The sequence below is a fragment of the Methylocaldum gracile genome (assembly GCF_053646815.1).
On record NZ_CM132196.1, the window covers coordinates 97,501 to 210,056 of the forward strand.

The following is a 112,556-nucleotide window of genomic DNA, read 5'->3' on the forward strand; positions in this document are numbered from 1 at the left end:
GGCTAAGCCATGTACCGAAGCTGCGGATTCAGCGAAAGCTGAGTGGTAGAGGAGCGTTCCGTAGGCCTGTGAAGGTCAATCGTAAGGTTGGCTGGAGGTATCGGAAGTGCGAATGCTGACATGAGTAACGATAATGCGGGTGAAAAACCCGCACGCCGAAAGCCCAAGGTTTCCTGCGCAACGTTAATCGGCGCAGGGTTAGTCGGCACCTAAGGCGAGGCCGAAAGGCGTAGTCGATGGAAAACCGGTTAATATTCCGGTACCGGGTGTAACTGCGATGGGGTGACGGAGAAGGCTAGGTCAGCCGGGTGTTGGACGTCCCGGTTTAAGCGAGTAGGCAGATCCTTTAGGCAAATCCGGAGGGTCAATGTCGAGACGTGATGACGGTGTCTTGGTTCGCCAAGACCGAAGTGATTGATGCCACGCTTCCAAGAAAAACCTCTAAGCTTCAGGTTACATCTGGCCGTACCAAAACCGACACAGGTGGGCAGGATGAAAATTCTAAGGCGCTTGAGAGAACTCGGGTGAAGGAACTAGGCAAAATGGTACCGTAACTTCGGGAGAAGGTACGCCCCTGGTACGTGAAGTGACTTGCTCATGGAGCGGAAGGGGGTTGCAGTGAAACGGTGGCTGCGACTGTTTAATAAAAACACAGCACTCTGCAAACTCGAAAGAGGACGTATAGGGTGTGACGCCTGCCCGGTGCCGGAAGGTTAATTGATGGGGTCAGCGCAAGCGAAGCTCTTGATCGAAGCCCCGGTAAACGGCGGCCGTAACTATAACGGTCCTAAGGTAGCGAAATTCCTTGTCGGGTAAGTTCCGACCTGCACGAATGGCGTAACGATGGCCACACTGTCTCCACCCGAGACTCAGTGAAATTGAACTTGCTGTGAAGATGCAGTGTACCCGCGGCTAGACGGAAAGACCCCGTGAACCTTTACTACAGCTTTACACTGGACTTTGAATTCGCTTGTGTAGGATAGGTGGGAGGCTATGAAGCCGGGACGCCAGTTCCGGTGGAGCCAACCTTGAAATACCACCCTGGTGAATTTGGAGTTCTAACCCAGGTCCGTGATCCGGATCGGGGACCGTGTATGGTGGGTAGTTTGACTGGGGCGGTCTCCTCCCAAAGCGTAACGGAGGAGCACGAAGGTGCGCTCAGCACGGTCGGAAATCGTGCACAGAGTGTAAGGGCAAAAGCGCGCTTGACTGCGAGACAAACACGTCGAGCAGGTACGAAAGTAGGTCCTAGTGATCCGGTGGTTCTGTATGGAAGGGCCATCGCTCAACGGATAAAAGGTACTCCGGGGATAACAGGCTGATACCGCCCAAGAGTTCATATCGACGGCGGTGTTTGGCACCTCGATGTCGGCTCATCACATCCTGGGGCTGTAGCCGGTCCCAAGGGTATGGCTGTTCGCCATTTAAAGTGGTACGCGAGCTGGGTTTAGAACGTCGTGAGACAGTTCGGTCCCTATCTGCCGTGGGCGTTGGAGATTTGAGGGAAGTTGCTCCTAGTACGAGAGGACCGGAGTGAACGAACCTCTGGTGTTCCGGTTGTCACGCCAGTGGCACAGCCGGGTAGCTATGTTCGGACAGGATAACCGCTGAAAGCATCTAAGCGGGAAGCCCCTCCCAAGATGAGATCTCCCTGGGACTGCGAGTCCCCTGAAGGGCCCTGGAAGACCACCAGGTTGATAGGTGGGGTGTGGACGGTCAGTAATGGCTGAAGCTAACCCATACTAATGGCCCGTGAGGCTTGACCATATAACACCCAAACCGTTTGGGTGATGACACAAACGCCGTGTACGTTGTCCGAGTGAAGAGCTAAAAAATAAAAGCTCGACTCAAAACCAGTTTTGCCTGGTGGCCAGAGCGAGCGGGAACCACCCGACCCCATCCCGACCTCGGAAGTGAAACCGCTCAGCGCCGATGATAGTGCAGATCCCTGTGCGAAAGTAGGTCACCGCCAGGCACCTCTTACCCAAAGCCCCGTCGCCTAAATGGCAACGGGGCCTTATTCTTTTGTCGCTGCTCAGTGTCATTGACACGAGACCGTCTACCGGTGACGCCAATGTATTGTTAGCTAAACTATCGACGCGATGCATTCGTGTGGCTGCTGACAGGCGATGCAGTCACACTTACCTCCATCGCAGCGAGTTGAGCATTCGGGTGTGAACGTATAGGGATAAAAGGTATCGCTATTAGCGCAGTTGATCGAATAAAATGCTGTTCAGGGAAGATCGATGTTTTTCATTAATTGACCGGTCCATACTCCTTCCCCAAATTTCTTACACTATAGTCGTTTCAAGCTTCGCCCAAATCGGCAAGCATTGTTACCGGCGCGGAATTTTGTCGCATTTCCGGATGCTGCCGCGCGAGACGTATTGCAGACAAAAAACCCGGTCGAAGCCGGGTTTTCTGCGTACGCCGGTCGTCTCGAATACCTTGATCAGCACTGCTCCACAGTTATTTTGTTTGTTGCTCAACCTCTTTTTTGGTCTCCTCATAAGCATCATAAGGCACGCTAGACATTTCTCGACCTTTCAACAAAAGAACTCCAACAATCACCACGATAATCAATCCGCCAATGTAGAACCAGAAATAATCTTTCTTAGGTTGTTCCGGCTGCCCTTGTCCTGGTTGTTGTGCCATCTTGCTAACCTCCGCTGGTACAAAAAAGAAAAATTGATCACACCCAATTGCTCGGTATGCTGCACTCGGCTTGCTCACGTTGACAGAGACTATTACCCTACGGAATTCGCTGCGACGCAACTAAGTAGAATTGCTTACAGGACGCCGAAGAAGTAGGGAAAAGCTCAACTACTTCGCTTTTCGCTTAGTCCTTCGAAATGCGCGATCCGGAGCCAATGGCTGGAAGAATTTCGCTCGAGCCCGCAACGTGAGTCGTTCCGGGGCAGCTAATCGGCCGAAAACATCGAATAAAGGCCGTAAGCCAGTCCCACCCACGCCAGAGTTCTTACGATTGGCAGCCCCAAAAGAACCAAGCTACAGATGACAACCAAGCTCAAACCGCTCCAGGTGCTCTTTTCCGTTAGCCGATTCACAAGCCAATGGGAGGGGGCGGATTCAGATCTTCTTTCTGCCATGGTTTTTCTCCTTGTCGATTGTGTCGCCATTTTTTGCAAAACCTTTTGGGACTTCCGAGTCACCAAAAGGAGCAAAAACTTGGCGACAAGTTATTGCCTGCGGCGCCCCGGACGCCCTGCGTTCGACCGGTCCCGACCCGACAAGGGGTCGGAACCTGGCTCCACAATGGCTCGACGCCCGGTCGCGATGCCTTGTGGATGGCCTACGACCGTTGCTAACGCAACGACCTTCGGCCATCCACCCGGCGCTCGGGCTTCCGGGGACTACTCGACTCGCTCGCATTCGCATCGCTCCATGTCTCGCAGCGGCTGTATTTAAGCTCAGATCGAAACTTGAGCGTGGCACCGCGTTAAGAGCCAATTTTGAAAATCTTAGGCATCCATTTAGGGCAAAATGCGAAAGGCGTAAAGAGACGAGACGGAATATGCGAAGCAGCAAACCAAACCGGATTTTCGGAAAGCCACGTACAAATAATCACCTCGTACGACTCTTTCGCAATTGTAAATATGACCTCGGCTAGTCAAGGTAGTTGCCCGAGCGTTTCACCCTATGAATCCGAAAATGCTCTGATCGGAGCTGCTTTCGACACCGGATACAAGAACTTAGTGAAGCTACCGATGTCACTTTAGATGAGGCAATGCATCGCTTTTTAGGGATGGAGCTTCACGATCCTCAATCTGAAAGGAGATAAGCTTATGAAAAAGCTGATTGCCGTTGGCCTAGTTTGGCTTTCGCTCGCCTTCGGTGGCTGTCAGAACGAGACAACTCCAACCAGTCCCGGCGGTCCCGGTGGCGGCAGCCCAGCCGAGCCGCAGCCAGGACAAGCTCCAAGCGAGCGTTAGTCCGAATCGTTGAGTTTCAATTGAAAAAAAACAGAATTCACCGCTTTGAGACCTGCTGTTTACAGCGGGTCTTTTTTTGTCTATCGATATCAAGAATAGAGAGTTCTTATACCCGAGAACTTATTAAAATTACTTCGCCAGTTATCTGGCGAGCTTATGCCGGAAGCAATGGTGGCAGTCAGGGCATCTGAAGATCAGTAGCCGGCGCCGGACCATCATCGGCAGGCTGGGGCGGTAGCCGGTGTGCGGTGTCGCGCACTTTTTCCCCGGCGGGCGGATTTCTGCCGAAGGTGTTGTAGAAAGCCGAGCGTGACCATGGTCAGCAACGTGTGATGATGAGTGATGAGGTTTGATAATGAGATTGAGTCCATCAAGGTGGTGTAAATTCCGAGGGTGAACCCAGGGTCGGTTATGTGTTGGTTTAAGCGGGCAGTGCCGCGAGGTCGGCGTTCCCCGGGGCCAATTAGACCGTGCAGATAAACCGGTGCCAGTGCTGCCGGGATTCATGTCCTAACGTATCCCAAAAGGGAAGCAGTCAATCCGCTAGTTCCTGTTCCCAATGCGTATCCATAACCAGATCAACCGGATGGTTGAATCAAAAATCTGGCGAAGTAGTGCTAGGAGATATCGGATTGGCGTATAAGAATCTGCATGAACTGCCTTTGCACTCGCTAGGTCCAACTTTACGTCCACGGGTTCGGCAGGATCGCCGTGTGTCTTTAACGTAGTAGGGTTGTTACATCGAATTCAGCCGACTCAATCCGAGGAGACCGGACATGGCTAGTCTGCACAAGTCCATCGAGATCGATGCGCTGGCACAGGTCGCTTACCACCAATGGTTGCAGTACGAAGAATTTTCCGAGTTTATGGACAACGTCCAGGAAGTCCGCCGTATCGATGACACGCATCTACGTTGGCGCGGCGTGATCGCCGGCAAGCCGATAGAGTGGGTTACTGAGGTTGTCGAGCACGTGCCGGGAAGGCGCATCGTCTGGCGAAATTCGGAAGCTGCCGATACTCATGGCGTAATTATGTTCGAACCTCTGAATATGGGGCGTACCCGGATGACTTTGGACATCGAATACCAACCCGAAAGTCTGGAAGAAAAGATCGGCGACGTCCTCGGCATAGTGGAGGCTAACTTGGAGGATGATCTTCAGAACTTCAAGGAATTCGTCGAATCTCGTGGCAGATACACTGGGGGTCCAGACCCGAACTCCGTCAGTCCGGCCTGATTCTGAGGCTAATCGTATTATTGACCGTGCTGGTGATGCTCTACCGGGTCGGAGCGCGAAGTCGACGCCTTTGCGAGACCGCGGTGACATGTTTGTCCGTGCGCGGTCACGCAAAGGCCCCAAGATCAGTAGGCTGTCGATAAATTGATCCGCCGGCCTATATTACCGTCGAGAGAAATCCGAACGTGAGCAGCGTCTTATTTCCTTCCCGGCCAACGCTTAGGGCCGAGAATAAGTAATAATCGTGATAGTCGTAGAGCTCCAAATCGTGCTCAACTGTAAATGAACTGGGTATGCGGTCGAGTTCGATTGCTTTCGTAAAGTGCTCTTCTTTAGCAGGATTATTCAAGAGCATTAGTTCACCGACAATCAGCGCGACGCCCAGAGCCAAACGCCGTAATTTTTGTTTTTCGGTGCCGAAACGGGTGAGCGTACCGCATTTTCGACATTGAAAAAGTTTTTCATAGTTTCGGTGGCCACATTCTTTGCATTCTACGAGGGACATGCACTCAATACCTCAAGCCAAACAAACAGCAAAATTTTTCCTCGTTCGTGAGGAATACCGGCCAGAATCCGCAGAAGGCTAATGAGTTAGCGGAAGCCGGAGACACGCCAGTTTAGCAGGAATGTAGACGCTATGTGGCACTAGGAGGGTTATTACGACCGCGACGAAGTGCAGCGCCCATTCGGACGCACGTGATGCATGGTCGCTGGCGGCTGATATTCAGCTGTGATGAGTTGTGGGTAAATTCCGCAACGACTGTACGCTGGGCAACAGCCGCTGGACGGGCAGCGGCTGCCAAATAAAGGTTCGAAGTCCCCGCGTCTAGACAGGGGGACGGCGGCCCATCAAGAAAAAGACCAGAGCTAAGATCAGTCCGACAACGAACAATATCCAAGCGATATTGACTGCCGTGCCGGCTATGCCGCTGAATCCCAGAAGGGCGGCGATAATGGCGATGACGAGGAAAGTAACTGCCCAACCTATCATGGCATATCCTCCGTGGTTGGTTATTGCACTTCACCGGGCGATGAAATGTGGATGCAATAAATAAGACAAGCGTAAGGCCCGCTTTGCTCAATCGATATCTTTCCGGCACGTGGCCCCGTTCTGACAGAAATCATGCGATAAGCCGACGAGGCCGACCGAGTCGATACAGCCAGCCTCTAAATTCGGGATACCGCTGTTTGCACCTCATCGAGCCGATTCGCCGCCTTGGCGGAAATCCGGCGGTTTTCGGTGATACCCAAGAAAATGTCTCGGAACATCACGTAATTCACGGCGATCCAGAAGCCTTGAACGATGGGAATGAGCGGATACAGCCCGAATGCTGTGAAAACCAGTACGCTCGCAAAAGAAAAGGCGGCTATCATGAGAATCGAGCTCCGATTCAGCGCGGCGCCATGTTGTCCGTACGCGAGCGCCCTGATGAAGCCTGCACCTAGACTCCGCAATGGATAAAGAAAGCCGAGGCCGACGGGTAAGATCATTGCCCATTCGATAAGATTATTTCCGCTTTCTTCATAAACGTGCGCGAGTTGCGTCGACAAATCGCTTCCACCGTGAGTGTTTGCCGTTTTGGCAGAAACGACTCGACTGCTCTCATTGGCCACGGCTGCCGCTTTGCCGGCGGTGATAGCCATGTTCACGGGAATGGTGGTCAGAAATACGAACATGCCTACTTGAAAGGCGAATTTGACCGCATCGCGGAACAGCGAACCGAAACGCGAGCTCATTCCTATCCAATCGGACTCATGATCCACCACCACCGCGAGATTGAACCCGAGCGCGAGTGTCAGATATTCCGCAATCGGTTCCGCAGCGCCCGCGGCGCCGGTAACCAGGCAGCACACGGTCATTACGGCAATCCATACCGGCCATTTCCGCGAAACCAGCTCAAACCCCTGCTTGATCCAGTTTCGCCACGCATCGGGAGACGCCTGTCTGGGTTGGATAAACCCGTTCGCCATGAATAAACCTCGCGCAAGAGCATCGTAGAAAATTGGCGGCACAGTTTACAACACGCCTGGCCCGGTCAACGACGTGGTAACACAGTATTGTTAATTGGTGATCGATCGGCATTCCGTGGTGGCGCACCAGAGCGGCGTCTTGCAATTCACCAAGGCTGGATCAACGAATTTCGCGTGCCATGCTTGGAGAAAGCGGCCTGTCCTCGCGACGAAACCGCAGATTTGTGTTCGCGCGATTGGCGGCTTCGGAGCCGAAGTATATTTCGACGCTCGATAGTTCATGCCTATCGGAACCGATTCTTTCAATCTCGCGCATTTGTCCTTTCACCTCTCGCGTGATGATGGGGACAATCGTGGCCGAAAAGCCGACAGCAATTACCAACCTTATCCGTTCGCAACCGGTGCAATTGTGATCGTGCGTTATTACCCCGCGGAATTGCCCTCCCGGTGCGGCCGATGTTCATCATTGCATCGCAGCGGAAAACAGTGCCGGCAATATTGCCCGATATCTTGGAACGCAGCGGTTTGGTCCAATGATATATCTACCTCTGTCTCAGATAATTTACTAATAAGAAAAACACTGTTTCTCAAATGAGGAAATCTGTGTCGGAACGGAAGCACCTGTAGCAACATCGAATCACAGAAGAACAAGAGGGCAGGTCCGTAAGTCTGGATTTACTTACAGAGTTGTAATCGTTCTCGAAGTGGTGTGTCACCGGGAACAGAGGATTTACACGGAGGATAGGGATATGATCATGCGCAAAAAAGCGATATCGATTTTGTTGGCCGGATTATTTTCTGGCACTGTCTATAGTCAAGAAGGACAGGGACCGTTTGTCGCGAATTTGACGGGCCAGGAAGAGGTTCCGCCAGTCGAGTCCACAGTCCGGGGGGTGGGAATCTTTACCCTCAATCAGGATTCGACACAATTAACTTACCACGTCAGCGTGCAGCAATTGCAACAAGTCGACACCGAAGATGGGACAAGACTGACCCAGGCGCATTTGCATTGCGCTCCACCGGGGCAAGCCGGTCCGATAGTCGTAGACTTGTTGGGAATGGTCCGAGGTGGCTTAATTGCACCACTTGAACTTAGAGCAACCGTGTCGGATGCCAATATCGTTCAGGAGGCGGACCAAATGACTGCTGAACAGATGGGCTGCTCGACTACAATTGGCACCCCGATCACCAACATGTCTGAGTTGATTCAGGCCATTCAGGCCGGAAACATCTATGTGAATGTACACTCGGAGCAGAACCCCCAAGGGGAAATTCGCGGCCAGCTCACATCCATCACCGTGGGTGAACAGCCACCGGGTGAACAGCCACCGGGTGAACAGCCACCGGGTGAACAGCCACCGGGTGAACAACCGGCTCAGTAGTTGGGCCGAGAGGAGCGAAGTGAAGAACGATCGCTTGTCGGCAAAGACCGCAATCCATCGGATTTGGTCGGCGGGTGAATTCGAGCATAAGGCTCAATGAGCCTGACGATTTAATCGACCATCAGCCAACGCGGAAACTGTCCCTCAATTTTAACCACTATCTTAAAAAGGCCTGCTTCCCAGCAGGCCTTTCTTTTTGGAAGTCTTCACTTGGAAGACCTGCTCATTCCTACTCACGGCTTCAGCACGACCTTGATGCATTCGTCCTGCTTGTGCTTGAACATCTCGTAGCCCTCGGGCGCATCGTCGAGCGGCATCTGATGCGTAACGATGAAGCTCGGGTCGATCTCCCCGTTCCGGATTTTCTCTAGTAGCGGCTGCAGATAGCGTTGCACATGGGTTTGCCCGGTCTTGATGGTCAGCGACCGGTTCATGACGGAACCCATGGGAAACTTGTCGATAAATCCGCCATAGACTCCGGGGACGGAGACCGTACCCCCGTTGCGGCAGGCCATGATGGCCTCGCGCAGCACGATGGGCCGGTCGGTCTCCAGCATCGTCGCCTGCTTGGCGCGGTCGTAGGCGTATTGAATGCCGTGTCCGTGCGCTTCCATGCCGACGGCATCGATACAGGCGTCCGGTCCACGGCCTCCGGTCATGCCCATGAGCGAATCGTAGACATCGACCTCCTCGTAATTGAGCGTCTCCGCCCTCCCTTGTTCACGCGCCATACGCAGCCGATCGGGGAAACGGTCGATCGCGATGACCCGCTCGGCGCCAAGCAGATAGGCGCTCTTGACGGTGAGCTGGCCCACCGGTCCGCAGCCCCAAACCGCCACGGTGTCGCCGGGCTGAATGTCGCAGGCTTCCGCCGCCATGTAGGCGGTTGGGAAGATGTCGGAAAGAAACAGAACCTGCTCGTCGGTAAAGCCGTTCTCGATCTTGATCGGGCCGACATCGGCGAAGGGGACACGCGCATATTCGGCTTGCCCGCCGGCATATCCGCCGACCAGGTGCGAATAACCGAAGATTCCCGCCGGCGAATGCCCCCAGAGCTTTTCGGCCATCACCGCGTTCGGGTTGGAGTTTTCGCATAGCGAATACTGCTTTTTTTGACAGAAGAAACAGCTGCCGCAAGAGATGGGAAAAGGGACCACCACGCGATCGCCGACCTTCAGGTTCTTTACGCCCTGTCCGACATCGACGACTTCGCCCATGAATTCGTGGCCAAGGATGTCGCCCTTTTCCATCGCCGGGATGAAACCGTCGTAAAGGTGTAAATCGGAGCCGCAGATTGCGGTCGATGTGATTTTTACGATGGCATCGCGTGGGTTGAGAATTTCCGGATCGGGTACCTGTTCCACCCGAAGATCGTTCTTGCCGTACCAACAATTCGCTTTCATGACAGTGTTCCTTGTCCGAATCGATGAGCCGCTGAGCGCTATGAAAACGGGCGGCGGAATTTAGTGTCAGGTTTGGACGATTTCGTCGTACTTTCTCGACAGGCTGCGAGCCCGCCCCGCGGGTTGCCCCTCGGTGGTTGCGATCTCGCCGGTTTCCATGAGCTGCTTCAAGCGGTGCAAGTCCACGGCGATTTGCTTCTCGGGCGCTTCGCCGAACAGCCTCGCGATCTTGGCGCCGATGATGCCGCCCGGCGGCCGATAATCCATCTCTATCTTGACTACCGTGCCGCGTCCGCCCGGTGCACGCTCGAAGCGTACCGACCCGACATTGTCCACATCCGCGCCTTCGAGCGAACGCCAGGCAATCAATTCGTTCGGCCGGTCTTCGATCACTTCCGAATCCCATTCGACATGCATTCCGGCAGGTGCCTTTGCAACCCAATGGGAACGGCCCGGTCCGATCTCCCGCACGGATTCGATGTGATTCATGATGCGCGGCAGGCTCTCGAGATCGCGCCAGAACCGGTAAATATCCTCGGCCGGGCGGTCAATCGTGATGCTTTCCCGCACATGGATGGTGCCACTTTTGGTTCCGGCGCTCTGGCTCAGTTGTTCACTGCCGATGATGTCCAGGGCCGTCACGCCGGCTACCGCTGCCATGGCCGCCGCCGCTCTGCCGCGTTTCGGGTTGTCTTCGCCCAGAGCCGATCCGAGCAAAGCCAGGTCCAGCGCGTCGCCGGCAACCCGCGCCTGGAGCCAATTGGGATTTCCGGGCTGCATTAGTATGCCGATCCCGGTCGCGATTTCGCGAAGTCCGAACAGTTGCACAATGCCGTGCCGACCGTCGAGGCCGACCATATCGGCGACTTTCCTCGGTGCCGCGACTTCGGCAAGGCCCAAACCGATACTGAACCAGCCTAAGCTCTTCGCCATTTGTTTCTCGTCCATAACGTTCCGCTCCTCTGATTTTCAGGTTCGCCAGGGATGTTCCGGTAGATCGGACACACCGATCACCTCGCACCCAGCCATTGCAACCCTGTGATCATTCTCGACCGTACTGCCGCTCGCTCCGATCGCGCCGATCAGAACGCCATCGGCATTCACAATAGGGAGCCCGCCGGGAAAGGTGATCAAGCCCTCATTGGAAACCTCGATTCCATACAACGATCCTCCGGGCTGAGACATCTTGCCGATCTCGCCGGTCGGCATGCCGAAGAAACAGGCAGTCCGTGCCTTTCGAATCGCGATGTCGATGCTGCCGACCCAAGCGTCGTCCATCCGGGCAAACGCCTTCAGGGTTGCGCCGGAGTCCACCAAGGCGATGCAACTGCGTGCGCCGATTTCCTCGGATTTTTTAAGTGCTGCGGCGATGGCGCGTTGTGCTTCTTCATAGCTGACGTGCATGGCTTTTCCCTCCGTTGATTCGTTAAATCTGTTCGACAATCCGAACAGTGGGGCGTTGCGCCTACAATGCGGGAAAACGGGCAAGTTTGCGGCTGATCATAATGCGGGAAGCGACGGATCGGAGCGGACCTTCGGCAGTTTAAATGCAGGCAGGCGTGGAACGATTGGCACCCTCCGCGATGCGCTCGGTCTAAGGTCCTATGTACGGCTGATCTCCAACTTGGGTTAGCCGAACATGAATTTCCACGCTAAAGAAGGAGGGCTTATGTCTGATGAGTTGGCACAAATAGCCGCGCGCATGGTTGCGCCGGGCAAGGGACTGCTCGCCGCAGATGAGAGTACCGGCACCATCGAAAAACGATTCAAGAAGCTCGGGATCGAATGTACCGAGGAGTCTCGTCGGGACTATCGCGAGATGCTGTTTACCGCGCCGGAACTGGAAAAATACATCAGCGGCGTGATTCTGTACGACGAAACGATTCGCCAGCGCGCATCCGACGGCAAGCTTATCCCGGAACTCCTCGCCGAAAGAGGGATCATTCCCGGCATCAAGGTGGACAAAGGCTTGGTGGACTTGCCGTTCTTTCCCGGCGAACGGTTTACCCAGGGGCTCGACGGACTCGCGGGTCGGCTGGACGAATACCGCCGGATGGGGGCGCGCTTCGCCAAATGGCGCGGGGTAATCGCCATCGGCGAGGGCATACCCACGTCCCAGTGTTTGCGCGCGAACGCCGAGTCGCTGGCTCGTTATGCCGGACTCTGTCAGGTCCATGGGCTGGTGCCCATCGTGGAGCCCGAAGTGCTGATGGACGGAGCGCACGATATCAAAACCTGCCGATGGGCGACCGAGGCGGCACTGCATGAGGTTTTCGATGCGCTCACGCGTTACCGCGTCGGGTTCAAGGACATGATCTTGAAGCCCAACATGGTGCTATCCGGCGCGGACTGCCCTCGTCAGGCGCCGCCTGAAGAAGTTGCCGAGATGACGCTGGCCTGCCTCAGGCGAACCGTACCGGTGGCAGTCACCGGCATTGCCTTCCTGTCCGGCGGCCAGAGCGATACGGTCGCCAGCGCCAATCTCAACGCGATCAATGTGAAGGCCCAGGCCCTGAAAACGCCTTGGACGTTGACCTTCTCGTTCAGCCGGGCCTTGCAGGCATCGCCGATGGCGATCTGGCGCGGCCAGGCGGAAAACAAGACCGCAGCCCAGCAAGCCCTCATCCGGCGTGCACGCTTTAACGGAGCCGCGGCGCTGGGGCAATACGATCCTGAAATGGAGCAGGCGGCGTAGCGACAGTCGTTGGTTCATCAGTTCGGTGGGCCAAGACGCAGCGTTGCGGCCGCTTGGGCTTATTGCATGCTTACCGAGGAGAGACTGAAAGCATTATCGCCTCAAACCTGGCGGTCCGAGTCGTTCCGGCGGTAAACGTTAGCCGACCAAAAACGAGTTGACTGCAAGATCGGCTCGTGGTCTATTATTTCCGTTAGTTCTGAAAATTCAGATAAAAAGATATGAAACTCACGCCGGTCATGGAAAAATACGTTCTGCACTGGGGGGAAATGGGGTCGCGATGGGGCGTCAATCGCACCGTGGCGCAGATCCACGCTCTGCTGTACCTCGCCGGGAAACCCTTGACCGCCGACGAGATCGCCGAAACTCTGGGGGTGGCGCGCTCGAATGTGAGCACCAGTCTTAAGGAGTTGCAGAGCTGGGGCCTGGTCAAGCTGCTGCATGTCAAAGGCGACCGCCGTGATCATTTCGAGGCCCTCTCGGATTTGTGGGACACCTTTTTTGCCATTGCCGAGAACCGCAAGCGCCGCGAGTTGGACCCCACGCTGACCGTACTCCGGGAATGCGTCCTCGACGCCAATGAGGACGAAAGCGGGCCCGAAGTGCAGCGCCGTATCGAGGCGGTGGCCAAGTTCCTGGAGCGGTTGCTTTCTTGGTACGACCAGATACGGCGCTTGCCGAGGCCGGCATTGATCAAGTTGCTGGATCTGGGCGCCAAGATCGAGAAATTGTTGGGCTCGAAGAGCTGATTTTTTTGCGCTTATCTTTCTGTTAAGACTGAAATATCAGAAATAAAAGGAGATCGCGATGCGAGTTCTTGTGACCGGAGCTTCGGGATTTATCGGACGCCATATCGTGCATGCGCTGGCGAGGGATGGGCATGAGGTGATCGCGGGGGTGCACCGAGCATCGCCTTCCCGTGATGCGCCGGGAGTCCAATCGATTTCCATCGACTTTGCTCATCTTTTGAAGCCTGTCGACTGGCTGCCCCATTTATACGGGGTCGATGCGGTGATCAACGCGGTCGGGATCATTGCCGAGCGTCGGAACAGCCGGTTCGACGACGTGCATCGCGATGCCCCGATAGCCTTGTTCGAGGCGTGCCGCCGGGCCGGCGTACGGAAGGTCATTCAAATTTCCGCTCTGGGTGCAGACGATTCGGCGTTCAGCCGTTATCACCTCAGCAAAAAGGCCGCCGACGATTTCCTGGCGACGACGGATCTCGATTGGTCCATCCTTCAGCCTTCGCTGGTGTTCGGACCCGGCGGGCAGAGTTCGGCTCTTTTCTGCGCGCTCGCGGCCCTGCCGGTCATCCCGTTGGTCGGCGACGGCGGACAGAAGATTCAGCCGGTACACGTGGACGACTTGACGCGGACCGTGCTGCGGCTGCTGAAATCCGGTGCGCCGGCTCGCCTGCGGCTTCCCGTGGTCGGGCCGGAGCCCATGACATTGCGCGAGTGTCTGGGCGTGCTCAGAAATTGGCTAGGCTTGGGGGAAGCGCATTTCATTCCGATTCCCTATCGCTGGCTGTTGGCCATTGCCGACCGGCTCGGCGCGATGACGGCGACTCCTTTCAACGGAGAAGCATTGCGCATGCTTCAGCGGGGCAATACCGGGGACCCGGACATTTTGTCCGCCCGCCTGGGGCTTCGTACCGAAGGCTTGGCATCCGCTCTCCGAAATCGACCCGGCACGTCGGCCGAACGGATCTACGCCCGGCTGTTCTTTATCATCCCGGTCCTGCGGTACGCTTTGGCGCTGCTGTGGATCTGGTCGGGGCTGACCTCAGCGTTGTTTTTTCCGGAGAGCGAAAGTCTCGAGCTTTTGGCGGCCACGGGCATTACCGGTTCGGCGGCTCCTTGGGTGCTGTACGGTGCCGCCTCCCTGGATGTCGTGCTCGGAGTCGCTCTGCTGACGCGTTTTCACGTGGTCCTGGTGGGCCTACTTCAGCTCTTGGCGATGCTCGCTTATACCGCGGTCATCACCGTAAGCTTGCCCGAATTTTGGCTCCATCCCTTCGCGCCGATCGCGAAGAACATTCCGATTCTCATCGCTACCTTGGCGATTATGGCCGCGGAGAAACGCTGATGGACGTCCTGATCATCAAATGGGTTCATATTCTGAGTTCGATGTTCCTGTTCGGCACCGGTATGGGAACCGCCTTTTTCAAGTTCACCACCGACCTCAGCCGCAATGTGCAGGCGATGGCGATCACCAACCGGCGTGTGGTGCTGGCCGATTGGCTGTTCACGACGCCGACCGTCGTCGTCCAGCCGGTCTCGGGGTTCGCGCTTGCGGCGCTTTACGGTTATCCGCTGGATTCGCCGTGGCTGGTCGCGTCCGTGCTGATGTATATCATCGCCGGGGGCTGCTGGCTGCCGGTCGTGTACCTTCAAATCCGCATGCGAAACGACTGCGACCGGGCGCTTGCCACCGGCGAGCCGTTGCCCGAGCGTTATTGGCGAGATCTGAATAAGTGGTTTTGGCTGGGGGTGCCGGCCTTCATCGCCATGCTCGCTACGCTGTATCTGATGGTTTGCAAGCCGACATTCGTTTGAAAAGGGGGATTTATGACCGTACGCCACATGCCCGTCGTTCGGCGGGTTCTCGGAGAAGAGCACTGGGCGCGGCTGGCTCCTGCCGTGCGCCGGCACTACGACCTCTCGCCATCATTTGCAGAAGACATGACTCTCGATGGTGTGATGGACGAGATTCGCCATGCGCCCCTGGTCAAGCCTTGGCTGATGCTTGCCCGTTGGTTCAAGGCCTTGGTGCCTTATCCGGGCGATAATGTTCCCGTCAAGGTTCGGAATAGAACCGACCCGACGACCCCCGACTCCCTCTACTGGCATCGCACCTTCTCTTTCCCGGACGGCCGAGTTACCGAATTTCTGTCCCGAATGGAACCGGCCGGCAGAGGCCAGATCGTCGAGATTCTGCGCTTCGGGGTCGGCATCCGCATGAGGCTCAGCGTCGAGGACGGGGCGCTGGTGTTCACCGGATTGCAGCACTGCTGGAAACTGGGGCCGATGATGATCGGAATTCCCAATTGGGCACTGCTCGGGGATGCCGTTATCGTCGAGAGTCCGGTATCCGATGACGAAGTGCGCCTGGATTTCGAGATCGTTCACCCCTGGTTCGGGCGAACCTTTTCCTATTGCGGCCGGTTTCGGATGTAACGTATGCGGGCATGGACGCTCATTGTTCGCCGGTGGCCCGGCGGGACCGAAGGCGTTACGGCCGCGGAATGCGGAATTTACGCCCTTCCGTCCGCAGCACTAGGCTGTCGGAGCGAATCTCCAGGAGTTCCGCGCCGCCTTGGATGCTGTCGCCCACCCGGTATTTTTTCATGTCGATGATCGCAAACCGCTCTTCCGGCTGTTCGGAGTAGGCGAATACGTTGATCGTGATAGGGCCCACCCGCTGCTGAAAATCGATGGGCAAGGCATGGATGAACGGAATCGCGGGTTCGTCCGCGAGAGGCTGGGGCGGCAGGTCGCGAGTTTCCGGCGCGCTTGCGGGAGCCCGAAAAGCGACCGGAGGGTTGGCGTTTTCGCTCGCAGCAGATTCCGTTAGAGGTTCCTGATCGATTGGTTGCCGGGTTTTTTCCGCCGGTTTGCCGAGCCGCTTTTCGGTTATCGGCGTCGGGGAGCGTTCCGTAGATTCTGAGGGTGCGGATTTGGGTTTGGAAGGCTTTGGGGGTGTAACCGGCGGATTGACGGGATTGTCGGCCTTCGCTTCTGGGCGTTGGGCTGCCGGTGGCATATCTCTCGCGGGCTGAGGGATTTCCTCTGGACTCGATATCACCGGGGCTGAATCCGATGGAACTGCCGTGACGCCGGGTGCGGCAGCGTTCTTAACCGCGGCGGGTTCAACGGTTGGTCCGGCCGATTCGGCCGCGGTGGGCTGCGTTACCGGTCCATTGTTTCCCCATCGAGTGAGCCAAAGATAGCCCAGGACGGCGCCGTTAAGCACGATGAGAAACGCTGCCGACCACGCCAGACCGCGGCGCCGCGGCGGTGCTTGATCGAGCGGGATGGGAACGGGCGGCGCGGCTTGGCCCGCTTGCCGTTCGCGTTCCGATTTTCGGAGTGCTTCGAGAATGTAGGACATCGGCGCTGTTCCGGTTTTATCGAGGACCTGAGGTTAACCTGGGAATGCCTGGATCATCGGCTCTTTTGACAAGATAAATCATGGTATAGGGACCCGCTACGCCGTCCGGATTCAGCCCGTGTTCCACCTGAAAGGCGACCACGCGGGCCTTGAGTTTTGTGTCGAAATAGTCGTCGGCTCCGTCTTCAGCCGGTGCACGCAGCATCCGTCTCAACCACCTCACGGCTTCACCTTTGCTGCCCGCGACTAACGTTCTGGCGTCGCCCTTGGGCGGCTTCCAGAGCAAAGCGGCACCGCCCCGCCAAAATGGAAGAATGTCCGCGAGTTCGAAAGCATGGCGTTGAGTACCGAAGCTCAGCTCGATCTTGTCGTCGCGGATGCCGACCAGGACCGCATAGCGCTTCGTGCCGTCCGGCACTGCGAATTCCAGTACGGCCGGATGATCGAGGCTTCGCAGTTGGAACCAGTTGCCGTTGGTCGACAGACAGTGCAATCCCTTTTGTTCGGCAAATTGGCAAAAGTCGGTCGCGTCGACCGGCGGCTCGATTTGCCACAAAGCCAGGAGTCGGGCAAAAGCCTTGTCGCGGGTCAGGCCGGAGTCTGACATCAACTCGGCAAACACCGGCTCGGGAGCGCGCGCTGCGGTGGGGGGCGCGTCTGCGGTTTTCTCGGGCTCCGGGGCGCTTTTCGGCGCGGTTGAGGGCGCTGAAGGAACCGGGGCATCCGGCTTCGGCTGAACAATGGGCGGATCGTCGGCCAAAAGCGGACCCAGCAGAGCCGATAAGTGACGCGGTATGACAGCCGGGTCGGAACGGAGCGCAAGGCCTGCATAGATCGACCCGCAAACGGCGAGTACGGTCAGAAGGCCAAAGGGCGTAACGGCTGAAAAGCGTACGGAGCGTGTAATGTCGGCTTTCGGCATCAGCTCGTTGGCGGCTTTCCGGGCAATTGCATAGCCCGCTTTGCTTTTTCCAAGGGTGTAAACGCCCAACAATGCCCGGTCGCAAATAAGATTAATGAGACGCGGAATTCCGCCCGACCGGCGACAGATTTCACCGACCGCCAGCCGGCTGAACAGCGTATCTCTGGCGCCGCTGACGGCCAGGCGATGCCGGATGTAGGCCATCGTTTCCCGGAAATTCAGCGGACGCAGGTGAAACCGCGCGGAAATCCGTTGCGAAAGCTGCCGCAAGTTCGGCTGAGCCAAAAGAATGCCGAGTTCGGGTTGTCCGACCAGGATGATTTGCAGCAGCTTGGCCTGGTTGGTTTCGAGATTGGTAAGCAGCCGGATCTGTTCCAGCACTTCGAAGCTGAGGTTCTGCGCTTCGTCGATCAGGACGATGGTCCGTCGCCCCCGTGCGTGGATTTCGAGCAGATGCCGGTTCAGCAGGTCGATCAATTGCTTCAGGCTGGCCCGCTCTTCGGGATAAGCAATGTGCAGTTCGTCGCAAATGCTGGCGAGCAGTTCGCGGGGGTTCAGCCGGGGGTTGAAAATCAGGGCGAGATCGACGTCTTCGGGCAGTTGGTCGAGCAGACAGCGGCACAAGGTGGTTTTTCCCGTGCCGACTTCGCCCGTCAGCACGACGAATCCTCCGCCGACACTGATCCCGTACAAAAGATGAGCCAGCGCCTCTTGGTGCTGGGGACTCAGATAGAGATAGCGCGGATTCGGGGCAATGGAAAAGGGGGGCTCGCTGAGCTGAAAATACGGCGCGTACATGATAGTGAGCGAGTTCCCCTAGTGCCATTTGGATTGCGATTCTGATCCGACGATATCATTGCGTCGAAGGGGACTGTCAAGTTTATGTACCCCAAACGGTGCTTCGCCGGAAATCCTGGTCTTAGAGCCTATCTCAGTAGGCCGTTCGCTCTGAGCCCTTCGACGGGCCTGTCCTGAGCCCTTCGACTTAGCTCAGGACAGGCCCGTCGAAGGGTTTGGGACTTACTGGCATAGGCTCTTAGCTCTGAGCCCTTCCACCCGCTCCGCGATTCGAAGCTTCTACGGCTCGGAACCCGAAGATCGAGCCATCATCCAGATCAGCATCTCCTCGCTAACATCGTCGGCTGCCGCTGATTCGGGTGATTGCTGAGTAACTAATGATTCCGCCTTCCGCAATTGCAGGAGGTGCTCGACGGCCTCGTTGATCGTCATTCGCTGTTCCTTGGCCAGCTTGGCCAAGGCGGCGTAGGTGCTTTTCTTGAGGCTCAACCGCTGCAAGTTCTCCGAGCACCGGCGCTGGTTCAGGGCGTTCTGCAGGCGTTTCCAGCCGGTGTCGTTCAGATGGCGTCCAATCCACGCGTTCAATTGGTGGTGATCCGAACAGAGATCGAGCTGTTCGGCTGCGACGCGATCGTGAGTTACTAATATTTCCGGCGCCTTATCGGGTTCTTTGAGCATACGCCGCAAGTAACTCAGCGCCGCCGCGTATTTTTCCGGTTTGAGTCCGCGCATGGATAGCCCTCATTAGTTACTCATTTTTGTGGAAACATTCCAACTGAAGCCGTGAGTTCAAATTTGTGAGTAACTCATGAGTATTAAGGCCAAGTTCGGATGAGAGGTCAATCCTCCGCTTAAACAGGGCCGGGAAAAAACGGCCTTCGTGGCTGTCGTATAAAGAATGGCGCAGCGGGCGCCAAAATCGGGCTAATCCGCCGTATCGTGCTGTGGAGAGCGACCGAATACGAGCACAGGGAGAACGATATCATGGACGGTTTCAGCGTGTTGCGAAATATTGGCGGAATGCTATTGACTGCCGGGCTGGCCATCTTGAGCGTGGGCGCGGATGCCGAAGCGGAGCGTCTACCCGCCTACGGCGTCGATCTTGAACAGACCTCGGTCTCGGGGATTTCCTCGGGCGCTTATCTGGCGGTGCAGTTCCATGTCGCCCATTCCGGTATCGTCCGCGGCGCCGGGGTCATCGCCGGCGGACCGTATTACTGCGCCGAGAACAACTCCGGCAGGGCAACACGGAACTGTATGAAACCCGATGAAACCCATCCTGTCCCCGATGCCGCGCATCTCAAGAATCTTACCGACCAGCTTGCGCAGTCCGGTGCCATCGACGATCCCGTTCAACTTCGGGCCGACCGGGTGTGGTTATTTTCCGGTACCGAAGATCGGGTCGTCGAACAGCCGGTGATGGACGCCTTGTTTCGTTATTACCGGTCTTATGTGGGCGATGACGGGATCGTCTACAAGAAAGACCTGGACGCAGGGCATGCCATGATTACGGAAACCGACGGAGCCGCCTGCTCCTATACGGGGCCTCCGTTCCTCAACGACTGCGACTACGATGCGGCAGGAGCTCTGCTGGCTCACATCCATGGGCCGCTCGAACCGCCCGCCGCCGAGCCCGGCGGGCGTTTCGTCGCGTTCGATCAGAACGAATTTCTGCCCGACCGGAAGGCCCACGATCACAGCATGAGCGATTCGGGGATGGCGTATATTCCGGATTCGTGTAATACCAGGCGTTGCCGGGTGCATGTCGCCTTCCACGGCTGTTTGCAAAACGAGGATAAAGTCGGCGACGCCTTTTACCGGCAGGCGGGCTACAACCGCTGGGCCGACACCAACGATCTGATCGTCCTATATCCGCAGACGGAAGCGCGCTATGGCTGGGGATGGCCGTTCTGGACTTTGAATTTCGTATGGAATCCCAATGCCTGTTGGGACTGGTGGGGGTATGACAGCGCCGATTATCACACCAAGAACGGACCGCAGATCGAAGCGATTCGGGGCATGCTCGATAGACTGGCGGAAACGCGGCCGTGACGATGGGCGAGTGTATTATTAATCAGGCCCGTAAATACCCACCTGGTATTTCGGGCCGCCGCCCAGGCCGGTACACGCCCGGCCTGGGCTCACGCGGCTTGTCGCCGCGCCGGGGCATCCCTGCCCCGGATTAACCCGGCCTATATTTATAGGCCGGGTTAATAAATCTTCCAATCATCGGCTTTCTGAAGGGAGAACCCGACGATCAGTCCCAACCGACGACGTCGTAACCGCGTTCCTGCAAGCATCGGTTCACGAACGACTGATAAGCGGGATCCGGCCCCGAGCGGCCGAACATGGATCGAATCAGCCCTGCCGCCGCGCCGCTCGCGGCGCCAATAGCAGAGCCGGCGCCGGCCGACCCGACCACAGCCCCGCCGACCGCCCCGGTCGCCGCGCCCATGGCGGCGCCGCCTACCGTGTTTCTGGCGGCCCGGCCGGCGCCGGTTGCGCGAGAGTCTGCGCCGGCCGCTTCGGCCAAGGACTTGCACTCGGCGATATCCTGATCGGCGGCAACTTGTCCTACATTCTGAAGATGCTCGTTGGGGTAGAGTACCGGTCTCGCGGTGGCGCAGCCGCCCAAAGCCGTCACCAGCGCGAGAACGATCAATCCAGCGGCGGGTTTCATACGTTATCCTCCATAGTCGGGCATTCCTTGCGGACCCAATGCGCTTTCTCGCCGTCCGTCATCTTTAGAGGGAGACAGTATTGTCGGTGCTTAATTCCCTTTCATTAAGGTCCCGCAATCGCGTCTCGAGACCGAATGGGAGTGTTCATGATTGTCGGATGATTCTTCCCATCACTTGGCGGGCAACTACGAGCCCCTGAAAAGGTCTGAACACAATGTAAGCCCTTGAAACGAATGTTGAAAGGAGATGCCGGAACGGTTGACCGATGTCGGCGATGTCCGACGATCCATCGAATACCGAGGTGACAGGAGGTTGTTATGAATAGGCGATGGCTTGCAATAGGCTTGTGCTCATTGATGGTGGTGGGCTGTGCGACCGATCCGCACACTGGTGAGAAGCGTCCGTTGGGCAAAGTCGTGGGCGTGGACCGCTCGGGACGAGCGATACGGCTGGCGCTCGAGGATGCCGGTGTAGAGGTGCAACGTACCACGGAAAACACTCTCGACTTGGATGTCCCGTTCGCATTCGGGTCCGCCAGCCTGACGCCGCAGGTGCAAAGCACGCTGAAATCGGTGGCCTCGGTTCTGAACCAATACCCTGAATCAACCGTCACCGTCACCGGACATGCCGACGACATCGGCTCGGACAAGGGCAACCAACGGCTCTCCGAGCAACGTGCCGGCGCGGTAGCGGGTTACCTGACATCCAACGGAGTGAACGCCGCCCGCATTTCGCAAGAAGGCATGGGGGAGAGAATGCCGAAAACCGCGAGCACAGACGAGGCCGTCCGGGCGCAAAACCGGCGCGTGGAACTGACGATCGTAACCCATCGAGACGTTGGGAAGGAGACTTCAGCGCGTCCGCCTTCGGAAAGTCCGGCCGCGCCAAGGACTTATCCGCCGTCGGGAAGCGAATGAGTTATTCCTGCTGAACGGCTTGGCTTGTGGCTGAAGGGCGGTGAAGCCGGAGCGCGCGATCCGCCTCACCGCTCGTGTGAAGGCTCTCTGCGTACGACGGACGCTTTCACGCTTACGGTCAATTTCTGTCTGATAATCGGCCGTCCGGGTTCTTTTTTCTGGACAGCTTACTGTTCTTGTTTATAACGCCCGGAATGGATTTGGTCGGTCTCGGGAACTTCTTTTTCAAAACGTCTACGCCGCTTTGAGGTTTGGCCAAGGGAACAAGATCTTTTCGGTTGAGGCGTTCCTGAACGATGTCGGTCCCCATACGCCGGTCCCGCTCTTCGACCAAGCCGGGTAACGCCTCGCCGTCGCGATTGAACGACCATTCCAGGACAGGGCCGCCCAGAGGCATCCTGTCGCCGCGTTTTCCGAACGGCGCCGAGTTCCAGACATGCCAGGTCTTGCCGTAGCTGTTCATTTTTCCTCTCATGAGTTCTTTCTCGGCTGCGTCGGGTATGCCCGGCGCCGTGAGCTGGCCGGAAAGGATCTCGTAATTGTGGGGATGCCAGTATCTCTTTTCCTGCGCGGGCAGAGACTCGAACAGCGTTTCCGAGATGATGTACTCGATGCCGATCAGATTGGCGTCGGCGGTGTTGCCGTCGAACAGCACGCACTGGGCAAAGTCCTCGTTGACTTGCCGGCAATAATGATGCGCCTCCATCTGATGGGATGGGTCCCTCTTGGCGACGTGGAAACCCGATAGATAGATATCCATCGGACGCAGGGGCGATTGGGTTTGCAGCATGGCAGCCCCGGATTCGAGCGCTCGGGTTTTTGTGGTTTTTTCCCGTCCTTCGGGTTGCACGCCGGGGGGCTTTTTCTTCGTGCTTTCACAGCCGGATATCACGGCTGCGAGTCCGAACGCTGCGAGTATACCAATAGCATTGCCCAATGCCGGTTTGGCCATATTGTCCCTCCCAAAGAATTCGCCGATAACCCCCATGGGATTGTTCCTTTTCCCTCCGGATGGCAACAATAAGTGAATATACCTAAGATTGATATTTAGCCAGCGGCTTTTCACTGTCTGATCAGCTATTCGTCTCCGTCGCATGCCTGACATCCGAATGCCAGCGTCAGATAGGAAAGAAGTACGTCCGCAAAAGCTCGTAACAGAAAATCTTGCCTGCGCCGCAATGGCTTAGCCGGCCAGGAGGGACCCGCCTTGGACGGGCGCTTGCGGCCCCATCCAAGTTCCTCGCCCTTTGTGCTAGGTGGCGACCCCCATAGAGACGGCATGGCACGCTCTCCTTTCGGCGAGTTTGAGGCGACTCTTTATTGCTTGTAATAACCGACTCCACATACCTGGTCGTCCACCTTGGTCACGTAGCTCACTTTCGGAATGGGCTGGGTGCCAGGAGCGCGCGGCCACACATAGGTCACTTCCTTGATCTTGCCTTCCTCAGCGATCTTGAACATTTCCGTGCCGAAGGGTTTGCCGTTCTGATCCTTCATCTCCTTGAGGTTCGTGCCGACTTCCGTTGGGTGGGCGGTAATGCGGCCATCCGGGCCGGCGCAGAACGGATAGAGGTCGCGATCCCGAAAACCGGCCTCGGCTTGGTTGAACTTGGCCAGAGCATCGGCCTTGTCCTTCTTGAGCTCGGCGACAGCCCTCTCCAGCATGGCACGGGCTTCCGCGGCGGTGCCATATTCCGCGGCGAAGGCGGCGCTCGATGCGATCGAGCCACTGAACAATGCTACGTATCCTAGGTGCTTGAGTTTCATAAATCCTCTCCTTGAGTGGATAACGAAAAAGGCCTCTTGAGACTGATTGAAACGGCCGGTCACGTTTAGAGACCGATTGGTATGAGGGTTATCTCTGAGCGCATGCACCAGATCTTTGACCGGTTTACCCAAGAGGACGCACCGAGCCAAGCCGCCGAGATTGACCACCATCTCGTGAAACCAATCGATCCGAGGCTCTCACGCAAAGCGCGGGTAAAGCGGGCAGGACATTCCATGCCCACCTTGCTCGGCTGGAACACGCGGGGTAGCGGCCACGGTACCCATCCGCACCTGTCTTGGGGGAACGGTCGTGGAGGATCCGCGGTGCGATCTGCCTACCAGGGCTCCGGAGAGTTCACGTCCCAGGCATCCCCATCGGCATCGCCGAAGGTGAGATACCAGTTGCCAATGCTGGAGACGAAAGACCGCTCAAACTGCTGCTCCCACTTGCAGGCCATAAACGGCTCCGGTGTGCGTGCCCGCAGGAAGCCGGCGCGCCTAAGCTGTCGGATGAACGGTGGGTAGGTGCACATGATCTCCGCACAATCCACTCCGCTTCGCTTGAAATCCTGGAGGCACTGGTTCAGCAATCCCTCGAACGCTTCCGGCTCCCGAGGATCCGCGAGTATGTCGAGGATTTGACCGCGGAGACGGTCTCCCGTTTTCGCTCGCTTGATCACGGCGTACCCGCAGAGGGTATCCTGGCTATTGAACGCAGCATACCGCCGGTAGTTACTGAACGGACGCTCGACGAATTTCCAGTTGAGATACCGGTGGTCCCGGACGACCATCAGTCCGAAGGCGGGAGACACCCTAGAGAAAAACTCATCGAAGCGCTCGTCGAAATGCATCATGGGGATGATGGCTATCCGCCGCGGTATTCTGGCGCGAAGGGCGAGTTCCCCCACCCGAAGCGCACTCCGGGCCAGCAAAGAGAGTGTGGTGCGGGAAATGCGCCCGCCGACCCGTTGCCGGATGAAGGGTGCCGGATCGAGTATCTTGAAGTAGGGATAAAAGTCCGGGACGGGAAGCCATCCGGCCTTGAGGTAGAGGTGGCGATTGGGCTCGTTGAACCAGAGGGCACCGGCGAAATCGGTGGTCTGTTCGGCCACGCCACGAAGCAGGACCTTTCCGAGCCCCTTCCCTCGATACGCCTTTGCCAGCAGGTCGTCATGCGCCAGATATCCCGTCATCTGACGGCCTCTCAGAGAAAATCTGAGCGGCATGTGTCCGTGCATGCCGACGACCTGCCCGCCGTGAGTGAGGAGATAGTAAGGCGTACGCCCCTCCCGGAACGGATTCCTCTCGGTCAGCCATCGGAACAGGATCTGCCTCTTCTCGATGTGGTCTTCGTCGAAGCGTTCCCGCCACAGCCGGACAATGCTTTCCAGATGCATTTCCTGGGCGCCGCTGCCCAGATATGGTTTCACGGACAGATCCACGCTGGCGAAATCTTGACTAACGGCCATTTTGCTCTCCTTCCTGGATGAGAAATGGGAAATCCAATCGGCTTGGCCACCTATTCGGCCGATGATGCGCGCGAGGCCATGTGCTTCCATCAAGCGCGATAGGTCTGGACTGACATTTAGAGCTACCCTTCGGCTTCACTTGAAACGGCAGACGCCGGGAGCATGCGATTTATCCGCTCCTCGGTCTTCGTAGACGGCTAGGTCGAGAATGAAAGCGTCCTTGATCATCTGTCGCTCCCTGCCCAGAGCTCGGGCATCTAGTTGATCGCGGTCGTCTTCACCTGCTCCGAACGCCTCGGTCCACGGCTCGAAACGCCAGCCGAAGCGAAACGATGCCTGTTCTTATCGGGTTAGGCGTCACGATCTGGGCGGCGTCCTTCGCTTATCCATAGCGTCCTTTGGAACAAGTGTCGGCGGTCGGTCCCGCCGATCAGACCGACCCGTCAATCGAAGCGGGTGCTTGGTCGGAAAAGAACGAAGCCAGAACCCGAACGGCTGGCTGGGGCGGCGGTTCGGCCGGCCGGCTCGTCCTCCGGCGCGTGTCCCGTGGGAGCCCCATTAGACCGAATCTGATTCAGCCACAAAATAAGTACAAATCCTTGTCTCTCTGATAAGCCTTCGTAACAGACCAAGAAATCCGGCCGGAACCGGGTTCTGGCCGTGGAGCGAGGCTTATCGGTCGAACGTCTCCACGGTAATGCTGATTGCGGTGGTTGCGCCGAGCAACCAAATGGAATCCGTCATCTCGCCATGCTCACGAATCACCACGTCAATCGCGCTATCCAACTGCGCTTGGGTATCGCAGGCCCCGAGCGAGATGCCTTTCTCGAAATACCTGACGCCATGATGATCGGCCACGGGTTCGAGCCAGTAATAGCCGGGGCCTTCGAATTGCGCGTGCAATGGCGCCCTATAGCAGCCGGCGTCATACCAGATACCGCCGACCCTGGCTCCATCGGTTCTGACCGTAATGGTGTTCATGACATTTACTCCTTTGAATTGGTGGACCGCTTTTCTGAGTCCGATTGATTTTTGACAAGCGCTCTTACCGAACGTTGGGTGCTTTTTCCAAAGCCATTCGGGTGAGAGTACAGATAAGTATCCGATAGGCGCAGCTCCGATTCGGCTGGGTGAAATCCGATCACGCGGGCTGCCGGCTATCCCGCCCAAGGTTTGCTCTGGAAACATTCCGGCAATGGCCGTTCGTGAAGTTCAATTTTTTGAGTCCAATCCCCGGCGATCAGTGCAACCGTGGCCTTGAAACGAGTCTAAGGAGAACTTTTCAGTCCGCCGCCGCCTGGGGGAAGAACGGTACCCGTTGGGTGCGGCGGAAGTGGCTGGGATGCCCATGACGTTACTTAAGAGGAGACGGGGATCCCAGAATGACCACCATCAAAGACTTATCGGATGCCAAGCTTCTTCATAGCCTGGCAGCGTGCCGGGACTGCAGCGACGTTCAGCGGCTTCGAAACGAGCTGACGCGGACGATCCGTGAACTCCAGGCACAGGTGCGGGAATTGGAGGCCCAGAACCGCGAACTTCAGGAGGCCCAGCGGGCCCTTAAACGGTCCCGCAACCGCTATGCCGAGCTCTATGACGGGGCGCCGATCGGCTATGTGAGCCTGAACTCTGAGGGGGTGATCCGAGACATCAATATGGCCGGGGCGACAATGCTCGGCCGGAAGCGCACGCATCTGGTGGGCTCTCCCTTGCGCCGCTACGTGGCTCCCGAAGACCAATCCACACTTCTAACGCATCTCAAAGGCTGTCTGCAGCAGGACCAAGCCGTGGCGGAGCTGACCCTTCTAACATCAACGGGAGACCGCCTCGCCGTCCAGCTCGCCAGCCGGAAAACCTTCACCCATGACGCGGAGGAGGTCCGGTATTTGACGGCTCTCACCGACCTTACCGAGCGGATGCGCACAGATGCCTTGCAGCGCCAATGGGCGGCCATCGTGGAGTCTTCCGACGATGCCATACTCGGCAAGACCCTGGATGGAGTCATCACCGGCTGGAATGCCGGCGCGGAGCGGCTGTTCGGCTACGCCGCGGACGAAGCCATCGGCCGCCCCATCAGCTTCATCATTCCGCCCGAACGGCAGGCGGAAGATCTGGAGATTCTCATGAAAATCGGCCAGGGCCAGCGGGTTGATCACTATGAGACCGAGCGTCTCGGCAAGGACGGCCGAAGGATCGCCATCTCGCTCACCGTCTCGCCGCTGCAAGACGAACAGGGCCGAATCATGGGCGCGTCCACGATTGCCCGCGACATCACCGCGCGCAAAGCGGCCGAGCAGCAGCTCAAGGAGCGGGATGCCTTCGCCAAGAAGGTCCTGATGTCCTCTCTGAACGGCCTCTACATCTACGATGTGAAAGCCGGGCGGGATGTCTTCATCAATGCCCAGTGCACCGAGCTGACGGGCTATACCCTCGAGGACCTCCAGAGCCTGAGCGGGAAGGACTTTTTCAATCTGTTTCACCCTGACGACCAAGGCCGCATCATCGCCCATTTCAAGGCCTTGCTCGACACGGCCAATGGCGAAACACTGGAAATCGAGTACCGGATCAGAACCGCTGACGGCCGTTGGATCTGGTGCATTTCGCGAGATGGGGTGTTCGCCCGCGAGGCCGACGGATCGGTCCTGCAGATCATCGGCACCTTCCTGGACATCACCGAGCGCAAGCGAGCCGAAGAACTGCGCCTGGAATACGACCGCCGCAAGGATGAATTTCTGGCGATGCTGGGGCATGAGCTCCGCAATCCCTTGATGCCGATCCGGAATGCCGTCCACATCCAGCGCAAATTCGGCGCGTCGGAGCCCAAGTTGATCTGGGCCTGTGAGGTGATCGACCGTCAAGTCACCCAGTTGATCCGGCTGGTGGACGATCTCTTGGATGTGTCGCGGATCGTCCAAGGCAAGCTGGCACTGAAAAAAACGCTGGTGGAACTCGCCGCCGTGATCGCCCAAGCCGTCGAAACCGCGCGGCCCTTCGTCGAGGCGCGGCGCCACGCCCTCACCATTTTCATCCCGGAAGACCCGATTCAGGTGGAGGGGGACAGCGTGCGCCTGGTTCAGGTCGTGTCGAACCTGCTCAACAACGCAGCAAAGTACACCTCGGAAGGCGGTCGGATCTGGCTGAGCCTAACTCGGGAGAACGGCGAGGCGGTCGTTTCGGTTCGGGATACGGGCGAAGGCATACCCGGCAAGTTGTTACCTCACCTCTTTACGCCCTTCACCCAGGCCGAGCGCACCCTGGACCGCGCTCAAGGCGGGTTGGGGCTCGGTCTGACGATCGTCAAGCGCATCGTAGAACTGCACGGCGGGTGGGTCGAAGCCGAAAGCGGAGGCTCCGGCCGAGGGAGTGAATTCATCGTGCGACTGCCCCTTTACCCGGATGATTAAAGAAAGACAGACGCATGGCACCGTTCCGTATTGAATCCGCAGTTTGAAACCTCAGGCAGAGGTTCGGTAATCCCGACTTTTCATGCCTGCCGATCAAGTGATGGAAAATCCGGCCGTAGCCCGACCATAGGTCTTGCAGCTCGGGCTTGCCTTCGAGCCGACACTCGTTATGGATTGGCGCGATCAGTCGATGGAAGCCACACCGTCGTGTAGCGCCAGGCATGCGCTGCAACCGCAGTCCTCGCCATCGCAGGGATCGGTACACTCCGCCGTGCACGTACAGGCGTGCGGCTGGGTCATGTACTTGGCTTGATACAAGCCGTTGGGCGGGTATCGCTTTTTCCCTTCGTCGGTCGGACCGTTCATGCCTCCTCCACAGTCTCCACAAAGGTCGATAACTTAGGCCCAGCGGGGTTTTCTGACTATCCGTAAGGTTCCATACCGAGAGTCGTTCGCTCGGCAACCGCCATGCCTTTGGTCTTGACTGTTATGGCAGTCATCACCTGCTCCGTTTGCTTAAACTCGGGAGAGATCGATACTGATGCAGCGTTCGACCCTAGTGCTGCATCACTTCTCGATTGACGAGTCAAATGGAAAGGAGGCCAGCCAGGGTGGCTGAGCCACGGCAGGGAGACGACGATGGCCAAGAAGTACCGTGTGACGCTAACCCCAGAGGAACGGCAAGAGTTGGAAGGACTGATTGGCAAAGGCAAGGGTGAGGCCCGGAAGCTGGCCCATGCCCGGATTCTACTGCAGGCGGAGGAAGCCGAAGGCGGCCCCAAGCGCACGGATGCCGAAGTCGCATCGGTGCTGAATGTGAGCGTCCGGACAGTCGAACGGGTCCGGGAACGCTTCGTCGAACAGGGGTTTGAAGCGGCCTTGGCGCCCAAGCCCAGCGAACGGGTGTACACCCGTCTTTTGGATGGCGCCCAGGAAGCCCAGTTAATCGCTCTGGCCTGTTCCGCGCCGCCTTTAGGCAAGACCCATTGGACCCTGCGCCTGCTGGCTGAGCGAGTGGTCGAATTGGAAATCGCGGAAACCTGTTCGCATGAAACGGTCCGGCGCGTACTCAAAAAAACGAACTCCAACCGCATCGGCGCAAGATGTGGGTGATTCCGCCCGAAGCCTCGGCCGAATTCGTCGCCCACATGGAAGAGGTGCTGGAGGTCTATCAACGGCCCTATCAACCCGAGCGGCCGGTGGTCTGTTTGGACGAGACCTTCACTCAATTGATGGGTGAAGTCCGGGAGCCGCTTCCGCCCGCACCGGGTCAGGTGGAACGCTACGACAGCGTCTATGTCCGCAATGGCGTGGCGAGCCTGTTCCTGGCCTTCGAGCCTTTGGCGGGGTGGCGCGAAGTCCAAATCACCGAGGGCCGGACCCGGAAGGACTTTGCCCAGGTCGTCCGCGACCTGGTCGATGGCCGGTATCGGGAGGCCGACAAAGTCGTACTGGTGATGGATCAGCTCAATACCCACTCGACCGCCAGCCTGTACGAGGCCTTTGCGCCCGAGGAAGCCCGCCGGATCGCCGAACGGCTGGAGATCCATCACACGCCCAAGCACGGCAGTTGGCTGGACATGGCCGAAATCGAGTTAAGTGCCCTGGCGCGCGATCTGCCCGAGCGGGTGGGTGAGCGGGCCGATCTGGAGCAACACCTCAAGGCCTGGACCGAGCGCCGCAACCAGACCCAAGTGAAAGCCCAATGGCAGTTCACCACCAAAGAGGCCCGAATCAAACTTCGCAAACTCTACCCCACTTATGACGGGTGACAGAGCACTAGAGCATTTTCCGATTCGGTGTCAGAGCGCCCGACAGGTAGGTCGGCAATCCCTTGCCGACGTACCGGCGCCGGAAAGCGGGCTTGGCCGAGAGAGGGAGAACATTGAGAGCGTCCCCCGACGGGATCGGCCAAACTCCGTGAATGCAAGTTGGAGGCTTAGATCTGTTGCCGGATGGGTTTATGGCCTGCGGGAGCCGGTTTCAATCAACTCCTATTCCAGATCGCTTTCGATCAGAAATTCGTGTTTTGTAGGGTGGGTTAGGCGCCCATCAGCACTGACCGACCGCCGGTCACTGCACTTCGCGTGCGCGTAACCCACCGAGCGACTTCCAATCGATGGGTTACGCGGAGCCTGTCCCGAGCCCTTCGACGATGCTCAGGACAGGCTTGTCGAAGGGCCTGTCCCGAGCGGAGACTAGGGGCTAACCCGCCATCGATGGGTTTCGCTTCGCTATACCCATCCTACGATGAATATTCACTCGAATGCCGAATGGAATTACATGCGAACGGAAACCGCTCTAATTCCGGTGCGGCTTCACCCGTGTTTGAATAAGCTGGGGTGCTGCCTATGGCGGGTTGTGAACCGGTGGATCTCCGCTAAGCTGAAGATTAACCTCGATGTCAGTCCAGACCTGCGGGGATACCCGGCTCCGGCCGGGTTTTTTTATGGATTTCGGAGATGAATCGTCCCATGAATCAAAGCAAACGGGGATGGAACCGGGGCAACATCCTTGTGCGCCCGGCTGGCTTTAGAACTGTGCCGAAGTCAGCCCAAGCCGTCCGATTTTTGGGCCGCCTGCAGCTATGGAATCGTCTTCGGTCCCCGGGTTGCGGCGGCCGCCTGCCAATCCTCGCGATGGATGGTTGCCGACAACCAGCGGTGGACCAGTCCGGCGAGAACGGCTCCGATCAGGGGGGCGACCCAAAAGAGCCAGAGCTGGACTAGCGCCCAATCGCCCACGAACAACGCGGGGCCGGTGCTTCGGGCCGGATTCACCGAAGTGTTGGTCACCGGAATGCTCACCAGGTGAATCAGGGTGAGGCCCAAGCCGATGGCCAGCGGCGCGAACCCTTGAGGAGCGCGCGAGTCGGTGACGCCCAGTATGATCATGAGGAACATGAAGGTCATCACGACTTCCGTTAAAAAGCCCGCGCCCATGGAATATTCTCCGGGCGAATGTTCGCCGTAACCGTTGGCGGCGAATCCCGCGGCGACATCGAATCCGGCCTTTCCGCTCGCGATCAGATACAACACGCCGGCGCCGAGGATCGCGCCGAAAACCTGAGATGCAATGTACGGTGCTAGGTCGGACCCCGGTATGCGGCCTCCGGCCCAAAGACCGACGGAAACCGCCGGATTGAAATGGCCGCCGGAAATATGGCCCACGGCATAGGCCATGGTCAGCACGGTCAAACCGAATGCCAGGGATACGCCGAGCAATCCGATTCCGACATTCGGGAAGGCGGCGGCAAGAACGGCGCTGCCGCAGCCGCCGAAAACCAGCCAGAACGTTCCGATAAACTCCGCTGTACAACGTCGATAAATCGACCACATGATCAGTCCCTCCAAGGTTTTTTTTTCAAAACGAGCCGATTTCCGTTCCCGCCTCGAAAGCGGGACGAGCGGTTACCTTTTTAGATCGCGGTTCGACCGCTAACTCACAGCATCCGACGAAAAATTTTCAGCGTCAATGTGATACCGTAGTTCCGGACAAAAAGTTCACCACGGCTATCAAGGGACGGTGGAATGGATCGACAGGAACCGGATCACGGCATTACACATTTGTTCGTGGGCAAGGACCCGTTCTTTCGCCTGCAACGGGCGATCGGGCTGGCACCGTCCCATGGTTTGGGCGTAAAGCGGCGCGCCTTGTTCTTCGCGCTGTTGTGCTGGGTGCCCATCGTCGTCCCGGCCTCGCTCGCCGGTCGGGCATTCGGCGGCGAAATCTCGGAACCCTTGCTCCTTCACTTCGCCATTCATTCTCGTTGCCTGATCGCGATACCGCTCTTCATCATCGGCGAAAGCGCCCTTTTGCGCCTCGAATCGCTGATTCGCCATTTTGTCGTCTCGGGACTGGTCGGCGAATCTTCGATGCCGAAGTTCCGCGCGGCTTTGAATACCGCCGACCGCTTGCTGAATTCCTGGTGGATTTTCGCGATCCTCGTCAGCCTCGTGACAGCGAACGTGATTTTTGCCGTGCAGCAGTTCGAGCGGCTGCACGAGGCATCCTGGGCCATCGACCGGGATACCGACCCGATCGGGCTCATCTTCGCGGGATGGTGGTATCTCCTCGTGCTGCGCCCGATTTTCAGCTTCCTGATAGGGTTGTGGGTATGGCGCGTCGTGGTATTCGGGATTCTGTTGCTACGCGTTTCCAAGCTGGACCTCGAACTCGTTCCGGTTCATCCGGACCGGGCCGGCGGCCTGGGTTTTCTCGGCATGGCCCCGCAGGTGTTTATTCCGTTCATATTGGGCGTATCCATGGTGCTGGCCTCGCACTTCGCGCACAGCGTTCTTTACCACGGTGCGCGCGTCGAGTCCTTGAGGATGCCCATGGCGCTTTATGTGATGCTCGCACTGTCTCTGTGTTTAGGCCCGCTGCTGGTGCTCATCGGCAAGTTGAAACGCCTGCGGCGCAAGGCCCTGCTCGATTACGGCGCCTTGGCGGGACAGCACGGGAGACTGGTCGACCGCCGCTGGATCCGAGGAGAAACGGTTCGCGACGACGCTCTGCTCAATGCTCCGGAACTCGGCCCCGTGGCGGACGTGCGTTCCATGCACGAAGCCGTGAGTGCCGTTCGCATGGTGCCCATCGGCCGGCAAACCGTCATCACTCTGTTTGCGGCGGCGGCCTTGCCGATGGTGCCGGTGCTGGCCATCGAAATTCCCGTTATCGATCTCTTGAAAATGTTGGCGGGATATTTGTTTTGAGCCGGTCAAGGCGCGGTCGGGGCTGGTTGCTGGCGCCCCTGCTGATAACCCTGGCGGTAGGCACGCTCCTCGGCCTGTTTGTGCTGGTCGTACAGATAGCTGCCCACCAGTCCTGTGCCCGCGCCGATCGCCGCGCCCAGGCCCGCATTCCCGGCAATGGCGCCGATTGCCGCGCCTGCCGCCGCGGAACCGGTAGTGCCGCTCAACATCCGCTGCTCGCTGGGAGACATGCCGGCGCACCCCGATAACAAGGCTGCGCCCAAAAGACTCAAGAAAATTCGCGATTTCATCGCGGCCCTCGCTTGTCTGTGGATCAATCGGTCATGCCGGATCGAGCCGTTTTTTTACACGGCCATTTTTGGGTCATGAATCGGAACATCACATCCACCGGGCGCTCGTTGTTGTATTCCGGGTGAGCTTGCGCCCAGGAGACGAATTCCGCGATCGCCTGCTGCCGGGTCGGCTTCGGATCGGGAGGGCACACCAAGGGTTGGCTGTCGGGCCCGGAGTGCATGGACTCGTGATAGTGGTAGGCGCCAACCAGATAACCGGTACAAAAGTGCACGGCGGCAACGTTCAGCGGATCGTCCCGGGGCGTGGTGCAAAGGTCGATCAGATCCTGGACGTTACGGACCAGGAAGTCCTCTTCCTCGGTGGCGGCCGAGGCATTCTGCAACTGGATCAGGGTTGCCAACAGCACCATTCCGGTGCTCACCAATCGCTTGAATCGCATGGATAAACCTCCTTGAAGCCATGTCTCGCCGGATATCGATCTCGGCCGGTATTCCGCTTCGAATCCGCCGGCCGCTGCGCATTCCTTCATCCGTAAACATTTCGACTTTTGTGGCGCCGGTGGAGTTCGAATAGCCTCGGCCCGACATGCGGAATTCCGAAGGCGAAAGCCGCGCCCAAACGAAATCGAAATCCCGTTCCGCCAAATCTCCCCGAATATTTGTAAATACCGCGACGGACGCTTGACTCTGGACTTGGGTCCAGGGTTTACGCTATCGACGCATGCACTGAGAAGAGGAGGGTGCTCCATGCTCACCATCGGGAAAGCTGCGGCTCAGGCCGGGATCAGCATCGATACGGTTCGCTTTTACGAGCGCGCCGGCCTTTTGAAAAAAACGACGCGCACGGCGGCCGGCTACCGGCTTTACCAGCCCGACGACGTGGATCGGCTGCGCTTTATCCGCCGGGCCAAGGCGCTCGGGTTTTCGCTGGAAGAAATCGCCGAACTGCTGGCGCTAAACGACGGCGTCGGCGAGCGCAGCGCGGTTCGGGCGATTGCCGAGCGCCGTCTCGCGGAACTGGAGCAAAAGATCGCCGAACTCGACCGGGTCCGCCGGACCCTGGCCGAACTCGTCCATGCCTGTGACGGCGCCGGTCCGGTATGCGGATGCCCGATCATCGAAGCGGTCCTCGGGGACAATACCCTCGAATCAAAGCGCGACAATGCCACGACATCAACATCATAAGGAGCGACTCATGAGCCATGATATTCATCACATACCCCTTCACGGCGGTGCCAGTTTTTCCACGGCGCACGCTCACCATCATGGAGCCAGCCGCTCTTCGCCGACGCATTTGGCGACTCACGCGACCGTTCATTGCCTGAGCGGTTGCGCCATCGGCGAATTCGTCGGGCTGGCCATCGGGGTGAGCTTGGGGTTGAATCCGTGGACCACCATGATGCTCGCCACGGTTCTGGGTTTCGTCAGCGGCTACACCTTGGGCTTATGGCCCTTGGTCCGTCAAGGCTTCGGCTGGGTTCGGGCGTTCCGCACGATCTGGATCGGCGAAACCGTGTCCATCGCGGTCATGGAGCTGGCGATGAATCTGACCGATTATCATCTAGGCGGCGTGCAAGCGGCCTCGATGCTCTCGTTCCGGTTCTGGCTGGGATATCTGGCGGCGTTGCCGGCCGGGTTCATCGCCGCATGGCCGGTGAACTACTGGCTTTTGGGCCGCAATCTCAAGCAGCGGTGTCATTAGTACTAATACAAGCTCAACCAAACTAGGGGAACAAACATGGTCACTCCTGACGAGGCAAAACACCGGGCGGCCACGGCCTATAACGCCGCCGCCGACCTATTCGATGCGCCGGAACTGGGATTTTGGGATTACCATGGACGGCGAACGATCGACCGGCTGGGTTTGCGGCCGGGAGCACGGGTGCTCGACCTCTGCTCCGGCAGCGGCGCCTCGGCCCTGCCGGCTGCCGAGCGGGTGGGGCCGGACGGCTTCGTTCTGGGCATCGACTTGGCCGAAAGGCTGTTGACGCTCGCCAGGGCCAAGGCCGCCAAGCGTGGACTAACCAATATTGAATTTCGGACTGGCGACATGCTCGACCTCGGTTTGCCGGCCGCCAGCTTCGACGCGGTGGTGTGCGTGTTCGGCATCTTTTTCGTGCCGGACATGGCGCAGGCGGTGCGCGAGTTGTGGCGCCTGGTTCGTCCGGGCGGCAAATTGGCGATAACCACCTGGGGACGGGACTTTTTCGAGCCGGCCGATAGTCTATTCTGGGATACCGTGCGCTCTGTCCGGCCGGATCTCTACAAGGGATTCAATCCCTGGGACCGGATCGACGATTCCATCGGGCTGCGCGGCATGCTCGCCGAAGGCGGTATCCGCGAAGCCGAGATACATACCGAAAACTACTCTCATCCGCTAAAGTCGCCCGACGATTGGTGGACCATCGCGCGCGGATGCGGCTACCGGGGCACGATCGACCTGCTCTCGGTCGAAGAGCAGGCGCTGGTCAGGGAAAGCAATCTGGCCCCGCTTCGCGAGGGCAAAGTCTCCGGTATCGAAGCGAGTGCCTTGTACGCCATCGCCGTCAAGCAGAGTTAGAGATAGGCCGAAAACATGGTTCCGATTCCGTTTTCCGATATAGGGTGGGAGGCGCGCACTGCCACGAACCATGCCGTATCCGCCGGAGATGCCGAAGAAACTTTGCTGGTTACGTACGATGCGTGCTTAACCTGCTCTACATTGAAAGCTTTTTCGAGTTGAACGCGATGCTGTTGGCGGCCAAATCCCGAAGCGTTGAAATTCCCGAGAACACTTAGAGGCGAAAATCCGTGCAAACCGTAAATGCCATTATCCGGCAATGCCGAATCGCGGCCTTCTGGTTCGCGGTTCTGTCGGCGCCGCCGGTCCAGGCCGGAAGCTATGAGCTGGTCATAGACAAGAAAGCGGTGAATCTGACCGGACGGGAACGGACCGCCATCGCGGCCAACGGCTCATTGCCGGCGCCCACGCTGCGCTGGCGGGAAGGCGAGGAAGTCGCCTTGCGCGTGACCAACCGATTGGACGAGCCGACTTCTATCCACTGGCACGGCATCGTGCTGCCTTACGACATGGACGGCGTGCCCGGCATCAGCTTTCCCGGGATTCCGCCCGGCGAAACCTTTAGCTACCGCTTCAGGCTGAGCCAGAGCGGGACCTACTGGTATCACGGCCATTCGGCGATGCAGGAGCAACTTGGGTTGATGGGCGCGATCGTCATAGAGCCCGCGAAGGGCGAAGCTCACGCTTACGACCGCGAGTATACGGTGATGCTGTCCGACTGGTCCGACGAGAACCCGCACCGCGTGCTTTCGAAGCTGAAGAAGCAGAGCGACTACTACAACTTCCAGAAGCGCACCGTGTTCGATTTCTTCCGGGATCTGTCCGGCAAGGGCGTCAAGGAAACCATGGCCGACCGGCTGGCCTGGGGCGAGATGCGGATGGACCCTACCGACATCGCCGACGTCACCGGCTATACCTACACCTTCCTCGTCAACGGCCAAGGTCCCGAAGCCAACTGGACGGCTCTGTTCAAGCCGGGCGAGCGCATCCGGCTCCGTTTCGTCAACGCCGCGGCGATGACCCATTTCGACGTGAGCATACCGGGGCTCAAAATGCAGATCATTCAGGCGGACGGGCAAAACGTCGAGCCGGTCGAGGTGGACGAGTTTCGTATCGCCGTCGCGGAGACCTACGACGTGCTGGTCGAGCCCCGCGAACCCCAGGCCTACACGATCTTCGCGGAAGCCATGGACCGCAGCGGTTATGCGAGAGCGACCCTGGCTCCCCGGCGCGGCATGAGGGCGGAGGTTCCGGCGCTACGGCCACGACCCTTGGTGACTTTGGCCGAGATGGCGGCGGCCCACGGCATGGAGCACGGTTCTGCGGCCGGCGGGCCGCACGCGGCCATGAAGCATACGCCGGAAAAGGAACATCGGACGAACGGGCATGAAGGTCACGATATGGCGGGCATGGATCATGCCGCGATGCCGGAGATGAATCACGCCATGTCTTCACACGCCGGTCACGAAGGCCATGCCATGGCGGAGCATGTCGAAGAACGCGCCGGCACGGGCCATCGGGTGCTATCGTATGCCGATCTCAAGAGCGCGGAGAAGCATGCGGACTGGCGCGAGCCCGACCGGGAAATCATTCTGCGCCTCACCGGTACCATGAACCGCTACATTTGGTCCATCAACGGCCAGAAGTACTCCGAGGCCGAGCCGATTCGCCTCAAGTACGGCGAACGGGTGCGCTTTACCTACATTAACGAGACCATGATGAACCACCCTCTGCATCTGCACGGCATGTGGCAGGACCTGGATAACGGCAAGGGGCCGTTCAATCCGCGCAAACACGTCGTAAACGTCAAGCCGGGCGAGACCGTGCACGTCGACGTGCCGGTCGACGCGCCGGGCGAGTGGGCGTTTCATTGCCATCTGGTGTATCACATGGAAACCGGGATGTTTCGAAAGATCATCGTGGAGCCTCCCGATACAGCTGCGAAAAAGGGAGCTTGAGAAGGTGATTCCGAGTCTCGAACACCACCGTGTCCGGCGTTCCGTTCCGGTTTGTGCCGCGGCCATTTTGATGATGTTCGGGAGCGGCCGTGCGACCGCTCAGATGGACGATGCGATCTACAACTATCTCAGGTTCGAACGGTTCGAGTACGAGGGGAACGGGGACATTCACCTCTTCAAATGGGACATCGAAGGCTGGACCGGCAGCGACTACAACAAACTGTGGGTGAAAAGCGAGGGCGATTACGTCTTCGAACAGGACATTTTCGGGCGGGCCGACCTTCAGTTGCTCTACAGCCGCAACATCGCCACCTTCTGGGACGCCCAGATCGGCGTCCGCCGCGCGTTCGAGCCGGAACGCACCTTCGACGGCGTCATCGGCATCCAGGGGCTCGCGCCTTATTTTTTCGAGACCGAGGCGGCGATGTTCATCAGCGAGAACGGCAATGTGCTCGGCCGCTTCAAGCTGGCCTACGAGCTTTTACTAACCCAACGCCTCATCGCCCAGCCGCGCATCGAAATCAACGTGTCCGCGGACGACATCGAGAACCGCGGCGTAAAGGCCGGCATCACCGAATTCGAAGCGGGACTCAGGCTGCGCTACGAAATCGTGCGGGAATTCGCGCCTTATATCGGCTTCGATTACGTCGAGGAGCAGTCGCTCAGAGAGCACAAGCACAGCGTAAGGGCGGTGGCGGGTATAAGGGCCTGGTTTTAGAGCGTTAGTTTGGCGGTGATGATCGGGAAATTCGTAGGTCGGCAATCCCTTCCCAATCGCAAACGGTCGCTTTAGTCGCGACCCTTCCGACAAAGCCCCTTGCCAACCCAGCGCGTCGGCAAGGGATTGCCGACCTACCGTATGCTGGGGCGCTAAATCAAACCGGAAAATGCTCTAGCTCCGCGATTTCCACAAAAGCTGTGGAGCGGTTTGTGGATAATGTTGTGAAATATCAGGAATACGCATGTTATATCCGGAGCTTAGCGGAAGTGTCTAAATTCCGAACACAGACGACAGGATTCGAGAACATCGAAAACACCCTATGGCGACAAACCCCTTCACTTTACCCTTCGAGCGCTTGCCGGCCACGCTGCCGATTTTCCCGCTGCGCAACGCCATCGTCATGCCGGGGGCTCAGTTGCCGCTGAATATATTCGAGCCGCGCTACCTCAACATGGTTTTCGATTGCCTGGGTACCGACCGGATGATCGGCATGGTGCAGCCCGATCCGGCCTCGAAGGACGAGAATCAGCCAGGGGTATACCGAACCGGCACCGCGGGACGCATCACCTCGTTCAGCGAAACCCTGGACGGCCGCCTGCTGATCGTGATGACCGGCGTCTGTCGTTTCGATATCCGCGAAGAAATACCAACCACCCGGGATTATCGTCGCGTCATCCCGGACTGGGATCGATTTCGTGTCGATTACGCATTGTCGGATGCCATTTCGTGCGACCGGGGAAAGCTCATGGAGCTGCTCAAGGACTATTTTCAGCGTAAGAGCCTGAGCACCGATTGGACGGTCATGGAGCAGATGTCTTTCCCCGTTTTGGTGAATGTCCTGATCAGCCAGTTGCCGTTTGAAGTGGCAGAGCGCCAGGCATTGGTGGAGGCAGTCAGCGTGGAGGACCGCTACGCCAAATTGCTGGGGCTGTTGGAATTCGAAATGGCGGCAGCGCGGGTCGGCACCGATGTCAGGCAGCACTGAGCGTCAACGGGTAAAGCCGCGGCGCGAGCCTCATTCCGGTCCCGTTGCCGGGGTCATTTTCGACATGGACGGAACCCTGGTCGATTCCGGTCTCGATTTCGCCGTGATGCGCCGCGAAATGGGGCTGCCGGACGGCGTTCCGCTGCTGGAGGCCATGGAAGACCTGGCCGAAGCGGAGGCCATTCGATGCCGGGCCATCCTCCTCCGCCACGAGGCGGCCGGCGCGGCGCGTGCCGTAGTGCTGCCCGGTGTGCGTTGTTTCTTGGATCGTTTGCGCGGATTGGGTGTTCGCCAAGCCGTGTTTACCCGTAATAGCCGGGAAGTCGCCGATGCGACTCTGACCCGCTGCCGATTGGATTTCGAACTGGTGATGACGCGGGATGACGGTCCGATAAAACCCGATCCCTGGGCTATCCGCCATATTTGCGCGACTTGGGGTGTTGTCCCCGCGCAAGTCGCGGTGATCGGCGATTACCGTTTCGACATCGAAGCCGGTATCCGTGCCGGGGCCAGGACGGTGCTCTTTACCCGAGGACGTCCAAGCGAAAGTCTGCCGGGCGCCGATTTGGCCGAATTTCATCTGGCAAGCTTTCAGCAAGCCGATCAGCTGTTGCGTGCGCTCGGATTATGAGGTTATTGGTCTTATTCCATTCGGCATTCGAGTGAACATTCATCGTAGGATGGGTAGAGCGAAGCGAAACCCATCGATGGCGGGTTAGCCCCTAGTCTCCGCTCGGGACAGGCCCTTCGACAAGCCTGTCCTGAGCATCGTCGAAGGGCTCAGGACAGGCTCCGCGTAACCCACCGATTCGAGGTCGCTCGATGGGTTTCGCTTCGCTCTACCCATCCTACAAGAATGAATTCCTACTGAAAGCGATTTGGAATTACTGTGCCCTAGACAGTTGTACCTGACGATCGGAGTGCAACAGCCTCGACGGCATTCCGGAAGTCAACGAAAGCGGCGTCCCAGGTACGGGGCGTATTCCGCAGCAGCCGTGAGCGGTAACGGCGTCGCAAGTCGCGGTCCGACAGCAGTCGCTCCAGGCTATTCCGAAAAGCCTCGCGGTCCGCGAGGGGTACAACGAAGCCGGTCTCTCCGTGCCGCACGATGCGCGATGCTTCGCCGACCTCCGTGGTCACGATGGGCAGGCCAACGGCCGCCGCTTCCGCCAAAGCCATGCCGTACGCTTCGAATCGGCTGGCGAAGGCGAAAACATCCATTCCGCCGAGAAACCGCGCCAGTTCCGGCGTATCCAGAACGCCGTGAAGGAAAATCCGGGTTTGCAGTCCGAGATCCGCGATGCGTGAGCGGAAGCGCCCGGCATAGTTCGGGTCGATTCGGTCGTAGCCCGCAACGTGCCAAGCCCAGTCGCAATATCTGAGTTCAGCCAGGATTTCGAGCAGTTCAGTCAGCCCTTTTGCGGGAAGCAGGTTGGCGACGGTCGCGATTTGAACCGGCTGGTCCGTTGACCGCTTGCCCGATGCTTGTCTCGCGGCAAGAAACGCGGCATCGACTCCGGGTTCGCATAGGAAAGCCGGCTTACCGGGGTAGCGCCGTTCGAGGAGGCATCGAATCGATAATCCGGTCGCGATGAAGAACCGGACGCGCTCCGCCGCCCGCTCGAACCGATCTTCCTCTTCTTTCCGCCGGTCCGCGTCGAGCAGCGGGTTCAGAAAGGGGACATAATGCACCAAGAGCCCGTGCACTGCTTCATCCCCGGCTAGAGCGTTTTTCATCCCGGTGTACGGCTTCGTGTCGGGCGGGAAGAACGTAGGTCGGCAATCCCTTCCCAATCGCAAACGGCCGTCCTGGGAGCGCCAGGACGCCCCTTCCGACGAAGTCCTTTGCCGAGCCGATAAGTCGGCAAGGGATTGCCGACCTACCTGTCGGGCGCTCTGACACCGAATCGGAAATTGCTCTAGCGGATAATTCGACAAGTCTTCCAGAAGCAGGCTGTCCCATAGAATAATCGCGTTGCGCGGCAAATAGGGAATCGCGCCGTCCGGCGGGACTTCCGCGGCTTCGAGCGGAAAGCTTGTTTCTCGCGCCTGGCGGATGATTTGGCGGTTGAAGACATTGCCGCCGGAAGGGCAGGCATCGAGCGGCGGATGAATGAACACGAGTCTCATCGTATCAACCGAAATAACCAGAATGAGTCATAAGCTATCTCTTGAATCCCGATTGGTCGAATGGAGCGAACGCCATGCGATGCTGATGGGGCTCGCGATCGGAGGTCTGTGGTTTAAGTCCCCGCCGGAGTTTCTCGCAGCGATGGCCGCTGCATCTTTTCTTGCCCTGATCCATCAGTTCCGGCGGGAATGGACGCCTTCCGGGGCGTTCGGGGCGGCTAACGCGATTACCTTGATCCGTTTGATGGCAACGCTCTTTCTGCTGCTTTTTCCGCTATCGAACGGCTGGTTTCTAGCGTCCTTCGCCCTGACCATTTTATACGCCGACCACTGGGACGGCTGGCTGGCGAGACGCCGCGGCCTGACCTCGGCCTTCGGCGATTGCTTCGACAAGGAAGTGGATGCGTTCTTTTTTCTAACTCTATGCCTGCTTCTTTATAACCGCGGCCATGTCGGCATTTGGATTCTGTTTCCCGGCTTGTTGCGCTATCTGTTCGTGCTGTTCGTCAAACTGGCGGGGCCGCCCCGGCGCGTCGCGGCGGGCAACTGGTTCACCCGCTCCGTCTCGGTGATCGCCATCGTCGTATTCGTTCTGTGCCTGCTGCCGGTCGAGCTCCACTGTACGGGTTTCGCCGTGGCGGCGACGTTCGCGCTATGCGCCTCGTTTCTGTACTCCCTGTTTCAGCTCTATCGGCCGCAACGCCCGGGATGATGCCATGAGTCTTCGCACTACGCCGATAAAAGGCTTGGACGACGTTCGGGCGTTTTTCGACCGTCTGGCGCCGGTTTACCGCGATTGCCACGGCAAGGCGGAAAAGCTTTTGCGCTACCGGCTCGGCATCATAGATCGCCTGCTGGAACGCGCCGGTCACGGTTCACTGGTCGAAATCGGCTGCGGCACCGGGATGCATCTTTTTCCCCTGGCCGCCCGATTCGAGCGCGTGCACGGCACCGATCTTTCGCCCAGCATGATCGAGCAGGCAGAGCATCTTCGTCTTGGACACCCGCATGGCGAGCGCATCCGTCTGAGCGTGGCGCCCGCGGAAAGCTTGAGCTCGGTGGGCGATGCCGAAGCGGACGTGGTGCTGTGCGTCGGCGCCCTGGAGCACATGCTCGATCAGCGGCAAGCGCTGCGCGAGACTTGCCGCGTTCTAAAGCCGGGCGGCGTCTTCGTCTGTCTCACGCCGAACGCGGATTATGTCTGGTACACCCGAATCGCGCCTCGGCTGGGGCTCAGCACCAAGCATCTGAGCACGGACCGCTTTCTCGGGAAGAAAAAATTGACCGATTTATTGGAAACCGCCGGATTCGAGGTCGAGCGCATCGGCTCCTGGGCCTTCATTCCGCGCGGCGACATGCCGCCCTATCTTGCCCGGATTCTGACGGCGCTGGACGGCGTCGGACGTCTGTTGCGCATCCCGTCCTTTCGCGGCGGACTCTATTGTCGTGCGGCAAGACGCAGCTGATCCGTATCCTTCGGGTTATCATTACGCCCGCTTCCCGGCCGGCGCGCCAACCGAACGTGCCGGACATCCGAACCGATTTTCCGTTTTTGACTGACAACTATAAAAGACCGATGTCGTACTATCTCGAACCGAACAAAGATTACCGCAACGATAGCCTGCGCCACGGCGCCGAGTTTTCCGAGGAAGATATTCGCGTAGACACCGCGAAGCATTACGACGACTGTTATTGGGATTACCGGACCGCATGGTTCGATAACGAGAATCTGGCCTTGCATTACGGTTATTGGGACGAGAATACCAAGACTCACAGCCAGGCTTTGCTGAACAAGAATCGCATACTCGCCGAAATCGCCGGCATCACGCCGGAAGACCATGTCCTGGATGCGGGCTGCGGCATCGGCGGCAGTTCGATCTGGCTAGCGAAGCATATCGGCTGCCGCGCCACCGGCGTCACGGTCAGTGCCCGGCAGGTCGAGCACGCCAAGCGGAACGCCGAGCGCCACGGGGTGTCCGATAAAGTTGATTTTCAGCAGGCGGATTTCTGCAAGACGCCGTTCCCGGACGAATCCTTCGACGTGGTTTGGGCGGTCGAAAGCAGTTGCTATGCGACCGACAAGCGGGATTTCTTCCGGGAAGCCTACCGCCTGCTGCGCAAGGGCGGCACGCTGATCGCCTGCGACGGCTATGCCACGCGCCGGGAATTCAACGAAGAGGAATGGCAGGCGGTCATGGATTGCCTGAACGGGTGGGCCGTGCCGAACCTCGCCAGCGTCGAGGAGTTCCAGGCCGGCATGGAGGAATGCGGCTTCCGCGACGTGCACATCACCGAGGCCACGGCCGAAACCATGCCCTCGTCCCGCAGAATGTACCTGACTGCCCTGTGGACCTATCCGATGCAGTTGACCATGCAATGGCTGGGACTCCGCAGCAAGGCACAGACCGCGAATTTCAAGGTCGCGCTCGCCCAGTACAAGGTGTTCCGCGACAAGATGGTCCGCTATTGCATTTTCCGGGCAAAAAAGTGATTGGTAGGGCGGGTTAGGTGCGCCCCCACGACCCTCTCGTAGCTCAATGAGTCTGGCGTGCACCGTAACCCGCCGAAGCGAACGGCAAGGCACCGCGCGTTTCGGCGGGTTACGGTGCACGCTTAGCGCAGCGATCAACGGCCGCGCCGTACCGATGTGCGCCTAACCCGCCCTACGAAGTCGTAGGTCGACAATCCCTTGCCGACAAATGGGTCAAGTCCTTGGCCGGTTTCGAAACACCGGCAAGCGCACCCGCGCTTCGAGGCCGCCTTGCGGGCGGTTGTGGAGGCTCAGCGTTCCACCCTGGGCGCCGAGCAGGTTGGCGGCGATCGGCAGACCCAGGCCGGTGCCGCCGGTTTCCCGCGAGCGCGAGGTTTCCAGGCGGAAAAACGGCTGCATCACTTCGCCCAAATACTCTTCCGGGATGCCGGGGCCGGAGTCCCGCACCCTTATCAGCCAGTGGTCGCCGGAGCGCTCCAGACTCACATCGGCTTCCCCACCGTATTTCACCGCGTTGTCGATCAGGTTGAGAAAACTGCGTCGCAGGGCTTCCGGCCGGCCCGAGATCAGCGCGCCGTCCGGTCCTTCGAAGCGAGCCTTGCCGCCAGCATCGACGGTATCGTCGCAGAGGCTTTGCAGCAGGGCGCCGAGATCGATCGTTTGCTGCGGCGGCCCCGAGTCCAGGCTGCGCGCCAGGTCCAGCCCCTCGTCGACCAGCGCCTGCATGGCCGCCACGTCCTCCGCCAGCCGGGCGCGAAGCGGCTCGTCCCGGCACTGCTCCAGCCGCAGGCGCAATCGGGTGAGCGGCGTCTTCAAGTCGTGGGTGATAGCGGCGAGGATGCGGGTTCGCTCTTCGATATGGGAGCGCAAGCGTTCCCGCATCCGGTTGAAGGTCCGGGCGGCTTGCCTGACTTCGACAGGTCCCGATTCGTCCATGGAGGAATGTTCCGGATCGCGGCCGAACGACTCGGCGGCTTGAACCAGGCGCCGCAAGGGTTGTAGGACCAGGCGGACGGCGAACCAGGCCACGATCGCCAAAAAACCCGCCAAAATCGAAAGGCTCGTGACGAATCCCTCGGCCCTCGGTTGTCGTGGCGGCGGGAGTTCGCGGCGCGCTTCGATCAGAACCCGTTGTCCGTCGGCAAACCGGACCCGTGCACCGACGGTCCGGGACGGCTGGCAATCGGCCGGTTGGTCCCGGCAGTCAGAGTTTCGGGTTCGCCATGCTGCTTCCACCGCAATCGATGGTCCGGCTGCTTCGCTGAGAGCGGCGGTGAATGAAGGGTCATCCGGGTGCTCCAATCGCAAACGGGCATCCAGGGAGTGCCTGGATGCCCCTTCCCCGGATGACCGATTGCGATTGAACGGCAGAGGTGGCGTCGGCTCCGCCGTTCCCTCCGCAGGTTCGATGCGCCATTGCCCGGACGGCAAGGCCTGGACTGCGGCGAGGCGCTGTTCCGGCGGCAGGGAAGCGAGCAGATGGAGGATATCGGCGATGCGATCGGCCGCGCTTTGTTCCCGAAAGCTGTGCACGATGTGGCTGCGCTCCCGCAATGCCAGGCTCACGGTAACGAAGACCGCCATCAGCACCCCGGCGAGCAGCAGAAGAAACAGCCGGACGGCAAGCGAGCGGGGCGGAAAGGAGACGCTCATGGACACCTCGAAAAACCGTCGCGAGCGCCCCGAGTGCAAGGCGTCCGGAGCACAGGAACCGGAGTGTACGCGGAGTACATGAGGATTCCGAGCACCGCGCAACGCAGCAATCGGGACGCGCAGTAGGTTTTTCGAGGTGTCCTCATGATTCCTGCTCCACCACGGCGGCTAGAACATAGCCCTCGTTCCGCTGTGTTTTGATCAGGTTGGGCGCCCGTGCGTTATCACCCAGCTTCTGGCGCAGCCGGCTGACCCGGAGGTCGATGGAGCGATCGAAGGGATCAGCCTCTCGGCCGCGGATCAGATCCATGAGCTGATCGCGGGTGAGCACCCGGTTGGGATGGGTGAGAAATACCTCCAGCAAGCGGTATTCGGCTCCGGATAGCGCGACTACCACGCCCTGGGGAGAGGTGAGTTGGCGCGTCTGCCCATCCAGGGTCCAGCCGGCGAATCGCCAGCGATGCGCCGAGTCCGAAACACCCCTGTTCGGCAGCGAACGGGCGCGGCGCAGGATATTGCGGATGCGGGCCAGGAGTTCGCGCGGTTCGAACGGCTTGGCGAGATAGTCGTCGGCGCCCATTTCCAACCCCAGCACCCGGTCGATAGGCTCGCCGCGGGCGGTCAGCATCAGTACCGGAAGATCGGAACGCGCGCGCAGGTCGCGGCACAGGCTCAAGCCGTCCTGGCCGGGCAGCATCAGATCGAGGACGATAAGGTCGATTCCGCTGCTTTCCAATATTTCGCGCATCTGCCGGCCGTCGGCGGCCAGACTGACGCGGTAGCCGTGCTGTTTAAGATAGTCGCCGACCAGTAGGCGAATTTCGCGGTCGTCGTCGACGACGAGGATATGCTCTGTGGTTTCCATGGAGGCTTTTTACCGCGGTTGCCGGCGTGAGTCATGGGCTTTTGTATCGTTTTGTATCGCCTGCTGCCGACGATAAAAAATGATACAAAATCACCGCCTGCCGGACACATGTCCGATACATGGCCGGTGTGAAATAGATTCCGAAGACGGCGGGACGGTCCCGGCGGTCTAAACAGAATCGGCTTCGGCCGACGTTTCACAAAACCGGAGGAATCCACATGAAATCTTATCCTAAAGCACTCTTGATCACTCTTGCCCTGCTCACCCCCGTAGCCGCAATCGCCGAGTCCGGAGAAGCCAAGCCTGAATCCGGCGCTTACAACCAGGGTCCCGCCGGTTCGCGGGCGGAGCGGCGGGAGCGCTTCATGGAGGAGCGGATGGCGGAACTGCGCAAGGAATTGAAGCTTACGTCGGCGCAGGAAGCCGACTGGAACACCTGGTCCGCCAAGATCAAGGAAATCAAGGAAAAGAAGAAACAGTCCCGTCCCGACCGCGAGGCCATGAAGAACCTGCCGGCCCCGGAGCGTCTGGAAAAAATGATCGCCCACAATAAGGCAAAACAGACCTATCTCGAAGAAGCCCTGGCCGCGACCAAGACCTTCTACGCCACGCTGACCCCGGAACAGCGCAAAGTCTTCGATGAGCTGACCCCGTTCGGCGAGCGCGCTCACAAATGGAAGCACCACGGCGGCCCGCGTCATCCGGGCGCGAAGTAACGAGCTAATTCTAATTCGGAATCCATGGGCTCGTAGGGCGGGTTAGCGGGCACCCCCGCGTAACCCGCCGAATACCGAAGATCAAACCTTCTCCGCCAACAGATCGATCTGATGAATGATCAAGCCGAGTTCTCCGGCCGTCAATCGCTCGGAGCGTTCCCGGTACCATCGGTCGAGCGAATCCGTGGAGAATTGTCCCGATCTTAGGGCTTCGTCCCGGATCATGTTCAGCAGGGCGGCCAGGCAAACGGCATCGCGGTTGCGATAAATGCGGCGGAGCGGGGTGATGTTCCAGTCGGAGCTGCCGTAGGCGATCGGTTCGAAGCCGGTTTCGCCGAGGACGCGGTGCAGCCGTCTTCCGGAGCGGGCGCCGCCGCTGTTTTCGTCCCATACCCGGCGCTTCTCCATGGAAGCGTCGTACACGGCAAGGATGCGATTTTCGAACTCTGCATCGGCGTAGACCGGAAACAGCGCGGTTTCGCCGTCGTAATTGATGGTGCCGTAAAAGATCCCCCTGGGCCGCAGCCAGCGCGCGATCCGTCCGGCCATGGTCCGGAGCGGCAGAAGATCCATCACCGCGTGGGCAATGACCGCGTCATAAGAGCCGGGGGCTTTATTCGGTTCGAAGTGTCGTAGGTCGCTGCAGACGAAATCCACGGCGATTTCACGGCCGTCTTGCCGGGCGCGGATGCCGGTCGGTTGTGCCGAGACATCCGAACCTCCGTTCCGAAGCAAACCGGCCGTTCTTTCTCGGGCGGTGTCCAAAAGGGTCCGGTCCCGATCCACGGCGGTGATGTGCAAATCGGTTTCGGGGGCCAGCTTCAGAAGCCGCAGCACGGAAGCACCGGTACCGGTGCCGAGGTCGAGGCAGGTCGAGCGCGGTTTGCCCGACAGCCATTGGGCAAACTCGGTTTGGACCTCGCGGTTCAGGCTGCGCTCGTCCAGCGCGAACTTGGCTTCGAGATAGTCGTGGAAAGGAATGTCCACGGTCGCCGGAGTTAAAGCGTCCCGCCGAAGGCCGCCCAATCCCGCTCGTTCTCCCAAAGCTTGATCGTCATCTTTACGCCGTGCAGCGTCACCCGATCTCTGAGCCGTTCCCAGAATATGCGGGCAAAGCGTTCGAGGCTGGGGTTGAGGCCGCGAAAAGGCTCGAGATCATTGAGTACGCGGTCCTTGAACTCTCCGATCAGCGCCATGGTTGCTTGCTCCAGATCCACGATGTCGATCAGATAGCCGTGCCGGTCGAGCTGTTCGCCCTCGATCAGCACTTCCGCCTTGTAGTGGTGGCTGTGCTCTAGGGTTTCGTCGCCCCAGTCCCCGCCGATCAGGAAATGGCGGGCGATGAAGTCGCGGGTGATGGCTAGCTGGTACATCGCGGTTCCTCGGATCGTCAGGTGTACTCGAAAATCGGCTGCAACACCCCAGCCCGCTTGCTGTCGACCAGCTCGAAGGCTTCCTGGCAGGCACTGGGCGCGAAATGATGGGTGATCAAGCGTTCCGCACGGATTTCGGCGAGCCACTCCCAGACGAGGTCGAGCCGCCGCTTCTTGCTCCATCGGCCGGAAAGGCGCGGGTCGATCGTGCTCACCTGGCTCGAAACCAACCGGATGCGCCGCCGGTGAAAATGGCCGCCGAGGTCGAGCGGCGCCTCGCTTTGGCCGTACCATGAACCGACCACGATGCGGCCGTCGAAACCGGTCAGTTCGATGGCCTGGTTCAGAGCGGCCTGATTTCCCGAGACTTCGATGGCGGCATCCAGCCCGTCGGCGCCGTCGTAGAAAAGACACTCTTTAAGCGCCGCGACTTCGCGTTTGACGGTCGGGTTGATGGCCAGGGCCGCGCCCATCTCGGTGGATTTTTGTCGGCGGAACGCGAGAGGATCGGCCGTGATCAGCTCTCCAAGCGGAAATCGGCCGAGCACGGCGGTGGTGAGCAGTCCGACGATGCCCTGCCCGAAAACCATGATCCGCTCTCCGGGCAGCGGCGCCGAATCGAACACCAGATTCAGCGCCGATTCCATATTGGCGAGAAACAGGGCGCGCTCCGCCGGAACCCCCTCCGGCAGGACCAGGCAATCCTTCTTATCGACGACGGCGTAGTTTTGGTGGGGGTGATAGGCGAAGACCCGGCGGCCCAGCCAGTCCCGGTCTTCGTCCGCTCCCACGGCGGCGACTTCCCCGACCAGGGCATAACCGTACCGGAACGGATAGCTGAAGTTTCCTTGCAGACTGCCGATGCTCGTGTCCTGAGGCAGATCCTCGGGCACCTCGCCCCGGAAGATCAGGGATTCGGTGCCAGGGCTGATGGCCGAGCACAGGGCTTTGATCAGTAATTCTCCGGTTCGTGGGGCGGGCAGATCGATTTCCTGCACCGCCACCGATTTGGGGGCTACATGACAAACGGCTTGTACTCGCATCAGACGTATCCGACCGGGCCGAAGGCGATGATGTCGGAACCCAGGACATGGTACTGGCAGTCCGTGATGCTTAAAGGGGCTTGCTCGCCGGAGCGGCACAGATCGTCGATGGCTTTGAGCCCGCCTATGATTTTTGGTGTTATTGTAATCACGCAGTAGTTCACTAAATGATGTTTGAGAAAGGTGCCGATGATCTTCGATCCCCCCTCGACCATGAGGGTGCGGATACCGATTTGGCGCAGTTTCGTCAGGGTTTCTTTCAAGTCGACGCAGCCGTCCTCGCTTGCTCCCACCACGAGAATTTTCGCGCCGGCCGAGAGCAGCGCCTCGCGCTTGGCCGGGTCCGATTCGCCGGTGGTCACGATGACGGGCGGCTTTTTCGACTGCTTCAGAACGCGGCAGTCCGGCGGCGTCCGCAGGTTGCTGTCGAGAATGACCGGCTGCGGATCTTCGCCTTCATAGTAACGGACGTTGAGCTGGGGATCGTCGCTGAGGATGGTGTTGACCCCGACCAGCAGCGCGTCGTGGTGCGCTCTCAGGAAATGGGTGAGCGTCAGCGACTGCCTCGAACTCAGGGCATAGGGAACCTGGCTGTCGACGGCGATGCTGCCGTCGACGCTTTGGGCATAGGTCAGGGTGACGAAAGGGCCGCTTTCCGCCGGGGCATGGGCCAGCGACAGCTGGTCTATCAACGGCTCGATGAATGCGAATTCGCGGTGGAACGGCGTGCTTTCCCGAAATGTCAGCAAATGGGCCAGCTTTTCGGCCTTGGAACGCAGATAGCCGGCATTGTCGTCATGATGGCCGACCTCGATGGGAATGCGCGCCTCGACCTCGATCCCGTATTCGGTGAGTTCGTCGACTTTACGGGGGTTGTTGGTGATGAGCCGGATCGAGCGAACGCCCAAATCCTTGAGCATCAGCGCGGCGACGCCGTAATTCCGTTCGTCAGGCTGATGGCCGAGGCTGATATTGGCCTCCACCGTGTCGAGGCCGCGGTCCTGGAGATTATAGGCTTCCAGCTTTTTGCGGAGGCCTATGCCGCGTCCTTCCTGACGCAGATAAAGCAGTACGCCGCAGCGGGAGCGTCCGAGATATTGAAGGGTGTGTTTGAGCTGATCCCCGCAGTCGCAGCGCCGAGAGCCGAAGACGTCGCCGGTCAGGCATTCCGAATGGACCCGGACGGGGACGCCGCTCTCACCGTTTACGTCCGATTTCACCAAGGCAAGGTGGTCCTTGCCGTGCTCGGTGTAAAGATAAAGGGTGAATTCGCCGTAGCCGGTCGGAATTCGAGTCTTGACGAGGTTCTTCACTACAGGTTTTTTGGGGTTTCGCGGTAAAAAAGGCAAACAGTATAAACACCAATATTGCCGAGTCGATACCGAATAAGTTGTGTGTGCCGGGTTCGGTCGTTCTGTCCGGAAAATGCCGCTGCACCGACGGAGCCCGGCTTGTGCCGAACAAGCCGAGACCGCCCCGCCGGCCACGCCACAGCCGGACCGGGAACGCAAACGCCAGTATATCGTTATTTCTTCCCATAATCCGGGATTAGGCCGACGGCATCGATTCCCGCAATCGCGCAACTTTCGTCGAGATCGGACAAGTCGCCGCTGATTCCGACCGCGCCAACGATCCGATTGTCCGCCGAGCGGATCAGCACACCGCCTGGCACCGGCATGAGCCGGCCATCCGCCACTTCGGTCAAGGCCGTCATGAAATGGGGACGTTCTTTCGCCATTTTACCCAATTCGCGCGAGGATACGCCCATCCCTATGGCTCCCCAGGCTTTGGCCAAGGCGATGGAACCTCGCATGAAAGATGCGCCGTCCTGCCGCTGCATCGTCTTCAAGTGACCGCCTTCGTCCAAAACGGCCACTGCCAGCGGTGCCAATCCTAAGTCCCGCGCTTTTCTGAATGCGCCGTCGATAATGGCATTGGCGATATCGAGTGTCAGAGTGCTCATGGGTTTTCCTTGTTGTATCAAATAAACGCCGGATCTTGGTAATGCCGAGGAGCGGTTGCCGTTCCGCGTCGCCCTCGTCAGAACAATTTTATCCGTCTTTTCCGACATGTCATTCCGCGCGGGATATGTTCGCTCCCTTCGACTCCCATGAAATGGCATCAGTCATCCCGTCGCAGAATTCGGGCAAGTACGAAATCTGACCTACTTGCTTAAGCCGCGGGTCCCCCCGGCATCATTCCGCAGGGTTTCAATACTGCCTGCCAGGCGCGGGTGTGGCGTTGCAGTGCGGCGTTGAAGCGATGCCACAGGCCTTGCTCGGTTGCCGGGTCGAGCGTCGCGGCGTAATAGCTGTCGAATGCTGGCGGGATTTCGGCCCTTTGGCTTTCTTTCAAATGCCTCACGCTTTCGATCAATGGCGATGCGGTTTGATGAAGCCGGCTGATGTAGGATTGCACTTCGCCGGCGTAAAACTTGACGAATACATTGAACAGATACTCGGCCCGCCGGGTTTTTTTGCCCATGGGACACATTCGCCCGGTCGATGCGGTTTGTTCCAGAAGCAGCCCGACCCGGTCCAGATAAAACCCGCTAAGGCTCAGGGCGCGTACGATTTTGCCGCCGGTCTTATCGGTTTGAAGTTCGAAATAGTGCTGTTCGAATTCGCTTGGAGGTATCGAAGGCGCTTCCTCGAGTTTCGCGCCCAGCGAAGCGAGATACCGAATCGGCCTTTCGAAGCGGGCCACGGAAATCTTTTCGCTCCGCAGAAGCGGGGCGGTTGCCGTATCCATGAAGACGCGGAATTCCTTGGCCGCGAAGGTCGCGTTCCAGAATGCCTTGGGTAAATTGTCGGCTTTCGCTTGCCGGAGGGACTCTATCTTGCGGCCGAATTCCGGGTCTTCGCCCGGTCCTCCAAGTCTCGCTTCGCACTCGGAGAGTTTCCGAAACAGATTCAGCTCGTAAAGGAAGCGGCCGCTTTCCCGCTGTACTCGTCCGAGAGAGCTGTTCCGCGCGCTGATTTCGCCGACCAGCCCGCATCGGGTCATTTCGAGATAAGTGATGACGCCGATTCGGATATCATCGATCGGGAGCACGATGTCCCGTAGCCGCGGATAAGGCGGCACGGCGGGCGGTGCAATAGCTTCGTCGATGTCGACCTCGGTCACGTTCGCGAGGCGGTCGAGGTAATTCTCGAACATGGCTTCCGGCGAATCGCCGGAGCAGCCGGGCAATCCCAGTGCGAGAACGATGACGAAAAAACCGATGAAAGATGCTCTAAGACTACGCGCGGGGTTCGATTTCACGGCGCCCGAGCCGACGATGATCTCCATATAAATAAGGCATCAAAGTAGTGAAACAAGTTCTCCTGAAATCGGGGGCGTGGCTCAATCGCCGGAGCGTGCGCTTTATCATGATGCTGGCGGTCTTGACCTTCATTTTCGCCAAGATAGACCGCTCCGCGCTGATAACTCAACTCAGCCGCTTCGATCCCGCCATGGGTGTCGCGATCGTCGGAATCTTCCTGCTCTCGATAGCCGTGTTTGCGCTGCGCTGGTGGTATATCAGCCGTGCCTTGGGAATCTGTGCGCCTTTCAAGGACTTCATCCGTGTCCTCTGGATCAGCCAAAGCGTCAGCGAGTGCGGACCGCCGCTGGTGGTCGGCGAACTCGCGCGGTTTCAATTGATGCGGGGCAGCGCCGAAACCTGGCAGCTCATTATCGGCCAGGTCATAGACCGGTTCTCCGGCAAGATCGTCCTGCTCCTCATGGTGCTTGGATTGACGCCGGTTTACCTGGGGTTGTACAGCGAATTTCCCGGATTTCAGATCGGCTTGTTCGCCCTGATCCTGATCGCTGCGGTGAGCGTCGCCGTGCTCGTCTTCCGAAGATTCTGGCCGATGGCGCAGCTGCATGCCGGCGTCGTGCTCGCCATTTGCAATCCGCTGCGCTCGCCTCGACACTACGGGTTGTCCGTGCTGATCCAGCTACTGCTGGCCGCGAACTTCGCCTTGGCGGCCGTCGGGCTCGGCATTTCCGGCGACGCTCTGACTGTGCTCATGCTCGGGCCGCTGTTATTGCTGGGCGTCAGTTCGCTGCCGGGGCTGGTTTCCGACTGGGGCAAGCGGGAGGCGGCCGCGGTGTTCTTGCTCGCTCCCGCCGGATTGACGCCCGAGCAAAGCCTCGCCGTATCCCTGATCTTCGGTGCCCTGCATCTATTGACGGCCTTGCCGGGAGCACTCTTGCTTCTGCTGGTGCGGCGTCGGGAGACGGTTTCCGTTACCGAGTAGGAGCCTATCCCAGTAGGTGCCCAAAACCCTTCGACAGGCCTGTCCTGAGCTAAGTCGAAGGGCTCAGGGCGAACGGCCTACTGGGATAGGCTCTAAATAGCGCGCTCAAGTTCGGGAGGCATCGTTTCCCGAAGACTCCCGATCAGGAACCAATCCATGACCGCGAGACGGCGTAGTATTCACATCGGACGTCTGCGGCAAGAGAAATGTTCCAACGCTCCGGTCGGGAAGTTTTCCCGTTGCTCGGCTTTGAAACGCCTGTGATATCCTGCGGCGACTATAAGCCTGGAATTGGTTCACCCAAGGTGTTCCCTCGCCGCAACGTACTACCCGCCATCGCCGGCTGCCTGCTGGCTATCGCTTCGTCCCTGACGCCGGCTGCGCCGACTCGGCCTCCTAACGGGCCGGGGGCGACTCCGTCCGAGCCGCCTGCATCGCCGGACGCGGCGGTAGCGAAGCTTCAGACGCTTTCCGAGCTCGACCAGCGATTGAACGGTATATTGTCCGACGCCGTTTCCGCATTGAAGCAAGGGATCGAAAATGGCCCTCCTTTCCTTCTCGAAGAGCGCCGTGATCGGCTCGATAGGCTGGAAAAGCTGATCCGCGATCCTGCCGCGTCCGCGGCTGAGAAATATCGGCGCGTTCAGGAAGCCTACAGGGTCGAGCTCGACTATGCGAGGAGCGTGGAAGCTTACCGGGCTGTTCTAAAGATAGGGAACGACGAACGCCTGGTGGATTTCCTAAGCATCGGTCGCCTGGCGCTCTATTATCAAACCCTGGATGGCCACGAATCGGGCATCTGGCGCAACGATCTGCGGCGCTGGCAGCGGCTGTCCGGCGAGGAGAACGAAGCGATCGCCCGCGGGCTGCGCACGGCGCGCAAGCTGGAACCTCCGCAACTGATGGTGCTGCCGCTGCCGGGGCCCAAGTCACCGTGAGGCCGCTTTGCGTGCTCCGCGTCCTGGGAATTGCGGCCGCCTGTGCGGTGTTCGGGGTTTTTCTTCCGTCCGCCCTGGCCGCACCCGAGGCGAAAGCCGAACAGCCGGCCCCGCCGTCGGAAGTGGAGGCTGAACTGATGACGGTGCTGGCGGCCAAGGAGGAATTGTTCTTAAGCATCCGCGAGAGCGCCGCGAATCTCAAGCCCTATTATGTGCAGCAGGTTCTGGCGGGCGATCCTTCGCACCAACGGGAACTGATCGACCGGCTCGCCGATAGCCGCCATATGCCGAACGCCGACGAACTGACGCAGCTGTTCGCCAGCTTGCAGAACCAGCTCGACGCCCTGGGCAGCATCGCAAGCTTCCGGGCTCCGGTTTACGCACCGAGCGGGCAGGCAGCCGAGAAAGAAGTGCTTCGTCTGGGAGGATTCAGCTTCCTCTCCGAAGGACGTTACCTGGTTTATTCACCCGAGGTCGACCGCTTGATCGAACTGCCCAGGCAGCCGGCCCCGAACCTCCTCGATTTGGCTCGGGAGTATGCCCGCGTGGAGGCGCCGTCGCTGGCGCCGGTGGCCATCGATCCCTCGGCTGGGCAAACCTTGCAGTTGTTGGTGCAGGTTCCGACTCTGCGCGAACGCATAGCCCAGGGGGGTGTCGTCGGCTACCTGATCCTGGTGCTTGCGGGCGTTGCCTATGTGCTTGCCGCCTACCGCTTCGTCGAGCTGACGCGGATCGGGCAGCGTATCCGAAACCAGCTACAGTCGTCGCGACCCCGGCTCGACAACCCTCTGGGTCGGGTGCTCGCGCGGCTCGAACAAGCGAACACGAACGAGGAGGAGGTCCTGTACCTGACCGTGGAAGAGGCATTGACCGGCGAACAGGCACACTTGGAGCGGGCTCTGCCTTTCCTGAAATTGGTGGCCGCCATTGCGCCGATGCTGGGCTTGCTCGGCACGGTGACCGGCATGATCAAGACCTTCCAGGCGATCGCCCTGCATGGCTCGGGCGACCCGAAATTGATGTCGGGCGGGATTTCGGAGGCCTTGGTCACTACCGTGGAGGGGCTGGTTACCGCCATTCCGATCCTGCTGTTGCACAGCCTGCTGCTGGGGAAGAGCCAGACCCTCGCCGCCTTGCTCGATGCGCATGCCTCGGCCGCGCTCGCGGCTCGCCTCGAACGGCGGAATGCCCCGGCGGATGGGGATATTCCGCCGAAGAACAGGGTCTAATTTGCCCACGAAGAGGAGGCACGATGGGCGGCCGGGTTTTCGAAACTTTCTTGAGCTTTCTTCATAAATCCGAGCAGCACGTCGAAGATCTGATGGATTTGGGCGGCCCGGTGATGTGGCCGTTGCTGGCCGTCTCCCTGCTGCTGTGGACCTTGGTCTTGGAGCGCTACTGGTTCTTTCTCCGCACATTGCCCAGGTTCTTGGAGCGACGTGTGCCGCTTGTGCGTTCCCCCGCCGCGGTGATCGAGATGAAAATTGCCCTGCGCCGCCATCTGCGCCTGATCAGGACCCTTTCCGGCATTCTGCCGATGTTGGGCCTCTTGGGCACGGTGACCGGCATCATCGAAACCTTCGACCTGATCCGCGTATTCGGCAGTGCGGAAACGCGCATCGTCGCGCGAGGCGTCTCCCAGGCGCTGATCACAACACTGGCGGGCCTGGTGATGGGACTTTTCGGCGTGGGGGTCGGCTACAACCTCAACCGCCGCGCTAGGGCCTTCGAGCGCCGCTATGCCGACCGTTTGCGGCAGCCATGAGAAAACGCAGCCTGTTCACGCGCCGCACCGACGGCGGCGACGAAAGCGCCGATGCGATCAACCTGACGCCGCTCATCGATATGGTGTTCATCCTGCTGATCTTTTTTCTGGTGACGACCTCCTTTATCCGCGAATCGGCGGTGGCGGTTCAGCGTCCCAAGGCCGCAACGGCGGTGCCGCAGCAGAATGCGGCGGTGATCATCACCATCACCGCCGACGAACAAATCTGGCTGCACGATGCTTCCATCGACATACGCCTGTTGCGCGCCCGGCTCGAACAACTGGGCCTCGCCAATCCGGCCCAAGCCGCCATCATTCTGGCAGACGCCCATACCAGCACCGGCTTGCTGGTCAAAGTGATGGATCAGCTGCGCCTCGCCGGTTTCGTCAACATTTCGGTCGCGGCCAGTACGGCTCCAGACACGCCATGAAAACCTCCCTTGCCGGGATCTCGAGCCGCTCGAGATGGGTCCTGGCCGGAGCCTTCGCCGCGGCGGCGGTCATTAATCTGGCCTTGCTGTTATTGATAGGCGCCCTGATCAGTTACCGTGAGACCAGGCTGATATCGACGCCCAATCCGCAGCCGGTCGATTTCATTCGCATCATTCCGAAGACCGAGGAGTCGAAACCGGTTCCGCCGCCCGCGCCCAAGCCGATGACCGAGGTCGCGCCGGAGTCCCGGCCGTCGACCGGGCGCCCGCCATCCGGTCCCGCCAAGCCTTCCGGCAAAGCGCCGGCGCGCGGGTCCGGCCGTACCGGCGCCCCCAAGCCTCGGAAAGCGCCGGCCCCTGCGCCGGGCGTACCGGCCCCTCGGCTGGATATTCCCGAACAGGGCACGGGCGCCCCGCTTAGCCCTGTGCCGGGCTCCGACTCACGCCTTACGGCACCCCCTGGGCAATGGAATCCGGAAAAGAAGCCGACCGGAGAGGGGAATGGCTCGACCGGCGAAGGTGGTTCCGGCGCCGGGGATCTGGTCGTACTCTCCCGTGTATTGCCGGAATATCCGCCCCGAGCCCGCGCGCAAAAAATCGAGGGTTGGGTGCGGATCGAGATCGACGTCAGCCCTTCGGGTACGGTGAGCGCGGCGAGGGTGGTGGCGGCCAGCCCCGAGCGGGTATTCGACGAGGCCGCGCTCAAGGCGATCCGGCGGTGGCGCTTCAAGCCCGCCTTCAGCGAAGGCCGCGCCGTGGCCCAGCGCGCCACGCTCACGATGAAATTCAGGCTCGAGGAGCGCTGAAGGGCGATATCCCGAATGTAGGCGGTTTCACCTGCTCGTGCGATAGCTTGGATTCTCGACGCGAGTCGAACACGCGCCGGCCGATCAGCGGCGACGCGGGTACCGAAAAGAGTCCCTTACCGGATGTAGGGGGTACGGCATGTTATTGTTAATGAATAAGAAGGCTCTTATACTCGAATCCGGCATCCGATTTGAAGAACAAACGCGGATCGCTGAATCAAAATCTCTAGGGAGTCCGATGTTCCCGCCAGAAGCCAACGGAGGCAAACGATGAAAACACGCATCACAATAACAACATTCACCGCACTGTTTTTGTCCTTGGGAGCGACCGCGGCATTCGCCGAAAAAATCAAAATGCCGAAAACCAAGGTCAGCATGGAAAAATGCCTGGAGGCGGCGCTGGCCAAGAAAGACGGAGAGGTCGTCAAGCTCGAGTTCAAGAAGGAGCGTGGCGCCCCTACCTATGAATTCGAGATCGCCGGCACGGACGGCAAGGACTGGGAATACGAATGCGACGCCAACACGGGAAAAATTACCGAGGAGGAACAGGAAGTCGATAGCGCCGACGATCCGCTGTTCAAGGCCAAGATGAAGATCAGCGAAGAGGAGGCCAAGAAGATCGCCCTCGAAAAGCATCCGGGCGAGATCGTCGAGACCGAGTACGAGATCGAGTCCAACGGCGATGCGTCCTATGAATTCGACATCAAGACCGCGGACGGAAAGGAACTGAAGATGGAGGTCGATGCGGCGACCGGCAAGATCGTCGAGGACGACGAAGAAGAGATTTACCAGATCGGCAAAGAGTGACACTTTCCGATCCGACCCATCCTCGAACGGGCTCCGCGGAGCCCCTTTTTTTGCCCTCAGTACATCGAAAGCTTGAACCGGTTCTGCTTCAGGACCGGCTGCGAAGTGATTTGTCGATGGCCGAACAGGTAGCGTTCGGCGGGACAAATCGCGCGCAGGCGGATCGACTCCGCCAAGGGCGGATAGGCAATGGAAGCGGACCGATCCCAGGCCGGCCACTGTGAAAACAATTCGCGCCAGACTTCCGGCTGCCGGCGGCGCAGCATATGGATCGGATCGAAGCCGTACCAGGTGGCCGGCGGCTCGATCAAGCGGATGCCGTATACCCTCGCGAGCTGCCGCATTTCTTCCTGGCAGCGGTTCACACGATCGAACAGCACCGGCCACGCGATTCGGTGCGCCGGGAAGAAAGTCCTGCGCAACAATTCGAACTTCCAGGGATTAAGCCGTTCGACGCTTTCCAGCGGCAAGGCCATCAAGGCGATTTCGGCGCGTTGCTCGGCCAGCCGGCTCAGGCAGGCTTCGACCCAGGCGAGCAGCTGCGGAACGGTGACGCCGTAAACCAGATCGTTGCCGATATCGGTCACGGCCGCGAACGGTGGAAGACTGTCCGAACCGTGTTTCCGCAGAGCGGTCCACAGCCCGCACCGGACGATGCCGGGAAGCGTTCGGCCCAGCATCCGGCTCCAGAGCCCGTAAGATCGGCCATGCCCGAACGCCGCCAGCACGTCCAAAGGCTCCCGCAATCCCGCTCGCAGACCGTTCACGACCAAGGGAAAGGCCCGTGCGAGATTGCTCGCTCCGATCAGGATCACGGGCCGAGTCGGCTGCTTATCGACTTTGACAGTCATGTTTCTATCGCTGCGGGCACTCGGGCGATTTGGCTTGGGCATCAGTCTGAGCGGATTTGTCACGCGACGTAACACTGGACTGCGTAAAATAACCGGTTACGAATTTGACGGCATCAGCGACTTAAGTCTTTCGAACATCCGCGATGAAAAAAACAGCCTGCCTGAATGTCCTCCTGATATTTCTGATTCTCTCGACGCCCTTATCTGCTTCGGCCAAATCGAGCCGGAACCCAGGATTGGACCGGATTCGCCACATCGTGGTGATTTATCTTGAGAACCACAGCTTCGACAATCTCTACGGACTGTTTCCGGGAGCGGACGGATTGGCGAATGCGCCGGAGGAAACGATGCGGCAGACCGATCGTCAAGGCGGGGTCTACGCCACCCTGCCCAGGGTAATGAATACCGAAAAGAAGCCGCCTGTGCCCGACGAGCGCTTTCCTTCGGATTTGCCGAACCGTCCGTTCGAGATCAGCCAGTATGTTGCGATCGATCAAAAAATCGGCGATCCGCTACATCGATTTTATCAACACCAGGCCCAAATCAACGGCGGGCGCATGGATCGTTTCGCGGCCGTGTCGGATGCCGGCGGCCTGGCCATGGGGTATTACGACGGCCGCAAGCTTCCGTTGTGGGAGTACGCAGAAAAATACACGCTGGCGGATCGTTTCTTTCAGGCCGCTTTCGGCGGGTCGCTCTTGAATCATTTTTGGCTGGTCTGCGCCTGTACGCCGCATCACGACGACCCGCCGGCCGAATCGACCGTCGTCTTGAACGAGAAAGGCGAGTTGATCAAGGACGGCGTGTTTACGCCCGACGGCTATGCCGTGAACACCATTCAGACGATGCAGACGCCTCACAGTCCGAAGATCACCGATCCGCGCCGGCTTTTGCCGCCGCAAACTTTTCCCACGATCGGCGATCGCCTGTCGGAGAAAAAGATTTCATGGGCGTGGTATTCCGGCGGCTGGAATGACGCGATCGCAGGGAAAGCCGACGAAAGTTTTCAGTACCATCATCAGCCATTCGCGTATTTCGACCGCTACGCCCAGGGAACCCGCGAAAGGGCCAGGCATCTCAAGGACGAAACGGATTTATTGAAGGCCATCGAAAAAGGAAATTTGCCGGCGGTTTCCTTTTATAAGCCCATCGGAGCCCATAGCGAGCATCCCGGCTATGCCGATCTTCTGGCCGGGGAGATGCAGGCGGTGGCGGTGATCCGCAAGATCGAACAAAGCCGGCTCTGGCGGAACAGCGTGATCATCGTCACTTACGACGAATACGGCGGGTTTTGGGATCATGTCCCGCCACCTCCGGGTGACCGCTGGGGACCGGGCAACCGCGTGCCGACCATTGTCATTTCCCCGTTCGCCAAGCGCGGGTATGTCGATCACACCTTCTATGACGGCACATCGATCCTGAAATTCATCGAAACCCGGTTCGATCTGAAACCGCTGGGCGAGCGTGACGCCAAAGCCAACGACTTGCTGAATGCGCTGGATTTGTGATCGCTTAAAGTTCTATCGGCGCCGCGCCGGTGTATAGGCCGAAATAAGCTCTTGTAGATCGGCAATCCATTGCCGACACATCCGTTGCGTCGGGAAAGGATTCCCGACCTACTTGGCGACACAGATTTGTAGGTCGGCAATCCTTTGCCGACGATTCGTCGTGTCGGGAAAGGTCGCGACTAAAGCGACGTTTGCGTTGCGATTGGGAAGGGATTCCTGTTAGGCAAAGGCTAACAGGATCGAGAATGGGCTTTATTTTCGCTGCGCTAGTTCGTCCAAGCGCATTTTGGAATCCCGAACCGGTCGCAAGGCTTCCATCAGGATCTCGGCGCTGGCTTGCAGCGCCGCTTCCCGCTCCCCCAAGGCACCAATCTCGATTCTAAGCTGTTCGATCAGCCGGTCCTTTTCGTCCGCGTAGGGTTTCCCGAAGCGGATTCGAAACCATTCTCGGGCTTTCTCGAGCAAGCGCTCGAAATCCGCCTCGGTGAAAGCCTCCTCGGAAATCCAGCGTTCCATCTCGACCAGAGGATCGATCAGTTTGCATCCGAACTGCCGCTCGTAGCTCGATCTGAGGAATTCCGCGAGTTGGCGGGTCTTTTCGTCCGACCCGCGAGCGTTCGCCAGCAACTGAACGATCGTGCTGTCGGGACTTTTGATAGGCCGTTCGTAGCGTCGCTCGTAAATGGCTTCCAGCGTCGTGCAAATCTCTTTTAAATCGATTTCCGGAAATCCCTTGACTTCGAGATCCCGATAAAGCATTTGAATCGTATCGAACGGAAAAGCGCTGAACCGTTTGAGATAGGTTTCGATCTGGGATTCTATGGACTCGCGTGTCGGCGTTGGGACGAATGGCGCGTGCTCGGCCGCAGGCGCATCGTTCTCCGTGCTTGGCGGACGATCCGGGTTGCCGTCAGCGTCCGTGACCGGCGGTTCCGGTGCCTGCCGGGACAGATCGGTTTCCACCTTGTCCCAGTAGCGGCTGAAGTTCGATGCATCCCCTGTGGCCGGCAGCCGTTCCCGAATGACTTCGGCAATCTGTTTGATGGCCCAGCTCGCCGGAGAACTCGGGTGGGTCTGCGTCACCGGCGTCTGCAAGCTCACGGCATCCAGCAGAGCCTCATCGAGCGGCACATAGCCGAGATAATCGACGTTCAAGCCCAGGTAGTTCTTGATCGCGCCCCGAAAGCGGTTGAACACCTCCAGGCTGCTGGCGCGGTCTTTGGTCATGTTGACCAGCACGTGAAAATCGATCTCGGCCTCGCGGTTTTTCAGGATCTTGATCAGCGAGAAGGCGTCGGTCAGCGACGTGGGCTCCGGCGTGATCACCAGAATCGCCGTGCCCGCCGCCAGCAAGAAATCCTGCACGTTGTTTTCCACGCCGGCCGGCGTATCGATCAGGATGTAGTCGTAGCTCGAATCCAGATCGGCCAGGCCGAGAATCAGCCGGTGCCTTTGTTCCGGTTCGAGATTGGCGCACTCCGCGATGCCGGATGCGGCGGGAACGATGTGGAAATTCTCGCGGTAGCGGAGTATGACGTCGTCCAGACGCTTTCGCCCCTTCAGGCAGTCGGCGAGAGTGGCTTCGGGATGTACGCCCAGCAGCACATTGACGTTGGCGAGACCGGTATCGGCGTCGAACAGACAGGTCTTTTCCGCGTGCTCCGACAGCGCGCAGGCCAGATTGACGGCCAGATTGCTTTTGCCGACGCCGCCTTTGCCGCTGGTGATGGCGATGACACGAGCCATGAGTGAGGGGGCCTTTTGGGGTTTTCGATCTTAAAAGTGTAGCCGTGGATGAATGCCGGTGTGACGCTTTCAAATCGGTTTTCGAAACGAGTTCTATGCAAGGTGGAGCGGCGGTAGTAACCTAGTTCCGCTCCGATGGAGCCTTTTGGCGTGCTTCGGTTTGCCGCGACCCGGTCGATGACCGGAACGGATATTTTCATGGACGTTACAGGGAGTGTGACATGGCCCCTCGGTCGCTGTTTTTGCCAAGAAGGGTTTTTTTGCGATCTTTTTCCGTTCCCGGTTTTTTCGGAGGAGCGGGGCGATGAGCGGTCACGGCGCTTTCGCGTCGAACTGCTTTCGAGCGAGGCTTGCGCGCTTTGGCACCGGACAAGGGGGTATCGTCGAGGACCGCCGGGCATGCGGTCGCTCGCGCGGAAGTTCCGCCGCGGCGTTTCTACCGGAATTGGCTTGCAGGGAGGGTGAACCTAGCCGAAACATGTGTCTCCGCTTAAATCGATCGCCATCACTTTTTACGAGGTAGCAAGGCGATGGCAATCGAATTCATGAGTGAACAACAAGCTGTCGATACCGGATCCGGACCCGCGCGGCTGGACGGGGATGCCATCCTGGACTTGCGCATCCGCAACGCGCGGATCGAAAGCCTTGCGCTTCACATCTTCGAGCAGTCCCGGCTGCTCTCAGCATTTCTCGAAGGACGGGCATGTTTCGACGTGCCCGACACGCTGGCGCGCATCTGCGGGACCGGTCCCGTAGCCTATCAAATGAGCGCCGTGCAAGGCCTCGAATCGGCTTTGGACTGCCGTCCGACAGCCTGGATTCAGGCGATGCGGCGGGTGATGTGCTGCGGCGAGTGGATCGCGAGCCATTCGCTGCACATTCATTTGCTCGCCGCACCGGATTTCCTTGGGTTTTCGAGCCTCGCGGAAATGTCTCGGGATTTTCCGGACGAAGTGCGCCGCGGACTGCGTCTGCATAATCTGGGTTGCGAGTTGATCCGCCTGTTTCACGCCTCGTCTTCCCGCGCGGCGGGAGTCCGCATCGGCGGATTTCACCATGCGCCGTCCAAGGCCCAGGTCAGGCAATCGGTCGAGCGGCTGCGCGCGGCCTTGCCGGAAGCGGAGTCCTTGGTGGCTTGGACGGGCGGCATCGATCTGCCTTCCAGCGAACAAGCGTTCATCAACGTGGCCCTGCGGCATCCGGACGCGTACCCGATGTGTGGCGGCACCATCGTTTCCAGTACCGGCTTGGACATAGCCGTCGAGAGTTTCGAAAGGTATTTCCAAGTGCACCGGGATCCGCATTCCAAGACCGATTATTCATTGATCGAGGGAAGGCCTTATCTCGCGGGGCCCTTGGCGCGGCTGAACCTGAACCGGGACCTGTTGCCCGGTCCGGTGGCCGAGGCTCTGCGCAAAGCCGGCATCGCTTTTCCCAGCCGAAATATTTTCCACAGTATCGTGGCGCGAGCGGTGGAGGTGTATTTCGCCATAACCGATGCCATTCGCCTGCTGGACGGCTATGAGCCGCAGGCATCGTACGTCGAGGCTCGAACTCGTGCCGGGACCGGATTCGCCTGTACCGAAGCTCCGCAGGGCATTCTCTGGCACTGCTACGAAGTCGATGCCCAGGGTCGCGTGATGCGCGCACGGATCGTTTCTCCGGCCATGCATAACCAGGCGTGTATCGAGGAGGATCTTTTCGGAGCGCTGCAATCGTTCGGCCCGGAAAGAACCGATGAGGAATTGCGGCAGTACGGAGAGCGGGTGATCCGCAATTACGATCCGTGCATCGCCTGTTCGAGCGATTTTCTCGATCTGAATGTAGTACGATCTTGAGCCTGTTCGTTTTCGGAGCCGCTTTCCCATGCCCAACCATGTACAGCTCGTCGCGCGGCGGAGCTTTTTCCTGCTCCTGTTTCTCGTCCTGACCGGTTGTTCTTCCGCTTATTACAGGGCGGCGGAGTCGCTGGGCTTTCACAAGCGCGACATTCTCGTTCACCGCGTAGAAAAGGCCCGCGACAGCCAGGAAGAGGCCAAGACACAGTTCAAGAACGCGCTGGATCGGTTTACCGCGCTCACCGGCTTCAAGGGCGGCAGCCTGGAAGAGAAGTACCGGGAGCTCGACGCCGAATACGAGCGCAGCCGGGCCAAGGCGGACGAGGTTCGGAAACGGATCGACGACATCGAGGACGTTTCGGAAGCCTTGTTCGACGAATGGGAAAATGAACTCTCCCAATACCAGAACCCGTCGCTCAAGCGCAGCAGCCAGCAAAAGCTCACGGGGACGCGCCGGCGCTACGATCAGCTCATCGCCGCCATGAAACGCGCCGAATCCAAAATGGAGCCGGTATTGCTGACGTTCCGCGATCAGGTCCTATTCCTGAAGCACAACCTCAATGCCCAAGCCATCGCCTCGCTCCGGGGCGAACTCGACAGCCTCCAAACCGATATTTCGGCGCTCATCAAATCCATGGAAGCGTCGATCCGGGAGGCGGACGAGTTCATCAAGTCGGTCGGCGGTCCCGCCTGACAAGACATTGAGTCTGTCCAGTGGGCCGTTTGCCCTGAGCTTGTCGAAGGGCCTGTCCTGAGCGTGTCGAAGGGTTCGAGGGCCTGCTGGTACAGGGTCTTATTGATACCTGTTGCTACGTCTTCGAAGGAATCCGTTGCGTGCGTCCGACAGCAAAACCGGTTATTCCCTAAAGAACGGCCGTCCTCGGGGTGCGATAGATCTACGGTGAAAGTCGGAGAGTTTCATGGAGTGTCTTCCCATCGATAATTTGACTCAATCCGACTCTTGACTGGTATAGGATGCTGCCGACGATAGGAGGCGCATCGGTCGCGATCGATGGGTTCATGCCGGACAATCCCTGTCCGGCACCCTATGGGCGGCCTCGCCACGCTACGCTGTCCCGCTTCGCTCGCGAGTCCGGGGCAGCCCATCCCTGGCCTGCCCGCTCATCGCGTTGCGCCTCGCCCTGCCGATCTGTCACGTTGTTCAGATCGATGCGCTTCACTTTGTTCAGCACATCCTATGCCCTGAAGCTCGCAGGTTTGGATAATCTCAGCTAGAGCGTTTTCCGGATCGGTGTAAGGGATTCGGATATGTAGGTCGGCAATCCCTTGCCGACGTATCGGCTCGGCGAAGGGCTTTGTCGGCAAGGGATTGCCGACCTACGTTCTCCCCTCCTGGAACGAATTCGTACACTGGGATGGAAAACGCTCTAAGTACATTCCGCAAATATTTGCGGAATCTCGACAGATTGGCTTGATTGGCGGGGTTGTCCTGCAGGTTGCCTATGCCGCAAGACTTCCCTGAATGTACTTAGTGTAGGGCGCATTAGCTTTAGCGTAATGCGCCGAATGGAAGGTTCCCATGCGGCGGCGGGTTGTCGGGGCACTACCCGGATGACCGTTTGCGATTGGGATACGCTATTCCGCCCTACATAGGTTATATGGGCTGCTTTTACTTAAGAAACCTCCACCAGCGGAAGTTCGACCCGGATGCGGGCGCCCTGTTCGTCCTGCCGCGGTTCGATGCTTTCGACTTTTCCCTGGTGATTGGCCACGCACTCGCTCACGATCGCCAGCCCCAAGCCGGCACCCTCGGTGTCGGTCATGTGGGCCGCCTTGCCTCGAAAAAACGGCTCGAATATCCGCGTACGCTCCGTGGTGTCTATTCCGGGACCGTCATCTTCGACCTCCAGTTGCATACCGGTTCCCAAGTCACGAAGAATGATCCGGATCTTGCCCCCTTCCGGAGAAAACTTGATGGCGTTGGAGAGCAGATTGTCGACAATCGTCCGCACCTGGTCGGGAACACCGAGGAATTCGACAGGCTGGATCAACTCCTTGATGGTGAGGGACTTCGCATTTAGGGAGTCCCGATAATCTTCGATCACCGATGCCAGCAACGTCTTCATGTTCACCGCGTCCTTCGGTTGCGGCGATGGATTGTCCTTGACCTGGCCATAGTGGAGCGACTCATCGAACAGGTTTTGCAGTTTCTGAACGTCCTGGCTCAGCCGCGCCAACAGGTCGCGTTGCTTCGGATTCAACGCCTCGGCCATAAGCAGGCCGGTGCTTTCGAAAATGCCGGAAAGCGGCGTTTCGAATTCGTTCGAGACTTTGCTCATGAACTGTTGCTTCGACTCTTCCCGACCCAGCAAACGGGTGCGCAGCCAGTCGAGCCGATCACCGAGAAGCCGAAGGTTTTTCGGTCCGGTAACCCGGATGGGTTTGCCGAAGTCTCCCGCTCCCAGTCTTCGGATGGATTCGTCCAGTTGCCGGACCGATCGGGTAAACACGGCCAGCAGACCCGAGCCGAAGCCAACGCAAATGAGCAACAGAATGCCCAGAATGGCCCCCTTGACCAGAAGGTCCTGCCGAACCGCTCGATCAATTCGGCTCAAACCGTCCTGCCAGAACCCGTCCACGGCATCCTCCAACCCGTAAAAGGTTTCGTCTATCGACAACCTGGCTTTAGCCTCGGCCCCAAAGTCGGCGATTCGGTCATAAAACCGTTTTTTCTTTTCCGATAACTCGTTGACGAGAGGCGTCAATTTATCGTCGTCTTCGGCCCTGAAGAGTTTGTCCAATGCCTGCTCGACCGATGCATGAATGTCTTGCAGCGCAGCAGGCAGGGGCGTAACGCGATCGGCAAGTCCGCCGAACCCGCCGTGGCTTTGCACGAGCACGAGCCCGAGAGCGCTAAGGCCGAGGAGCGCCGCAAGCACGAGACGCCATCTGGTCCGCACGGGTTTTCCGGATTTGTGTACCTTGCGCACTTCTCCGGGCACCGAAACCCGATCCTTCCAATAATCCTGATCTTGCACCACCATAGGACACTCCTTGAGCAGTAAGTCCTGAGAGAGTTCAGTGACGGAAAATTGACACTAAACGGGTGTAAAGGTCAACCTGTCGTACCGAGTGCCCGTGACACGGGCACTTCGAACGGAAAACTTCAGGGCCGTTTTTGTCTCGGCGGCGAAATACTGTCGATATCCGGCTTGCCGGCGAACTGCAAGACACAGTCAGACCTTTGTTGTTTGCTTCTTGAAATGAAAGAAGCCAAATTCAAAAAAGTAAACGCCTGACCCTAGAGCACTTTCCGATTCGGTATCAGGGAGCCCGATAGGTAGGTCGGCAATCCCTTCCCAATCGCAAACGGTCGCTTTAGTCGCGACCCTTCCAATCGCAAACGGGAACTTTGGGAGCACCAAAGTCCCCCTTCCAATCGCAAACGGCCGTCCTGGGAGCGCCAGGACGCCCCTTCCCACAAAGTCCTTTGCCGAGCCGATAAGTCGGCAAGGGATTGCCGACCTACGTTCTTCCCGCCCGACACGAATCCGTACACCGGGATGAAAAATACTCTAAAGAGCCAATGGTAAGCGGCGCGGTGTAAGTCCGACCAAATGGGACATCACCACCCAAACCTTCCCCGCAGGCGCATAAACCGACGCAAGGCCATTGCCTCGCGCCGGGAAGCGGACGGGTTCATCAAAACCGTCAATGCGCCGAGGTGACCGATGCGCGGGATCCGGGATCGGCGTATTTCGCCACGCTGGAGCCGACGGTCGCCCGCTTTTTCAGCAAAATTTCGCTCACGTTGGAGCCGATCATCTTAGCCAGTTCTTCCGTGGGAAGGTCGTTGGCATCGTCGCCGAAGGGATTCTCGATTTCTTCCGCGATCAGCTCCAGGCTGCCCAGAACGAAGAACACGAAAGTAGTGAACAGGATCGTCCAGTACCCGAATTCGTGCACGAAGCAGAACGGCATGGTGACGATGTAGACGAAAATGAACTTCTTGATGAAAAGGCTGTAGGAGTACGGGATCGGCGTTTTCTTGATGCGTTCGCAGGCGCCGCAGATGTCCGTCAGCGAGGTGAGTTCGCTGTTGATGTTCAGATAATGTACTCCGGCGAGATCTCCGCCCCGGTGCAGTCGGTTGATTTCCCTGAACAGGCTGTTGGCGATAAGATTCGGCCGGTGCACGCCGGCCGGTCGGCGTTGCAGCGGTTCGGCATCGCGGAGATGCTCGTTCAGCACCGAGGCATAAGCGGCAATATGTTTGGCGATGATGAGTCTGGACGGATGGTTTTGTCGAAGGAATGCGTTGCACTTCAGCGCCAGATTGCGGGACGTATTGACCAAGGTTCCCCACTGCCGCCTGCCTTCCCACCAGCGCTCGTACGCCGTGTTGGTTCGAAAAACCAGCAGCAGCGAGATGACGAAGCCCAGTAGGGAGTGAACCAGATTCGTGCCCTTGAATTCCTCGGGCAGCAGATCGCGATCGATATAGGCTATGGCCGCGGTGAATAAGGCGACCGAACTCATGGCCGGCAACAGCCTTCTGAACGTGTCGCTTTTATGAAATTTGAAAATGAGGCCCCACCACGATTTGGGGTTGTAATTGATCACGCTGAACTCCTAAGCGGCTTTCGATCTCGGGAGTGAATTGCCGAAGTGGATTATTAAATGATGAAAACAGTCAAGACGCTATGGCATCTGCTGCGGGAAATGACCGGCGACGATGCCTATGAAAAGTATCTGGCGCATTGGCGTGTCCACCACGCCGGCGAGGGCGGGGAGCCTTTGAGCCGCAAAGAGTTTTTTAATGCCGAGCTGCATCGGCGATGGAGCGGCGTCAAACGCTGTTGCTGACGCGGCGGCGCATCCCGCCTTCGCAGGCGGGATGCCGAAAGATGCGGTGGCAGTTATATCCGGCTCTTGATCCGTTCGTAGGCGCTTCTTACTTCTTCACCGAGCATTTTGACGCTGGTCCAGACATCTTCCGAGGCGTCTTTGGCTTCGTCGGCGACTCCGGCGAGCTTGCTCTTGAACTCTTCCAGCTTTTCTTCCGTCTTGTTCCACTCTTCCTGAGCCTCGAGTTTCGCCAAGTTGAGCTGCACCCGCAGTTCGTCCCGTTGCTGAAGTAAGCCGTCCCGAAATTTTTCCAATTCTTCTTTAATGTTCATGATGATTTCCTCAATGTTGGTTCGCCTTGATCTCGCACATACAAGGCCTCCTCCGATTTCCTTGGTTTGACTTAAACGGCGCGGTATTGCGAGGATTCGTCACAGCAAGCTGTACGAACGCATGGTAACAATCTTGAACGGAACTCTTCCAGTCCATCATTGTTTTGCGTCCGATGGAGTCCTGTCGGACTTCCCTCAATAGCTGCAACCCGGATGGACCGCGGAATCCTTCGGCAAACTCCAGGCCACGGCCCGTCAGGATGGATCTTCATGCGGCCTCGATGCGCCGTTCTCCCCAGGCGTGCTGCTGGAAGACGGCGCGCAGTCTGTCCCAGTCGATGACCAGTTCGCCGCCGGCTGCCTTATGCTGTTGTTCCCAATTGATCAGAAGATCCAAGCAGGCATGATCGATATACGTCAGTTCGTGGAAATTCACGTGCACCTGAGCGTCGGGACGGACCCGCTCCAGGGCCGCCGCGAGCTTCGGCAGACGGATGAAGGTTGCGGCGCCTTTGAGGTGGATCGTGGTCCGGCCGCTCGCTTTTTTCTCTTCGACCGCAACTTCCAGATGCGAGAAGGTATACAGCAATCGGGCCAACGCCAGAGCGATTCCGACAGCAATGCCGGTCAGGAGGTCCACCACTACCACGGTACCGAGGGTCGCCGCGTATATGCCGGCTTCCGCCCGGTCGGTGCGCCACAGTGTGCGCATGGCTTTGGGATTCATCAATTTGACGCCGGTGTAGACCAGCACCGCCGCTAGGCTGGCCACCGGAATCAAGCTCAGGACGCCCGGTAGAAGGGTGATGAACACCAACATCCAGACGCCGTGCAGGATCGTGGACAGCCGGGTTCTCGCACCGGCCAGCACATTGGCGGAACTGCGGACGATCACGCCGGTCATGGGCAATACACCGGCCAGTCCGCACAGGATGTTGCCGACGCCCTGGGCGGCTAGTTCCCGATCGTAGCGGGTACGCGGCGCATGCCGCTGCATAGAGTCCACCGCGGTGGCGGTCAGCAGCGATTCGGCGCTGGCTACGAAGGCCAGAGACAGGCCCGCGAGCCAAATCGCCCGGTCGGAGAGAGCTCGAAGATCGGATCCGCTGGGCCAGCGTAACGCTTCCAGCAGATTGTCGGGGACCGGCACGTACTTGAGGTCCGCCTGCAATATCGCGGCGCAGGAGGTGCCGACCACGACGCCGAGAAGGGGAGCCGGCAGCAGCTTGAGCTTTTGCGGCGCGAGCCTGTTCCACAAGAACATGGTTACGATGGTGAGCAGCCCGATCAGGGCCGCCGGCCGGTGAACCGTTTCGGAAATTCCTTTCCATACCGCCTGCGGCAAGGTCCACAGATTGATGATGCCGCCGAATTCCTTGCCGGTCCCGGGAGGCAGATCGTCCACCATGACATGGAACTGGGAGGCGAAGATCAGAATGCCGATCCCTGCCAGCATGCCCTGGATCAACGACGGCGACACGGCCCGGAACACCTGGCCCAGCCGCAACAGGCCCGCAGCCAGTTGCACCAAGCCGGCGAGCAGCACGATGACGCCCAGGGTTTGGAAGCCGTGTTCCTGAACGAACAAAGCGACCATCACCGCCAAGCCGGCCGCCGGCCCGCTCACCTGAAGCGTGCAGCCGGACAATGCCCCGGTGACGACACCGCCGATGATGGCGGTAATGAGGCCGGCCGAGGCGGCGTGCGCCATGGGCACGCCGGAAGCGATGGCGATACCCATGGAGAGCGGCAAGGCCACCAGAAAAACCACGATAGAGGCGGGGAGGTCCGTTTTCCAGGCGGCGCGAAAAGCGGATAGTCGCAAGGTCTGTGCGTTCATAACACGATTTGCCCTTTGGGCGGTCGGAAGTTCAGGAAGAGCTTCAACGATAGAAAAATGCGAGGACCTAGATTTCCGTTGCAATGAGTGTGCGTTCGTGTACGGACGGCATGGGGCGCTGCTCGGTCAGCCGCAAAAACTGCCCGCTTCCCGCGTCATAGCCGAATACTTCGCCGGTCTCGATCTTGTAGACCCAACCGTGCAGTTTAAGTTTGTTCTGGGCCAACCCGGAGGCCACCACCGGATGGGTGCGCAGATTCTCCATTTGCGCCAGCACGTTCTCCTGAATGGTGATATTGAGCAGGGAAGCGCTCTCCAGGTCTACATACTTATCGTGAACGACGCGGCGGGTGGATTCGGCATAGGAGAGCCATTGGCTCAGGGCCGGAAAGTCGCGGGTCGATGGCCGTTCCAAGAGGCCTTTCATCGCGCCGCAATGAGAATGTCCGCAGATGATGATGTCCTTGACCCCGAGACCGGCCACCGCGAATTCGATGGTGGCGGCTTCGCCGCCCATGACCGCGCCATAGGGCGGCACGATGTTGCCGGCGTTGCGCAGAATGAACAGCTCGCCGGGTTCGGTCTGGGTGAGCAAGTTCGGGTTGATGCGCGAGTCGGAACAGGTGATGAACAGCACTTCGGGCTGCTGTCCTTTTGCCAGCCGCTCGAACAGCTCGCGCTGAGAACCGAAAAGGTCGTTCTGAAATCGGTGTAGCCCCTGTAACAGTTTTTGCATCGTTGATTCACGCTGAAGTTGACTGACGGGGCATAGCCTATAGATTGAGCTTATTATAATAAAATAGAATGTTTGAAATTCATTTATAGATTAAATCAATTAATCTGTTCTTATGGGGCGCATCAACTATCAGCATCTGTTTTATTTCTGGAATGTAGCTCGCGAGGAAAGCGTGACCCGCGCTTCCGAGAAACTGCATCTGGCGCAGCCCACCATTAGCAGTCAATTGGCGGTGTTCGAAAAAACCATCGGAGAAAAGCTGTTTTACAAGAATGGACGCAAACTGGTACTGACGGACACCGGCCGCATCGTGTTCCACTATGCCGATGAAATCTTTTCCCTGGGTCAGGAGCTGGCCAACACGCTCAAAGGCCGGCCGACCGGGCGGGCGCTCCGGCTGGTGGTGGGCGTGGCGGATGCTTTGCCCAAGCTGGTCGCCTGCCGCCTGATCGAGCCGGCCTTCCGCCTGCCGGAGCCGGTGCAGATTCTTTGCTATGAGGATAAGGCGGAACGCCTGTTGGCGGAGATGTCGCTGCAGGGCATCGATTTGGTGCTGTCGGACGTCCCCGTCACGCCGGCGAACGGTGCCAAAGCTTTCAACCACTTGTTGGGAGAGTGCGGAGTCACGGTGTTCGGAACCCCCGGGTTAGCCAGTGCGTACCGCCCGGACTTTCCCCGTTCCCTCAGCGGAGCGCCTTTCTTGCTGCCGACCGGCAATACCGCGCTCCGCCGCTCGCTGGATCAGTGGTTCGACGCCGAGGACATCAGCCCGAAGATCCAAGCGGAAATCGAAGACAGCGCCTTGCTCAAGACCTTCGGCAGTGGCGGAACCGGGCTGTTCGTCGCGCCCTCTGCGGTCGAGGAGGAGATTCAACGTCAGTACGACGTGGAAGCCATAGGCCGGATCGATTCCGTGCGGGAACGGTTCTACGCGATCACCGAACGCAGGAAACTCAAGCATCCCGCTGTGAGCGCGATCCTGGAAAATGTCGGCAAGAAGCCGCTCTGATCCGCAGCCAGTTCCGGCATCGCCGTTTCCTTTTATCGAACGACCAGACAAGGTGGTTAAAAGGTAGGCGGGGATAAGCCCGTCCCGGTAATTCCTAAGACCCTTCGGTAGACCCGGCCGTTGGGCCAACGGGTTCGTCGGAAGGGTGGCTTCGGCGCTCCCGAAGACACCGTTTGCGATTGGGAAAGGATTGCCGACCTACGACTTTCCGAGGAATTCATTCTTGTAGGATGGGTAGAGCGAAGCGAAACCCATCGATGGTGGGTTAGGCGGCGAGGCCGTAACCCACCGAACGACTTCGGACCGGTGGGTTACGCGGAGCCTGTCCCGAGCGGAGCCGAGGGGCTAACCCACCTACGATAATGTTCACTCGAACGCCGGATGGAATAAGCGGTCAACCGCCGTTTCTTAGGTTCAAAAGGGGCCGGGCGATGTTCCTTGCAAAGGATCGCCTCGGTCGAAAGGCTCAGCGCCCGCGGCGAGCCAGAAATCCCCGCAGCAGCAGGGCCAGGGGCGAACGTTTGAGTTGCAGCGATTCCTCCAGCGCCTGCCGGGCCGCGGCGGCGTCGCCCGCGCCGAGCCGGGCGACGGCCTGGTGCAGCTTCGCGCACGCCTGTGCCTCGGCGGCGAGCGGGAGGCTCAAATCGGTCCGGCAGCGGGCGCACACCGGGTCCTCCCGCAACCGGGCCTGGCAGGTGGGGCAGCGCTCCATCAGGTATCGAGGTAATAGAGAATGTCGGCGAGACGCTCCACCGCCGTCTCGACGGCCTGGAGATCGCCGGCGGCGATGCCGTCCCTGATATCTTCGATGAGGTCGATCATGTCCTCGCGGTCTTCCTCGGACGCTTTCTCCAGCAGGCGTTCCGCCTTTTCCACCAGAGCCCGCGCCTTGACCTCCGTATGATGCCGCTCCGAAGCCGCTCCTTCCACAAGCGTTTCGGCTCCGGCCGCCGGCCCGAACAGGGCGTCGATGCGGGCCTTGGCCGCCCCCATCTCCTCTCCCTGGAAACGGGCGATGGCATTGTTGATGGTGATGGACTTGGAAAGGCCGGTGTCCTTCTCCCGAGCCGAGACGTGCAGGATGCCGTTCAGATCCAGATCCAGGCTGACCGTGACGGTGTTGCCCGCGGGCACCTTGCGCAGGCCCTTCACCCTGAATTCGCCGATTTCGATATTGTTCAGGGCGTCCGGGGCCTCGCCCTGGTAAATCCGGACGTCCACTTCCTGCTGACCGTCAAAGCTGGTGTAAAAGGCCTCGGTCTTGCTCACCGGCAGCGGGGTGTTCTTGCGGATGATGGGGACATAGACGTAGGGGTAGAGTTCGCCGTCGAGTTCGGCTATGGCGGAGGTCCCATAGGTGTAGGGCGTGATGTCGACCAACACCGCGGATACCGATTCTCCCGCGATCACCCCGGCCTGGACGGCCGCGCCCATGGCGACGCACAGATCGGGGTCGATGTTCCGGTGCGGCTCCTTGCGAAGCTCGCCGAACAGCCGCTCGCTGACGACGGGCGTGCGGGTGCTGCCGCCCACCAGCAGGATTTCGTCGATGTCGGAAGCGGTCAGGTTGGCGCCGCGCAGGGCGATGTGCACCGCTTCCAGGGTTTCGTCGATATAGCCCGCGATCATCTCTTCGTACTCGTAGCGGGACAGCTCCAGCGACAAATGGATGGGCGTCCCCTCCTTCTCGAATAGATATTCCTCGTCGATGCGCACGAAGGGCTGGTCGGACAGGGTTCGCTTGGCGCTCTCCGCGGCCCGGTTGATACGCGCCATGATCTGCCGCGACTCGGTGATGTCGAAGTCGTGCTCGCGCTTGATGTGCTCGACCAGATGATCGACGATCCGGGCGTCGAAATCGTCCCCGCCCAGCCGGTTGTTGCCGTGGCTGGCCAGGACTTCCACCACATCGTCCTCGATGCTCACCACCGACACGTCGAAGGTGCCTCCGCCCAGGTCGTACACCAGTATCCGTTTGCGCGTTCCGGTCTTGGCCTCGTAAGCCAGCGCCGCGGCCGTGGGCTCGTTGATGATGCGCACCACGTCGAGACCGGCGATCTCCCCTGCTTCTCGGGTGGCCTGGCGCTGGGCGTCGGAAAAATAGGCGGGGACGGTGATCACCGCCTTTTGCACGCTCCGTCCGAGGTAGTCCTCGGCGGTCGCCTTGAGACGCTTGAGGATGATGGCGGAGATTTCCTGCGGGCTGAAGTGCTGGCCCGCCAGCTCCACCCTGAGATCTTCGCCCATGTGGCGCTTGATGGACTTGACCGTGCGCTCCGGGTAGAGAATGTACTGATTGTGCGCCGGTTCGCCCACCAGGACGTCGCCGTGCTCGCCGATGCCGACGAAGGACGGCAGGATCTTGCGTCCTTCCCGGTCGGGGATGACGGTTACCTTGCCCTCCTTCAGAATCGCCACTTCCGAGTTGGTCGTGCCGAGATCGATGCCGATGATGATGTCGCTCATAGTTTGTTGGCCCTGACTTCCGCTAAACGTAAGACTTCGTCGCCCCAGAGAAATCCCTTGCGCAGTTCCGCCGTGACGATGCCGTTTTCGAGATCGGGCTGCCGGTCCAGTTCCAGCACGGTCATGGTGTGGGGATCGACGGGCAGACCCATGACCTCCAGCGGCCGGACCTCGTGGCGCGCCAGGATTTCCTCCAGCCGTCTGAGGCTCATGCCCTGGCCTTCGCGTATGCTCTCGATAAAGCGCCGGTCCTCCGGACGCGACTTGATGCGGAACCAGCCCTTGACCGGACGGTAGTTGCGCAACGCATTGAGACCCGCGGAGAGCCGGTCGTGCACATCCAGAAGATCCAGCAGCGCGGAACGCAGGGCGCTGCGGCGCAGGGTGGAAAACTCGCCCTGAAACCGCTCCAAAGTCTGATTCAGATTGCTCTGGCTGTCCCTGAGCCATTCGTGCGCTTCGCCGACCGTATCGAGAGCGGTGCGGAACTGGCGCGACTCGGTCCGGACCTCGGTGCGTAGCGCCGCCAGCTCACCGAACAGGGTGAAAAGGTCGGTCTGCCTCGCCGCGTCTTCCTCGAAACCGGCGGGCGTATCGAGGTACTGCCGGAATTCTTCCAGCAGACGGATCTTGTTCGCTTCGTCCATCATGTATCGGTGTGCTTCTCGGACAAATGCTCGGCCAGGCCCTCGGTGAGCGTCCGGATCAGGGTGCCGGCATCCGGCCGTTCCGGCCGGCCCGGTCGCAGAATCTGGCGCAGCAGGACGGAAACGTCGGGCTTTTCCCGATGGAACAACCGGTATTCCCGGCGCTTCTTGTCGGTCTCGATGAGCTCATAAGCCTTGCGGATACGCCGGAACTCCCCGGCGTTCCGCTCCGGCGGGAATTCCCGGACCTTGCGTAGATAAGCCTTCTTGATTGCCTCGTCGCCGGCGTCTTCCTCCACGCCCAGCACTTCGTAAGGGGTTTCCATGGACTCTCCTAGGATTTTTTCGTGTTCTTGGATTTCTTGCCGCGGCCGGGCAGGGGCAGTCCGTCCAGAATCCGGCTCGCGTCCACACCCAGGCCGCCCAGCAATTTGTCGAGAATCAAACCCAGCGCATCCTTCTCCGATAGCTTCTCGAGCTGCTCGGGGGGATAGTCGCCGAGCAATTCCTTCGCCCGTTCCTCGGGGGACAAGCGGTCGAGTTCCTCGATGCGCTCCGCGAACCGCTCGGCCGCCTCCTCGTCGAGACTGTCCAGCCCGTCCGGAAAAGCCTCATGAAAATCGGGTTGCAGGGATTCCTCGTGCTTGCGCAGAAATTGATCGATCAAGGCCGCGGTGCGGCGGTCGCCCGCCTGGTGCGCCTGGTCCAGATTCATCTGTAGCCGGAGCCCATCCATGGGCAGCAGCCTGCCCGCATCGCCCCGGCATTTCGCATAAACCTCGAAATACGCGAACACCGGCGCGTAGCGGCACCGCCTCGCCCCCTGTTTCGCGCATTCGGCCAGGAGCTCGTATTGGCCGGCAGCGGCGAAGCCCTGGCAGAGGCCGAAGAAATCCTCCTCGGACAGTTCCGCCTGTTTGAAGCTCCGCTTCAGCATCGGCGCCAGCTTGTGGAGAGCCTGCGAGAGATTCTGCCGCCCCTCGCCCCGGTACAGGCCGAGCAGCCTGACCAGAGTCATAAGCTCCGGCTTATCGGCCAAATGCTGCTTGTCCAGTCCCTGGATCAGGCTATCTGGGCCCTTCAGGGGCAAATCTGCCGCGAGCACTTCCATTGCCCACTGAAACCAGGCCGCCGCGCCGCCGCCCGCGGCGGTCCATGCCTCCTGCCAAAGATTCCGGCAGCGTTCGTTGTCGGCCTGCCAGAAGGCCGATAGCCCCTCGAGCCAGAGCAGGGCCGCGCTGCGCCGCTGGGGATCGAGCTTGCGGGCCGCGGTCAGCTCCGCTTCCGCCAGATCCGTGCGTCTGGCTTTCAGTTGCTTGCGGGCGTGGCCCAGATGGGCCTCCAGCAGAAAGCGGCGGGCATCGCTGTTGATGGGGTCGATTTCAAGGAGGGTCTTGGCATAGTTCGCCACCTTCTTGAACGCCTTGCGGCGCTGGGCCGCCCGCATCGCCGGAAGCAGAACCTCCGGGTCCCGCGGATAGCGCTTCACGGCGCGGTCCAGCCAGGACAGTGCGGCCTTGGCGTCGTCGAACTGCTCCAGCAGTCCGATCAGCCTTAGGTAGGCTGGCTTGTCGTCCGGGTCCAGTTCCAGGCTCTGCTCCAGGCAAGCGATGGCCAACTCGGGGAATTCCTTCTCGGCCAGGTCGGCCACATGGCGGAAGATCAGGGCCTGGGTGAGAGGTTCATCGCGGCCCTGCGGGGCATTCTTCAAGAGAGCGATGCATTCCTGCCAATACCGGCTGGCCTCTGGATAATCGAGTATTTCCTCGGCGTGGAGCGCCTTGATGCGGCATTGTTCGAAGGGAATCAGCTTGCCGAATGCCCGCTCGTAGAACGGGATGGCCTCCGGGGAGTCCGCCAGGGCCGCGAGACAGAAGCGGCGGCTTTCGGCCTCGCCCAGTTCGGCGCGGTGACGCAGGACCGCTTCCAGAAGCGGCCGGGCACCCTTGGCCTGGGCGGCGCTTTGGATGTCCCGCAACAGCGCGAGTTCCTTCTTGCCGTAGCCTTTCAGCTTGTCGACAACGGCACGCAGCTTCGGCGGAAGCTTGAGATAAGCCGCCACGTCCGGCGCAGGGGTTGCCAACTGTTCGCGCAGAGCCGCGGCCAAATTCCGGCAGGCCGAATCGGGATCGACGCGGTCCAAGACTTCCGACGCCCCGTCGGGATCGCGTTCCACCGCAAGGAGGCCCTTGAGCAGAGTGCGCAGATTCCGGTACGGCGAGCGGGACGATACCTGCCGCAGGCATTCCTCCGCTTCGGCTTCCCGGCGCTCCGCATAAGCCGCGAGGGCTTTCCGGAGCAGCGGCTGCTGCCGGACGATGGCATGCTCCCTGGGCAGGGCATCGAGCAGCTTGTCGTTTTCCAGGGCCAGCAAAGCCGCGGCCTCGACCAGACGCCGCCCGGTCGCGGAGGCGACAAAGTCATCGGGGACCGCTGCGAGCGCCTGGCCGAGCTTCACCATCTGCCCGGCCTTGAGCAGCCAGGTCAGGTACTCCCCCGAAAGCGGCGTGCCGGGGCGAAGACCGGCATGGTTCTCCCACAGCATCGCCGCTTCCTGGAACATGCCCTTCCCGGCCAGTTCGCGGGCACGTCCCAGATAGGCCTCGGCCAGAAGGTCTTCCGACTCCTGCCGGCGCTCCTGTTTCAAGAGGTCCTTCAGAGACGCGATCGCGTCCTTGAAATACCCGCTCTGGAGAGCGCGCTGGGCCGCGGCTTTGAGTGCCGGCACGGATTTCAGCGGTGAAGGTTTGGATTTCATCGGCGGGTTGGAAAGCAGGGGACAAGATGCGAACGGGGATTATCGCAAAAAATCTCCATTCGCGATTCAAGGAGATGTACGGATGCGGTATCGAATGAATCCCGTCAGCCGACCGGTTCAGCGGCGACTTTCCGGATTCGACGCAGGTTCGGACCGGCACGGTCCCGACTGGCAGTCGAAATCGGGTTCAGCACGCAGGATGGGCAAAGGCCTTAGGCCGTGCCCATCCTCACCGGGAAAGTTGGGGTGGGAGTTCGTAGGTCGGCAATCCCTTGCCGACACTTTCGTCGGCAAGGGATTGCCGACCTACTGAGGACGATCACGCCGGTTACGGGTAGCAGGTGTCCCGAACCGAAATCGAAGGGCGGCAGACGGCTAGCGGATCTTGAAGCGGCCGACCTGTTCCTGAAGGTGCGAGGCCAGTCGGGCCAATTCCTCGCTGGCGGCTGCCGTCTGCTCGGAGCCTTGAGCCGTTTCATGGGAGATTCCGCTGATGTTGACTACATTGCGGTTGATTTCTTCGGCGGTGATGCTTTGTTCCTCGGCGGCCGCCGCGATTTGGGTGTTCATGTCCTTGATGGTGTCGATGAAGCGATTGATGATCTCCAGCGATTCGCCGGCGTTGATCGCTTGATCGACGCTGGTCTTGGCCGCGCTCTTGCCCTGCACCATCGCGGAGACGGCTTGGTTCGCCCCGGTCTGGAGGCGTTCGATCATGCCCTGGATTTCCTGGGTCGATTGTTGCGTGCGGCTTGCCAGAGTGCGGACTTCGTCCGCCACCACCGCGAAGCCGCGGCCTTGTTCGCCGGCGCGGGCCGCTTCGATGGCGGCGTTGAGCGCCAGCAGATTGGTTTGCTCGGCAATGCCCCGAATCACGTCCAGAACGGCGCCGATGGCCACGCTATCCTCTTTCAGCTTGTTTATGGCTTCGGAGGTTTTCTCCACTTCGGTCGCGAGGCCATTGATGCTTTGGATAGTGTGCTTGACGACCGTGGTGCCGTTCTTGGCCTGTTCGTTGGCGTCCTGAGCGGCTTCGGCGGCGCGGGATGCGTTCTGGGCGACCTCGTGGACGGTCGCCGACATTTCCGTCATGGCCGAGGCGACTTGCTCGGTTTGCTCGTTCTGGTTGAAGACGCGCTGCCGGCTTTGCTCGGTGATCGTCGACAATTCTTCCGCCGCCGCCGCCACCTGTTCGGCATCCTTGACGATATCCCGCACCATGCCGGCCAGGTTTTTGATCACCGTGCTGCATTTCCAGGCCATCCAAGAGAATTCGTCCTTGCCCTCCAGGGAAATGTTCTTGGTTAAGTCGCCGGCGGCCATCGCGCTCAGCGCGTCCACCAGTTTTTCGGCGCGTTTTGCGGAGTGCCGGCCCAAATAGGCGGCCAGTGCCAGCATCGTGACCGATGCCGCGACCGCGGTAATGATGACGCCGGTAATATCGTCATTTTCGCCCGCCGTCTTGATGCTCATGAAAGTCACCGAGGCGACGCCGGCGATGCCGACACCCATGGCCAGGTACATCTGGCGGGATAAATTCAGGTTTTCTACGAAGGATTTCAGCATGGCTCGATCTCTGGGTTAATTATTGTTTTGCAACCTGAGTCACAAGTTTAGTCAGAAATTTTCGAGCCGTAGGGAGAGACTAGGGCGGCTGTTACAAAGCTTCGACGATCTCCCTGATCAAAGCCGGGCCTCGGTAGATGAAGCCGGTGTAGAGTTGGATCAATTCCGCGCCGGCCTCGAATTTCCGGCGAGCGTCCTCGGCGCCGGCGATGCCGCCGCAAGCGATGATGGGAACGGCGCCTTGCAAAGCCTGCCCGAGTCGGGCGACCACATCGGTTGATTTGCAGAACAAAGGGCGGCCGCTGAGTCCGCCGGTTTCTTCGCCGTGAGCGAGTCCTTCGACGCCTTCTCGGGAGGCGGTGGTATTGGTGGCGATCACCGCATCGATTCCGTATTTGACCAGGGCGTCCGCCGCCTGCTTGATTTGCTCCGGTTCGAGATCGGGCGCGATCTTGACGGCCAGCGGAACGCGCCGGCCGTGAGTCTGGGTCAGATTCTCCCGCTCCTGCCGCAAGCCGGACAGCAGATGGTCCAGGTTTTCGCCGGCCTGGAGGTCGCGCAGGCCGGGCGTATTGGGAGAGGAAATGTTGACCGTGACATAGCTGGCGTGCGGATACACTTTGCGCAATCCGATCAGATAGTCGTCGAGCGCCCGATCCAATGGGGTATCGCGGTTCTTGCCGATGTTGATGCCCAATATGCCGCTGTAACGCGCCTTTTTGACCTGCTCGACCAGGTAGTCCACACCTTTATTATTGAATCCCATGCGGTTGATGAGCGCCTCGGCCTCGGGCAGGCGGAACAAACGCGGCTTCGGATTGCCCGGTTGCGGGCGGGGCGTCACCGTGCCGATCTCGATGAAGCCGAAGCCCAGAGCGGCCAGGCCGTCTATGCATTCGCCGTTCTTGTCGAGCCCCGCTGCCAGACCTACCGGATTCGGGAAACTGAGGCCCATCACCGTTCGCGGCTTGGGGGCGGCCGAATGATGAATGGGATTCAGCGATCCCAGCCGGCTAAAGCCTTGAAGAGCGGCCAGGCTGAGATGGTGGGCGGTTTCGGGGTCGAGTCGAAACAGCAGAGGGCGGAGCGAGTCGTAGAGCATGGGTTTTCGAAATTACGCGGTGATTCGCGGCGATCCGTTAACGCATTCGCCATGGACCAGGTTCAAAACGGTGAGTACGGACTCGGGATTCAAAGCATCGGTACGATCCCCGCCGCACAGAGCGCCCCGAAAGCCCAGGTAATCGGGTTTCAATGCCAGGAGAGGCGCGATATCCGGCACGCGAAGCGATCCGGCCAAGCCGCACAGCAAGCCGTGCGAGCGGGTTTCGGCAACGAATGTCCGAAGATAATCATTCCGGCATACTTGCCGCAACGATCCTTTTTTCTTGTCGCGCGTGTCCAGCATCGCTCCGACGAAACCGGCCGTAGCGAGTTCTCCGACCCAATGCAGCTCCGGCGATTCGTCGCCGAACAGGACGGCAACGAGACGTACATTGCGGCGGGCTAAGGAGGATAAGCCATGAATGAGGCCGGCCCAGTCCCCGCCCGGGAAAAAACCGATTTTCACGTAATCGACGCCGGTCGCCGCCATTGCTTTCACGGCGGACAACACGACATCGGCTTCCATCGGCAGATCGCCGACGGTGGCGCTGACCGGCCGGTCGCGGCCCAGCTGGCTGACGATGCGGCCGACATCGGCGACGGGCAGGGCACCCAGGGCGCCTTCGGCGGGGTTTTTCAAATCGACGATGTCGACGCCGATTTCCCGAACCTGCCGGGCTTCGGCAAGGCTGGCGACGCTCGCGAGCATGCCGGTCATGTCGGAGCCGCCTTGTCCGTCTTGCCGTGTTTGAACGCTTCGACCGCATCCATCAGCCAGCCCCAAGCTTCGAATTCTTTAGGTCCCGCCGTCTTGTCCAGGCCGATGCGGAGATAGGCGAGTTCCGATTCGATCTTGTCCCACGGCAGCCTATCCAGGCGGCTGACCAGGATCGCCGCTTCCAATACCGAATATTGCGCCCGGTTGAAGCCTCGGAACGGGGCGTGATTCGCCTCGCGGACGATCCGGCAGTAAAGCTTCGGCCGCAGTTCGTCCTCCTCCCAGCGCAGCAGTTCCAGTTCGGCATGGGCGAGGGTTTCGGCCAGCCGTTGGCCGGGGACGCTTTCCGCCGGAAGCAGCGGCCAGTCGCGCCGGCCGGTCAGGCAGCCGGCGAAGACGCGCACGTCGTCGGTGTAATTGATGACGGCCGTGCGGGTGGCCAGAACGTTATCCAGGGTCGTGGACGGCCGGAAAGGCATGATGAGCAGTTCGTCGTCCAATACGTGCACGCCCATGGGCGCGATATGCGCGGCGCCTTGGGGCGAGCAGCTCGTGATGATGGTCTCGCGAATCATTCTTCGTCTTTCGGTGTTTTCTGCAAAGTCGATCCGGCTGGCTTGTAGGCGTGAGGATCGATGGTCGGCGCCGGCGCTTCCACGTGGCAGCCCCACTGCAAGGGCTCGTCCTGCGAGTAACGCTTGCCGAGCTGCCAGGCAATCTGCGCCCGGGCCAGCTCGACCCCGAGATAAAAGGCGTGGCCGCCGTCGGTTTCCACGCCCAGCTTCGGATACAGCTCGAACGGGTCTGCGGCGGTGTGAAAGCCTTCGCGGTTAAAGATGTGCACGCCCTCGGGGCTGATCAGGATGCGATAGCTCGGGTCCTTGATTTGCCGGTAGATTTCATCGATTTCATCGCGGCTGAGCGGAAACGGCGCGCGTTCGTGCAGGGCCATCAGCCGGTCGTCGATATGCTTGGGCAGTGTGTTCAGTTCGCGCGCGGCGAACAGGATTCGGCGCGCCAGATCGGCTTCGCGCACCGCCTTGCGGGCATGCTTGCTAACCTGGGTGGCGAGAATCTGTTTGATGTGCAGCTCCGAGCAGATTCCCAACAGGATCGCATTGATGCCGGCGGTGTCGGCATGGGTGAGCTCGGTCAGATTGCCGACGCCCATCATGATCTCGACATCAGGATGGCGCCTCCGGACCTCGTGATAGCGGACCAGCGACTCGGTGAATCCGAAATGGATGGGGTCCAGGATCGGATCGACGATGAAGTCCCGGCCCTTGGCGCACATGGCTTGAACGGCTCGATCCAGTGAATCCAGGTCACCGTGCTTGGCAGGAATCAGAATCGGGGTCGAGGATACCTGATCGGCGATCCACAGCGTTTCTTCATGCAGGCTGAGCAGATAGTCGGCGCCCGCCGTGCCGCCCCGGAGCAGATCGTCGTTTTCCAGCGAATCGACGCTGACCTGAAACCCCTCGGCCTTGAGCGCGCGGACCGCTTCCTCCAGATGCGGAAACGGCGTCTCCGGCAAACAGCCGACATCGATCACGTCGGCCCCGTCCTTCCGGTAGTCCCGCGCCTGGCGGAGGATGCCGTCAATGTCCATCCGGGGCGCGTCGACGATTTCCGCGAAGATGCGGAGTTCGTAACGGCTGATGTCCGGCTTTTTCTTCTTCTTGCCGAAAAACTCCGGCAGATCGTGCAATTCTTCCGGCCCGCGTTCGATCGCGATGCCCATGTCCTTGGACAAGGTTTCCAGATCGCCCCGGCAGCGTCCCGGCACCAGCACCCGGTCGGCCCCGAACGTGTCCTTGAGCCGCCGCCGAATCATGTCCGCCGTCATCAGCGCCGCCACCGTCAATCCCAGCTGATGCACGGTGTACCCGAACTCCGGCTCCATCTCCTCTAGAGTGCGGCGCAACTGCTTTTCCGCCAGCTTGCCGGTGAGAAACAGGATGTGCTCGGGCATTGAACGGTGGGGAAGGTGGTGGAATCGAAGCGTTAGGGGATTGGACCGCGGGATTATAACAAAGATAGGGGGAATACTCGCGCGTGGCTCCGGCCACCGGATTGTGCGAGTGTTAGGGCAATGCTATCCGTATGCGTCGCTGTACCTTTGAACGATATTTTGAGCCCAGCATTAGCCGAAAGCTTCAAAGCAGCTAAGAGTTGGTATTGGTGATTTAAGGTGAAGGATAAATTTTAAGATGGCCGAAACACGCAGCTCCAAACAACTGGCTATATGATGAATGTTAGTGAACTCCGGTTTGCGCACTGGATGTGACCGAGAGAATAAAGGGGCGAAGCAGCTAACGGGGGAACGTAGTGTGAGTAATCGCGATGTCCTACTCAGGGGGTATGCAACCGGCAATTTTTTGGACACAGTCTATGCCTGTTCAGTAGCCGATCGCAAAAACCGTAACGCTCTTGTTTTGGAACTGGTGACGTTGCACAACGAAGGCCTAATCGATGTTGTTAAGGCTTTTGAATCCTTGAAAATCAACTCGTCGAGTGGGCCGGATTTCTTTCCAACGAGACATATCTTCGAAAAGGCATTACCAGATATTAACGCTCCGGTCCCGTCCGTCATGCGATGTGTGCTTCATCTGTATCGGAATGCCGCTAAGGACATGGCCGCTGGTACGATTATCGAAAGTTTCATCGATTTCCTGGCAAAAGAACCCACTCGTCCGCGTGAGACACTGACGGAGATTGAAGCGAGTCCCGATATGTTCGCAGACCTGCTTCCTGCGACGCTCATTGCGGGATCTCATATCGATAATCCCTTCTACCTGAGCGAAGCCATTCGTCTCTGCGAAGACAATAACGTTGAGTTGAGAAGACGCGCCGTGTTCTCAATAGGGAGGCTGAAGTGGCCCGAGGGCAGTGCAAAGCCTGAGTCTGCTCTTGCCGCTCTGGAACGTTCTGCTGCGGCGGAAACGGACGATCAGATTCTCGCGGGCATCATCAAATCAGCGTTTGCGCTCTTGCAGCTGGACAAGGCTCAGGAACCACGCGCCGTGTCGCTCTTCGAGATCGCATTATCGAAAAGGGGCGAATACGCGCTCCATGCGGCATCCGAGGTCTTTGCCTTTTGTACTGGCGAACTTCCTGTTTCGCTGCTTGACTGTTTGTTTGGTTATTTGGCGCGCGTCAAGTCCACAAACAAAGGAACTCTGCATAACGTCGATCTTGGTGTTTCGCACTTACTTGAGAAAGGTCACCCCGAAAAAGCGATTCAATTTCTGGAGAACTTGCTGCTGGCACATCCCAGTGAACCGATGATGGAGGCCTTTGACGGTGCTGCCAGAGAAATTCTCAATAACAAGGTACTTGTTAGCAAAGTTCTTACGCGATGGTTTTTGCATGGAGACAAAGTACTTTGTGAGAGCGTGCATACGATCATCGGCGCACATCACGGCGACGATCTGCTGCTGGAGATTGATCCGACCGAACTGCAATCGGCTGATCTTACGCACGTCATGTTCGTTGCACGAAAGGCTATTGGCTATCTCTTCATGCAACCGATCAGTGCCGCTACCGTCCTGATTTCACTCATGCGGCACACGACGGATAACACGGTTTTGACGGAGCTAGGCGCGTTGCTCTTTGATCCCCTGCTTCTTAATTTCACCGGAAAAGTGCGGGAGTATGTCATGCAGTCATCCAAGCTTGAATCTGGCAAGGTGAAAGAGGTCATAGACAAGGCGCTAAAGGCCATTGATGAGTATCTGGGCTATTTACGCGCCGTGGGTGACCTTACTGCCCTGCATCCTGGCGAAGCGCAACGAGAGGCACATCATCGGTATTTTTCGCATCTGATGGCGGAGTCATATAAAGCTGCTGAAGCTCAGTCAGTCTTTCTGAATTTAGTCTCAAAGAGCGTGTTGCTTTACGGGAGAAAGTCAATCAACTACGTGAACGGTCCCGATGGACAGTCGCATCGAATGGAAATCGGTTTGCAGACTCACGGCACAGAAATGGAATTTCCACGAATGGAGAATATTGATCCCTTCGGATTGGATTACATGCTGCGAATGTTCAGAAACGAAAGAATCCGTACATGAAGCTAATTCTCAAACAATATCTGTCGTCACTGCGTGAGCGCGGTGAACTCGACGCGATCCTGCCTGATCTTCTGAGCCAGCTTGGTCTAAACGTGTATTCGCGTCCAGGTAGAGGAACGCTTCAGCGCGGTGTTGATGTTGGTGCGGTTGGTAGCTTAGACGGCGGACCGGAAAAGGTTTATCTGTTCTCAATCAAAGCGGGTGATCTAACGAGGAGAGATTGGGACGGCGATTCCGATCAGTCACTTCGTCCTTCACTCAATGAAATTATTGATGCTTACATTCCGAATCGTCTTCCCGTCGAGCATCGTGGAAAGAATATTGTGATTTGCATTTGCTTCGGCGGGGATATTCAGGAACAGGTTCGCGAGCAACTAAAAGGATTTATTGATCGAAACACAACCACAAAGATTACCTTTGAAGAATGGAATGGCGACAAACTTGCCGATTTGATTCAGTCAAACTTTCTTCGCGAGGACCTGCTGCCGGAACATGCTCGCTCACGCCTTCGCAAATCGCTTGCCCTGCTTGATGAGCCCAAAGCATCGTATAAGCATTTTTTCTCGTTAATTAAGTCGCTGGTCGGGGTTGATAACCGGAAAGATGTAGAACGCATCACGGTACTCCGCCAGATGAGCATTTGTTTATGGATACTATTCGCGTGGGCGCGCGAGGCCGGAAATATGGAGTCCGCTTATCTGTCGAGCGAACTGGCCCTGCTTCACGGGTGGAAGCTTGTCAGCATGTGCGCGGAAAAAAAAGGAAAGGTAACGCAAGGAGTTGGAACCGCATTCCTCTCGATATTTTCCGCCTACCAACAAATTTGCAGTGAGTTTCTTGCAACCAATGTCTTGCCGCATGCCGGTAAAATGCATGCCATATCAAGTGCCGTTCGCGCTTCGTGTAGCCTTGATATTAATTTAAAGCTTTTTGACCTGCTTGGACGATTAGCCATGAGCGGCATCTGGGCTTATTGGGGCGTGCAGCGGTGCTCCGATGTGGAAGGAGAAGCAAAGCAACAAATGCTGCAGGAAGCCTGGATGTATGCCTCGTCGGTCAAGGCGCTAATCTCGAATAACCCGACCCTGTTACTGCCCGAAAAAGACGACCAGGCGATCGATATCTTTATTACGGTATCCCTGCTTGCATTAGACGCAAACAACCACAACGACATCAAAAACTGGCTTGCGGAGATCCTTGAACGCGCCAGCTTCGCATATCGAGTGCATGGTCGATATCCATGCATTCTGAGTTCTTATAGCGAACTACTGTCGCACCCCAAATCGGGCGATAAGGAATACCGTGAGAACGTGACGAGCGGGAGCATTCTCTATCCGACAATCGCATTGTGGTCCGCACTTCTTGATGATGAAGAAACGTACCGTAAAGTAGCTCTTCTGAAGGAGAAGCATCTACAACATTGCAATTTCCAGTTCTGGTATCCGGACGAACACTCTGAGGAGCATTTGTACACCGATAGTGATTCTCACGGCGCGGTCTTATCGCATGTCTGCGTCGAAAAACTCAAAGAAAAATTTCTCGAGCAGGTTTTTGGTGAATGCGAGCAATCACCATATTTCAAGGACTTATCGGCTGCCAAATACGGTTGGTGGCCGTTGATCGTTGTCGCCTGTCGGCTTTATCGGTTGCCGGTACCACTACAACTCGTTGCGGGATTTTGCAGGAAATAGGCGGCGATGACTCAGTTTTCGCTCGTTCCCAAGCTCCCGCTTGGGAACTCTCCCGTCGAAGCTCCAGCTTCAAAACCAACTCACCACGCCCGCACCACTTCGATCAAACCTTCCTGGCCGGCATGGTTCCGCGCTGGAATCGCGCCAATGCTCGAGCATTTTCCGGTGTGGTGTGCGACCCAGGCTGCCGTAGGTCGGGAATCCCTTCCCGACATCTTTGTCGGCAAAGGATTGCCGACCTACAACCATATTTGTGCCTGCATTCAGGGTGTGTGCCGAGTTCCCAATTCACACCGCTATGCTGCGGCGAAAAACGCTCTCGGCCTGATCCACACAGCCGCGCTTGACCGGGTTCTGGTCGATGTAGTCCATTTTTTGCCGCATGACCGCTTCCGATTCGATGAGTTGCGGGTGATTGCCTTCTTCCCAAATCTGCTAAGTGCTTTCGGTTTTGTGATGTCGCTTGAATAGCGCCAGCAGCTCCAACATCCTGACCGATCCGCGTTGCTCAAGGTACGCGACGATTTGCCTGGCCGTGTAGGACTTGAAGCGCTGCATATCCCGGCTCAAATCGGGCGAAGCGGCGATGAGGTGCAGGTGGTTTTCCAGTATGACGTAGCCGTAGAGCCGGAAGCCGGCTTCCCGCTGCAGAAACCGCCAGCAATCCATCACGATGTTCACCGTTTCCGGGCGGGTGAAAAGCGGCAGCCAGTGGTTGATCGTTGCCGTCAGGAAGTGGGGCGATTGATTTTGCAGGATATGGTAACGGCTTCGGGGCATGGGTTTGAGTTTAGTCGTTCATTTAGGGGCGAGTGGAAGCCGGAGCTTCCGAGGCCGGGTTCCCAAGCGGGAGCTTGGGAACGAGCGCATTTGCGGATCAGCGGCCAAGATCGCCCACCTGAACTAAACTAAGCCTTCAATTCTTTTCGGAACGGAATGTGAAGGAATATCAATTCATCGAAACGCGGCAGGCGGATTGGGACGCGTGGGATCGGTGGCTGGCGGGCGGGCTTCGCGGAAAAGGGGAGCGGAGCGATGCTTCGGGTGCCGAGCCGGGGCCGGCGGCGATCACGGTGGAGAGTTTGCCGCGTCAGTTTCGGGGGCTGTGCCGGGATTTGTCCCTGGCGCGGGACCGCCGCTATTCGGAGCCTCTGCTCGATGCGCTGCGCGACCGGGTCTTGGCGGTCCATCAGCGCATTTATGGCGCCCGCAGGGCGGGGGGAGGCCGGTGGCTTCGTTTCGTGCTGCACGATTTGCCGGTTCTGGTCCGGAGCGAGGCCCGGCTGGTCTGGGCTTCGGCGGCGCTGTTTTTCTTGCCTTTGTTTCTCGCTCTCGCCGTGCTTCAGTTTTATCCGGACGGCGTGTATTTCCTGCTCTCACCGGAAACGGTGGGTTCCGTGGAAGAAATGTACGCCCCGACCGCGGAACGGCTGGGGCGGCCTCGGGATGCGTCCGACGACGTGATGATGCTGGGGTTCTACATCGCCAACAATGTGCGCATCGACTTCCAGTGCTTTGCAGGAGGCATCGCTTTCGGCCTGGGGAGCGTATTTTTCCTGATTTATAACGGGCTGGTGATCGGCGCGGTGGCGGGACATCTGACGCAAGTCGGCTATATCGAGACGTTTTGGGGCTTCGTCGCGGGGCATAGCGCGCCGGAACTGATAGGCGCCGTACTCTCCGGTGCGGCCGGCCTGAAAATCGGACTGGCCCTGATTGCGCCGGGGAGACTCCGCCGCGCCGATGCGGTCAAGCGGGCGGCGCAGCGGGCAGTGCATCTCCTTTACGCAGCGGCCGGACTGACTTTTTGCGCCGCCTTCGTGGAAGCGTTCTGGTCGCCGATCCGAACGCTTCCCGTGGAGCTCAAATACGGCATTGGGATGGCATTCTGGCTCTCGCTGCTGGCCTATTTCTCTCTCGTCGGACGAAGCCGCCGTGCAGCTTGAACGCCTCTGTCTGGATCTCCGTCGACGCACGCCCTGGGAGGCTCTTGATCTGGGATTGGTTGTGCTGCGGCACTGGCATCGGCCGGTTTATCGTGCCTGGTTCGCCACCATGGTGCCGTTCACTCTGATCGTGTTTCTTCTCCTGTGGCAGTGGCCCGCCGTTGCCGCGATCAGCGTGTGGTGGTTCAAGCCGCTGTTCGATCGAATACTGTTGAAGGTCTACGCGGAAGCCTCGTTCGGACGGGCGCCGAGCACGCGGGAGATTTGGCGGGCGCTGCCGGGGCTCGTTCGCAATTCCGGCTTGCTCATGGGGCTGACCCTGGGGCGTTTCAGCCTGGCCCGTTCGTTTCATCTTCCAATCGCGCAACTGGAGGGCCAGCGCGGGCGAGCGGCGGCGGCTCGGCGCCGGGTGCTCGACAGCAAGACTCGCGGGTGCGCGGTATGGCTCACCTATCTCTGTGCGCATTTCTCGGCATTTCTCCAGATTTCGCTGTTCCTTTTAATCGAACTGTTTCGGCCGCGGGAAGTCGAGCCGGTTTTCGACTGGGCGGCTCTTTTTCACGGCGAGTCGGACGCCTGGCTCGTGGTGCTGTCCGACCTCGCGTACCTGGCGGGGGAGACTTTGATCGAGCCGTTCTACGTCGCCGCCGGTTTCACGCTGTATCTCAACCGCCGCAACGAACTCGAAGGCTGGGACATCGAGCTGGGTTTTCGCCGTCTGAGCCGGCGCATCGAGGCGGAATCGGAAGGGCGGGAGGAGACTCCACGGAAAGCGGCCCTGATGATGGCGTGTCTTTGTTTCGCCGGCCTGTTCTGGTTTCAAGCTCCCCGTGAAGTCTTCGCGGACCAGCCTCCCGCGAGCGTCGCCGAGACCGGCGAAGCGAAACGGGCGATTCGGGAGGTGTTGGCCGATCCGGTATTCGGCCGGGAAGTTCAGGATTGGACGTGGCGGTACCGAGATTCGGAGAGCGAGTCGCCGTCGGACGATTCCGGTGCGCTGGAGCTGTTGAAGACGTTTGCCGAGTGGATGGCGAAGGCGATCCGGAGCCTCAGCTTTGTCGCAGCCGCCGTTCTGGCCGCGGGCCTGATCGTTTTGCTTTATCGCTATCGCGAGAGATGGCTGATCCGGAGTCCCGCCGTCCGCAACGTTCCGGAAACCCTGTTCGGCTTGGACGTGCGGCCGGATTCGCTGCCGGCGGACCTCGTCTCCGCTGCGAAACGGCACCTTGAGGCGGGGGAATATGCCGCCGCACTTTCGCTGCTTTATCGCGGGGCGCTGGTTTCTTTGATTCATCGCGCTTATGTCGACTTCCGCCCGGGGGATACCGAAGGCAATTGCCTGGAGCGGATACGGGGGCGAATCGATGCGGCCGGCGAGCGTTATTTCGCCGAGCTGTTGCGGGCCTGGAAGCTCGCGGCTTACGCCCATGCCGCGCCGCCCGTGCCGCAACTCGCCGATCTCTGCGACCGCTGGTCTGATCATTTCGCGGACTAATATATGAGAGGCAGTAAAAAAAACTACTGCGCGACCCAAGTCCGCGCCTGCGATGATCAACGTACCCCCTTGTACGCCTCCGCTTCTCGGCGCGGACTCGGACCGCTCGCGACGGTTTTTTCACTACCTCTGAGCCGAACGGTGATCTGGAGTTCGACGGGGGTTCTGGCGCTGATCGCGCTGAGCGCCGCCTGGTTTTTTTCCAACTTCGATTACGTACCGGTCACGACTTGGGAGAAACCGGGCAAGGAGGCTCGGCGCGACCCTTATTTGGCTTTCGACCGTCTCATGGGGCGGCTCGGGCGGCCGGTGGCGCGGGTCAGCAATGCCTTGGTATTGGATGAGCTGACGCCGGGCGGGGTGTTGCTGCTGGATCGCGGCCGCCGCATCTACGTCAATGCGCGCCGCGCCGACGCCCTGTTCGATTGGGTGAGCCGCGGCGGCTATTTGATCGTTGCGGCGGAATACCGCCGAGTCGACGACCCCATCCTGAAGCATCTGGGGATTGGATGGTACGAGCCCCCGAAGATCGAGCCCAAGAAAACCGCTGCTAAGGAGGAAGACGGCGCGGAGGACGAACAGGATGGAGCGCAGATGTGCGAATCTTCGGATGCGCGGTCCGACGACGAGCCGGATACGGTTGAAGTGCGTCTTCCGGCGCGGGACAAGCCGTTGCGGCTGCAACGGACGTTCGGGTCAAACGGCTGGGGTCTGGTGCCGACCGACCCGGCACCGGTCTGGAAAGCGGGAGTGGTCGATACGCGCAGCACCGTGCTGCATTACGACTATGGCCAAGGCCGGATTACTGTACTCGACGGCTTCACGTTTCTCTCCAATCGGCGGATCGGCGAGCACGATCACGCCGAACTGATCTGGGGGCTGATGCGGCATTACCAGCCGCAGGGCGAAGTGCGTCTGGCTACCAGGCTCGAGGTTCCGACGCTCTGGGAATGGCTGGCCGAATCCGCGTGGATGGCGCTGATCAGCGGCGCGCTGCTGATCGCGGCCTGGCTTTGGCGTATCGTGCCACGGTTCGGCGGGATGCTGCCGTCGCCGAATCCGGCGAGGCGCAGCCTGATCGAGCATCTTTCCGCCGTCGGACGCGCCGTCTGGCGTCACGGCGAAGACGGGCGGGCTCACTGGGAAAACGTGATGCGGCTGGAACTGCGGAGACATGTTCTTCAGCGGCACCCGCACATCGCGCAGGTCTCCGAGTCGGAACAGGCGAGAATTCTCTCCGGTATGAGCGGGATTCCCGAGAACCGGGTGACGGCGGTCTTGGCCGCACCGGACAAGCTTTCGCCGCGGCATTTCGTCGATTGCGTGCGCACGGTGCAAGAACTCGAACAACGATTGTGAGGATTTATGGCGGTAACCCGTTTGCTCGATGAACAAGTGGACAAGGCCGGAGTGCTGCTCCGGTCGATTCGTGCCGAGCTCCGCAAGGTGCTGATCGGCCAGGAGCGGATGATCGACGAGGTGCTGATCGGTTTGCTCTGCGGCGCGCACGTGCTGCTCGAGGGCGTGCCCGGTCTCGGCAAGACGCTGCTGGTGAAGGCGCTCGCCAAGACCTTTTCCGGCCGCTTCGCGCGGATTCAGTTCACGCCCGACCTCATGCCTTCGGACGTGGTCGGCCATACCTTCTTCGATATGGGCAGCAGCCAGTTCATTACCCGCGAAGGGCCGGTCTTCACCCATCTCCTGCTGGCCGACGAGATCAACCGCGCTCCGGCGAAGACCCAGGCGGCGCTGCTCGAGGTGATGCAGGAGGGGCAGGTGACTCTGGAAGGCCGCTCGATGGCCGTTCCTCAGCCGTTCATGGTCCTGGCCACTCAGAATCCGATCGAACAGGAAGGCACTTATCCGCTGCCGGAAGCGCAATTGGACCGGTTTCTGCTCAAGATACGCATCGATTACCCCGATATGGAGGAAGAATTGGCGCTCACCCGCCAGGTGATCGAGCGCCGGTCCGGGGGCGAATTGGCCGTGGATAACGTGGCGGTCCTGATTGGCCCGGAACAAGTGGCGGCGCTGCAGCGGTTGACGGCCCACGTGGAGGTGGACGACCGGGTGCTCCGCTATGCCGTCTCCATAAGCCGAGCTACCCGCGAGCATCCGCGCTTATCCATCGGCGCGGGTCCCCGAGGCAGCATCGCTTTGGTCCGCGCGGCCCGCGCCAGCGCACTGCTGTCGGGGCGGAGTTACGCGACGCCGGACGATATCAAGGCGGTGGCTTTGCCGGCGTTGCGCCATCGCGTGGCGACTTCTCCGGAGGCGGATATCGAGGGATCGAGTGCCGACACGCTGCTCCGGGCGCTGCTGGACCAGGTTCCCTCGCCGCGCTTCTGACCGGGGTTTCTCGTGCTCCTGCCTCATCGCGTCCTTTTGATCGCGCTCGCCGCCTGGTTCGGTCTCGCCGTTCTCGCGGCAGTGTGGCCGTCATGGCTTGCGGTCTGGCAATTCGCTGGGGCGGCGCTGCTGAGCGCGGCGCTGGCTGACGGGTGGCTGGCCCTGAGTCGCCGCAATCCGGTGCGGGTCGAGCGGGAAATCGAGGATGCATGGCCCGTAGGGGTGACGCAAACGGTCCGCCTCCGCCTCGCCAGCCCCGAGCGCAGCGTCGCAGGCTGGGTGTTCGACCGCCATCCCGAGACGTTTTCCGCAGAAGGCTTGCCCTTGTTTTTCAAGCTGTCGCGCGGCCATTGGGTGAACCTCGGCTATATGGCGCAGCCCCTGGAGCGCGGACCCCATGTCTTCGGCGGGATCGAGTTGCGGCTTCTTTCGCCGCTGCGCCTTTGGCTCACCCAATACCGGGTCGGCGGCGATGAGACGGTGCGGGTTTACCCGGATTTCGAAAAAATCACTCGATACTCGGTGTTCGCGACCGATAACCGCTTGTCCCAGATCGGCGTTCTGCGCAGGCGGCGGCGCGGCGAGGGTCTGGACTTCCACCAGTTGCGGGAGTATTGCCGCGACGATGCCTTGCGGCAAATCGACTGGAAGGCCACTGCCCGCAAGCGCAAACCCATCGCCCGCGAGTATCAGGACGAAAGAGACCAGAACATCGTGTTTCTGCTGGATTGCGGCCAGCGCATGCGTGCCAAGGACGATGCCCTGTCGCATTTCGACCATACGCTGAACGCGCTGCTGCTGTTGTCCTACGTGGCTTTGCGCCAGGGCGACGGCGTGGGGCTTTCGACTTTTGCCCAGGCCGAGCCGCGCTACTTCGCTCCCCGCAAATCGCTCGTCACGGTGCAGCGCTTGCTCAATGCCGTGCACGACCTTCAGCCCTCGCTGCAAACGTCCGATTATCTGATCGCCAGCCAGGCCCTATGCGAGCGCTTGAGCAAACGTTCGCTGATCGTGCTCCTCACCAATCTGCGCGACGAAGACGAATCCACGCTGCCGCCGGCCCTCGCCATTCTGCGGCGGCGGCATCTGGTGCTCCTGGCGAATTTGAGGGAAACGTCCTTGGACGCTCTCCTCCATGAGCCGGTAACCGATTTGGATGGCGCCTTGGCCTATGCGGCGGCGGTGGATTACCGCCGCGAGCGCCGGCGGCAATTGGCCGCCTTGCGCGCCCAGGGTGTCGCCGTACTGGATGTCGCCCCGGCGGAACTGCCGGTGGCGCTCGTCAACCGCTACTGGGACATGAAGCGTAGCGGCGTTTTTTAACTAAACCAAAAAGAAGAGAGGTTCCTATGGACACAACGGGTCGTGATCCGTCTTCCGACGATGCTTCCCACAATCCCTTTCAGGCTCCCAGGTCGCGAGTGGCCGATCCCGTTCCGGAGAATTCCGGCGTGCTTCTGGATGAGCCGAATCGGAACAGCGCCGGAAGCGGTATGACATGGTTGAGCGAAGGCTGGGGATTGTTCAAGGAGGCACCCGGAACCTGGATCGGAATTGTCATCGTCATGTTCTTGCTGAGTATCGTCATCAACCTGATTCCGGTCGTGAATCTGCTGTCCAGCCTGGTCTACCCGGTGCTGACCGGCGGGTTGATGCTGGGATGCCGTTCTCTCGAACAAGGGCGGGGACTCGCCTTTGGCCACTTGTTCGAAGGATTCCAGCGCAATTTCGGAAAGCTCGCGCTGGTCGGTTTGCTGTACCTTTTGGGAGCCCTTGTGGTCGCGGGGGGAGTGTTCGTGGTCGTACTCGGCGGCTCCGGTACGATGAGCATTTTCGCGGGAACGCCGCCGGACGCGTCGAATATCATGATGGTGCTCGTGGCTTCCTTGCTCGCATTCGCCCTTCTGGTTCCGCTGCTCATGGCCATGTGGTTCGCGCCGGCCTTGGTCGTGTTTCATGACAAGAGCGCCGTCGAGGCCATGGGGCTCAGCTTTCGGGGGTGTCTCCGCAACATCATGCCGTTCCTGGTCTACGGTATCGTGGGCTTGGTTGCGGCGATCGTCGCGACGCTTCCCGTCGGCTTGGGTTGGTTGGTCCTAATGCCGGTGTTGATCTGTTCGACATACAAGGCTTATCAAGACATCTTCATCGCTTGACGCAGTTATGACCGCTTCCGCCGCCCCGCTCGACACCGTCCGATCCGTCGCCACCCCGGAGGGCTGCGAGCTTCGACTTCGTGTCGCCGGGCCGGCGGCGCGAGCGCGCGCCTTTATGATCGACGCCCTGATACGTCTTCTGATTTTCGTGTGCGCCGTGGTGGTGCTGCGGTATTTCGGCGCATTGGGGCAGGGTCTTGTCATACTGACTTATTTCGTCCTCGGCTGGTTTTACAACATCGCGTTCGAGGCCTTGAACGACGGCGCTACGCCGGGAAAACGCCTGTGCAAATTGGCGGTGTTGCGCGAAGACGGAACGCCGGCGGGCTGGGATGCCGCCTTCATCCGCAACACCTTGCGCTTTGTCGACGCTTTGCCGGTCGGCTACGCGTTCGGGCTCATCGCCATGGGGTGCAACGCCGACAACAAACGGCTAGGCGACATCTCGGCCGGCACCGTGGTGGTCTATCGGCCGGATGCCGGACAATCCGCCGTCATCGACGACTATTCCGAGGCGGAACCCCCGCCTTTTTCCCTTACCCCTTCCGAACGGCACGCACTGATCGAGTACCGGCGGCGTTGCGCCACGCTCACACGAGAGCGCGCGGAAGAACTGGCGGAATTGGCTTTCCCTCTGACTCGGGGGCTTTCTCCGCCCCAAGGACGGCAGAAGCTCTTTCGCATCGCCAATTTTCTGGTGGGGCGAGAGGCATCGGCAGCCCGTAAGACGGATTAACGGGCCCGTGATCGCCGATCGGCGAAACCGGCGATAAACGCGAATGCCCCATTCCCGTGGAGCAGTCTGTCACCTCGATTCCGATAACGAGGCTGCATGCCGCACGGGCTTCGCGACAACCATTTTCACCGGTCCGACTGGGCGAGATCTCGCAGGATTTCAAAGTGGCCCTGGATAAGATGATCGACGAATTCGGTCCACGCCATCCGGCGGGTGGGTTCGACCTCCTGCGGCCAGGCGGTTTCTTCGTAGTGGAGCAGTACCGTGTTGGTGTCCGCACTGAGCTCGATGATCTGAAAGCGGTAGCCTGTGAGATGATCTAGACCGATGTGTGGATGCATACACCGTGGCTCCGGATTGCCGAGAGATCAGTTGATGACCGTGAGACCGATCCTTAACACTGTCGATCCCGGAGGGTCATTAAAGCGTTATTGCCAAAAGATGAACAGCGTCGTAACGGAAATAAATCGTAGCCTGAGCAAGATCGTCGGTTTCGCAACCGGCGGAGGGGGGTGGCAAGGTCGCTTAAGCCGGATTGAGCGAAGTCACTGCATTCCCTGCCGCTTTCTAAAATAAAAAGAGGTTGACCGCGGCGAAATAGATCAAAAGGCTCATGACGTCCTGCAGAATGGTTGCGAGGGGGCCGCTGCCGTAGGCGGGGTCCGTTCCCAACTCCCCCAACAGCCACGGAAGAAAGAGCCCGATCGTCGTCGCCACGCAGCCGGCCGAAAACAACGCCACGGCAACCGCCAGCGCCAGATAAAAGTCCCCGAAGATCAGCCAGATTATAGGGAGAGTGACGGCAGCCAAGGTAAGGCCGATCAGTAGGCCGGTCCGCATTTCCCCGCCGAGCAGCGAGCGGAGGTTCGCATGAGAGAGCGATAGCCCGCGTACGGCAATGGCCTCGGTCTGAGTGCCGATGGCATCGGCGATATAAACTAAACCCGGAATGAAAAAGGCGATGGCGATCCGGTCCTGCAATTGTGCCTCGAATTGCGCAACGACCTGGGTCGCCAAGGCGCTGCCCGCCAAACCAAGCATCAACCAAGGCAACCGGTCCCGCGCTCGCCGCAGCGGGGCCGATTCCATAGCTTCCCGCGCCTGATGCGTCTCGCGTTTGATCCCGGCGAGGCGATGCAAATCTTCCACATGCTCGTGTCGCAAGATGTGCATCAGCGCCAGGGGCGGTACCACGCCGAGGAAATGTCCCCCATGGTCGACGACGGGAACCGCGGTCAGCCGATGGTGCAGCGCCAAGGACGCCAGTTTCTCTTGATCTTCGTCTACGCGGACCATGGGCAGTGCCTTAAGAACGTCTCCCATAGGCGTCTCCGCGGGCAAGGCGATCAAATCCTCCAGAACGATACACCCTAGCAGCCGATCTTCCGGATCGGTGACACAGATCAATTCAGCATGATCGAAGCGGTGTTCTTTCAAGCGAGCCTGAACGGCCGCCGCGGTTTCGTTCGAATGAGCGCGGGGTACGCTGGCCGTCAGGTGGGTGCCCGCCGTTTCGCCCTGGCGGTGATTTCTCTTACGAGATTTCAGCGGGCGTCTTTTCTTTTCGATGGCTTTTTCCATATTTGCTTTCTGCATTTGTTCAATTTGGGGCATGACTCGGAGTCCAGCGCGACCAAGGCCGGCTCGTTCGAGTTTATCGGCGCACTTTCCCTTGCGACCGAATACCCGTCAAGTCCCGCTGCGGGGTATCGGAATTAATCCCCAAGCCAGGTTATACGTGTACCGGGGCGATCCTATGCGCATTTCTTGATGTTCCCGTGAACTACATTTCGTCACGTGTCTCTATCGGCCAATGGTCAAGGCCGAGAGAAAAGCGGCATTCCGGTACCGGGCCTTGGATGATCGCTATTGGAGACTTCGATAGTCCGATAAACACGTTCAAGGATAACCATGGAGTGTGATCAAAAGATTTCGAAGTTGATGCGGAACTGTTACGCCGCGCTGCGGGCTGCCATCCCTATAGCGGCCGCCGTGCCGACCACGGCGCAAGCTGGCGCGCAGCGCCTATGCCGTGGCTTCGTGACAATGATGTTCGCAGAGTTTTGATGTCCTATTCACTCGCTTGCTTTGAGACCGATCGCCCATCATGGCTAAGAGGGTTGTACCCACACGGATTGACGCCGATAACTTTGCCGGCAGCTCGCGTGCCGCTTGTAGCGATTGGCGCTCCGTGCGCAGATTCCATGTCGGCACGGGCCACCAAGAGCCCACTTCAAGATGCCGGATATACGACTGCATGCGCTTCCTTGTCGCCATCCCTATCGATCGGTTTCTTGCGCTCGGGGAGGAGCCGATATACGCACAGTTAGGCTTGGGCGCTGACAGGCAGGGCTAGAGCATTTTCATACCGCCTGTACGGGCACTCGCGAGTAGGTCGGGAATCCTTCCCCAATCGCAAACGGTCATCCGGGGAAGGGGCTGGCCGGCGCTCCCGGCTAGGCCGTTTGCGATTGGAAGGGTCATCCCAGCGCTCCTGGGATGACCGTTTGCGATTGGAGCGCCGAAGCCGCCCTTCCCGACGACACGTCAGGCCGAGCGTCTTCGTCGGAAGGGTCGCGACTAAAGCGACCGTTTGCGATTGGGAAAGGATTGCCGACCTACGAAAGCTTGAATCCATTCACCCGAGCCGAAGGTGCCAACGACTTCCGCCAAGCCTGTTTTGCCGTACGAGCGAGATGAAAACGCTCTAAGGAAGCTCTGAATAAGTGCGTTTTATTGGTGGCTCCGATAAACCGGCCGGGGCTGCCAGCCGAAAAAGGTCGTTTTTCCCTCCCCAATTGGCGCCCGCCATCGGCGCTCTTTCCGCCCCTCGCCCCCGGTTTTCCGGGACGATGCACAGATTGATCCCTAGGCCGCCATCAACTCCTCCCGCACCTGGTAGAGATTGCCGAGGGCAAACAGCAGGTAGAGTTGCTGCCCGTTTTTGAAGAGTCCCCGGTACCGGACCTTGGTATAGCCGAATTGGCGTTTGACGATCCGGAATGGGTGTTCGACCACCGCCCGCAGCGCGGCCAGCATGCGGTTGTGAAGCGCTTGTTCCGCAGGCAAGTCCTCGCCCTTCTTACGCTTGAAGGGAAATGCCCAGACCGGCTCGCCCTCCTGGCGTTCGACCTCCAGATTGCGGTCCTTGCGGGTATAGGCCCGATCGCCCAGGACGACCCGCTCCTCGCCGTGCAACAGGGCATCGGTCATGACCCCGTCCGCCACCTTGGCGGTGGTGACTTCCACCGTGTGCACCAAGCCTGAATCAGCATCCACGCCGATGTGCGCCTTCATGCCAAAGTGGTAATTGTTACCCTTCTTGGTCGAACTCATCTCGCCATCCCGCTTCCGCTCGCGGTTCTTCGTGGACGGCGGGGCGGCGATCAGGGTGGCATCCACGATGGTCCCTTGACGCAACAATAAGCCCTTTTCCGCCAATAGGGCCGCCGTTTCATCGAATAGGGTTTGCGCCATCTGATGGGTTTCCAACAGGCGCCGGAACTTGAGGATCGTGGTTTCATCCGGCATGGCGTCCTCGCCCGCATCCAGCCCGGCAAACTCGCGCAGCATCGGCATGTCGTGCAGCGCCTCTTCCATCGCCGGATCGGAGTAGCCGAACCAGTGCTGCATCAGGTGGATGCGCAACATCGTCTCCAAAGGAAAGGGACGCCTGCCCCGGCCGGCCGTCGGGTAGTACGGTGCAATTCGGCTCGTCCACAACGTCCAAGGAATCACCTGCTCCATGTCCTGGAGAAATTTCTGACGCTTGGTCAGCTTTGGTTTCTTCACAAACACGGTGGCACTGAGTCCGAGTTGCTTCATCTGGGGTCGACCTGTCGAAAATTGGACGTTGGGCGTTATTTTATCGGGGCCAGGGACTTATTCAGAGCTTCCCTAAGTACATTCAGGGAAGTCTTGCGGCATAGGCAACCTGCAGGACAACCCCGCCAATCAAGCCAATCTGTCGAGATTCCGCAAATATTTGCGGAATGTACTTAGGGGAGCTAAAAGCTAGAAAATGATGAAGGAGATACTGTGCGCTGCATACGGTTCGACGATGCAGGGTGCACGCAACGCACCCTACATCGAAAGTGAAACCGATGTAGACGTGACCGTCCGTTTCGTGCGCGGACTTTGCGTCCTGCCTGTGGTGGCTTTCCGAGGCCCTCGGTTACTCGCTATTCTTACTCAGGGTCGGTTGGCCTATTCGCTGCACTAACTCCTCCACCCGTCGCCACTCCTCCTCAAGGCGGGCGCGGTCGATCTTCGATGGCTCTTCTGGAGATGCCATCTGTTTGGCTCGTAGCTGGTCAATCTCTTTGCTGAATAAGCCTTCCTGTTGCGCCGCAAGCTGAAGCCTCAATTCAGAGTTCCCCTTCCAAAAAGTGCTATTTTCCGGGGGCTGATTGTACGACTCTGGGTGCCGATAATAACCCTGCTCATCCGCAGGCTTTTCTTCCTCTACTATTAATGGATGTGCTTGCGCCCAAGAATCCTTGCGAATGCCTGTTACCTGCCAAGAAACTTTCATCCCCGACTTACCTCCCGCAATATTGAAGCGATTGTTTGAAATCTCCCGAGCGACATGAAGGTTAGGGGCAGGCTCGCCAATAGAGGTGAGCTGATAGCGGAAGTCGCAATTGAGGGCTTCAAACCATTCAGGAAGCTCCACAAAACACTCCCCATTCCCGTCAAGAGCCGCAACCCCGTCATAAACATTCTTCATCTCGGCCGACTCGACAAATGAGTGAGCAAGGTACTTGTGCGCCGGCTCAAGGGGGTGATCGATCCTGAAGCCACCACCGGACTTGATTAAAGGACCAAAAACCTCGACTTTTCCATCGAGAAATGCTGCCCATCCATCTTCACCCCCTCTGCCGTACACGCCAATGCCCCTTTGAGCAGAACTTGTACCCCACACACCAACGCTGATGAAACCACCGCTGCTATCGCCACTCACACCGGCGCTGAAGAAACCACCGCGGCTATTGCCACTCACACCGGAGCCAGAGGCACTATCGCCACGCACGCCCGTGCCTTCTCCCGCTACGCCAGATACGCCGGTGCCGGTATTGACTGCTGCTCCGGCTACGCCAATGCCTCTTGTTCGCTCTGTGCCGGCTAAGCCGAACACACCCACTAGAGAGTTGCTGGAGCCCACGATGCCGAACCCGGCATCGCAGAGTCCGCGTACGCCGGCTTCGAAGCCGCCGGTAGGTACACCGAAACGTTCACCAAGTACGCCATCCCCATCGCCGCTAGTCCCGCGGACGCCGGTACCCCTGATGCTACTTCCCACCACGCCGGTGGCCTCGCCGACGAAGCCGGTCACGCCGTTACCACCGGTAGTGCTGGAGCCGAAGACACCGGAGGCGTCGGGAGTTGGAACAAATGTAACGCCCAATACGCCGGTGCCGGTTGCACTTCGGCCAAGCATACCTAGGCTCTGCAAGCTTTCGCCCGCGACACCTTCGCCCTCGATGCTGCGGCCAAATACTCCCGGATTTTGGATGCTGTGGCCTTCCACCCCGGCGATGTTAGTAGGGATGTTCGCTACGTTAGGAGGGAGAGCGCCGCTCGTACCGAACACGCCTACTCCGGTGGTGGAGTCACCCCACACGCCCACGGCGACGGGATTTCCATTAGCATCTACCGGCACCTGATCGCTATTCGCCGGCTCAAATCCTTCTACTCGTGCCATATTGTCCTCCTTTCATGGTTTCGCTGCGGTTGCCGTTATCGCTGTTTGTGCAGGAACTAAAGCTTGCGGTCATGACAGTGTTGATGTGAAGAGTCATTCAGGAGATGCGATGCCATTATCGAGCGGCTCTAGCTACTGCCGCTTGGCGGTAAATCCGGCGACCGTGAGGGTGGTGTTGATGAATCGGATCTCGCGATTGCGGTCGACGATCACAAACGCGACTGTCGAAGGCCCATCAAAGGCCGTTCCCGAGAACTCGGCGACACTGGTACCCGTGCCATCGGGATTGACCGAATGGGTGCACGTCTTGGACGTGAGAGGTCCGAGGATAGTCCCGTTGATATTGACAGTCGTGGTGACCGCGCAGCCTCCGTGGCCATCAAAGATCACCGTGCCAAGGGCGGCCGTTGGCACCGCTTGAGGGGCAGCGGGGGGCACAATCATCCCGAACTCCCCCGAAAATCCCCACCTTCCTTCGATGCCGCGTTCGGTAAATGCTGGTCTTGGAGCGTCCGCTCTCGAAGATGAGGCTAATGCCACAAAGACAAGCAATACTGTCAACGGCTGTAGGACTACCCCATACACGTTGCGATTGTGTTTCGTCATAGTCACCTCCTACGCGAAACGCCTCTTCGCCATAACGCATTTGATGAAAGAATCGGATTTGCCAGAATCACAGGTTATCGCGGGTGTGGCCGACGAATCATTGAAATATTTGGATGCCGAGGATGAAAGTGGCTGTCCGTCATTTCGATCCAAATATCGGCTCCCTTATGGGGCGGGAGGAGACTAAACCGATATTCGAAGGACACCTTGTCCAAGTAAAAAAGGGGGTAGGGATTGTATGTCTGGAGAACTGCCATTTGAACCCTTATTAATCAGGCCTGTAAATACCCTCCTGGTATTTCGGGCCGCCGCCCAGGCCGGTACACGCCCGGCCTGGGCTCAAGCGGCTGGTCGCCGCGCCGGGGCATCCCTGCCCCGGATTAACCCGGCCTATATTTATAGGCCGGGTTAATAATAAGGCCCAGCAGCTTTGGGTACTAAGCGCTACGTGGGCAATATCAAAAGCTGACGTTCAGGCAAAGTCGCAATCATCAATCCGCGATCTTCCGCTTTAGCCGAAAATCAGGCGCATGGACGACCGCTACGAATGGCAGCTTCGAATCGGGAGTGGCAGTTCAAATCATCTGACAGTGTTGGTCGGATCTGGCCGCGGCAACCTCAATGTACGATCAGAATGGTTTTGGGATTTGCTCTCGCCTTATTGAAAAGCGTTCCATGAGGCGGCACGGGAGCGGTAATAACATGGCCCTCGACGGCTGCCGTCATATAACTGTAATCTCGTGCGGCTATTTTCACGCTCTTTGCAAACAGCGGTTCGGGCCGAGCGAGCGATCTGATTATGAGTGGCAGACCCATGGCTTTGTCGCACCAAGACTATTTGAGTCTCAAGCGGGCATATCGGCATCTAGAATATCCCGCCTTCGCCGTCAGGCTTGCCGATGCGGTCGGCACACCCTTGGAGAAAGGGCTTAAGCTTTTGCCAACGCCATGGTACCGAAGACTGCATCGCTGCGCCGAGAATGCCATTTGGAAGGCTTTGGGCGTGGCGGTCACGAGCTTGGACAATAAGCCGGGGACGCCATCCCGCGACGTGTATTACAAGTTGCTCAGCATCGCGAGCGGCGCGGTCGGTGGTTTTTTAGGCGGTCCGGCCTTGCTGGTGGAGCTGCCGTTTACGACCGTTCTCATGCTGCGTTCGATTGCCGATATCGCCCGCAGCGAGGGCGAAGATCTCGACGATATCGCGACCCGTCTGGCATGTCTCGAAGTGTTCGCCTTGGGTGGGCGTACTAAGGAAGATGATGCGGCTGATGCCGGGTACTACGGGTTGCGTCTCGCTTTGGAGCGGCCCGTTGCGGCAGCCTCCAGCTATATCGCTCGGAACGGCCTAGGCAATCGGGCCGGCGCGCCGATGTTGGTGGATTTTATTATGATGATCTCGAGCCGTTTCGGCATAACGGTCTCGGAAAAAGCCGCGGCGGAAATCGTCCCGATTGTGGGGGCGGTCGGCGGCGCTTTGGTCAACAGCGTGTTCATTCAGCACTTTCAAGTTATGGCACATAGCCACTTTACGATCCGCCGTCTCGAGCGGAAGTACGGCCCGAGGCTCATTCGAGCGGAGTACGATAAGCTGCGGACCCCCGAGTACAAGCTCTCGTACGCGTCAGTTTAGCTTTCCCTTATTTAAACTTTTCGTGGTTCTTGGCCCGCTGGCATAATACCCTTGGCTTTTTATGCGGCCGAGGTTTTTTCTTATCAATGGGGTTTCTGGAATCCAGGGAGGTAGCGATGGCTGGTTTCGGCGATTTTCTTGAAAACGGTGTGGCCAAAGGCGTTGTGATCGGGCTTGGCATGGTGGCGGCCGGTGTCGTTCTTGCGCCGGCGCTGCGGCCAGTTGCACGAGCAGCCGTGAAGACCGGCATCCTGCTGTTCGAAAAAGGCCGCGAATGGGCGGCTGAAGCCGGCGAAACCTTCGAAGATCTGGTGGCCGAGGTTCGAGCGGAGCTGGCAGAGCAGGCGGCCGCAGCGGAAGGATTCGAAGCCGCCGAGCAAGCCGCTGCGGAAAGCGATATGAAAGGCTAAAGATGGTCTCGGCCTTCGTCGTTCACGAGCTAGCCGGTCGATTACGGCTGAGAATTCCCGAAAAGCGCAATGATTCGGCCTTTTTTGCCGCTCTCGCCGAACGTTTAGCCGAATGTCCGGGCGTTACCAGCGTCAAGCTCAATGCGTTTACCGGTAGCGTTTTGCTGCTTCACGCCGCGGAAACGAGTGCAAGCGATGTTGCAAGGTATGCGGAGCAAGCCGCTTTATTTTCCGTTAAACCCTTGTCGGCCACACCCGTCCGCACGCTGGGTCAGCACGCAACCAAGGGTCTCAATGCATTTGACCGCAGCCTTACCACCGCGAGTGGCGGGCTAGTGGATTTGCAGTCGGCCTTTTTTCTTTTGTTGGTGGGATTGGCTGTTTATCAGGCGAGACGCGGGCAGATTCTGGTGCCGGCGGTTTCCATGCTTTGGGAAGCGATCAGTCTGGTCGGTTCGGACAAAATCGGCAAACACTAGCCGGAAGCGCGCGTACTCTTTGTCGGATGTTGCAGACCATCTGAGGGAGCTGAAGGCGCTAGCTTAACCGCTGATGCAAAGGGCTTTTGCGGGGAAAATGCGCTTTCAAGAATTCCATTTGATCGCTCAATACCCGGCGTCCTTGTAGGTAGACATATTCCGCGTGGGTTGGGGTGAACGGAATGGCTAGGAGTTGCATGCCGGCTTGTTCCGGGGTTCGTCCGGCTTTATGGTTGTTGCAGCGCTTGCATGCGGTTACGACATTGTTCCAGGTGTCGGCGCCTCCGACGCTGATCGGAGTGATGTGGTCGCGGGAAAGGTCGCTATGGTGAAATCGGTGGCCGCAGTAAAGACAAAGATTGTTGTCGCGGCGGAATAGGGCAGGATTGCTTAGGGGCGGAACGTAGTTGGGATCGATGCCGTAGCCGTTGTTATGGTGGTGGTGTGTGGCGATGATCGAATTGACTTCGATGAGACTGCGGCGCCCCGTCTTGGCATTAATGCCACCCCGCAGCGTATACAGGTGGGTACCGCAGCTATAGGCTACTTCACCTAGATGATAAAGCTTTGCCGCCTCTTGGTAGCCTATCCATTCCAGCGGCATGCCAGAGGCATCGGTACGTAACACCTGTAGATGATAAATCTCCATAGATCCTCCATCGTTCGATTGTTGTCTTTCATTGCAGAATGGTTAAACACTTGATTTCCGGTTGCTGTCGTCGGTCGACTTATGCACAGTGTATTCAATTTGTTTGTCAAGGAAAAATTTGAATCAGTGCTGCCGCGATTAGATTTTTTTGTGACCAAATAAGGCATTGATAAAATTATAAAAAATAAGTTTTGGTCAAAATCTTTACAATTTAATGAAAGTCTAGTCTTCATGCATTTTTCGGCAACATCCCGACATCTATTCCACAAAGTTATCCACAGAAACTGTGGATAAGCAAGATTTTGCTTTTCTGCTAAGCGTGTTGCGGTTTTCCCGATTCTACCCGGGATTTGTGGCAGTTCGTTGAACATGACGAAAATTCTTAAGATCGCTGTTTCGGTGCCTTTGCGACGTCTGTTCGACTATCTTCCTCCTTCAGCTTCCGATATTCAGAGTTTGAAGCTTGGCGTCCGCGTCGAAGTTCCCTTCGGCCGTCGCCGAAAAATTGGCGTATTGATGGACATTGCGGAAGAATCGGAGGTGGACCGTGGACGTTTGAAGGAGGCGTTAGCGATACTCGACAGCGATCCCTTGCTGTCTTCCGACGATCTCCGGTTGCTCAACTGGGCGAGCCGTTATTATCACCATCCTATCGGTGAGGTCGTCGCAGCGGCTCTGGCCGTCCTGTTGCGCAAGGGCAGTGCGGCCGAGCTCGCGGGAGAACGGGTTCTTCGCCTGGTCACGGAGGACTATGCTTTCGCGGCGCAGTCATGCAAGAGAGCCCCTCGCCAAGCGGCGTTGATCGGATTGCTCCGCGAGCATCCGAACGGCGTTCCTCATAGTCTTTTGAGCGAACTGGATTGGGACTGGCGCGGTGCTGTAGACGGCCTGGTTCGGAAAGGTTTGGCGTGCTGGTGCCAGAGCCGGGAAGCGCAAGTACCTGCCCACAATTCACTCAAATCTCCTCCTTTCGATCTCAACGAGGACCAGCAGCGCGCAATAGCCGCCGTTCGGGAGGCCATGGGCGCGTACGCCGCTTTCTTGCTGGAAGGCGTGACCGGCAGCGGTAAAACCGAAGTGTATCTGCAATTGACGCAGGAGGTTTTGGCGCGAGGCGAGCAGATCATGATCTTGCTGCCGGAAATCAATCTGACGCCTCAGTTGCAAGCCCGCTTTCGCAGCCGCTTCTCGGTTCCGGTCGCGATATTTCATTCCGGGCTCACGGAAACCGAGCGCTGCCGTTCCTGGCTACAAATGCAGCGAGGGGAGGTGAGTATTCTGCTCGGTACCCGTTCCGCCGTCTTCACCCCGATGAAGTCGCCGGGGATGATCATTCTGGACGAGGAGCACGACACTTCATTCAAGCAGCAGGATGGCTTCCGCTTCTCGGCGCGCGACGTGGCCGTCATGCGAGCCCGGCTGTTCAACATTCCTATTCTGTTGGGGTCGGCCACGCCGTCTTTGGAAAGTCTCTGCAACGTATCGCAGGAGCGGTATCGGCATTTGCGGCTTCTTCATCGCGCAGGCGGGGCGCTCCAACCCAGCTTCCGATTGCTCGATATTCGAGGGCATCGCTTGCGGGAAGGGCTTTCGCCGGCACTGATCGCGTATATTGCCGACACATTGAGCCGCGGCGAGCAGGCGCTGTTGTTCGTCAATCGGCGCGGTTTTGCGCCGACTTTGATTTGTCACGCCTGCGGATGGGTCGCCCGTTGCCGACGTTGCGACGCGAACTTGGTCGTTCATGCCGGTGACGGGCGTCTGCGTTGCCATCACTGCGGGTTCGAACAGTCCTTGGCCCGTTCTTGTAACGGCTGCGGCAGTGAAGACCTTCGCCCCTTGGGGCTCGGGACCGAGCGCGTGGAGAACGCGTTGGCAGAGTTGTTCCCAGGCGCCCGCATAGTGCGCATCGACCGCGACAGCACGCGGCGCAAAGGACGATTGGAAACGCTTTTGAACGACATTCACGAAGGCCGGATGGATATCCTGATCGGCACCCAGATGCTGGCGAAAGGCCATCATTTTCCGCGGGTCACGCTGGTCGGAATCACGGACGTGGATTCCGGCCTCTACAGCACCGACTTTCGTTCCGGCGAACGGACTGCGCAATTGATTATTCAAGTAGCGGGCCGCGCCGGGCGGGAAGAACGAATGGGCACCGTCGTTTTGCAGACTCGGCACCCTGGCCACCCATTGCTTCATGTGTTGATCAGGGACGGCTATTCCGGTTTTGCAAAAGCCTGTACGGACGAGCGCCGAGCGGCGCAGTTGCCCCCCTTTACCTATCAGGCGCTATGGCGGGCGGAGGCGACCGACATCGATGCGCCGCGAAGCTTCTTGGGGCGAGTTGCCGATCTTGCGAACGAGCGACCGTCGCCCGAATTGTTGGTGTTGGGGCCGGTTCCCGCACCGATGGCGCGGCGGGCCGGACGGCAGCGTTATCAACTGCTGTTTCAATCCGCCAGGCGCAATCTGCTGCACGGACTTATCGAGTCACTACTGCCGTTGATTTCGGAACTTGATGAAGCCAAGCGAGTCCGTTGGTCTATAGACGTCGATCCGGTCGACCTTTATTGATAGCGGCTAGTGGCGCCGTTTACAGGTTCGCTTGATCTTGGCTTCTTTTTCTCCCGGACTCCAATTAGCATGGCGCTGGAGTCGAGTGTCGCGACGGCCTTGGGTTTCCCAAATACCACTCACAAGACATGCGAGGAATCTATGTTCCCATTACGAGACGAAAATCCGATTGTCAGGAGGCCAGTGGCGACGATTGCGATAATCGGGCTGAATATCGCCAGTTGGGTTTTTGTTCAAGGCTTGGGTAACGGCGAGCCGCTGGCGTGGTCCTTGTGCAATTATGGCTTGATCCCGGGTGAGCTGTTCGATCGTGTACCGGCCGGAACCGTCATTCCCCTCGGAGAAAATCTGGGCTGCGAGCTGACCGGGGACACGTCCGTCCTGACCCTGGTGACCCATATGTTCCTCCACGGCGGGTGGTTTCACATCATCGGAAATCTCTGGTTCCTTTGGGTGTTCGGCGACAACGTCGAAGACTCGATGGGGCCGATACGGTTCGTTATTTTTTATCTCGCATGTGGCTTGGCCGCCGCCGGCGCTCAGATCTTCACCGATCCGGCTGCGGCAATACCCATGGTGGGTGCGTCCGGCGCGATCGGAGGGGTGATGGGAGCGTATGCTCGGCTCTATCCGAGGGCCAGAATAGTGACGCTGATCTTCCTCGGATTCTATGTGACCACTGTGGCTTTGCCTGCCATTGCCATGCTGGGATATTGGTTCTTCATCCAGATCGCAGGTGGACTCCCAGCCCTGCAAGAGGCCGGCGGTGGCGTGGCGTTCTGGGCACACGTGGGGGGATTTCTGGCTGGCCTGATTTTGGCTGGTCCCATGCATCGACCGGATTATCTGGCTCAGCATCTTCGGCATGCGGCGGGGCCGTATGACCGCTACTGATTTTCAGTCTGTCGACGTTCTGCCGAGAGCGAGCCTTACGCCGGCTGCCGTTTTCTGAGCATAGGGCGCATATCCACCAGGGCGACGATCAGGAGGTAAAGCCCGAGGAATGCCGTGCCGACCGTCCAGGACGTCAAGCCGCACGACTCCACCAGATCTTTGTGTCCGCCGTACAGCAATAATCCGAGCAGGAGATAGCCCACGATCTTTCCTAGCGGATAACGCACCGGGTAATAGTATTGACCGAGAGCGTAGGAAATGACGGTCATCGTGGCATAACACGCCAGCGTCGCCCAGGCCGAGCCCATGTAGCCCATGATCGGAATCCACCATATATTCAGCCCGATGGTGAGCGCGGCGCCGATCAATGACACCCATGCCCCCATCAGGGTTCGATCGGTGAGTTTGTACCAGATCGACAGGTTGACGTAGATGCCCAGAAACAGATTGGCCAAGAGCAAAATGGGCACGACGTCTAGCCCTTGCCGGTATTCCGCGCCGACGAAGTACTTGAATACGTCGATGTACAGGGTCACCACCAGGAAGATGAATACGCAGAAGATCACGAAATAATTCATCACGAGGGCATAAGCGCGCTTCGCGTCCGCCCGTCCGGCGTATGCAAAAAAGAAGGGTTCGCCTGCATACCGGAAGGCCTGTATGAAGAGCGACATCAGGATCGACAGCTTGTAGCACGCGCCATAGATGCCCAGCATGCGCAGATTGGTCGCAAGATCATAGGGCAGCAGAAATTTCAGGATGGCGCGGTCGAGCATTTCGTTGACCATCCCCGCAAATCCGATCACCACCATCGGCAGAGAGTAAGCCAGCAAGCTCTTCAGAAGTCGCGAATCGAGCCCATGCCGCAAGCTTTTGAATTGCGGTAGGAGTAATAGGAGCTTGAACGCGCTGGCCGCGAGATTTGCCAGGAAGATATAGCCGACACCGATAGCCGGATCGTACAAACGCGCTCCAAGCGAGTTCGGCCAAAGCTCCTCGGCCTTTTTGCAATAAATCAGGAAGAACAGGTTGAGTCCTATGGCGAGTACGATTTCGATCAGTTTGATGCCGGCAAAGCGCCAAGCCCGGTTCTCGGAGCGCAGCTTGGCGAACGGCAGTGCCGAGACGGAATCGAGCGCCAGAATCGCACCGAACCACACCAGATATTCCGGATGCTCCGAATAACGGAGCAGCGCCGCAAGCGGTTCGCGAAACACGACGATTCCGGAGACAAACGCCAGGTTCGCCAATATCAAGAAGACGAGCGCCGTCGAGTATACGGTGTCCGACCGGAGTTCTTCCCGGTTGCTGAAGCGGAAAAAGCCCGTTTCCAGGCCGAACACCAGGAGTACGGCGAAAAAGCCGGCGTAGGCATAAAACTCCGAAACGATGCCGTATTCCTGCGCCGGAAACGTATAGGTGTACAGCGGAACCAGCAGATAGTTGAGGAATCTGCCGATGATGCTGCTCAAGCCGTAGATGACGGTTTGCGAGGCAAGCTTGCGGAGAGGGTTCAAAAGTTGATGCGCCGGCGATGTTTGAAGGCCGTCATTTTATGGCGAGTCCGGATGGACGCCAAAATCTTGTGCGGTTTCTCATGCGTTCCAACCCGTGTCACGACGTTCTCGTTTAAGAGTTGCCGTTTGTGGGAAGTTTTCGCGAATTCATAGATGTTCGCGTCGGCATTTGCATGGTTTTTCGGATAAAAGTAATCAAATTATGCTCATCTAAGCTTGTCAAACTAAAATTGGTTGTTTTCGAAGCAAAGTCAATGATGAAGGCCGAGTTTTAATCGGCCTTGTTTCTTAAGTTCATCAGCTAACAAACAGCGAGGTAAGCCCATGGCGTCTTTTATCGCGGAACACCCACTCGAGGCCGACGAGCTGCAAAAACTCGATGCCTACTGGCGGGCGTGCAACTACCTTGCGGTGGGCATGATTTATCTGAAGGACAATCCTCTGCTGAAAGAGCCTTTGCAGCCGGGGCATATCAAAAAGCGCTTGCTCGGTCATTGGGGCTCCAG

At 59.0% G+C, this 112,556-nt stretch carries 105 protein-coding genes and 2 rRNA genes (2 of these 107 only partly in view); 53 read left to right on the top strand and 54 right to left on the bottom strand.

The genetic code is table 11. The features are described from left to right. Positions 1-1,767 (top strand): 23S ribosomal RNA (locus tag ACWJJK_RS00430); it begins 1,124 nt to the left of the window's first position. A 95-nt stretch (positions 1,768-1,862) separates the two neighbouring features. Continuing rightward, positions 1,863-1,975, top strand: a 5S ribosomal RNA gene (rrf, locus tag ACWJJK_RS00435). A 494-nt stretch (positions 1,976-2,469) separates the two neighbouring features. Here the strand turns inward: rrf and ACWJJK_RS00440 are convergent. Together ACWJJK_RS00440 and ACWJJK_RS00445 are read right to left on the bottom strand one after the other, a co-directional pair. After that, positions 2,470-2,655 carry a hypothetical protein gene (locus ACWJJK_RS00440; protein WP_077732818.1) on the bottom strand — a complete coding sequence of 62 codons (186 nt, stop codon included), beginning with the start codon at positions 2,653-2,655 and terminating at the stop codon, positions 2,470-2,472. Between the two features lie 266 nt (positions 2,656-2,921). Next, a complete protein-coding gene (locus tag ACWJJK_RS00445; protein WP_077732817.1) occupies positions 2,922-3,110 on the bottom strand; it encodes a hypothetical protein in 189 nt (62 codons plus the stop codon). A gap of 1,619 nt (positions 3,111-4,729) precedes the next feature. Between ACWJJK_RS00445 and ACWJJK_RS00450 the strand changes: the two genes are divergently transcribed. Next, positions 4,730-5,188, top strand: a complete 459-nt coding sequence (locus ACWJJK_RS00450; RefSeq protein WP_086133429.1) for an SRPBCC family protein — start codon at positions 4,730-4,732, stop codon at positions 5,186-5,188. 157 nt (positions 5,189-5,345) lie between these two features. On the opposite strand, the gene ACWJJK_RS00455 is transcribed toward ACWJJK_RS00450, so the two are convergent. The 3 genes from ACWJJK_RS00455 to ACWJJK_RS00465 all read right to left on the bottom strand — a co-directional run bounded on the left by ACWJJK_RS00455 (position 5,346) and on the right by ACWJJK_RS00465 (position 7,159). Next, complete coding sequence (locus ACWJJK_RS00455; protein ID WP_133718036.1) at positions 5,346-5,693, bottom strand: hypothetical protein; 348 nt, start codon at positions 5,691-5,693, stop codon at positions 5,346-5,348. A gap of 321 nt (positions 5,694-6,014) precedes the next feature. After that, positions 6,015-6,179, bottom strand: coding sequence for a DUF1328 domain-containing protein (locus ACWJJK_RS00460; RefSeq protein WP_077732814.1), 165 nt, complete (start codon positions 6,177-6,179; stop codon positions 6,015-6,017). Positions 6,180-6,355: 176 nt separating this feature from the next. Next, positions 6,356-7,159 (bottom strand): hypothetical protein, encoded by an 804-nt coding sequence (locus ACWJJK_RS00465; RefSeq protein ID WP_086133431.1) that lies wholly within the window; start codon positions 7,157-7,159, stop codon positions 6,356-6,358. Positions 7,160-7,908: 749 nt separating this feature from the next. Here ACWJJK_RS00465 and ACWJJK_RS00470 point away from each other — a divergent pair. Beyond that, positions 7,909-8,541: a CHRD domain-containing protein gene (locus ACWJJK_RS00470; protein WP_454128534.1), complete on the top strand. Its 633-nt coding sequence runs from the start codon at positions 7,909-7,911 to the stop codon at positions 8,539-8,541. A 233-nt stretch (positions 8,542-8,774) separates the two neighbouring features. Here the strand turns inward: ACWJJK_RS00470 and ACWJJK_RS00475 are convergent, their stop codons facing one another. The 3 genes from ACWJJK_RS00475 to ACWJJK_RS00485 form a co-directional block, all read right to left on the bottom strand. After that, positions 8,775-9,944, bottom strand: coding sequence for a zinc-dependent alcohol dehydrogenase (locus ACWJJK_RS00475; RefSeq protein WP_156881344.1), 1,170 nt, complete (start codon positions 9,942-9,944; stop codon positions 8,775-8,777). Between the two features lie 66 nt (positions 9,945-10,010). Continuing rightward, positions 10,011-10,892, bottom strand: a complete 882-nt coding sequence (locus ACWJJK_RS00480) for an SRPBCC family protein (protein WP_086133435.1) — start codon at positions 10,890-10,892, stop codon at positions 10,011-10,013. 21 nt (positions 10,893-10,913) lie between these two features. Beyond that, positions 10,914-11,348 (bottom strand): heme-binding protein, encoded by a 435-nt coding sequence (locus tag ACWJJK_RS00485; protein WP_156881343.1) that lies wholly within the window; start codon positions 11,346-11,348, stop codon positions 10,914-10,916. A gap of 265 nt (positions 11,349-11,613) precedes the next feature. On the opposite strand from ACWJJK_RS00485, the gene ACWJJK_RS00490 reads away from it, so the two are divergent. From ACWJJK_RS00490 to ACWJJK_RS00510, 5 genes are all read left to right on the top strand, one after another. After that, positions 11,614-12,639: a class I fructose-bisphosphate aldolase gene (locus tag ACWJJK_RS00490; RefSeq protein ID WP_077730809.1), complete on the top strand. Its 1,026-nt coding sequence runs from the start codon at positions 11,614-11,616 to the stop codon at positions 12,637-12,639. Positions 12,640-12,860: 221 nt separating this feature from the next. Continuing rightward, on the top strand, positions 12,861-13,388 hold the full coding sequence (locus ACWJJK_RS00495; protein WP_086133436.1) for a GbsR/MarR family transcriptional regulator: 528 nt from the start codon (positions 12,861-12,863) through the stop codon (positions 13,386-13,388). A 58-nt stretch (positions 13,389-13,446) separates the two neighbouring features. Continuing rightward, a complete protein-coding gene (locus tag ACWJJK_RS00500; protein WP_086133437.1) occupies positions 13,447-14,727 on the top strand; it encodes an NAD(P)H-binding protein in 1,281 nt (426 codons plus the stop codon). Then, the gene (locus ACWJJK_RS00505) at positions 14,727-15,197 is read left to right on the top strand and encodes a DUF2269 family protein (RefSeq protein ID WP_077730812.1); all 471 of its coding nucleotides are present in this window, start codon (positions 14,727-14,729) and stop codon (positions 15,195-15,197) included. Before ACWJJK_RS00500 ends, ACWJJK_RS00505 begins: the two co-directional genes overlap by 1 nt. A 12-nt stretch (positions 15,198-15,209) precedes the next feature. Beyond that, positions 15,210-15,818 (top strand): DUF4166 domain-containing protein, encoded by a 609-nt coding sequence (locus ACWJJK_RS00510; RefSeq protein WP_077730813.1) that lies wholly within the window; start codon positions 15,210-15,212, stop codon positions 15,816-15,818. A gap of 55 nt (positions 15,819-15,873) precedes the next feature. Here the strand turns inward: ACWJJK_RS00510 and ACWJJK_RS00515 are convergent, their stop codons facing one another. The 3 genes from ACWJJK_RS00515 to ACWJJK_RS00525 form a co-directional block, all read right to left on the bottom strand. Continuing rightward, positions 15,874-16,752, bottom strand: coding sequence for a general secretion pathway protein GspB (locus tag ACWJJK_RS00515; protein ID WP_156881342.1), 879 nt, complete (start codon positions 16,750-16,752; stop codon positions 15,874-15,876). A gap of 16 nt (positions 16,753-16,768) precedes the next feature. Further along, positions 16,769-18,472 (bottom strand): AAA family ATPase, encoded by a 1,704-nt coding sequence (locus ACWJJK_RS00520; RefSeq protein ID WP_077730815.1) that lies wholly within the window; start codon positions 18,470-18,472, stop codon positions 16,769-16,771. Between the two features lie 279 nt (positions 18,473-18,751). Next, positions 18,752-19,204, bottom strand: a complete 453-nt coding sequence (locus ACWJJK_RS00525) for a hypothetical protein (RefSeq protein ID WP_133718047.1) — start codon at positions 19,202-19,204, stop codon at positions 18,752-18,754. 252 nt (positions 19,205-19,456) lie between these two features. On the opposite strand from ACWJJK_RS00525, the gene ACWJJK_RS00530 reads away from it, so the two are divergent. Next, on the top strand, positions 19,457-20,524 hold the full coding sequence (locus ACWJJK_RS00530; RefSeq protein WP_205780975.1) for an extracellular catalytic domain type 2 short-chain-length polyhydroxyalkanoate depolymerase: 1,068 nt from the start codon (positions 19,457-19,459) through the stop codon (positions 20,522-20,524). A gap of 205 nt (positions 20,525-20,729) precedes the next feature. Here ACWJJK_RS00530 and ACWJJK_RS00535 read toward each other — a convergent pair whose 3' ends face one another. After that, positions 20,730-21,152 carry a glycine zipper family protein gene (locus ACWJJK_RS00535; RefSeq protein WP_077730818.1) on the bottom strand — a complete coding sequence of 141 codons (423 nt, stop codon included), beginning with the start codon at positions 21,150-21,152 and terminating at the stop codon, positions 20,730-20,732. 318 nt (positions 21,153-21,470) lie between these two features. On the opposite strand from ACWJJK_RS00535, the gene ACWJJK_RS00540 reads away from it, so the two are divergent. Further along, the gene (locus ACWJJK_RS00540; RefSeq protein ID WP_077730819.1) at positions 21,471-22,070 is read left to right on the top strand and encodes an OmpA family protein; all 600 of its coding nucleotides are present in this window, start codon (positions 21,471-21,473) and stop codon (positions 22,068-22,070) included. Positions 22,071-22,188: 118 nt separating this feature from the next. Here the strand turns inward: ACWJJK_RS00540 and ACWJJK_RS00545 are convergent, their stop codons facing one another. From ACWJJK_RS00545 to ACWJJK_RS00560, 4 genes are all read right to left on the bottom strand, one after another. After that, positions 22,189-23,022, bottom strand: coding sequence for an OBAP family protein (locus ACWJJK_RS00545; RefSeq protein ID WP_454128535.1), 834 nt, complete (start codon positions 23,020-23,022; stop codon positions 22,189-22,191). A 365-nt stretch (positions 23,023-23,387) separates the two neighbouring features. Next, on the bottom strand, positions 23,388-23,837 hold the full coding sequence (locus ACWJJK_RS00550) for a cache domain-containing protein (RefSeq protein ID WP_454128536.1): 450 nt from the start codon (positions 23,835-23,837) through the stop codon (positions 23,388-23,390). A 335-nt stretch (positions 23,838-24,172) separates the two neighbouring features. Then, positions 24,173-25,306, bottom strand: a complete 1,134-nt coding sequence (locus tag ACWJJK_RS00555; RefSeq protein WP_454128537.1) for an N-acetyltransferase family protein — start codon at positions 25,304-25,306, stop codon at positions 24,173-24,175. A gap of 672 nt (positions 25,307-25,978) precedes the next feature. Next, on the bottom strand, positions 25,979-26,287 hold the full coding sequence (locus ACWJJK_RS00560) for a hypothetical protein (RefSeq protein WP_077730822.1): 309 nt from the start codon (positions 26,285-26,287) through the stop codon (positions 25,979-25,981). A 401-nt stretch (positions 26,288-26,688) separates the two neighbouring features. Between ACWJJK_RS00560 and ACWJJK_RS00565 the strand changes: the two genes are divergently transcribed. Continuing rightward, positions 26,689-28,710, top strand: coding sequence for a PAS domain-containing sensor histidine kinase (locus tag ACWJJK_RS00565; RefSeq protein WP_156881337.1), 2,022 nt, complete (start codon positions 26,689-26,691; stop codon positions 28,708-28,710). A gap of 183 nt (positions 28,711-28,893) precedes the next feature. Here the strand turns inward: ACWJJK_RS00565 and ACWJJK_RS00570 are convergent, their stop codons facing one another. Next, a complete protein-coding gene (locus tag ACWJJK_RS00570) occupies positions 28,894-29,076 on the bottom strand; it encodes a hypothetical protein (RefSeq protein ID WP_077730824.1) in 183 nt (60 codons plus the stop codon). A 273-nt stretch (positions 29,077-29,349) separates the two neighbouring features. On the opposite strand from ACWJJK_RS00570, the gene ACWJJK_RS00575 reads away from it, so the two are divergent. Continuing rightward, positions 29,350-30,482 (top strand): IS630 family transposase gene (locus tag ACWJJK_RS00575; RefSeq protein ID WP_156881336.1). Its coding sequence is split into 2 segments (ribosomal slippage): positions 29,350-29,782 and positions 29,782-30,482, totalling 1,134 coding nucleotides; the frame shifts between segments, so codons are not numbered across the junction. Between the two features lie 813 nt (positions 30,483-31,295). On the opposite strand, the gene aqpZ is transcribed toward ACWJJK_RS00575, so the two are convergent. Continuing rightward, on the bottom strand, positions 31,296-32,048 hold the full coding sequence (gene aqpZ, locus ACWJJK_RS00580) for an aquaporin Z (protein ID WP_077730894.1): 753 nt from the start codon (positions 32,046-32,048) through the stop codon (positions 31,296-31,298). Positions 32,049-32,240: 192 nt separating this feature from the next. Here aqpZ and ACWJJK_RS00585 point away from each other — a divergent pair, with 192 nt between their 5' ends. Continuing rightward, positions 32,241-33,425 carry a hypothetical protein gene (locus ACWJJK_RS00585; protein WP_156881335.1) on the top strand — a complete coding sequence of 395 codons (1,185 nt, stop codon included), beginning with the start codon at positions 32,241-32,243 and terminating at the stop codon, positions 33,423-33,425. Positions 33,426-33,430: 5 nt separating this feature from the next. On the opposite strand, the gene ACWJJK_RS00590 is transcribed toward ACWJJK_RS00585, so the two are convergent. Both ACWJJK_RS00590 and ACWJJK_RS00595 read right to left on the bottom strand, forming a co-directional pair. Further along, positions 33,431-33,715 (bottom strand): glycine zipper family protein, encoded by a 285-nt coding sequence (locus ACWJJK_RS00590; protein ID WP_077730826.1) that lies wholly within the window; start codon positions 33,713-33,715, stop codon positions 33,431-33,433. Positions 33,716-33,738: 23 nt separating this feature from the next. Then, entirely contained in the window at positions 33,739-34,158 is a 420-nt protein-coding gene (locus ACWJJK_RS00595; protein ID WP_077730895.1) for a Rap1a/Tai family immunity protein, read from the bottom strand. A gap of 307 nt (positions 34,159-34,465) precedes the next feature. Between ACWJJK_RS00595 and ACWJJK_RS00600 the strand changes: the two genes are divergently transcribed. The 7 genes from ACWJJK_RS00600 (at position 34,466) to ACWJJK_RS00630 (ending at position 40,573) form a co-directional block, all read left to right on the top strand. After that, positions 34,466-34,903 (top strand): MerR family DNA-binding protein, encoded by a 438-nt coding sequence (locus ACWJJK_RS00600; RefSeq protein ID WP_077730827.1) that lies wholly within the window; start codon positions 34,466-34,468, stop codon positions 34,901-34,903. A 10-nt stretch (positions 34,904-34,913) separates the two neighbouring features. Beyond that, complete coding sequence (locus ACWJJK_RS00605) at positions 34,914-35,420, top strand: DUF4396 domain-containing protein (protein ID WP_168175442.1); 507 nt, start codon at positions 34,914-34,916, stop codon at positions 35,418-35,420. Between the two features lie 36 nt (positions 35,421-35,456). Then, positions 35,457-36,278: a methyltransferase domain-containing protein gene (locus ACWJJK_RS00610; protein ID WP_156881334.1), complete on the top strand. Its 822-nt coding sequence runs from the start codon at positions 35,457-35,459 to the stop codon at positions 36,276-36,278. Positions 36,279-36,508: 230 nt separating this feature from the next. Further along, entirely contained in the window at positions 36,509-38,236 is a 1,728-nt protein-coding gene (locus tag ACWJJK_RS00615) for a copper resistance system multicopper oxidase (RefSeq protein ID WP_454128538.1), read from the top strand. A gap of 4 nt (positions 38,237-38,240) precedes the next feature. Continuing rightward, on the top strand, positions 38,241-38,954 hold the full coding sequence (locus ACWJJK_RS00620; protein WP_240502545.1) for a copper resistance protein B: 714 nt from the start codon (positions 38,241-38,243) through the stop codon (positions 38,952-38,954). Positions 38,955-39,276: 322 nt separating this feature from the next. Continuing rightward, complete coding sequence (locus ACWJJK_RS00625) at positions 39,277-39,942, top strand: LON peptidase substrate-binding domain-containing protein (RefSeq protein ID WP_077730830.1); 666 nt, start codon at positions 39,277-39,279, stop codon at positions 39,940-39,942. After that, a complete protein-coding gene (locus tag ACWJJK_RS00630; protein WP_077730831.1) occupies positions 39,926-40,573 on the top strand; it encodes an HAD family hydrolase in 648 nt (215 codons plus the stop codon). The genes ACWJJK_RS00625 and ACWJJK_RS00630 overlap by 17 nt, the downstream gene beginning before the upstream one ends. 263 nt (positions 40,574-40,836) lie before the next feature. On the opposite strand, the gene ACWJJK_RS00635 is transcribed toward ACWJJK_RS00630, so the two are convergent. After that, positions 40,837-42,072 carry a glycosyltransferase family 4 protein gene (locus tag ACWJJK_RS00635; protein WP_156881333.1) on the bottom strand — a complete coding sequence of 412 codons (1,236 nt, stop codon included), beginning with the start codon at positions 42,070-42,072 and terminating at the stop codon, positions 40,837-40,839. Between the two features lie 22 nt (positions 42,073-42,094). Here ACWJJK_RS00635 and ACWJJK_RS00640 point away from each other — a divergent pair, with 22 nt between their 5' ends. From ACWJJK_RS00640 to ACWJJK_RS00650, 3 genes are all read left to right on the top strand, one after another. Next, positions 42,095-42,784 carry a CDP-alcohol phosphatidyltransferase family protein gene (locus tag ACWJJK_RS00640; protein WP_347258737.1) on the top strand — a complete coding sequence of 230 codons (690 nt, stop codon included), beginning with the start codon at positions 42,095-42,097 and terminating at the stop codon, positions 42,782-42,784. Positions 42,785-42,788: 4 nt separating this feature from the next. After that, the gene (locus tag ACWJJK_RS00645; protein ID WP_156881331.1) at positions 42,789-43,538 is read left to right on the top strand and encodes a class I SAM-dependent methyltransferase; all 750 of its coding nucleotides are present in this window, start codon (positions 42,789-42,791) and stop codon (positions 43,536-43,538) included. A 110-nt stretch (positions 43,539-43,648) separates the two neighbouring features. Further along, a complete protein-coding gene (locus ACWJJK_RS00650; protein ID WP_156881330.1) occupies positions 43,649-44,563 on the top strand; it encodes a methyltransferase domain-containing protein in 915 nt (304 codons plus the stop codon). 213 nt (positions 44,564-44,776) lie between these two features. Here ACWJJK_RS00650 and ACWJJK_RS00655 read toward each other — a convergent pair whose 3' ends face one another. Then, positions 44,777-46,216, bottom strand: coding sequence for an ATP-binding protein (locus ACWJJK_RS00655; RefSeq protein WP_156881329.1), 1,440 nt, complete (start codon positions 46,214-46,216; stop codon positions 44,777-44,779). 142 nt (positions 46,217-46,358) lie between these two features. After that, on the bottom strand, positions 46,359-47,081 hold the full coding sequence (locus tag ACWJJK_RS00660; RefSeq protein ID WP_077730835.1) for a response regulator: 723 nt from the start codon (positions 47,079-47,081) through the stop codon (positions 46,359-46,361). A 218-nt stretch (positions 47,082-47,299) separates the two neighbouring features. Here ACWJJK_RS00660 and ACWJJK_RS00665 point away from each other — a divergent pair, with 218 nt between their 5' ends. After that, positions 47,300-47,797, top strand: coding sequence for a Spy/CpxP family protein refolding chaperone (locus ACWJJK_RS00665; RefSeq protein ID WP_156881328.1), 498 nt, complete (start codon positions 47,300-47,302; stop codon positions 47,795-47,797). Positions 47,798-47,878: 81 nt separating this feature from the next. Here the strand turns inward: ACWJJK_RS00665 and ACWJJK_RS00670 are convergent, their stop codons facing one another. The 6 genes from ACWJJK_RS00670 to ACWJJK_RS00695 form a co-directional block, all read right to left on the bottom strand. After that, the gene (locus ACWJJK_RS00670) at positions 47,879-48,784 is read right to left on the bottom strand and encodes a class I SAM-dependent methyltransferase (RefSeq protein WP_454128539.1); all 906 of its coding nucleotides are present in this window, start codon (positions 48,782-48,784) and stop codon (positions 47,879-47,881) included. Positions 48,785-48,795: 11 nt separating this feature from the next. Continuing rightward, a complete protein-coding gene (locus ACWJJK_RS00675) occupies positions 48,796-49,170 on the bottom strand; it encodes a 6-carboxytetrahydropterin synthase (RefSeq protein WP_156881326.1) in 375 nt (124 codons plus the stop codon). A 17-nt stretch (positions 49,171-49,187) separates the two neighbouring features. Continuing rightward, a complete protein-coding gene (locus ACWJJK_RS00680; RefSeq protein WP_156881325.1) occupies positions 49,188-50,213 on the bottom strand; it encodes a zinc-binding dehydrogenase in 1,026 nt (341 codons plus the stop codon). Further along, positions 50,213-51,526, bottom strand: a complete 1,314-nt coding sequence (gene ribA, locus ACWJJK_RS00685; protein WP_346425849.1) for a GTP cyclohydrolase II — start codon at positions 51,524-51,526, stop codon at positions 50,213-50,215. The genes ACWJJK_RS00680 and ribA overlap by 1 nt, the downstream gene beginning before the upstream one ends. Before the next feature lie 212 nt (positions 51,527-51,738). Continuing rightward, positions 51,739-52,176 (bottom strand): GlcG/HbpS family heme-binding protein, encoded by a 438-nt coding sequence (locus ACWJJK_RS00690; RefSeq protein WP_077730841.1) that lies wholly within the window; start codon positions 52,174-52,176, stop codon positions 51,739-51,741. 209 nt (positions 52,177-52,385) lie between these two features. Continuing rightward, the gene (locus ACWJJK_RS00695; RefSeq protein WP_077730842.1) at positions 52,386-53,504 is read right to left on the bottom strand and encodes a DUF3080 family protein; all 1,119 of its coding nucleotides are present in this window, start codon (positions 53,502-53,504) and stop codon (positions 52,386-52,388) included. 20 nt (positions 53,505-53,524) lie between these two features. On the opposite strand from ACWJJK_RS00695, the gene ACWJJK_RS00700 reads away from it, so the two are divergent. The 7 genes from ACWJJK_RS00700 (at position 53,525) to ACWJJK_RS00730 (ending at position 59,207) form a co-directional block, all read left to right on the top strand. After that, positions 53,525-54,460: a lysylphosphatidylglycerol synthase transmembrane domain-containing protein gene (locus ACWJJK_RS00700; RefSeq protein ID WP_454128540.1), complete on the top strand. Its 936-nt coding sequence runs from the start codon at positions 53,525-53,527 to the stop codon at positions 54,458-54,460. Between the two features lie 206 nt (positions 54,461-54,666). Beyond that, on the top strand, positions 54,667-55,398 hold the full coding sequence (locus ACWJJK_RS00705; RefSeq protein ID WP_156881322.1) for a DUF3450 domain-containing protein: 732 nt from the start codon (positions 54,667-54,669) through the stop codon (positions 55,396-55,398). Beyond that, complete coding sequence (locus ACWJJK_RS00710) at positions 55,395-56,627, top strand: MotA/TolQ/ExbB proton channel family protein (RefSeq protein ID WP_454128541.1); 1,233 nt, start codon at positions 55,395-55,397, stop codon at positions 56,625-56,627. The genes ACWJJK_RS00705 and ACWJJK_RS00710 overlap by 4 nt, the downstream gene beginning before the upstream one ends. A 50-nt stretch (positions 56,628-56,677) precedes the next feature. Beyond that, the gene (locus tag ACWJJK_RS00715; protein WP_454128542.1) at positions 56,678-57,163 is read left to right on the top strand and encodes a MotA/TolQ/ExbB proton channel family protein; all 486 of its coding nucleotides are present in this window, start codon (positions 56,678-56,680) and stop codon (positions 57,161-57,163) included. Beyond that, entirely contained in the window at positions 57,160-57,594 is a 435-nt protein-coding gene (locus ACWJJK_RS00720) for an ExbD/TolR family protein (RefSeq protein WP_077730847.1), read from the top strand. Before ACWJJK_RS00715 ends, ACWJJK_RS00720 begins: the two co-directional genes overlap by 4 nt. After that, complete coding sequence (locus ACWJJK_RS00725; RefSeq protein ID WP_454128543.1) at positions 57,591-58,400, top strand: energy transducer TonB; 810 nt, start codon at positions 57,591-57,593, stop codon at positions 58,398-58,400. Before ACWJJK_RS00720 ends, ACWJJK_RS00725 begins: the two co-directional genes overlap by 4 nt. Positions 58,401-58,670: 270 nt before the next feature. Continuing rightward, the gene (locus ACWJJK_RS00730) at positions 58,671-59,207 is read left to right on the top strand and encodes a PepSY domain-containing protein (protein ID WP_156881318.1); all 537 of its coding nucleotides are present in this window, start codon (positions 58,671-58,673) and stop codon (positions 59,205-59,207) included. A gap of 56 nt (positions 59,208-59,263) precedes the next feature. Here ACWJJK_RS00730 and ACWJJK_RS00735 read toward each other — a convergent pair whose 3' ends face one another. Beyond that, a complete protein-coding gene (locus tag ACWJJK_RS00735) occupies positions 59,264-60,058 on the bottom strand; it encodes a hypothetical protein (RefSeq protein WP_156881317.1) in 795 nt (264 codons plus the stop codon). Between the two features lie 143 nt (positions 60,059-60,201). Between ACWJJK_RS00735 and ACWJJK_RS00740 the strand changes: the two genes are divergently transcribed. Then, the gene (locus ACWJJK_RS00740) at positions 60,202-61,566 is read left to right on the top strand and encodes an alkaline phosphatase family protein (protein WP_077730851.1); all 1,365 of its coding nucleotides are present in this window, start codon (positions 60,202-60,204) and stop codon (positions 61,564-61,566) included. Positions 61,567-61,818: 252 nt separating this feature from the next. On the opposite strand, the gene ACWJJK_RS00745 is transcribed toward ACWJJK_RS00740, so the two are convergent. Then, positions 61,819-63,312, bottom strand: coding sequence for a MinD/ParA family protein (locus ACWJJK_RS00745; RefSeq protein ID WP_454128544.1), 1,494 nt, complete (start codon positions 63,310-63,312; stop codon positions 61,819-61,821). Positions 63,313-63,857: 545 nt separating this feature from the next. Here ACWJJK_RS00745 and ACWJJK_RS00750 point away from each other — a divergent pair. Both ACWJJK_RS00750 and ACWJJK_RS00755 read left to right on the top strand, forming a co-directional pair. Then, positions 63,858-65,150 carry a nickel-dependent hydrogenase large subunit gene (locus ACWJJK_RS00750; RefSeq protein ID WP_086133492.1) on the top strand — a complete coding sequence of 431 codons (1,293 nt, stop codon included), beginning with the start codon at positions 63,858-63,860 and terminating at the stop codon, positions 65,148-65,150. A gap of 28 nt (positions 65,151-65,178) precedes the next feature. Next, complete coding sequence (locus tag ACWJJK_RS00755) at positions 65,179-65,844, top strand: DUF2959 domain-containing protein (RefSeq protein WP_156881642.1); 666 nt, start codon at positions 65,179-65,181, stop codon at positions 65,842-65,844. 940 nt (positions 65,845-66,784) lie between these two features. Here the strand turns inward: ACWJJK_RS00755 and ACWJJK_RS00760 are convergent. Next, positions 66,785-68,155, bottom strand: a complete 1,371-nt coding sequence (locus ACWJJK_RS00760; protein WP_434110562.1) for an ATP-binding protein — start codon at positions 68,153-68,155, stop codon at positions 66,785-66,787. A 667-nt stretch (positions 68,156-68,822) separates the two neighbouring features. Then, positions 68,823-69,734 carry a bestrophin family protein gene (locus ACWJJK_RS00765; RefSeq protein ID WP_434110560.1) on the bottom strand — a complete coding sequence of 304 codons (912 nt, stop codon included), beginning with the start codon at positions 69,732-69,734 and terminating at the stop codon, positions 68,823-68,825. A 57-nt stretch (positions 69,735-69,791) separates the two neighbouring features. On the opposite strand from ACWJJK_RS00765, the gene ACWJJK_RS00770 reads away from it, so the two are divergent. Next, positions 69,792-69,977 carry a YbdD/YjiX family protein gene (locus ACWJJK_RS00770; protein ID WP_434110558.1) on the top strand — a complete coding sequence of 62 codons (186 nt, stop codon included), beginning with the start codon at positions 69,792-69,794 and terminating at the stop codon, positions 69,975-69,977. 53 nt (positions 69,978-70,030) lie between these two features. On the opposite strand, the gene ACWJJK_RS00775 is transcribed toward ACWJJK_RS00770, so the two are convergent. The 3 genes from ACWJJK_RS00775 to ACWJJK_RS00785 all read right to left on the bottom strand — a co-directional run bounded on the left by ACWJJK_RS00775 (position 70,031) and on the right by ACWJJK_RS00785 (position 72,867). Continuing rightward, positions 70,031-70,291, bottom strand: a complete 261-nt coding sequence (locus ACWJJK_RS00775; RefSeq protein WP_077730857.1) for a hypothetical protein — start codon at positions 70,289-70,291, stop codon at positions 70,031-70,033. A gap of 268 nt (positions 70,292-70,559) precedes the next feature. Beyond that, positions 70,560-72,131, bottom strand: a complete 1,572-nt coding sequence (locus ACWJJK_RS00780) for a SulP family inorganic anion transporter (protein ID WP_434110556.1) — start codon at positions 72,129-72,131, stop codon at positions 70,560-70,562. A 67-nt stretch (positions 72,132-72,198) separates the two neighbouring features. Next, complete coding sequence (locus ACWJJK_RS00785; RefSeq protein WP_077730859.1) at positions 72,199-72,867, bottom strand: carbonic anhydrase; 669 nt, start codon at positions 72,865-72,867, stop codon at positions 72,199-72,201. A gap of 112 nt (positions 72,868-72,979) precedes the next feature. On the opposite strand from ACWJJK_RS00785, the gene nhaR reads away from it, so the two are divergent. Continuing rightward, the gene (nhaR, locus tag ACWJJK_RS00790; RefSeq protein ID WP_434110554.1) at positions 72,980-73,876 is read left to right on the top strand and encodes a transcriptional activator NhaR; all 897 of its coding nucleotides are present in this window, start codon (positions 72,980-72,982) and stop codon (positions 73,874-73,876) included. 466 nt (positions 73,877-74,342) lie between these two features. Here the strand turns inward: nhaR and ACWJJK_RS00795 are convergent, their stop codons facing one another. From ACWJJK_RS00795 to ACWJJK_RS00840, 10 genes are all read right to left on the bottom strand, one after another. After that, a complete protein-coding gene (locus ACWJJK_RS00795) occupies positions 74,343-74,588 on the bottom strand; it encodes a hypothetical protein (RefSeq protein WP_077730861.1) in 246 nt (81 codons plus the stop codon). Then, positions 74,588-76,342 (bottom strand): Hsp70 family protein, encoded by a 1,755-nt coding sequence (locus tag ACWJJK_RS00800; RefSeq protein WP_434110551.1) that lies wholly within the window; start codon positions 76,340-76,342, stop codon positions 74,588-74,590. The genes ACWJJK_RS00795 and ACWJJK_RS00800 overlap by 1 nt, the downstream gene beginning before the upstream one ends. Further along, entirely contained in the window at positions 76,339-76,992 is a 654-nt protein-coding gene (locus ACWJJK_RS00805) for a nucleotide exchange factor GrpE (RefSeq protein WP_434110549.1), read from the bottom strand. The genes ACWJJK_RS00800 and ACWJJK_RS00805 overlap by 4 nt, the downstream gene beginning before the upstream one ends. Further along, on the bottom strand, positions 76,989-77,315 hold the full coding sequence (locus tag ACWJJK_RS00810) for a DnaJ domain-containing protein (protein WP_434110547.1): 327 nt from the start codon (positions 77,313-77,315) through the stop codon (positions 76,989-76,991). The genes ACWJJK_RS00805 and ACWJJK_RS00810 overlap by 4 nt, the downstream gene beginning before the upstream one ends. 8 nt (positions 77,316-77,323) lie before the next feature. Next, on the bottom strand, positions 77,324-79,747 hold the full coding sequence (locus tag ACWJJK_RS00815) for a tetratricopeptide repeat protein (protein WP_434110545.1): 2,424 nt from the start codon (positions 79,745-79,747) through the stop codon (positions 77,324-77,326). Positions 79,748-80,122: 375 nt separating this feature from the next. Continuing rightward, positions 80,123-81,313 carry a methyl-accepting chemotaxis protein gene (locus ACWJJK_RS00820; RefSeq protein ID WP_077730867.1) on the bottom strand — a complete coding sequence of 397 codons (1,191 nt, stop codon included), beginning with the start codon at positions 81,311-81,313 and terminating at the stop codon, positions 80,123-80,125. Between the two features lie 91 nt (positions 81,314-81,404). Beyond that, complete coding sequence (locus ACWJJK_RS00825; protein ID WP_156881649.1) at positions 81,405-82,415, bottom strand: quinone-dependent dihydroorotate dehydrogenase; 1,011 nt, start codon at positions 82,413-82,415, stop codon at positions 81,405-81,407. A 12-nt stretch (positions 82,416-82,427) separates the two neighbouring features. Next, positions 82,428-83,135: a (5-formylfuran-3-yl)methyl phosphate synthase gene (locus ACWJJK_RS00830; protein WP_156881650.1), complete on the bottom strand. Its 708-nt coding sequence runs from the start codon at positions 83,133-83,135 to the stop codon at positions 82,428-82,430. Continuing rightward, a complete protein-coding gene (locus ACWJJK_RS00835) occupies positions 83,132-83,710 on the bottom strand; it encodes a DUF447 domain-containing protein (protein WP_156881651.1) in 579 nt (192 codons plus the stop codon). The genes ACWJJK_RS00830 and ACWJJK_RS00835 overlap by 4 nt, the downstream gene beginning before the upstream one ends. Next, positions 83,707-85,110 (bottom strand): DUF6513 domain-containing protein, encoded by a 1,404-nt coding sequence (locus tag ACWJJK_RS00840; RefSeq protein WP_454128545.1) that lies wholly within the window; start codon positions 85,108-85,110, stop codon positions 83,707-83,709. The genes ACWJJK_RS00835 and ACWJJK_RS00840 overlap by 4 nt, the downstream gene beginning before the upstream one ends. Positions 85,111-85,468: 358 nt before the next feature. Between ACWJJK_RS00840 and ACWJJK_RS00845 the strand changes: the two genes are divergently transcribed. From ACWJJK_RS00845 to ACWJJK_RS00855, 3 genes are read left to right on the top strand one after another with little or no spacing between them, the layout of a single operon-like run. Then, a complete protein-coding gene (locus tag ACWJJK_RS00845) occupies positions 85,469-87,208 on the top strand; it encodes a hypothetical protein (RefSeq protein ID WP_156881653.1) in 1,740 nt (579 codons plus the stop codon). Further along, complete coding sequence (locus ACWJJK_RS00850; protein ID WP_156881654.1) at positions 87,205-88,899, top strand: hypothetical protein; 1,695 nt, start codon at positions 87,205-87,207, stop codon at positions 88,897-88,899. Before ACWJJK_RS00845 ends, ACWJJK_RS00850 begins: the two co-directional genes overlap by 4 nt. A 6-nt stretch (positions 88,900-88,905) precedes the next feature. Then, positions 88,906-89,370 carry a hypothetical protein gene (locus ACWJJK_RS00855; RefSeq protein ID WP_454128546.1) on the top strand — a complete coding sequence of 155 codons (465 nt, stop codon included), beginning with the start codon at positions 88,906-88,908 and terminating at the stop codon, positions 89,368-89,370. Here ACWJJK_RS00855 and ACWJJK_RS00860 read toward each other — a convergent pair. Beyond that, a complete protein-coding gene (locus tag ACWJJK_RS00860; protein WP_454128547.1) occupies positions 89,335-89,679 on the bottom strand; it encodes a transposase in 345 nt (114 codons plus the stop codon). The genes ACWJJK_RS00855 and ACWJJK_RS00860 overlap by 36 nt on opposite strands. 158 nt (positions 89,680-89,837) lie before the next feature. On the opposite strand from ACWJJK_RS00860, the gene ACWJJK_RS00865 reads away from it, so the two are divergent. From ACWJJK_RS00865 to ACWJJK_RS00895, 7 genes are read left to right on the top strand one after another with little or no spacing between them, the layout of a single operon-like run. After that, positions 89,838-90,845: a stage II sporulation protein M gene (locus ACWJJK_RS00865; protein ID WP_156881655.1), complete on the top strand. Its 1,008-nt coding sequence runs from the start codon at positions 89,838-89,840 to the stop codon at positions 90,843-90,845. Next, complete coding sequence (locus ACWJJK_RS00870) at positions 90,835-92,340, top strand: hypothetical protein (protein ID WP_454128548.1); 1,506 nt, start codon at positions 90,835-90,837, stop codon at positions 92,338-92,340. Before ACWJJK_RS00865 ends, ACWJJK_RS00870 begins: the two co-directional genes overlap by 11 nt. Before the next feature lie 3 nt (positions 92,341-92,343). Beyond that, positions 92,344-93,699 carry a DUF4350 domain-containing protein gene (locus ACWJJK_RS00875; protein ID WP_454128549.1) on the top strand — a complete coding sequence of 452 codons (1,356 nt, stop codon included), beginning with the start codon at positions 92,344-92,346 and terminating at the stop codon, positions 93,697-93,699. Positions 93,700-93,705: 6 nt separating this feature from the next. Further along, complete coding sequence (locus tag ACWJJK_RS00880; RefSeq protein ID WP_156881658.1) at positions 93,706-94,689, top strand: AAA family ATPase; 984 nt, start codon at positions 93,706-93,708, stop codon at positions 94,687-94,689. A gap of 12 nt (positions 94,690-94,701) precedes the next feature. Continuing rightward, positions 94,702-96,012: a DUF58 domain-containing protein gene (locus tag ACWJJK_RS00885; protein ID WP_454128550.1), complete on the top strand. Its 1,311-nt coding sequence runs from the start codon at positions 94,702-94,704 to the stop codon at positions 96,010-96,012. Positions 96,013-96,038: 26 nt separating this feature from the next. Further along, the gene (locus ACWJJK_RS00890) at positions 96,039-96,845 is read left to right on the top strand and encodes a BPSS1780 family membrane protein (protein WP_454128551.1); all 807 of its coding nucleotides are present in this window, start codon (positions 96,039-96,041) and stop codon (positions 96,843-96,845) included. A gap of 7 nt (positions 96,846-96,852) precedes the next feature. After that, complete coding sequence (locus ACWJJK_RS00895) at positions 96,853-97,581, top strand: RDD family protein (protein WP_454128552.1); 729 nt, start codon at positions 96,853-96,855, stop codon at positions 97,579-97,581. A gap of 125 nt (positions 97,582-97,706) precedes the next feature. Here ACWJJK_RS00895 and ACWJJK_RS00900 read toward each other — a convergent pair whose 3' ends face one another. From ACWJJK_RS00900 to ACWJJK_RS00920, 5 genes are all read right to left on the bottom strand, one after another. After that, on the bottom strand, positions 97,707-97,922 hold the full coding sequence (locus ACWJJK_RS00900; RefSeq protein WP_086133479.1) for a hypothetical protein: 216 nt from the start codon (positions 97,920-97,922) through the stop codon (positions 97,707-97,709). A gap of 226 nt (positions 97,923-98,148) precedes the next feature. Then, on the bottom strand, positions 98,149-99,195 hold the full coding sequence (locus ACWJJK_RS00905; RefSeq protein WP_205780793.1) for a magnesium transporter: 1,047 nt from the start codon (positions 99,193-99,195) through the stop codon (positions 98,149-98,151). A 1,254-nt stretch (positions 99,196-100,449) separates the two neighbouring features. Further along, complete coding sequence (locus ACWJJK_RS00910; protein ID WP_454128553.1) at positions 100,450-101,406, bottom strand: IS5 family transposase; 957 nt, start codon at positions 101,404-101,406, stop codon at positions 100,450-100,452. Between the two features lie 349 nt (positions 101,407-101,755). Further along, positions 101,756-103,285, bottom strand: a complete 1,530-nt coding sequence (locus ACWJJK_RS00915; protein WP_454128554.1) for a hypothetical protein — start codon at positions 103,283-103,285, stop codon at positions 101,756-101,758. A 132-nt stretch (positions 103,286-103,417) separates the two neighbouring features. Next, entirely contained in the window at positions 103,418-103,891 is a 474-nt protein-coding gene (locus ACWJJK_RS00920) for a hypothetical protein (RefSeq protein ID WP_156881663.1), read from the bottom strand. Positions 103,892-104,705: 814 nt separating this feature from the next. Between ACWJJK_RS00920 and ACWJJK_RS00925 the strand changes: the two genes are divergently transcribed. The 3 genes from ACWJJK_RS00925 to ACWJJK_RS00935 all read left to right on the top strand — a co-directional run bounded on the left by ACWJJK_RS00925 (position 104,706) and on the right by ACWJJK_RS00935 (position 106,413). Continuing rightward, positions 104,706-105,524: an EcsC family protein gene (locus ACWJJK_RS00925; protein ID WP_347257809.1), complete on the top strand. Its 819-nt coding sequence runs from the start codon at positions 104,706-104,708 to the stop codon at positions 105,522-105,524. Between the two features lie 116 nt (positions 105,525-105,640). Next, positions 105,641-105,934: a DUF5132 domain-containing protein gene (locus ACWJJK_RS00930; protein ID WP_077730885.1), complete on the top strand. Its 294-nt coding sequence runs from the start codon at positions 105,641-105,643 to the stop codon at positions 105,932-105,934. 2 nt (positions 105,935-105,936) lie between these two features. Next, positions 105,937-106,413: an HMA2 domain-containing protein gene (locus ACWJJK_RS00935; protein ID WP_454128555.1), complete on the top strand. Its 477-nt coding sequence runs from the start codon at positions 105,937-105,939 to the stop codon at positions 106,411-106,413. A 58-nt stretch (positions 106,414-106,471) separates the two neighbouring features. Here the strand turns inward: ACWJJK_RS00935 and ACWJJK_RS00940 are convergent, their stop codons facing one another. Beyond that, the gene (locus ACWJJK_RS00940) at positions 106,472-107,062 is read right to left on the bottom strand and encodes an HNH endonuclease (RefSeq protein WP_077730887.1); all 591 of its coding nucleotides are present in this window, start codon (positions 107,060-107,062) and stop codon (positions 106,472-106,474) included. 369 nt (positions 107,063-107,431) lie between these two features. Between ACWJJK_RS00940 and ACWJJK_RS00945 the strand changes: the two genes are divergently transcribed. Next, positions 107,432-109,639, top strand: a complete 2,208-nt coding sequence (locus tag ACWJJK_RS00945) for a primosomal protein N' (RefSeq protein ID WP_347257808.1) — start codon at positions 107,432-107,434, stop codon at positions 109,637-109,639. 183 nt (positions 109,640-109,822) lie between these two features. Beyond that, complete coding sequence (locus ACWJJK_RS00950) at positions 109,823-110,533, top strand: rhomboid family intramembrane serine protease (protein WP_240502550.1); 711 nt, start codon at positions 109,823-109,825, stop codon at positions 110,531-110,533. Between the two features lie 35 nt (positions 110,534-110,568). Here ACWJJK_RS00950 and ACWJJK_RS00955 read toward each other — a convergent pair whose 3' ends face one another. Then, complete coding sequence (locus ACWJJK_RS00955; RefSeq protein ID WP_454128556.1) at positions 110,569-112,050, bottom strand: lipopolysaccharide biosynthesis protein; 1,482 nt, start codon at positions 112,048-112,050, stop codon at positions 110,569-110,571. Positions 112,051-112,374: 324 nt separating this feature from the next. Between ACWJJK_RS00955 and ACWJJK_RS00960 the strand changes: the two genes are divergently transcribed. Then, a protein-coding gene (locus ACWJJK_RS00960) for a phosphoketolase family protein (RefSeq protein WP_086133484.1) crosses the window boundary here: on the top strand, positions 112,375-112,556 show its start. Its footprint extends 2,197 nt past the window's final position; the window shows 182 of its 2,379 coding nt (coding positions 1-182); it begins with the start codon at positions 112,375-112,377; the stop codon falls past the right edge of the window.

What these genes read in the sequence shown, in the direction of transcription:
- ACWJJK_RS00535 (WP_077730818.1), bottom strand. Translation starts at nt 21,152, where the DNA reads ATGAAACCCGCCGCTGGATTGATCGTTCTCGCGCTGGTGACGGCTTTG.
- ACWJJK_RS00895 (WP_454128552.1), top strand. Translation starts at nt 96,853, where the DNA reads ATGACCGCTTCCGCCGCCCCGCTCGACACCGTCCGATCCGTCGCCACC.
- ACWJJK_RS00465 (WP_086133431.1), bottom strand. Translation starts at nt 7,159, where the DNA reads ATGGCGAACGGGTTTATCCAACCCAGACAGGCGTCTCCCGATGCGTGG.
- ACWJJK_RS00775 (WP_077730857.1), bottom strand. Translation starts at nt 70,291, where the DNA reads ATGAACATTAAAGAAGAATTGGAAAAATTTCGGGACGGCTTACTTCAG.
- ACWJJK_RS00635 (WP_156881333.1), bottom strand. Translation starts at nt 42,072, where the DNA reads ATGAGACTCGTGTTCATTCATCCGCCGCTCGATGCCTGCCCTTCCGGC.
- ACWJJK_RS00585 (WP_156881335.1), top strand. Translation starts at nt 32,241, where the DNA reads ATGGATCGACAGGAACCGGATCACGGCATTACACATTTGTTCGTGGGC.
- ACWJJK_RS00675 (WP_156881326.1), bottom strand. Translation starts at nt 49,170, where the DNA reads ATGTACCAGCTAGCCATCACCCGCGACTTCATCGCCCGCCATTTCCTG.
- ACWJJK_RS00925 (WP_347257809.1), top strand. Translation starts at nt 104,706, where the DNA reads ATGGCTTTGTCGCACCAAGACTATTTGAGTCTCAAGCGGGCATATCGG.
- ACWJJK_RS00565 (WP_156881337.1), top strand. Translation starts at nt 26,689, where the DNA reads ATGACCACCATCAAAGACTTATCGGATGCCAAGCTTCTTCATAGCCTG.
- ACWJJK_RS00805 (WP_434110549.1), bottom strand. Translation starts at nt 76,992, where the DNA reads ATGATGGACGAAGCGAACAAGATCCGTCTGCTGGAAGAATTCCGGCAG.
- ACWJJK_RS00645 (WP_156881331.1), top strand. Translation starts at nt 42,789, where the DNA reads ATGAGTCTTCGCACTACGCCGATAAAAGGCTTGGACGACGTTCGGGCG.
- ACWJJK_RS00470 (WP_454128534.1), top strand. Translation starts at nt 7,909, where the DNA reads ATGATCATGCGCAAAAAAGCGATATCGATTTTGTTGGCCGGATTATTT.
- ACWJJK_RS00660 (WP_077730835.1), bottom strand. Translation starts at nt 47,081, where the DNA reads ATGGAAACCACAGAGCATATCCTCGTCGTCGACGACGACCGCGAAATT.
- ACWJJK_RS00605 (WP_168175442.1), top strand. Translation starts at nt 34,914, where the DNA reads ATGAGCCATGATATTCATCACATACCCCTTCACGGCGGTGCCAGTTTT.
- ACWJJK_RS00440 (WP_077732818.1), bottom strand. Translation starts at nt 2,655, where the DNA reads ATGGCACAACAACCAGGACAAGGGCAGCCGGAACAACCTAAGAAAGAT.
- ACWJJK_RS00520 (WP_077730815.1), bottom strand. Translation starts at nt 18,472, where the DNA reads ATGTACGCGCCGTATTTTCAGCTCAGCGAGCCCCCCTTTTCCATTGCC.
- ACWJJK_RS00880 (WP_156881658.1), top strand. Translation starts at nt 93,706, where the DNA reads ATGGCGGTAACCCGTTTGCTCGATGAACAAGTGGACAAGGCCGGAGTG.
- ACWJJK_RS00745 (WP_454128544.1), bottom strand. Translation starts at nt 63,312, where the DNA reads ATGGCTCGTGTCATCGCCATCACCAGCGGCAAAGGCGGCGTCGGCAAA.
- ACWJJK_RS00750 (WP_086133492.1), top strand. Translation starts at nt 63,858, where the DNA reads ATGAGTGAACAACAAGCTGTCGATACCGGATCCGGACCCGCGCGGCTG.
- ACWJJK_RS00890 (WP_454128551.1), top strand. Translation starts at nt 96,039, where the DNA reads ATGGACACAACGGGTCGTGATCCGTCTTCCGACGATGCTTCCCACAAT.
- ACWJJK_RS00595 (WP_077730895.1), bottom strand. Translation starts at nt 34,158, where the DNA reads ATGCGATTCAAGCGATTGGTGAGCACCGGAATGGTGCTGTTGGCAACC.
- ACWJJK_RS00840 (WP_454128545.1), bottom strand. Translation starts at nt 85,110, where the DNA reads ATGCCCGAGCACATCCTGTTTCTCACCGGCAAGCTGGCGGAAAAGCAG.
- ACWJJK_RS00500 (WP_086133437.1), top strand. Translation starts at nt 13,447, where the DNA reads ATGCGAGTTCTTGTGACCGGAGCTTCGGGATTTATCGGACGCCATATC.
- ACWJJK_RS00445 (WP_077732817.1), bottom strand. Translation starts at nt 3,110, where the DNA reads ATGGCAGAAAGAAGATCTGAATCCGCCCCCTCCCATTGGCTTGTGAAT.
- ACWJJK_RS00920 (WP_156881663.1), bottom strand. Translation starts at nt 103,891, where the DNA reads ATGACGAAACACAATCGCAACGTGTATGGGGTAGTCCTACAGCCGTTG.
- ACWJJK_RS00910 (WP_454128553.1), bottom strand. Translation starts at nt 101,406, where the DNA reads ATGAAGCAACTCGGACTCAGTGCCACCGTGTTTGTGAAGAAACCAAAG.
- aqpZ (WP_077730894.1), bottom strand. Translation starts at nt 32,048, where the DNA reads ATGTGGTCGATTTATCGACGTTGTACAGCGGAGTTTATCGGAACGTTC.
- ACWJJK_RS00655 (WP_156881329.1), bottom strand. Translation starts at nt 46,216, where the DNA reads ATGAGCGTCTCCTTTCCGCCCCGCTCGCTTGCCGTCCGGCTGTTTCTT.
- ACWJJK_RS00725 (WP_454128543.1), top strand. Translation starts at nt 57,591, where the DNA reads ATGAAAACCTCCCTTGCCGGGATCTCGAGCCGCTCGAGATGGGTCCTG.
- ACWJJK_RS00600 (WP_077730827.1), top strand. Translation starts at nt 34,466, where the DNA reads ATGCTCACCATCGGGAAAGCTGCGGCTCAGGCCGGGATCAGCATCGAT.
- ACWJJK_RS00560 (WP_077730822.1), bottom strand. Translation starts at nt 26,287, where the DNA reads ATGAACACCATTACGGTCAGAACCGATGGAGCCAGGGTCGGCGGTATC.
- ACWJJK_RS00680 (WP_156881325.1), bottom strand. Translation starts at nt 50,213, where the DNA reads ATGCGAGTACAAGCCGTTTGTCATGTAGCCCCCAAATCGGTGGCGGTG.
- ACWJJK_RS00825 (WP_156881649.1), bottom strand. Translation starts at nt 82,415, where the DNA reads ATGCTCTACGACTCGCTCCGCCCTCTGCTGTTTCGACTCGACCCCGAA.
- ACWJJK_RS00810 (WP_434110547.1), bottom strand. Translation starts at nt 77,315, where the DNA reads ATGGAAACCCCTTACGAAGTGCTGGGCGTGGAGGAAGACGCCGGCGAC.
- ACWJJK_RS00460 (WP_077732814.1), bottom strand. Translation starts at nt 6,179, where the DNA reads ATGATAGGTTGGGCAGTTACTTTCCTCGTCATCGCCATTATCGCCGCC.
- ACWJJK_RS00900 (WP_086133479.1), bottom strand. Translation starts at nt 97,922, where the DNA reads ATGCATCCACACATCGGTCTAGATCATCTCACAGGCTACCGCTTTCAG.
- ACWJJK_RS00875 (WP_454128549.1), top strand. Translation starts at nt 92,344, where the DNA reads ATGAGAGGCAGTAAAAAAAACTACTGCGCGACCCAAGTCCGCGCCTGC.
- ACWJJK_RS00450 (WP_086133429.1), top strand. Translation starts at nt 4,730, where the DNA reads ATGGCTAGTCTGCACAAGTCCATCGAGATCGATGCGCTGGCACAGGTC.
- ACWJJK_RS00550 (WP_454128536.1), bottom strand. Translation starts at nt 23,837, where the DNA reads ATGAAACTCAAGCACCTAGGATACGTAGCATTGTTCAGTGGCTCGATC.
- ACWJJK_RS00590 (WP_077730826.1), bottom strand. Translation starts at nt 33,715, where the DNA reads ATGAAATCGCGAATTTTCTTGAGTCTTTTGGGCGCAGCCTTGTTATCG.
- ACWJJK_RS00815 (WP_434110545.1), bottom strand. Translation starts at nt 79,747, where the DNA reads ATGAAATCCAAACCTTCACCGCTGAAATCCGTGCCGGCACTCAAAGCC.
- ACWJJK_RS00770 (WP_434110558.1), top strand. Translation starts at nt 69,792, where the DNA reads ATGATGAAAACAGTCAAGACGCTATGGCATCTGCTGCGGGAAATGACC.
- nhaR (WP_434110554.1), top strand. Translation starts at nt 72,980, where the DNA reads ATGGGGCGCATCAACTATCAGCATCTGTTTTATTTCTGGAATGTAGCT.
- ACWJJK_RS00525 (WP_133718047.1), bottom strand. Translation starts at nt 19,204, where the DNA reads ATGCGCGGACTCAAACCGGAAAAATACGCGGCGGCGCTGAGTTACTTG.
- ACWJJK_RS00650 (WP_156881330.1), top strand. Translation starts at nt 43,649, where the DNA reads ATGTCGTACTATCTCGAACCGAACAAAGATTACCGCAACGATAGCCTG.
- ACWJJK_RS00530 (WP_205780975.1), top strand. Translation starts at nt 19,457, where the DNA reads ATGGACGGTTTCAGCGTGTTGCGAAATATTGGCGGAATGCTATTGACT.
- ACWJJK_RS00510 (WP_077730813.1), top strand. Translation starts at nt 15,210, where the DNA reads ATGACCGTACGCCACATGCCCGTCGTTCGGCGGGTTCTCGGAGAAGAG.
- ACWJJK_RS00545 (WP_454128535.1), bottom strand. Translation starts at nt 23,022, where the DNA reads ATGGCCAAACCGGCATTGGGCAATGCTATTGGTATACTCGCAGCGTTC.
- ACWJJK_RS00835 (WP_156881651.1), bottom strand. Translation starts at nt 83,710, where the DNA reads ATGATTCGCGAGACCATCATCACGAGCTGCTCGCCCCAAGGCGCCGCG.
- ACWJJK_RS00610 (WP_156881334.1), top strand. Translation starts at nt 35,457, where the DNA reads ATGGTCACTCCTGACGAGGCAAAACACCGGGCGGCCACGGCCTATAAC.
- ACWJJK_RS00625 (WP_077730830.1), top strand. Translation starts at nt 39,277, where the DNA reads ATGGCGACAAACCCCTTCACTTTACCCTTCGAGCGCTTGCCGGCCACG.
- ACWJJK_RS00830 (WP_156881650.1), bottom strand. Translation starts at nt 83,135, where the DNA reads ATGACCGGCATGCTCGCGAGCGTCGCCAGCCTTGCCGAAGCCCGGCAG.
- ACWJJK_RS00740 (WP_077730851.1), top strand. Translation starts at nt 60,202, where the DNA reads ATGAAAAAAACAGCCTGCCTGAATGTCCTCCTGATATTTCTGATTCTC.
- ACWJJK_RS00690 (WP_077730841.1), bottom strand. Translation starts at nt 52,176, where the DNA reads ATGAGCACTCTGACACTCGATATCGCCAATGCCATTATCGACGGCGCA.
- ACWJJK_RS00475 (WP_156881344.1), bottom strand. Translation starts at nt 9,944, where the DNA reads ATGAAAGCGAATTGTTGGTACGGCAAGAACGATCTTCGGGTGGAACAG.
- ACWJJK_RS00795 (WP_077730861.1), bottom strand. Translation starts at nt 74,588, where the DNA reads ATGGAGCGCTGCCCCACCTGCCAGGCCCGGTTGCGGGAGGACCCGGTG.
- ACWJJK_RS00785 (WP_077730859.1), bottom strand. Translation starts at nt 72,867, where the DNA reads ATGCAAAAACTGTTACAGGGGCTACACCGATTTCAGAACGACCTTTTC.
- ACWJJK_RS00480 (WP_086133435.1), bottom strand. Translation starts at nt 10,892, where the DNA reads ATGGACGAGAAACAAATGGCGAAGAGCTTAGGCTGGTTCAGTATCGGT.
- ACWJJK_RS00850 (WP_156881654.1), top strand. Translation starts at nt 87,205, where the DNA reads ATGAAGCTAATTCTCAAACAATATCTGTCGTCACTGCGTGAGCGCGGT.
- ACWJJK_RS00735 (WP_156881317.1), bottom strand. Translation starts at nt 60,058, where the DNA reads ATGACTGTCAAAGTCGATAAGCAGCCGACTCGGCCCGTGATCCTGATC.
- ACWJJK_RS00720 (WP_077730847.1), top strand. Translation starts at nt 57,160, where the DNA reads ATGAGAAAACGCAGCCTGTTCACGCGCCGCACCGACGGCGGCGACGAA.
- ACWJJK_RS00570 (WP_077730824.1), bottom strand. Translation starts at nt 29,076, where the DNA reads ATGAACGGTCCGACCGACGAAGGGAAAAAGCGATACCCGCCCAACGGC.
- ACWJJK_RS00930 (WP_077730885.1), top strand. Translation starts at nt 105,641, where the DNA reads ATGGCTGGTTTCGGCGATTTTCTTGAAAACGGTGTGGCCAAAGGCGTT.
- ACWJJK_RS00915 (WP_454128554.1), bottom strand. Translation starts at nt 103,285, where the DNA reads ATGGCACGAGTAGAAGGATTTGAGCCGGCGAATAGCGATCAGGTGCCG.
- ACWJJK_RS00730 (WP_156881318.1), top strand. Translation starts at nt 58,671, where the DNA reads ATGAAAACACGCATCACAATAACAACATTCACCGCACTGTTTTTGTCC.
- ACWJJK_RS00755 (WP_156881642.1), top strand. Translation starts at nt 65,179, where the DNA reads ATGCCCAACCATGTACAGCTCGTCGCGCGGCGGAGCTTTTTCCTGCTC.
- ACWJJK_RS00780 (WP_434110556.1), bottom strand. Translation starts at nt 72,131, where the DNA reads ATGAACGCACAGACCTTGCGACTATCCGCTTTTCGCGCCGCCTGGAAA.
- ACWJJK_RS00505 (WP_077730812.1), top strand. Translation starts at nt 14,727, where the DNA reads ATGGACGTCCTGATCATCAAATGGGTTCATATTCTGAGTTCGATGTTC.
- ACWJJK_RS00855 (WP_454128546.1), top strand. Translation starts at nt 88,906, where the DNA reads ATGACTCAGTTTTCGCTCGTTCCCAAGCTCCCGCTTGGGAACTCTCCC.
- ACWJJK_RS00945 (WP_347257808.1), top strand. Translation starts at nt 107,432, where the DNA reads ATGACGAAAATTCTTAAGATCGCTGTTTCGGTGCCTTTGCGACGTCTG.
- ACWJJK_RS00940 (WP_077730887.1), bottom strand. Translation starts at nt 107,062, where the DNA reads ATGGAGATTTATCATCTACAGGTGTTACGTACCGATGCCTCTGGCATG.
- ACWJJK_RS00490 (WP_077730809.1), top strand. Translation starts at nt 11,614, where the DNA reads ATGTCTGATGAGTTGGCACAAATAGCCGCGCGCATGGTTGCGCCGGGC.
- ACWJJK_RS00630 (WP_077730831.1), top strand. Translation starts at nt 39,926, where the DNA reads ATGTCAGGCAGCACTGAGCGTCAACGGGTAAAGCCGCGGCGCGAGCCT.
- ACWJJK_RS00820 (WP_077730867.1), bottom strand. Translation starts at nt 81,313, where the DNA reads ATGCTGAAATCCTTCGTAGAAAACCTGAATTTATCCCGCCAGATGTAC.
- ACWJJK_RS00515 (WP_156881342.1), bottom strand. Translation starts at nt 16,752, where the DNA reads ATGTCCTACATTCTCGAAGCACTCCGAAAATCGGAACGCGAACGGCAA.
- ACWJJK_RS00860 (WP_454128547.1), bottom strand. Translation starts at nt 89,679, where the DNA reads ATGCCCCGAAGCCGTTACCATATCCTGCAAAATCAATCGCCCCACTTC.
- ACWJJK_RS00640 (WP_347258737.1), top strand. Translation starts at nt 42,095, where the DNA reads ATGAGTCATAAGCTATCTCTTGAATCCCGATTGGTCGAATGGAGCGAA.
- ACWJJK_RS00540 (WP_077730819.1), top strand. Translation starts at nt 21,471, where the DNA reads ATGAATAGGCGATGGCTTGCAATAGGCTTGTGCTCATTGATGGTGGTG.
- ACWJJK_RS00800 (WP_434110551.1), bottom strand. Translation starts at nt 76,342, where the DNA reads ATGAGCGACATCATCATCGGCATCGATCTCGGCACGACCAACTCGGAA.
- ACWJJK_RS00555 (WP_454128537.1), bottom strand. Translation starts at nt 25,306, where the DNA reads ATGGCCGTTAGTCAAGATTTCGCCAGCGTGGATCTGTCCGTGAAACCA.
- ACWJJK_RS00695 (WP_077730842.1), bottom strand. Translation starts at nt 53,504, where the DNA reads ATGGAGATCATCGTCGGCTCGGGCGCCGTGAAATCGAACCCCGCGCGT.
- ACWJJK_RS00705 (WP_156881322.1), top strand. Translation starts at nt 54,667, where the DNA reads ATGTTCCAACGCTCCGGTCGGGAAGTTTTCCCGTTGCTCGGCTTTGAA.
- ACWJJK_RS00485 (WP_156881343.1), bottom strand. Translation starts at nt 11,348, where the DNA reads ATGCACGTCAGCTATGAAGAAGCACAACGCGCCATCGCCGCAGCACTT.
- ACWJJK_RS00760 (WP_434110562.1), bottom strand. Translation starts at nt 68,155, where the DNA reads ATGGTGGTGCAAGATCAGGATTATTGGAAGGATCGGGTTTCGGTGCCC.
- ACWJJK_RS00665 (WP_156881328.1), top strand. Translation starts at nt 47,300, where the DNA reads ATGAAATCTTATCCTAAAGCACTCTTGATCACTCTTGCCCTGCTCACC.
- ACWJJK_RS00455 (WP_133718036.1), bottom strand. Translation starts at nt 5,693, where the DNA reads ATGTCCCTCGTAGAATGCAAAGAATGTGGCCACCGAAACTATGAAAAA.
- ACWJJK_RS00905 (WP_205780793.1), bottom strand. Translation starts at nt 99,195, where the DNA reads ATGCCCCAAATTGAACAAATGCAGAAAGCAAATATGGAAAAAGCCATC.
- ACWJJK_RS00935 (WP_454128555.1), top strand. Translation starts at nt 105,937, where the DNA reads ATGGTCTCGGCCTTCGTCGTTCACGAGCTAGCCGGTCGATTACGGCTG.
- ACWJJK_RS00495 (WP_086133436.1), top strand. Translation starts at nt 12,861, where the DNA reads ATGAAACTCACGCCGGTCATGGAAAAATACGTTCTGCACTGGGGGGAA.